104 protein-coding genes, 3 tRNA genes and 2 pseudogenes are annotated in these 97,528 nt (G+C 63.3%); 19 read left to right on the forward strand and 90 right to left on the reverse strand.

The window, feature by feature from the left end:
- The first annotated feature begins 71 nt into the window (after positions 1-71).
- Positions 72-569 (forward strand): CinA family protein, encoded by a 498-nt coding sequence (locus P9236_RS25205; RefSeq protein ID WP_278077353.1) that lies wholly within the window; start codon positions 72-74, stop codon positions 567-569.
- A 3-nt stretch (positions 570-572) separates the two neighbouring features.
- On the opposite strand, the gene P9236_RS25210 is transcribed toward P9236_RS25205, so the two are convergent.
- The 11 genes from P9236_RS25210 to eno all read right to left on the reverse strand — a co-directional run bounded on the left by P9236_RS25210 (position 573) and on the right by eno (position 10,803).
- A complete protein-coding gene (locus P9236_RS25210) occupies positions 573-1,028 on the reverse strand; it encodes a type II toxin-antitoxin system RatA family toxin (RefSeq protein ID WP_278077354.1) in 456 nt (151 codons plus the stop codon).
- Positions 1,029-1,036: 8 nt separating this feature from the next.
- Positions 1,037-2,002, reverse strand: coding sequence for a lipoyl synthase (gene lipA / locus P9236_RS25215; protein ID WP_278077446.1), 966 nt, complete (start codon positions 2,000-2,002; stop codon positions 1,037-1,039).
- A gap of 130 nt (positions 2,003-2,132) precedes the next feature.
- Positions 2,133-2,390, reverse strand: a complete 258-nt coding sequence (locus tag P9236_RS25220; protein WP_059188542.1) for a GlsB/YeaQ/YmgE family stress response membrane protein — start codon at positions 2,388-2,390, stop codon at positions 2,133-2,135.
- A 120-nt stretch (positions 2,391-2,510) separates the two neighbouring features.
- Positions 2,511-3,956: a dihydrolipoyl dehydrogenase gene (gene lpdA, locus P9236_RS25225; RefSeq protein WP_278077355.1), complete on the reverse strand. Its 1,446-nt coding sequence runs from the start codon at positions 3,954-3,956 to the stop codon at positions 2,511-2,513.
- A gap of 28 nt (positions 3,957-3,984) precedes the next feature.
- Positions 3,985-4,623: an SGNH/GDSL hydrolase family protein gene (locus tag P9236_RS25230; protein ID WP_278077356.1), complete on the reverse strand. Its 639-nt coding sequence runs from the start codon at positions 4,621-4,623 to the stop codon at positions 3,985-3,987.
- Between the two features lie 133 nt (positions 4,624-4,756).
- The gene (locus tag P9236_RS25235; RefSeq protein ID WP_278077357.1) at positions 4,757-6,112 is read right to left on the reverse strand and encodes a pyruvate dehydrogenase complex dihydrolipoamide acetyltransferase; all 1,356 of its coding nucleotides are present in this window, start codon (positions 6,110-6,112) and stop codon (positions 4,757-4,759) included.
- A 3-nt stretch (positions 6,113-6,115) separates the two neighbouring features.
- The gene (locus P9236_RS25240) at positions 6,116-6,385 is read right to left on the reverse strand and encodes a hypothetical protein (RefSeq protein ID WP_278077358.1); all 270 of its coding nucleotides are present in this window, start codon (positions 6,383-6,385) and stop codon (positions 6,116-6,118) included.
- Between the two features lie 30 nt (positions 6,386-6,415).
- Positions 6,416-7,810 carry a pyruvate dehydrogenase complex E1 component subunit beta gene (locus P9236_RS25245; protein ID WP_278077359.1) on the reverse strand — a complete coding sequence of 465 codons (1,395 nt, stop codon included), beginning with the start codon at positions 7,808-7,810 and terminating at the stop codon, positions 6,416-6,418.
- Between the two features lie 15 nt (positions 7,811-7,825).
- Positions 7,826-8,872 (reverse strand): pyruvate dehydrogenase (acetyl-transferring) E1 component subunit alpha, encoded by a 1,047-nt coding sequence (gene pdhA / locus P9236_RS25250; RefSeq protein WP_278077360.1) that lies wholly within the window; start codon positions 8,870-8,872, stop codon positions 7,826-7,828.
- Between the two features lie 175 nt (positions 8,873-9,047).
- A complete protein-coding gene (locus P9236_RS25255; protein WP_278077361.1) occupies positions 9,048-9,371 on the reverse strand; it encodes a septum formation initiator family protein in 324 nt (107 codons plus the stop codon).
- A 157-nt stretch (positions 9,372-9,528) separates the two neighbouring features.
- Positions 9,529-10,803: a phosphopyruvate hydratase gene (gene eno, locus P9236_RS25260; protein ID WP_278077363.1), complete on the reverse strand. Its 1,275-nt coding sequence runs from the start codon at positions 10,801-10,803 to the stop codon at positions 9,529-9,531.
- Between the two features lie 199 nt (positions 10,804-11,002).
- On the opposite strand from eno, the gene P9236_RS25265 reads away from it, so the two are divergent.
- Entirely contained in the window at positions 11,003-11,125 is a 123-nt protein-coding gene (locus P9236_RS25265) for a hypothetical protein (protein WP_278077365.1), read from the forward strand.
- A 66-nt stretch (positions 11,126-11,191) separates the two neighbouring features.
- On the opposite strand, the gene P9236_RS25270 is transcribed toward P9236_RS25265, so the two are convergent.
- The 6 genes and pseudogenes from P9236_RS25270 to P9236_RS25295 all read right to left on the reverse strand — a co-directional run bounded on the left by P9236_RS25270 (position 11,192) and on the right by P9236_RS25295 (position 14,271).
- On the reverse strand, positions 11,192-11,557 hold the full coding sequence (locus P9236_RS25270) for a PRC-barrel domain-containing protein (RefSeq protein WP_278077366.1): 366 nt from the start codon (positions 11,555-11,557) through the stop codon (positions 11,192-11,194).
- Between the two features lie 88 nt (positions 11,558-11,645).
- Positions 11,646-11,864, reverse strand: a pseudogene (locus P9236_RS25275) (dodecin family protein); the annotation flags it as partial.
- An 80-nt stretch (positions 11,865-11,944) separates the two neighbouring features.
- Positions 11,945-12,790, reverse strand: coding sequence for a 3-deoxy-8-phosphooctulonate synthase (gene kdsA / locus P9236_RS25280; RefSeq protein ID WP_278077368.1), 846 nt, complete (start codon positions 12,788-12,790; stop codon positions 11,945-11,947).
- Positions 12,787-13,662 (reverse strand): VOC family protein, encoded by an 876-nt coding sequence (locus P9236_RS25285; RefSeq protein WP_278077370.1) that lies wholly within the window; start codon positions 13,660-13,662, stop codon positions 12,787-12,789. The genes kdsA and P9236_RS25285 overlap by 4 nt, the downstream gene beginning before the upstream one ends.
- 79 nt (positions 13,663-13,741) lie before the next feature.
- Entirely contained in the window at positions 13,742-14,032 is a 291-nt protein-coding gene (locus P9236_RS25290; RefSeq protein ID WP_126089306.1) for a Dabb family protein, read from the reverse strand.
- Between the two features lie 104 nt (positions 14,033-14,136).
- Positions 14,137-14,271: a hypothetical protein gene (locus tag P9236_RS25295; RefSeq protein ID WP_278077372.1), complete on the reverse strand. Its 135-nt coding sequence runs from the start codon at positions 14,269-14,271 to the stop codon at positions 14,137-14,139.
- A gap of 143 nt (positions 14,272-14,414) precedes the next feature.
- Here P9236_RS25295 and P9236_RS25300 point away from each other — a divergent pair, with 143 nt between their 5' ends.
- The gene (locus tag P9236_RS25300) at positions 14,415-14,852 is read left to right on the forward strand and encodes a VOC family protein (protein ID WP_278077374.1); all 438 of its coding nucleotides are present in this window, start codon (positions 14,415-14,417) and stop codon (positions 14,850-14,852) included.
- 61 nt (positions 14,853-14,913) lie between these two features.
- Here the strand turns inward: P9236_RS25300 and P9236_RS25305 are convergent, their stop codons facing one another.
- Both P9236_RS25305 and P9236_RS25310 read right to left on the reverse strand, forming a co-directional pair.
- Positions 14,914-16,887, reverse strand: coding sequence for a bifunctional 2',3'-cyclic-nucleotide 2'-phosphodiesterase/3'-nucleotidase (locus tag P9236_RS25305; RefSeq protein ID WP_278077375.1), 1,974 nt, complete (start codon positions 16,885-16,887; stop codon positions 14,914-14,916).
- Positions 16,888-17,026: 139 nt separating this feature from the next.
- The gene (locus tag P9236_RS25310; protein ID WP_278077376.1) at positions 17,027-18,292 is read right to left on the reverse strand and encodes an NAD(P)/FAD-dependent oxidoreductase; all 1,266 of its coding nucleotides are present in this window, start codon (positions 18,290-18,292) and stop codon (positions 17,027-17,029) included.
- Positions 18,293-18,465: 173 nt separating this feature from the next.
- On the opposite strand from P9236_RS25310, the gene P9236_RS25315 reads away from it, so the two are divergent.
- Positions 18,466-19,128, forward strand: a complete 663-nt coding sequence (locus P9236_RS25315) for a 5-formyltetrahydrofolate cyclo-ligase (protein ID WP_278077377.1) — start codon at positions 18,466-18,468, stop codon at positions 19,126-19,128.
- A 1-nt stretch (position 19,129) separates the two neighbouring features.
- On the opposite strand, the gene P9236_RS25320 is transcribed toward P9236_RS25315, so the two are convergent.
- Both P9236_RS25320 and P9236_RS25325 read right to left on the reverse strand, forming a co-directional pair.
- A complete protein-coding gene (locus tag P9236_RS25320) occupies positions 19,130-19,480 on the reverse strand; it encodes a hypothetical protein (protein WP_278077378.1) in 351 nt (116 codons plus the stop codon).
- Between the two features lie 40 nt (positions 19,481-19,520).
- The gene (locus P9236_RS25325; RefSeq protein ID WP_059188527.1) at positions 19,521-19,994 is read right to left on the reverse strand and encodes an Lrp/AsnC family transcriptional regulator; all 474 of its coding nucleotides are present in this window, start codon (positions 19,992-19,994) and stop codon (positions 19,521-19,523) included.
- Positions 19,995-20,207: 213 nt separating this feature from the next.
- Between P9236_RS25325 and ald the strand changes: the two genes are divergently transcribed.
- Positions 20,208-21,323, forward strand: a complete 1,116-nt coding sequence (ald, locus tag P9236_RS25330; protein ID WP_278077379.1) for an alanine dehydrogenase — start codon at positions 20,208-20,210, stop codon at positions 21,321-21,323.
- Between the two features lie 379 nt (positions 21,324-21,702).
- On the opposite strand, the gene P9236_RS25335 is transcribed toward ald, so the two are convergent.
- The 5 genes from P9236_RS25335 to P9236_RS25355 form a co-directional block, all read right to left on the reverse strand.
- A complete protein-coding gene (locus P9236_RS25335) occupies positions 21,703-22,170 on the reverse strand; it encodes a DUF1203 domain-containing protein (RefSeq protein ID WP_278077380.1) in 468 nt (155 codons plus the stop codon).
- Positions 22,171-22,353: 183 nt separating this feature from the next.
- Entirely contained in the window at positions 22,354-22,917 is a 564-nt protein-coding gene (locus P9236_RS25340; protein ID WP_278077382.1) for a GNAT family N-acetyltransferase, read from the reverse strand.
- Positions 22,918-22,922: 5 nt separating this feature from the next.
- Complete coding sequence (gene sseA / locus P9236_RS25345; RefSeq protein WP_278077384.1) at positions 22,923-23,774, reverse strand: 3-mercaptopyruvate sulfurtransferase; 852 nt, start codon at positions 23,772-23,774, stop codon at positions 22,923-22,925.
- 46 nt (positions 23,775-23,820) lie between these two features.
- Positions 23,821-24,564, reverse strand: coding sequence for an alanyl-tRNA editing protein (locus P9236_RS25350; RefSeq protein ID WP_278077385.1), 744 nt, complete (start codon positions 24,562-24,564; stop codon positions 23,821-23,823).
- Positions 24,564-25,598, reverse strand: coding sequence for a cysteine synthase A (locus tag P9236_RS25355; RefSeq protein ID WP_278077386.1), 1,035 nt, complete (start codon positions 25,596-25,598; stop codon positions 24,564-24,566). The genes P9236_RS25350 and P9236_RS25355 overlap by 1 nt, the downstream gene beginning before the upstream one ends.
- 195 nt (positions 25,599-25,793) lie before the next feature.
- Between P9236_RS25355 and P9236_RS25360 the strand changes: the two genes are divergently transcribed.
- Both P9236_RS25360 and P9236_RS25365 read left to right on the forward strand, forming a co-directional pair.
- A complete protein-coding gene (locus P9236_RS25360) occupies positions 25,794-26,642 on the forward strand; it encodes an SDR family oxidoreductase (RefSeq protein WP_278077387.1) in 849 nt (282 codons plus the stop codon).
- 169 nt (positions 26,643-26,811) lie between these two features.
- Complete coding sequence (locus P9236_RS25365; RefSeq protein ID WP_278077388.1) at positions 26,812-27,786, forward strand: alpha/beta fold hydrolase; 975 nt, start codon at positions 26,812-26,814, stop codon at positions 27,784-27,786.
- Between the two features lie 79 nt (positions 27,787-27,865).
- Here the strand turns inward: P9236_RS25365 and P9236_RS25370 are convergent, their stop codons facing one another.
- Positions 27,866-29,314 (reverse strand): DEAD/DEAH box helicase, encoded by a 1,449-nt coding sequence (locus P9236_RS25370; protein WP_278077389.1) that lies wholly within the window; start codon positions 29,312-29,314, stop codon positions 27,866-27,868.
- Positions 29,315-29,688: 374 nt separating this feature from the next.
- On the opposite strand from P9236_RS25370, the gene P9236_RS25375 reads away from it, so the two are divergent.
- A complete protein-coding gene (locus P9236_RS25375) occupies positions 29,689-31,221 on the forward strand; it encodes an acyl-CoA carboxylase subunit beta (protein ID WP_278077390.1) in 1,533 nt (510 codons plus the stop codon).
- Between the two features lie 89 nt (positions 31,222-31,310).
- The gene (gene waaF, locus P9236_RS25380) at positions 31,311-32,390 is read left to right on the forward strand and encodes a lipopolysaccharide heptosyltransferase II (RefSeq protein ID WP_278077391.1); all 1,080 of its coding nucleotides are present in this window, start codon (positions 31,311-31,313) and stop codon (positions 32,388-32,390) included.
- Positions 32,391-32,396: 6 nt separating this feature from the next.
- Here the strand turns inward: waaF and P9236_RS25385 are convergent, their stop codons facing one another.
- The gene (locus P9236_RS25385) at positions 32,397-33,923 is read right to left on the reverse strand and encodes an NAD(P)H-hydrate dehydratase (RefSeq protein WP_278077392.1); all 1,527 of its coding nucleotides are present in this window, start codon (positions 33,921-33,923) and stop codon (positions 32,397-32,399) included.
- Between the two features lie 346 nt (positions 33,924-34,269).
- Between P9236_RS25385 and P9236_RS25390 the strand changes: the two genes are divergently transcribed.
- Both P9236_RS25390 and glnA read left to right on the forward strand, forming a co-directional pair.
- Positions 34,270-34,608, forward strand: coding sequence for a P-II family nitrogen regulator (locus tag P9236_RS25390; RefSeq protein ID WP_006205430.1), 339 nt, complete (start codon positions 34,270-34,272; stop codon positions 34,606-34,608).
- A 42-nt stretch (positions 34,609-34,650) separates the two neighbouring features.
- Complete coding sequence (gene glnA, locus P9236_RS25395) at positions 34,651-36,060, forward strand: type I glutamate--ammonia ligase (protein WP_278077393.1); 1,410 nt, start codon at positions 34,651-34,653, stop codon at positions 36,058-36,060.
- Positions 36,061-36,263: 203 nt separating this feature from the next.
- Here the strand turns inward: glnA and P9236_RS25400 are convergent, their stop codons facing one another.
- A complete protein-coding gene (locus P9236_RS25400) occupies positions 36,264-37,304 on the reverse strand; it encodes a glutamine synthetase beta-grasp domain-containing protein (RefSeq protein WP_278077394.1) in 1,041 nt (346 codons plus the stop codon).
- Positions 37,305-37,615: 311 nt separating this feature from the next.
- On the opposite strand from P9236_RS25400, the gene P9236_RS25405 reads away from it, so the two are divergent.
- A complete protein-coding gene (locus tag P9236_RS25405; RefSeq protein WP_278077396.1) occupies positions 37,616-37,810 on the forward strand; it encodes a DUF2735 domain-containing protein in 195 nt (64 codons plus the stop codon).
- Positions 37,811-37,887: 77 nt separating this feature from the next.
- On the opposite strand, the gene P9236_RS25410 is transcribed toward P9236_RS25405, so the two are convergent.
- From P9236_RS25410 to rpsL, 41 genes are all read right to left on the reverse strand, one after another.
- Complete coding sequence (locus P9236_RS25410; protein WP_278077397.1) at positions 37,888-39,777, reverse strand: MFS transporter; 1,890 nt, start codon at positions 39,775-39,777, stop codon at positions 37,888-37,890.
- Positions 39,778-39,965: 188 nt separating this feature from the next.
- Positions 39,966-40,757, reverse strand: a complete 792-nt coding sequence (locus tag P9236_RS25415; protein ID WP_278077398.1) for an ATP12 family chaperone protein — start codon at positions 40,755-40,757, stop codon at positions 39,966-39,968.
- A 10-nt stretch (positions 40,758-40,767) separates the two neighbouring features.
- Positions 40,768-41,625, reverse strand: coding sequence for a DMT family transporter (locus tag P9236_RS25420; protein WP_278077447.1), 858 nt, complete (start codon positions 41,623-41,625; stop codon positions 40,768-40,770).
- A 56-nt stretch (positions 41,626-41,681) separates the two neighbouring features.
- A complete protein-coding gene (locus P9236_RS25425; RefSeq protein WP_278077399.1) occupies positions 41,682-42,668 on the reverse strand; it encodes an RluA family pseudouridine synthase in 987 nt (328 codons plus the stop codon).
- Positions 42,669-42,775: 107 nt separating this feature from the next.
- The gene (locus tag P9236_RS25430) at positions 42,776-43,138 is read right to left on the reverse strand and encodes a DUF779 domain-containing protein (protein ID WP_278077400.1); all 363 of its coding nucleotides are present in this window, start codon (positions 43,136-43,138) and stop codon (positions 42,776-42,778) included.
- A gap of 66 nt (positions 43,139-43,204) precedes the next feature.
- A complete protein-coding gene (gene adh, locus P9236_RS25435) occupies positions 43,205-44,722 on the reverse strand; it encodes an aldehyde dehydrogenase (protein ID WP_278077402.1) in 1,518 nt (505 codons plus the stop codon).
- Positions 44,723-44,861: 139 nt separating this feature from the next.
- The gene (locus tag P9236_RS25440) at positions 44,862-45,830 is read right to left on the reverse strand and encodes a helix-turn-helix domain-containing protein (RefSeq protein ID WP_278077404.1); all 969 of its coding nucleotides are present in this window, start codon (positions 45,828-45,830) and stop codon (positions 44,862-44,864) included.
- Positions 45,831-46,093: 263 nt separating this feature from the next.
- Complete coding sequence (locus P9236_RS25445) at positions 46,094-46,924, reverse strand: aspartyl/asparaginyl beta-hydroxylase domain-containing protein (RefSeq protein WP_278077405.1); 831 nt, start codon at positions 46,922-46,924, stop codon at positions 46,094-46,096.
- Positions 46,925-47,101: 177 nt separating this feature from the next.
- Positions 47,102-48,409 (reverse strand): replication-associated recombination protein A, encoded by a 1,308-nt coding sequence (locus tag P9236_RS25450; protein WP_278077406.1) that lies wholly within the window; start codon positions 48,407-48,409, stop codon positions 47,102-47,104.
- 47 nt (positions 48,410-48,456) lie between these two features.
- On the reverse strand, positions 48,457-49,950 hold the full coding sequence (locus P9236_RS25455) for a DegQ family serine endoprotease (protein WP_278077407.1): 1,494 nt from the start codon (positions 49,948-49,950) through the stop codon (positions 48,457-48,459).
- A gap of 189 nt (positions 49,951-50,139) precedes the next feature.
- A complete protein-coding gene (gene rplQ / locus P9236_RS25460; protein ID WP_278077409.1) occupies positions 50,140-50,571 on the reverse strand; it encodes a 50S ribosomal protein L17 in 432 nt (143 codons plus the stop codon).
- A gap of 104 nt (positions 50,572-50,675) precedes the next feature.
- Entirely contained in the window at positions 50,676-51,686 is a 1,011-nt protein-coding gene (locus P9236_RS25465; RefSeq protein ID WP_059188661.1) for a DNA-directed RNA polymerase subunit alpha, read from the reverse strand.
- Between the two features lie 99 nt (positions 51,687-51,785).
- Positions 51,786-52,175 (reverse strand): 30S ribosomal protein S11, encoded by a 390-nt coding sequence (gene rpsK / locus P9236_RS25470; RefSeq protein WP_006205444.1) that lies wholly within the window; start codon positions 52,173-52,175, stop codon positions 51,786-51,788.
- Between the two features lie 128 nt (positions 52,176-52,303).
- A complete protein-coding gene (rpsM, locus tag P9236_RS25475; RefSeq protein ID WP_027170351.1) occupies positions 52,304-52,672 on the reverse strand; it encodes a 30S ribosomal protein S13 in 369 nt (122 codons plus the stop codon).
- A 207-nt stretch (positions 52,673-52,879) separates the two neighbouring features.
- Entirely contained in the window at positions 52,880-53,470 is a 591-nt protein-coding gene (locus tag P9236_RS25480; protein WP_278077410.1) for an adenylate kinase, read from the reverse strand.
- Positions 53,467-54,807, reverse strand: a complete 1,341-nt coding sequence (gene secY, locus P9236_RS25485) for a preprotein translocase subunit SecY (protein ID WP_278077411.1) — start codon at positions 54,805-54,807, stop codon at positions 53,467-53,469. Before secY ends, P9236_RS25480 begins: the two co-directional genes overlap by 4 nt.
- Before the next feature lie 191 nt (positions 54,808-54,998).
- Positions 54,999-55,472, reverse strand: coding sequence for a 50S ribosomal protein L15 (gene rplO / locus P9236_RS25490; protein ID WP_278077412.1), 474 nt, complete (start codon positions 55,470-55,472; stop codon positions 54,999-55,001).
- Positions 55,473-55,494: 22 nt separating this feature from the next.
- Positions 55,495-55,692: a 50S ribosomal protein L30 gene (gene rpmD, locus P9236_RS25495; RefSeq protein ID WP_027170355.1), complete on the reverse strand. Its 198-nt coding sequence runs from the start codon at positions 55,690-55,692 to the stop codon at positions 55,495-55,497.
- Positions 55,693-55,717: 25 nt separating this feature from the next.
- On the reverse strand, positions 55,718-56,287 hold the full coding sequence (gene rpsE / locus P9236_RS25500; protein WP_040970386.1) for a 30S ribosomal protein S5: 570 nt from the start codon (positions 56,285-56,287) through the stop codon (positions 55,718-55,720).
- Positions 56,288-56,364: 77 nt separating this feature from the next.
- Positions 56,365-56,727, reverse strand: coding sequence for a 50S ribosomal protein L18 (gene rplR, locus P9236_RS25505; protein ID WP_278077413.1), 363 nt, complete (start codon positions 56,725-56,727; stop codon positions 56,365-56,367).
- A 140-nt stretch (positions 56,728-56,867) separates the two neighbouring features.
- A complete protein-coding gene (gene rplF, locus P9236_RS25510) occupies positions 56,868-57,401 on the reverse strand; it encodes a 50S ribosomal protein L6 (RefSeq protein WP_126084111.1) in 534 nt (177 codons plus the stop codon).
- Between the two features lie 114 nt (positions 57,402-57,515).
- Positions 57,516-57,914 (reverse strand): 30S ribosomal protein S8, encoded by a 399-nt coding sequence (gene rpsH, locus P9236_RS25515; RefSeq protein WP_126084112.1) that lies wholly within the window; start codon positions 57,912-57,914, stop codon positions 57,516-57,518.
- Positions 57,915-57,926: 12 nt separating this feature from the next.
- Positions 57,927-58,232, reverse strand: coding sequence for a 30S ribosomal protein S14 (gene rpsN / locus P9236_RS25520; RefSeq protein WP_095777623.1), 306 nt, complete (start codon positions 58,230-58,232; stop codon positions 57,927-57,929).
- 26 nt (positions 58,233-58,258) lie between these two features.
- Positions 58,259-58,837 carry a 50S ribosomal protein L5 gene (rplE, locus tag P9236_RS25525; protein ID WP_095815056.1) on the reverse strand — a complete coding sequence of 193 codons (579 nt, stop codon included), beginning with the start codon at positions 58,835-58,837 and terminating at the stop codon, positions 58,259-58,261.
- Positions 58,830-59,144 (reverse strand): 50S ribosomal protein L24, encoded by a 315-nt coding sequence (gene rplX, locus P9236_RS25530; protein WP_040983021.1) that lies wholly within the window; start codon positions 59,142-59,144, stop codon positions 58,830-58,832. The genes rplE and rplX overlap by 8 nt, the downstream gene beginning before the upstream one ends.
- Before the next feature lie 12 nt (positions 59,145-59,156).
- Entirely contained in the window at positions 59,157-59,525 is a 369-nt protein-coding gene (rplN, locus tag P9236_RS25535; RefSeq protein WP_006205457.1) for a 50S ribosomal protein L14, read from the reverse strand.
- A gap of 83 nt (positions 59,526-59,608) precedes the next feature.
- Positions 59,609-59,848 (reverse strand): 30S ribosomal protein S17, encoded by a 240-nt coding sequence (gene rpsQ, locus P9236_RS25540; RefSeq protein ID WP_059188492.1) that lies wholly within the window; start codon positions 59,846-59,848, stop codon positions 59,609-59,611.
- 11 nt (positions 59,849-59,859) lie between these two features.
- Entirely contained in the window at positions 59,860-60,060 is a 201-nt protein-coding gene (gene rpmC / locus P9236_RS25545) for a 50S ribosomal protein L29 (protein ID WP_278077418.1), read from the reverse strand.
- A gap of 12 nt (positions 60,061-60,072) precedes the next feature.
- Entirely contained in the window at positions 60,073-60,486 is a 414-nt protein-coding gene (gene rplP, locus P9236_RS25550; RefSeq protein ID WP_027170364.1) for a 50S ribosomal protein L16, read from the reverse strand.
- Positions 60,487-60,513: 27 nt separating this feature from the next.
- Positions 60,514-61,236, reverse strand: a complete 723-nt coding sequence (rpsC, locus tag P9236_RS25555; protein WP_126084115.1) for a 30S ribosomal protein S3 — start codon at positions 61,234-61,236, stop codon at positions 60,514-60,516.
- Positions 61,236-61,625 (reverse strand): 50S ribosomal protein L22, encoded by a 390-nt coding sequence (gene rplV, locus P9236_RS25560; protein WP_059188489.1) that lies wholly within the window; start codon positions 61,623-61,625, stop codon positions 61,236-61,238. Before rplV ends, rpsC begins: the two co-directional genes overlap by 1 nt.
- Positions 61,626-61,628: 3 nt before the next feature.
- Positions 61,629-61,907 (reverse strand): 30S ribosomal protein S19, encoded by a 279-nt coding sequence (rpsS, locus tag P9236_RS25565; protein WP_006205463.1) that lies wholly within the window; start codon positions 61,905-61,907, stop codon positions 61,629-61,631.
- Between the two features lie 16 nt (positions 61,908-61,923).
- Positions 61,924-62,757: a 50S ribosomal protein L2 gene (gene rplB / locus P9236_RS25570; protein WP_040970375.1), complete on the reverse strand. Its 834-nt coding sequence runs from the start codon at positions 62,755-62,757 to the stop codon at positions 61,924-61,926.
- A 22-nt stretch (positions 62,758-62,779) separates the two neighbouring features.
- Positions 62,780-63,073: a 50S ribosomal protein L23 gene (locus P9236_RS25575; protein WP_126094108.1), complete on the reverse strand. Its 294-nt coding sequence runs from the start codon at positions 63,071-63,073 to the stop codon at positions 62,780-62,782.
- A complete protein-coding gene (gene rplD, locus P9236_RS25580; protein ID WP_126094109.1) occupies positions 63,070-63,690 on the reverse strand; it encodes a 50S ribosomal protein L4 in 621 nt (206 codons plus the stop codon). The genes P9236_RS25575 and rplD overlap by 4 nt, the downstream gene beginning before the upstream one ends.
- The gene (gene rplC / locus P9236_RS25585) at positions 63,690-64,406 is read right to left on the reverse strand and encodes a 50S ribosomal protein L3 (RefSeq protein ID WP_278077422.1); all 717 of its coding nucleotides are present in this window, start codon (positions 64,404-64,406) and stop codon (positions 63,690-63,692) included. The genes rplD and rplC overlap by 1 nt, the downstream gene beginning before the upstream one ends.
- Before the next feature lie 93 nt (positions 64,407-64,499).
- Positions 64,500-64,808 carry a 30S ribosomal protein S10 gene (gene rpsJ, locus P9236_RS25590; RefSeq protein ID WP_006205468.1) on the reverse strand — a complete coding sequence of 103 codons (309 nt, stop codon included), beginning with the start codon at positions 64,806-64,808 and terminating at the stop codon, positions 64,500-64,502.
- Between the two features lie 68 nt (positions 64,809-64,876).
- Positions 64,877-66,052, reverse strand: coding sequence for an elongation factor Tu (gene tuf / locus P9236_RS25595; RefSeq protein WP_278077423.1), 1,176 nt, complete (start codon positions 66,050-66,052; stop codon positions 64,877-64,879).
- A gap of 65 nt (positions 66,053-66,117) precedes the next feature.
- Complete coding sequence (fusA, locus tag P9236_RS25600; RefSeq protein WP_112131444.1) at positions 66,118-68,208, reverse strand: elongation factor G; 2,091 nt, start codon at positions 68,206-68,208, stop codon at positions 66,118-66,120.
- 29 nt (positions 68,209-68,237) lie between these two features.
- Positions 68,238-68,708: a 30S ribosomal protein S7 gene (rpsG, locus tag P9236_RS25605; protein ID WP_059189563.1), complete on the reverse strand. Its 471-nt coding sequence runs from the start codon at positions 68,706-68,708 to the stop codon at positions 68,238-68,240.
- A 62-nt stretch (positions 68,709-68,770) separates the two neighbouring features.
- A complete protein-coding gene (gene rpsL, locus P9236_RS25610; protein ID WP_006202128.1) occupies positions 68,771-69,142 on the reverse strand; it encodes a 30S ribosomal protein S12 in 372 nt (123 codons plus the stop codon).
- A 462-nt stretch (positions 69,143-69,604) separates the two neighbouring features.
- Here rpsL and P9236_RS25615 point away from each other — a divergent pair, with 462 nt between their 5' ends.
- Positions 69,605-69,886, forward strand: a complete 282-nt coding sequence (locus P9236_RS25615; RefSeq protein ID WP_278077448.1) for a transcriptional regulator — start codon at positions 69,605-69,607, stop codon at positions 69,884-69,886.
- Between the two features lie 95 nt (positions 69,887-69,981).
- Entirely contained in the window at positions 69,982-70,911 is a 930-nt protein-coding gene (locus P9236_RS25620; RefSeq protein WP_278077425.1) for a Gfo/Idh/MocA family oxidoreductase, read from the forward strand.
- Between the two features lie 25 nt (positions 70,912-70,936).
- Here P9236_RS25620 and P9236_RS25625 read toward each other — a convergent pair whose 3' ends face one another.
- The 13 genes from P9236_RS25625 to tuf (P9236_RS25685) form a co-directional block, all read right to left on the reverse strand.
- Positions 70,937-71,602: an O-methyltransferase gene (locus P9236_RS25625; protein WP_278077427.1), complete on the reverse strand. Its 666-nt coding sequence runs from the start codon at positions 71,600-71,602 to the stop codon at positions 70,937-70,939.
- 97 nt (positions 71,603-71,699) lie between these two features.
- Entirely contained in the window at positions 71,700-75,896 is a 4,197-nt protein-coding gene (rpoC, locus tag P9236_RS25630) for a DNA-directed RNA polymerase subunit beta' (RefSeq protein ID WP_278077428.1), read from the reverse strand.
- A gap of 197 nt (positions 75,897-76,093) precedes the next feature.
- Entirely contained in the window at positions 76,094-80,230 is a 4,137-nt protein-coding gene (gene rpoB / locus P9236_RS25635; RefSeq protein WP_278077430.1) for a DNA-directed RNA polymerase subunit beta, read from the reverse strand.
- Between the two features lie 262 nt (positions 80,231-80,492).
- On the reverse strand, positions 80,493-80,873 hold the full coding sequence (gene rplL / locus P9236_RS25640) for a 50S ribosomal protein L7/L12 (protein ID WP_040983055.1): 381 nt from the start codon (positions 80,871-80,873) through the stop codon (positions 80,493-80,495).
- Positions 80,874-80,929: 56 nt separating this feature from the next.
- Positions 80,930-81,448, reverse strand: coding sequence for a 50S ribosomal protein L10 (gene rplJ, locus P9236_RS25645; RefSeq protein ID WP_066989579.1), 519 nt, complete (start codon positions 81,446-81,448; stop codon positions 80,930-80,932).
- Between the two features lie 427 nt (positions 81,449-81,875).
- Entirely contained in the window at positions 81,876-82,574 is a 699-nt protein-coding gene (rplA, locus tag P9236_RS25650) for a 50S ribosomal protein L1 (RefSeq protein ID WP_278077432.1), read from the reverse strand.
- Between the two features lie 4 nt (positions 82,575-82,578).
- Positions 82,579-83,007 carry a 50S ribosomal protein L11 gene (rplK, locus tag P9236_RS25655; RefSeq protein ID WP_278077433.1) on the reverse strand — a complete coding sequence of 143 codons (429 nt, stop codon included), beginning with the start codon at positions 83,005-83,007 and terminating at the stop codon, positions 82,579-82,581.
- 175 nt (positions 83,008-83,182) lie between these two features.
- Positions 83,183-83,710, reverse strand: coding sequence for a transcription termination/antitermination protein NusG (nusG, locus tag P9236_RS25660; protein ID WP_059189556.1), 528 nt, complete (start codon positions 83,708-83,710; stop codon positions 83,183-83,185).
- A gap of 27 nt (positions 83,711-83,737) precedes the next feature.
- On the reverse strand, positions 83,738-83,941 hold the full coding sequence (gene secE, locus P9236_RS25665; protein WP_040974128.1) for a preprotein translocase subunit SecE: 204 nt from the start codon (positions 83,939-83,941) through the stop codon (positions 83,738-83,740).
- 359 nt (positions 83,942-84,300) lie between these two features.
- Positions 84,301-84,376: transfer RNA gene (locus tag P9236_RS25670), tRNA-Trp, on the reverse strand.
- A gap of 144 nt (positions 84,377-84,520) precedes the next feature.
- Entirely contained in the window at positions 84,521-85,006 is a 486-nt protein-coding gene (locus tag P9236_RS25675; protein ID WP_278077436.1) for a group II truncated hemoglobin, read from the reverse strand.
- 87 nt (positions 85,007-85,093) lie between these two features.
- The gene (locus P9236_RS25680) at positions 85,094-86,623 is read right to left on the reverse strand and encodes a hypothetical protein (protein ID WP_278077449.1); all 1,530 of its coding nucleotides are present in this window, start codon (positions 86,621-86,623) and stop codon (positions 85,094-85,096) included.
- 296 nt (positions 86,624-86,919) lie between these two features.
- A complete protein-coding gene (gene tuf / locus P9236_RS25685) occupies positions 86,920-88,095 on the reverse strand; it encodes an elongation factor Tu (protein WP_278077423.1) in 1,176 nt (391 codons plus the stop codon).
- Positions 88,096-88,379: 284 nt separating this feature from the next.
- Here tuf (P9236_RS25685) and P9236_RS25690 point away from each other — a divergent pair, with 284 nt between their 5' ends.
- Positions 88,380-89,267: a DMT family transporter gene (locus tag P9236_RS25690; RefSeq protein WP_278077437.1), complete on the forward strand. Its 888-nt coding sequence runs from the start codon at positions 88,380-88,382 to the stop codon at positions 89,265-89,267.
- 145 nt (positions 89,268-89,412) lie between these two features.
- Here P9236_RS25690 and P9236_RS25695 read toward each other — a convergent pair whose 3' ends face one another.
- Positions 89,413-89,670 carry a GlsB/YeaQ/YmgE family stress response membrane protein gene (locus P9236_RS25695; RefSeq protein ID WP_126094127.1) on the reverse strand — a complete coding sequence of 86 codons (258 nt, stop codon included), beginning with the start codon at positions 89,668-89,670 and terminating at the stop codon, positions 89,413-89,415.
- A gap of 123 nt (positions 89,671-89,793) precedes the next feature.
- On the opposite strand from P9236_RS25695, the gene P9236_RS25700 reads away from it, so the two are divergent.
- Positions 89,794-90,252, forward strand: coding sequence for a YidB family protein (locus tag P9236_RS25700; RefSeq protein WP_278077438.1), 459 nt, complete (start codon positions 89,794-89,796; stop codon positions 90,250-90,252).
- A 72-nt stretch (positions 90,253-90,324) separates the two neighbouring features.
- Here the strand turns inward: P9236_RS25700 and P9236_RS25705 are convergent.
- Positions 90,325-90,398, reverse strand: a tRNA-Gly gene (locus tag P9236_RS25705).
- An 88-nt stretch (positions 90,399-90,486) separates the two neighbouring features.
- A tRNA-Tyr gene (locus P9236_RS25710) sits at positions 90,487-90,571 on the reverse strand.
- Positions 90,572-90,771: 200 nt separating this feature from the next.
- Between P9236_RS25710 and P9236_RS25715 the strand changes: the two genes are divergently transcribed.
- Positions 90,772-91,629, forward strand: coding sequence for an RNA methyltransferase (locus P9236_RS25715; protein ID WP_278077439.1), 858 nt, complete (start codon positions 90,772-90,774; stop codon positions 91,627-91,629).
- A gap of 54 nt (positions 91,630-91,683) precedes the next feature.
- Here P9236_RS25715 and P9236_RS25720 read toward each other — a convergent pair.
- The 3 genes and pseudogenes from P9236_RS25720 to gcl all read right to left on the reverse strand — a co-directional run.
- Positions 91,684-92,574: pseudogene (locus P9236_RS25720) on the reverse strand (2-hydroxy-3-oxopropionate reductase); the annotation flags it as partial.
- A gap of 177 nt (positions 92,575-92,751) precedes the next feature.
- Positions 92,752-93,549 (reverse strand): hydroxypyruvate isomerase, encoded by a 798-nt coding sequence (gene otnI / locus P9236_RS25725; protein ID WP_278077442.1) that lies wholly within the window; start codon positions 93,547-93,549, stop codon positions 92,752-92,754.
- A 26-nt stretch (positions 93,550-93,575) separates the two neighbouring features.
- Entirely contained in the window at positions 93,576-95,357 is a 1,782-nt protein-coding gene (gene gcl / locus P9236_RS25730) for a glyoxylate carboligase (RefSeq protein ID WP_278077443.1), read from the reverse strand.
- Positions 95,358-95,559: 202 nt separating this feature from the next.
- On the opposite strand from gcl, the gene bhcR reads away from it, so the two are divergent.
- Positions 95,560-96,381: an HTH-type transcriptional regulator BhcR gene (gene bhcR / locus P9236_RS25735; RefSeq protein ID WP_278077450.1), complete on the forward strand. Its 822-nt coding sequence runs from the start codon at positions 95,560-95,562 to the stop codon at positions 96,379-96,381.
- Positions 96,382-96,479: 98 nt separating this feature from the next.
- On the opposite strand, the gene P9236_RS25740 is transcribed toward bhcR, so the two are convergent.
- Positions 96,480-96,839, reverse strand: a complete 360-nt coding sequence (locus tag P9236_RS25740) for a hypothetical protein (RefSeq protein WP_278077444.1) — start codon at positions 96,837-96,839, stop codon at positions 96,480-96,482.
- A 124-nt stretch (positions 96,840-96,963) separates the two neighbouring features.
- Between P9236_RS25740 and P9236_RS25745 the strand changes: the two genes are divergently transcribed.
- Positions 96,964-97,407, forward strand: coding sequence for a hypothetical protein (locus tag P9236_RS25745; protein ID WP_278077445.1), 444 nt, complete (start codon positions 96,964-96,966; stop codon positions 97,405-97,407).
- Positions 97,408-97,528 lie beyond the last annotated feature (121 nt).

Here is a 97,528-nt window from a genome sequence, read left to right on the forward strand (position 1 = left end):
TCGTCACGGTGGCGCGGGACCAACGCCCAATCAGCTCTTAAACTGATTCAACGCAATCGTGAGGTTGCCTGATGAGCAACGCCGAACTCGCAATCGCCCTGCTCCAGGCCTGCCAGCAGCGCGGCATCATGCTGGCCACGGCCGAAAGCTGCACCGGCGGCATGATCATTGCGGCGCTCACCGACATTGCCGGCTCTTCCGCCGTGGTCGACCGCGGCTTCATCACCTATTCCAACGAAGCCAAGATGGAGATGCTCGGCGTCTCCGCCGCGACGCTCGACGCCTATGGCGCCGTTTCGCGCGAGACGGTGCTCGAAATGGCAACCGGCGCACTAACGCATTCGCGCGCCAGCCTCTCGCTGGCTGTCACCGGCATTGCCGGTCCGAGCGGCGGCTCGGCGGAAAAGCCGGTCGGTCTCGTCTGGTTCGGGATAGCACTTGCCGGACAGCCGGTTATCGCCGAGCGCCAGCTGTTTGCGCATAAGGGCCGCGAATTCATCCGCCACGAGACGGTGCGGCATGCGCTGCAACTCGGACTTCGCGCGGTTGGTGAAGATCAGGCGAGGTAAGGATCAGGCAGGTTTTGTGCCGTAGATCACGTTCGCCCGTTTTTCGAATGCTTCGGAGAACATGCGGAAGGCACGGTCGAACATCGTGCCCATCAGCGCGCCGAGGATGCGGCTCTTGAATTCGTAGTCGATGAAGAAATGCACTTCGCAGCCATTGTCGGCCGGGTCGAAGCGCCAGATATTGCTGAGATATTTGAACGGGCCGTCGATGTATTTTACGTCGATGGCGTTCTCGTCGGGCTTAAGCAGAACCTGCGTCGTAAAAGTCTCGCGGATCGCCTTGTAGCCGATGCTCATGTCGGCGACGAGGATGGTGCGGCCATCGCGCTCCTTGCGAGAGCGCACGGCCAGTGCCTCGCAGAGCGGCAGGAATTGCGGATAGGCCTCGATATCCGCCACCAGCGCGAACATCTGTTCCGGCGTGTAGGCAACGCGGCGGGTGGCTTCGAATTTCGGCATCTAACCGGTCAGCTGGCTTTTTCGAGCTGGGCCTCGCGCGCCGCGCGCAACCTGGCGAAATCCTCGCCGGCGTGATGCGAGGAGCGCGTCAGCGGGCTCGACGCAACCAGCAGGAAACCCTTCGTCTTGCCGATCGTCTCGTAGGACTTGAATTCGTCCGGCGTGATGAAGCGGATCACCGGATGGTGCTTCTTCGAGGGCTGCAGATACTGGCCGATGGTCATGAAGTCGACATTGGCCGAACGCAGGTCGTCCATGAGCTGCAGCACTTCGTTCCGTTCCTCGCCCAGACCGACCATGATGCCGGACTTGGTGAAGATCGACGGATCGAGTTCTTTGACGCGCTGCAGCAGCCGGATCGAGTGGAAATAACGGGCGCCCGGCCGTACCGTCAGGTAGTTCGACGGCACGGTTTCGAGATTGTGGTTGAAGACGTCGGGCTTGGCCTCAACGACGATCTCCAGCGCGCCATCCTTGCGCAGGAAGTCGGGCGTCAGGATCTCGATCGTCGTCGAAGGGGCGGCCACGCGGATGGCATGGATGACGTCGGCAAAATGCTGCGCTCCGCCGTCGTCAAGATCGTCGCGGTCGACCGAGGTGATGACGACATGGCTGAGGCCCATCTGCTTGACCGCGTGGGCGACACGCGCCGGCTCATCCGGATCGAGCGCGGTCGGGATGCCGGTGGCGACGTTGCAGAAGGCGCAGGCGCGCGTGCAGATCTCGCCCATGATCATGAAGGTGGCGTGCTTCTTGTCCCAGCATTCGCCGATGTTCGGGCAGCCAGCCTCCTCGCACACCGTCACCAGCTTGTTCGACTTCACGATCTCGCGCGTTTCGGCATAACCCTTGGAAACCGGTGCCCTGACGCGAATCCAGTCCGGCTTGCGCAGCACTTCCTGGTCCGGCCTGTGCGCCTTTTCAGGATGCCGCGGGCGCGGCGCATTGGCGATCGTGTCGAGAACAGTGACCATCTCAAACCCTTCGCGGCCGCCGGCGTCGCGGCCGCCTGTCTGCGTCATCTAGGACTTTTCGGAGCAAAGAAAAAGGCCGCGCCGGCGCATGCCGCCACGGCCATTTTCGCATAACGGATTTCGCTGGTGCTCAGCGCCTCACCAGCCGGCCGACAAAGATCAGCAGGCAGGCGCCGATGAAGCCGGTGATGAGATAGGCCACCCAGCCGACGCCGAATGACTGGATGTTGAGAGCCTGCAGGATCGCGTTCAGCACCACCGCGCCGACGATACCCATGATAATGTTCATGAAGATGCCGGTATTGCTCTTCATGACCATCTCGGCGAGCCAGCCCGCCAGACCTCCGATGATGATGGCTGCAATCCAGCCGACGCCATTCAAGTGCATCTGCCAACTCCTCCTGTGCCAGTTGGACGTGCATCCGGATATGAGCGGCCTTGCCGTCAGGATTCTCCGGCTGCCGAGTATGAGTCTCGCGCAGCCAATCTATCATCGATTTGCGATTTATCATGCGTTCAAAGCACGGCCATAGGCGTCGAGCACGCTTTCCTTCATCATCTCCGACAGTGTCGGATGCGGGAAGATCGTGTGCATCAGCTCTTCCTCGGTGGTCTCCAGGTTCATCGCCACGACGAAGCCCTGGATGAGCTCGGTCACCTCGGCGCCGATCATATGCGCGCCGAGCAGCTGGCCGGTCTTCTTGTCGAAGATGGTCTTGATGAAGCCCTGGTCCTCGCCAAGCGCGATGGCCTTGCCGTTGGCGCCGAACTGGAAACGGCCGACGCGAATGTCCTTGCCTTCGGCTTTGGCCTTGGCTTCGGTGAGGCCGACCGATGCGACCTGCGGGCTGCAATAGGTGCAGCCGGGGATCTTCAGCTTGTCGATGGCGTGCACGCCAGGGAAATTGGCGATCTTTTCAACGCAGACCACGCCCTCGTGCTCGGCCTTGTGCGCAAGCATCGGCGGCCCCGCCACATCGCCGATGGCGTAGATGCCGGGCACGTTCGTCTTGCCGTAGCCGTCGACCACGACGCAGCCGCGCTCCGTCTTCACGCCGAGCGTCTCGAGGCCGAGGTTCTCGATGTTGCCTTGCACGCCGACGGCCGAGATCATGCGGTCGGCGGTGATCTTCTCGACCTTGCCGTCCTTCATCTCGACATGCGCGGTGACCGAGTTGGCGCCCTTCTCGACCTTGGTCACCTTGGCTTCGAGCAGGATCTTCATGCCCTGCTTCTCGAACTGCTTCTGCGCGAATTTCGAGACCTCGGCATCCTCGACCGGCATCACCGCCGGCAGCAATTCGACCACCGTCACCTCGGCACCCATGGTGCGATAGAAGGACGCGAACTCGATGCCGATGGCGCCCGAGCCCATCACCAGCAGGGACTTCGGCATCTCCTTCGGCACCATCGCCTCGAAATAGGTCCAGATCAGCTTGCCGTCCGGCTCGATGCCGGGCAGCGCGCGCGGCCTGGCGCCGGTCGCCAGGATGATGTGCTTGGCGGCGTAGGTGCCCTCGCCCTTGACACCTTTCGGCACCGGCGGCTGCGGCTCCATCGGCTTCTTGGCTGTCTTGGACACCACGATCTCACCCGGCTTTGTGAGTTTCGCCTCGCCCCAGATAACGTCGACCTTGTTCTTCTTCATCAGGAAGGCGACGCCGCCATTCAGCCTGAGCGAGACCTTGCGCGAACGGTCGACGACGGCGGCCGTATCGGGGCTGACCTTGCCGTCGAGCTTCAGGCCGTAATCCTTGAGATGATCCGAATAGTGCATGATCTCGGCCGAGCGCAGCAGCGCCTTGGTCGGGATGCAGCCCCAGTTGAGACAAATGCCGCCGAGATGCTCGCGCTCGACGATCGCCGTCTTGAAGCCGAGTTGGGCGGAGCGCACCGCAGTGACATAGCCGCCGGGGCCTGAGCCGATGATGATGACGTCGTAGTTCTCAGCCACGGGTTTTTCTCCCTGATCTTTCTCGGGGTTAGAGTGAGAGCATCACACGCACGAGCGGGGCCAGCGACTGGCCTATCCGGCGCGTGTTTTCCGCATCGAGATGGACACCGTCGAGCGGCGTGGTCGTCGCCACGCTGCCGGCATCGAAGAAGCCACAGCCGGCCTCGTCGGCAAGTGTCGAATATTGCGGCGCCAGCCGCTTCGAGGCATCGTCGCCGCCGGCGAACATTTCCTTGAACTCGGCATTGTCGGTGCGGGTGACAGTCGGCGGCGCAACAATCAGGATTTGCGGCGCCGACCAGTCGAACGGATAGTCGTGGCCGCGCACGATATCGACCAGGCGCTGCATGCCCTGCTTGGCGGCGACGGGATTACCGTGGATCCAGGGCTTCATGTCGTTGGCGCCGAGCATGAAGATGACCAGGTCGAGCGGCGCGTGCGTCGTGAGGATCGTCGGCAGCGTCCTCGCCCCATTCCGGTCGGCTCCGGCCAGGTGATCGTCGAAGGCGGTCGTGCGGCCGTTCAATCCCTCGGCAATGACCTCAATGCCGTCGCCCAGTGCTGCCTTCAGCACACTCGGCCAGCGATCTTCCAGCGCGTGGCGGCCGAGGCTGGCGGCGTCATAGCCCCAAGTCAGCGAGTCGCCATAGCAGAGGATTGTCTTCATGCGGTTGCCCCAACTCTGTCGAAATCTGACCACGAGCATCTGACGCGCCGGCGTGCGACCAGCTCGCCAGCGGGATCGGAAACGATGAAGGCGAAAAGGCCGGTGAAGATTTTCCGCACCGCCTTTTCCCCTCCTAGACCAGCATGCCCATCGGGTTTTCGATCATGCGCTTGAAGGCGCCGAGCAATTCAGCGCCGAGCGCGCCGTCGACGGCGCGGTGATCGGTGGATAGCGTGACCGACATCACGGTGGCGATCTTGATCTCACCTTTCTTCACCACCGCGCGCTCCTCGCCCGCGCCCACCGCGAGGATCGTCGCGTGCGGCGGGTTGATGACGGCGGCGAAGTCCTTGACGCCAAACATGCCGAGATTGGACACGGCGGTCGTACCGCCCTGGTATTCCTCGGGTTTCAGCTTGCGGCTGCGGGCGCGGCTGGCGAGGTCCTTCATCTCGTTGGAGATGGTGGACAGCGTCTTTTCGTCGGCATGGCGGATGATCGGCGTGATCAGGCCGCCGGGGATCGACACGGCGACGCCGACATCGGCGTGCTTGTGCTTGACCATGGCGTTGTCGGTCCAGGAGGCGTTGGCGTCCGGCACCGCCATCAGCGCCATGGCCATCGCCTTGATCACCATGTCGTTGACCGAGAGCTTGTAGGCGGGAATCTCGCCCTTCTCGGTCTTCTTCATCGGCGCCGCGGCATTGAGCTGCGTGCGCAGCGCCAAGAGCGCGTCGAGCTCGCAGTCGAGCGTCAGGTAGAAATGCGGGATGGTGCTCTTGGCCTCGACCAGGCGGCGCGCGATGGTCTTGCGCATATTGTCGTGCGGCACGAGCTCGTAGGAGCCCTCGGCGAAGTGCTTCAGCACCTGATCGTCCGACATCGGCTTTGCCGCGGGGGCCGGAGCGGCCGGCGCAGCCGCAGGAGCCTTGGCGGCAGGCGCCGCCTTGGCGCCGCCGGAAGCGATCGCCGCCTCGACGTCGGCCTTCACCACGCGGCCGTGCGGACCGGAACCGCTGAGCGCCGCCACGTCGACGCCGGCATCCTTGGCGATGCGGCGGGCAAGCGGCGATGCGAACACGCGCTCGCCGCCGGCATGGCCGTTGGCGACCGGAGCGGGCTCGGCCTTCGCCGGCACGGGCGTCGCGGCTGCCGGCTTCGGCGCTTCCTTGGGAGCCTCGGTCTTCGGCGCTTCCGCCTTGGGTGTGGCCCCGCCGTCGGCTTTTGCAGCCGCACTGGCATCCTCGCCTTCACCGGCCAGGATAGCGATCACGGCGTTGACCTTGACGCCTTCGGTTCCGGCCGGAACGACGAGCTTGGCGACGGTGCCTTCATCGACGGCCTCGACTTCCATCGTCGCCTTGTCGGTCTCGATCTCCGCGATCACGTCGCCGGGCGAAACCTTGTCACCTTCCTTGACCAGCCACTTGGCGAGATTGCCCTCTTCCATCGTGGGCGACAGGGCCGGCATGGTGATGTTGATTGGCATCGCTCACTCCTGAATGAATTTGAACAGGCCGCGCATGACCGTCAGCGTGGCGACGATGAAGACCGGCGGCAGGACGCCGAAGTGGAAACTGCTTTTGGTCATTTCCAGGCTCATCATGCCGCCCGTCTGGTCGACTTGGGCAGAGCCGGTCGCGACAATTGCGAGAACAAGCGAAGCGATACCGCTGAGCATCAGCAGGATCGCATCGAACTTGCCCGTCATGGAGCGCACCAGAAAAGCAACCCCGACGGTGGGAACGATGACCGCGGCCAAGATCCAGAAGGACGGCATCGGCGTCGTTCCTTATCGATAGGTGACGGCTTTGACTGCCTCGACGACCTCGCCGACATTGGGCAGCGCCAGCTTCTCGAGGTTCGCCGCATAGGGCATCGGCACGTCCTTGCCGGCAATGGTGATCACCGGCGCATCGAGGAAGTCGAAGGCGCGTTGCGACACTTGGTTGGCGACGTGATCGCCGACCGAGCTCTGCGGGAAGCCTTCCTCCACCACCACGAGACGGTTGGTCTTCTTCACCGAGGCGATGATCGTGTCGAAGTCGAGCGGACGGACGGTTCGCAAATCGATGATCTCGGCGTCGATGCCCATGCCGCGCAGCTCGGCTTCCGCCTTGACCGCGTAGGTCATGCCGATGCCGAAGGAGACGATGGTGACGTCCTTGCCCTGCTTGTGGACACGCGCCTTGCCGATCGGCAGCACGAAATCGTCGAGCTTCGGCACGTCGAAGGACTGACCGTAGAGGATTTCGTTCTCGAGGAAGATGACCGGGTTCGGATCCCTGATCGCCGCCTTGAGCAGGCCCTTGGCGTCGGCCGCCGTGTAAGGCATCACCACCTTCAGGCCGGGGATATGGCTGTACCAGGCGGCATAACACTGCGAGTGCTGGGCGGCGACGCGGGCGGCTGCGCCGTTCGGGCCGCGGAACACGATCGGCGCGCCCATCTGGCCGCCGGACATATAGAGCGTCTTGGCGGCCGAGTTGATGATCTGGTCGATCGCCTGCATGGCGAAGTTGAAGGTCATGAACTCGACGATCGGCTTCAGGCCGGCCATCGCTGCCCCGACGCCGACGCCGGCAAAGCCATGTTCGGTGATCGGTGTGTCGACCACGCGCCGCGGCCCGAATTCCTGCAGCAGGCCTTGGGTGATCTTGTAGGCGCCCTGGTACTCGGCGACTTCCTCGCCCATGACGAAGACGTCGCCGTCGCGGCGCATCTCTTCGGCCATCGCGTCGCGGAGCGCTTCGCGCACCGTGGTCGACACCATCCCGGTACCGGCGGGAATGTCGGGGTCGGCGGCAATCTCGGCCTTCGGCGCGGCGGCGACGGGCTGCGGCTTGGCGGGAGCCTCTTCCCGCGCAGCAGGCGCCGGCGCTGCGGCGGTCTCAGCCTTGGCAGGCTCTTCGCCGATGCCTTCGCCGGCCTTGTCGACGTCTTCACCGTCGACCGCAAGCACGGCGATCACCGCGTTGACCTTGACGCCTTCGGTGCCGGCAGGAACCACGATCTTGGCGAGCGTGCCTTCATCCACGGCCTCGACTTCCATCGTCGCCTTGTCGGTCTCGATCTCGGCGATCACGTCACCGGCGACGACCTTGTCGCCTTCGTTCTTCAACCACTTGGAAAGATTGCCCTCTTCCATCGTCGGCGAGAGCGCGGGCATGAGAATTTCGATCGGCATGTCCTTGCCCTCCCCTTAAAGCAGCACGTCGGTCCAGAGCTCGGACGGATCCGGCTCGGCGTCGTTCTGGGCGAATTCGGCGGCATCGGCGACGACGTCGCGAACCTCCTTGTCGATGGCCTTGAGCTCGTCCTCGCTCGCCCATTTCTTGTCGAGCAGCCGCACCCTCACCTGCTCGATCGGATCATGCTCGGAGCGCATCTTCTGCACTTCCTCCTTGGAGCGGTATTTCGCCGGGTCGGACATCGAGTGGCCGCGATAGCGATAGGTCTGCATTTCGAGGATCAGCGGGCCGTTGCCGGCGCGGCACCATTCGGCGGCGACGTCGCCGGCCGCCTTGACGGCGCGGACGTCCATGCCGTCGACCTGGATGCCGGGGATCTTGAACGAGGCGCCGCGGTTGGAGAAGTCGGTCTCGGCCGATGAGCGCGAGACGGACGTACCCATGGCGTAACGGTTGTTCTCGATGATGTAGATCACCGGCAGCTTCCACAGCGAGGCCATGTTGAAGCTTTCGTAGACCTGGCCCTGGTTGGCGGCGCCGTCGCCGAAATAGGTCAGCGAGACATTCTTGTTGTCGCGGTAGCGGTTGGCGAAGGCGAGACCGGTGCCTAGCGACACCTGCGCGCCGACGATGCCGTGGCCGCCGTAGAAATGCTTCTCCTTGGAGAACATGTGCATGGAGCCGCCCTTGCCCTTCGACAGGCCGCCGCGGCGTCCCGTGAGCTCGGCCATGACGCCGCGCGGCGACAGTTCCATCGCCAGCATGTGGCCGTGGTCGCGATAGGCGGTGATCATCTGGTCGCCCTCGACCAGCGCCATTTTCATGCCGGTGACGACGGCCTCCTGGCCGATGTAGAGGTGGCAGAAGCCGCCGATGAAGCCCATGCCATAGAGCTGGCCGGCCTTCTCCTCGAAGCGGCGGATGAGCAGCATGTGCCTATAGGCGGAAAGCTCTTCTTCCTTGGTGAATTCGACCGGCTTGGGGGTGGAAAGGACCGACGATTTGCCGTCGGATCTGGATTTGGACTTGGCAGGCGCTTTTCTGGCGGCGGTGGCCATGCATCACTCCCTGTTGGCGTCTCTTCGCGGACATTCAGGGAGAGCGACCGTCTCCCCACCGATTTGAGCGAGGCTAACACGCAAGGATGCATTGCGCTATGCTGAAAAATGCATGGCTGGCATGCATCTAAGCGGTTAGAATCATTGCAAATAAATACGATTAACCGAAATCCGGTTATTTCGCAGGCGCGGGCAGCATTATGATGATTTCGTCGGGCTGGGACAGATTGAGCGCCTTTCGGGCCTGCTCGTCAAGCATGTCCTTTTCCAGCGTGCCTTCATGCATGAGCTGGACACGACGTTCCAAGTCGACCCGGCGCGCCTTGACGGTGTCGAGCTGGGCCTGCAGTTCGGCGGCCTGGGCCTGCAGCCGATATTTGGAATAGATGCCGAACTCGCCGTGATAGGCATGGAAGCCGAAATAGGCCAGGAACAGCACGCAGAGTGACGGAATGATCAGCCTGCCGGTGTTTCTCTGCTTGTGCTGACGTGTCCACATGACCCGAAACCCTCGCTGCCGCGAACGCAAGCGGCCATCATCTCTCTTTTCGCCCAATTGTGCTTAATGGGGGGTTACCGACGGTCGGGCGCGAGGTTCGCAGAAACAAAAAAGGGCGGGATGACCCGCCCTTTTGCTGGTTCGGAACGAGCTTGGATCAGCCCTTGACCACCGACTTGCCGGCATAGCGCGCCTGCTTGCCGAGCTCCTCTTCGATGCGGATGAGCTGGTTGTACTTGGCCATGCGGTCCGAGCGCGACAGCGAGCCGGTTTTGATCTGTCCGCAATTGGTCGCGACCGCGAGGTCGGCAATGGTCGAATCCTCGGTCTCGCCCGAGCGGTGCGACATGACGGCGGTATAGCCCGCCTTGTGCGCGGTTTCGACGGCGTCGAGCGTTTCGGTCAGCGAGCCGATCTGGTTGACCTTGACCAGGATGGAATTGGCGACGCCCATGCGGATGCCGTCGCGCAGCCGCGCCGTGTTGGTGACGAAGAGATCGTCGCCGACGAGCTGAACCTTCTTGCCGATCAGGTCGGTGAGTATCTTCCAGCCTTCCCAGTCGTCCTCGGCAAGGCCATCCTCGATGGTGATGATCGGGTAGTCGGAAGCGAGCTTGGCAAGGTATTTGGCCTGCGTCTTCGGATCGCGGGTCTTCTTCTCGCCCTCATAGACGTAGTTGCCGTCCTTGAAGAACTCGGTGGCGGCGCAGTCGAGACCAAGCGCCACATCCTCGCCCGGCTTGAAGCCGGCTTTCTCGATCGATTCCATGATGAAGTCGAGCGCCGCCGGCGCGCTCTTAAGGTTGGGGGCGAAGCCGCCCTCATCGCCGACATTGGTGTTGTGGCCGGCGTCCTTCAGCTTTTTGCGCAGCGTGTGAAAGATCTCCGAGCCCCAGCGCACGCCGTCGCGCAGCGTCGGTGCGCCGACCGGCAGGATCATGAATTCCTGGAAGTCGATCGGATTGTCGGCATGGGCGCCGCCATTGATGATGTTCATCATCGGCACCGGCAGGATGTGCGCCTTGGTGCCGCCGACATAGCGGTAGACCGGCAGGCCGGCGGCCTCCGCTGCGGCCTTGGCGACCGCCAGCGACACGCCGAGGATGGCGTTGGCGCCGAGGCGGCTCTTGTTCGCCGTGCCGTCGAGCTCGATCATCGTCTGGTCGATATGGATCTGGTTCTCGGCCTCCATGCCGCCGATCGCCTCGAACAGCTCGCCGTTGACCGCCTCGACCGCCCGCTCGACGCCCTTGCCGAGATAGCGCGGCCCGCCGTCGCGCAGCTCGACCGCCTCGTGCGCGCCGGTCGAGGCGCCCGACGGCACCGCGGCGCGGCCCATCGAGCCGTCTTCCAGCACCACGTCGACCTCGACGGTCGGATTTCCACGGCTGTCCAGGATTTCACGCCCGACAATGTCGATGATGGCGGTCATTGCGATGTCCCCGATTGATCGATTGAAGCGTCGCGCCCCTCTTAGCCAAAGCACCGCAAAAGGCAATCGGACCGCCCGCAAATATTGCCGGCGCCATGATTCACGAAGCGCAAATTTCTGTCATCATAAGTCATGCGCATGACCGGCCCTTCTGAACTATGATCGGGTTCGCGCGGGGCGAAACAGGAGGAGTTTCGCCATGTCCCAGTTGAGCGGTATCGTGAGTTTGTTCCTGATCGCGGCGGCATTCCTGACTTCGTGCGACAGTCAGAAACCCCAGCAAAGCTCGATGGAGCTTTCTACCCTCCGCGCGGCCGAGTAGAGGTCCAGAAACGCGGAGGCCCCCGGATTTTTCCGGGGGCCTCCGATTCCAATTCGCCGCTCGCCGTCAATGCCAGTAAGGCGCTACGTGGTAGTATTCGAACGACGCATCGCGTGCCGCTTCGCCGTCGGCGCCGGTCAATTCCTTGATCGAGTACGCGGGCGCCGCCTTGAGCTGATCCTTGGTGAAAGGCACGACGTAGCCGCCCTTGTCCGCGTCATAGTCGAGGCTAGCCCATGGGATGGCGTGATATTTCTCGCCCATGCCGAGGAAACCGCCGAAGCCGATGACGGCGAACATGATGCCGTTCGACATCTTGTCGAGCATGACGTCCTCGACGCTGCCGATGCTGCTGCCCTCGGTGTTGTAGACCGACGTGCCGATGACGCGCGAGGCGGCAATGGCTTCGGTGTGCCCAGACGGGGTGGTCATTGTGGTGCTCCTCTCAGGTTGAATGCCTGTTTTGACAATGAGGGGAGCGAACGAAGGTTCCAGACTTTTCCGCTGGCGCCTGATGCTGGTCGGTGAGGATGAACGTCACCTTCATGTTGACCCGATAGGGGGCGGAGATCTTGCCGTTCTCGACCACGATCTTCTGGTCCTGGATCCAGGCGCCTTCGACGTTCTTCAGGGTCTTTGCCGCGCGCGCAATGCCCTTCTCGATCGCGTCCTGAAAGCCTTTGTTGGACGACGATGTGATCTCGGTGACACGGCGACGGACATGGCTTCCTCCTGCCAAGGCGCTCAGTTGCGCGGGGAGAGCGTACAGCCGGCCAATTGCAACCACAAACCGGCGCAGGAGTCAGCAGGATACCGCTATCAGCGCCCCTTGGCGACGTGGTCGAACGCCATCAGCTTTTCAAGTAAGGCCGGCATGTCCTTGAGGGGCACCATGTTGGGGCCGTCGGAAGAGGTCGAGTTGTCCGGATCATGGTGGGTCTCGATGAAGACCCCGGCAACGCCAACGGCGACGGCAGCGCAAGCCAGCGTCGCGACGAAGCGCCGTTCGCCGCCGGAGGAGCCGCCCTGCCCGCCCGGCTGCTGCACGGAATGGGTGGCGTCGAAAATCACCGGCGCGCCGATCTCCGCCATGATCGGCAGAGCGCGCATGTCCGACACCAGCGTATTGTACCCGAAAGACGCGCCGCGCTCGGTGACCAGCACGTTGGCGTTGCCGGAACCGGTGATCTTGGCGACGACGTTCTTCATGTCCCACGGGGCCAGGAACTGGCCCTTCTTCACGTTGACGATCTTGCCCGTCCGCGCCGCGGCGACAAGCATGTCGGTCTGGCGCGAAAGGAAAGCCGGTATCTGCAGGACGTCGACATGCGGCGCAACGATCGCGCATTGCTCCTCGGTGTGGACATCTGTCAACACCGGGATGGAGAAGGCCTTGCGCAGGTCGTCGAAGATGGGCATCGCCGCCTCGAGGCCGGCGCCGCGCGTCGCCGACAGCGAGGTGCGGTTCGCCTTGTCGTAGCTCGTCTTGTAGACGAGCCCTATGCCCAGCCGCTCGGTCAGTTCCTTTAGCGCGCCGGCCATGTCGAAGGCGTGCTGGCGCGATTCGAGCTGGCAGGGGCCGGCGATCAGCGACAAGGGCGCATTGTTGGCGAAGACGACCTTGCCGACGGTTACCGATGCATTGGGCGCCAGGGGCTCGCTCATGGGATCTCCCGAAAGATGAAGGCTGCGCCCTGACCGGGCGTCGGCGGCACGACGATCTCGTCGCCGCTCATGTCGTGTTCGATCGCGTTGGCCGCAAGTAGCCGGGTGGCGGCGGGAATGCTGCGAACCGCAAAGATGATGGCCGCGAATCGGAGATCCGAGGGGTTCCCTGCCGATACACCAAAGCGCGAGGCAAAAGCGTCGGGCGTCAGAACGGTCAAAGTCGCGTTGGGCAATCGAACCTTGTCACCGTCGTTCGCGTCCCGGCCGGCGGCGGTCGACAGCAACCTGGCCTGGCTCGAAGGCCTGTCGCTGACCGCGACGATCTCGATGATGCCGGTCACCCCATTGGCATGCGCCTGCAGTGCCGTACGGTCGATCTTCAGCGCATTGATGCGTTGGCAGGCGAATAGGAATGCGTCCGTTGCCTTGCTGTCGGCCACGAACGCCAGTTTGAACGATGCCGTGTCGCTTTTGCCCGTGGTGTCGGTGAAGGCGCGCGAAAAGCCCAGCATGTTGCCGGCAGACAGCCCTGCTTCGACATAGCGTGCTTGGTCGGCATCGGCATCGGCGGTTCCGAACACGACTGCGGAGAAGCCCTCGTCGCCAAGCCTGCTGCGGTAAAGGCGGTCGCGCGCGACGAAGACGTTGCCTTCACCTATCGCCCGATCGGCCGTTTTTTCATCACCGACGGCCAGCGGCTCCAGATAGGTGCCGTCAGCGAAAAAGACGCAGGCGTTTTCGGTTCCGAACGGATGGATGCCGGTCGGCGCGACGACAAAGCCGAGCGACGAAAGGCGCAGCCTTGCGATCTCGAGGCTTCGCGTGGGCAGAACGAGATGGTCGAGCGGGTGTGTCGAAGTTTCGATCATACCGGCGCGGTGTGCCCCATTCCGGAAATCGGTTCAAGGCCCGACGTTCAAGGCATCGATGGAGCGGATTGCCTTTGGCTCAGGCGGCGGCAACGACGTCGGCCGAATAGCGCAGCTCACGCAACGGCTTCACCTTGCTGGTCGTCTCCGCATAGATCGGATGCGCCTTATAGGCGGCCAGCGCCGCCTCGTCTTCGAACTCGGCATAGACGACAACGTCGATCGCGTTGGAGAACAGGTCGACCTTGGTGTTGAGCGTGACCTCGAAATGCTTCGAATGAGGGATATTGCCCAGCGCCTGCAGGCCTGACCGTACGGCCTCCACATCCTCCTTGCGCCGTACGCTGAAGAAAACGATGTGCCGGATCAATCCAGCCCTCCTTGATCGACGGATGAGCGCGTTTTGTGGGAGCAAGGCCGTCGCGTCAACCGGCAACGATGTCGCGCCTGCCGTCGAGGCGGCAGCGTCGGGCCTCAGGCCGCGCCGGTGACGTAGCGTACGATGCGCGACATCTCCCTGACGGTCGCATCGAGATAGTAGCCGTGGTTGTAGAGGCCGTCCCAGATCAGGAAGAAGGTGATGGCGACGATGACGATCACATAACGCATGGCTGAAGCTAGCGCATGTCGCCGGACGGAACCAGAGCGCCTTGGCTGCAATTGTCAGAAGTCACGGTTTTTACGCTTTCAGGTTACTCCTCCGCGATTTGATGCGAATTCGGTGGGCTGGGGATACATGGGAGATTGGACACATGGCGCTCAAACGGATGGACAACGTAGGGATCGTCGTCGATGACCTCGAACAGACGATTGATTTCTTTTGCGAGCTCGGCCTTGAGCTCGAAGGGCGGGCCACGATCGAAGGAGAATGGGCTGGACGGGTCACTGGACTGGGCGATCAGCGCGTCGAGATTGCGATGATGCGCACGCCGGACGGCCACGGCCGGCTCGAGCTCTCCCGCTTCCTCGCGCCGCCTACCGTCGCGGATCACCGCAACGCCCCGGTGAACGCCTTAGGCTACCTCCGCGTCATGTTCGCCGTGGACGACGTCGATGATACGCTCGAAAGGCTCCGCAAGCGCGGCGCGCAGCTCGTCGGCGAAGTAGTCCAGTATAAAGACGTGTATCGGCTCTGCTATATCCGCGGACCTGAAGGGCTTCTCATCGGGCTCGCCCAAGAACTCAGCTGAACACAATGACGAAGAGCGCCCATGTTAGCGCGCGCGTCTCACAACGGGCCCTGCCGCAACTTCAAAGCGTGATGCGGTATTTGGCAAATCCCGCCTCGCCCTCGCCCGCGGGTTCGATCTTCAGCGACTTGACCTGATCGATGAAATCCTTCGCCCTGGGTCCGGTCTCGAAGACGACGCTGGTTCCGGCCAGCGGCGCGAACGACCAGTTGCCGTCAGCCGACGGGTTGATCGTGCCCTCGCTGATAACGTAGCGCACGATCACGTCGCGATTGGTGTCGGGAGCCTCGTAGATGATCTTCGAGGCGTTGATCTCGGGGAAATTGCCGCCGCCGCCCGCCCGATAGTTGTTGGTGGCGACGACGAATTTCGCAGCCGGATCAATCGGTTTTCCGTCGAACTTCAGATCGACGATGCGGCTGGAGCCGGCGTTGGCGATGCCGCCCTTCGAATCGTATTTAGGCGACTGCGACAGGTCGATCCTGTAGGTGACGCCGTCGATGACGTCGAAATTATAGGAGGGGAAGTCGGTGTTGATCAGCGGCTGATCCGCTTTGCCCGGTTCGATCTTGTTGAAGATGCCGGCCGACATCTCCAGCCATTCCTTCACCTGCGCGCCGGTGATTTCCACCGCCCGCACCGTGTTCGGATAGAGATAGAGGTCGGCGACATTCTTGATGGCGATGTCGCCGACCGGGACGTCGGTATAATAGTCGGCGCCGTTGCGGCCGCCTGCCTTGAACGGTGCCGCCGCCGACAAGAGCGGCACCTCCTTCCATTGCGTGCTCTTCAATATGTCCTTGAGGTACCAGCTCTGCGCCTGATTGACGATCTGCACGGACGGGTCGTCGGCGACCAAGGCGAAATAGGAATAGAGCGGCGCGGACGTCTTGCCGACGGGGCGGCGGACATAGGCGAGCGTCGCCTCGTGATCCTGCGCCAGCGCCGCGACGATGCGCTTGTCGTCGCCGACCTTGGCGTTGTTCTTGTTGTCGGCGCGCTCATAGATCGGCCTCGCCTCGGAGGTGGCCGAGACGATCCGCCATTTCGAGCCGTCGCGCTCCAGCAACAGGTCGATCAGGCCCATATGCGAGCCCCAGAAGCCGCCCATCACCGCGGGCTTGCCCTGCAGCGTGCCCCTCTCGGTGTCGACGCCTTCAAGCGCCTGGAAATCCTTCTTGCCGGGGAAGACGAGATGCTGATGGCCGGTGAAGACAGCGTCGATGCCCTCGACGCCGGCGACAAAGAACGAGGCGTTCTCCATCATGTCGCCCTGCTTGACGTCGATGCCCGAATGCGAGAGCGCAATGACGATGTCGGCGCCTTCCTCCCTGATCTGCGGCACCCAGGCCCTGGCCGCCTCGACGATGTCGCGCGTCTTCACTTTGCCTTCGAGATTCTTCAGATCCCAGACCATGATCTGCGGCGGCACGAAGCCGATGACGCCGATCCTGACCGGCTGTTCGGCGCCCGAGCCGTCCTTGATCTTCTTGTCGAGGATCACATACGGCTTGAGGTAGAGCTTGTCGTCGCGCGGGTTGGTGGCAAGCCTGGTGCCGCGGATCAGGTTCGCGCAGACGAAGGGGAAATTGGCGCCAGCCAGCACTTTGTCCATGAAAGACAGGCCGTAATTGAACTCATGATTGCCGAGCGTCGAGCATTCATAGCCGAGCAGGTTCATGCCCTTCATGACCGGATGCAGATCGCCGTCCTTCATGCCCCTCTCGTAGGCCACGTAGTCGCCCATCGGATTGCCCTGCAAGAGGTCGCCATTGTCGATGAGCATGGCGTTGGTGGCTTCCTTGCGCACGGCGTCGATCAATGAGGCCGTGCGCGATAGGCCCATCGTATCGTTCGCTTTGTCGGCGTAGTAGTCGTAGGGGAGCAGGTTCACATGGATGTCGGTCGTTTCCATGATCCTGAGATGCGCTTGATTGGCCTGGGCGCGGGCGGAAAACGGGTGCAGCACGATCAGCGCCCCGCTGGCGGCGGCGCCGGCCAGGAACGAGCGACGATTGACGAACGGTTGCGGCATTGTTTCCTCCTGTTCGACAACGCAACAACCCCTGCCCCGAGCGCCGAACATGGCGTCGAAGGCGTTCCGAGTCCACGCCTGTCGGAAACCTGTTGATCACGACAAGGTGACGCGTCGATGAAAGCAGCGTGGCAGCCAATCAGCTCTTGTCGTCGCCGCCCTGAGTGATCAGCCGCGCGCTGCGCTGCCCGGTAAAATATATCCATAGCCAGCTAAGCGAAACCGCGAGCCGGTTGCGAAAATCGATCAGGAAGTAAATGTGGGCGATGCCCCAAAGCCACCAGGCGAGCCGGCCGGTGAGCTTGATCCAGCCGAAATCGATGGCCGCGGCCCGCTTGCCGATCGTTGCGAGATCGCCGTCATGCCGATAGCGGAACGGACGCGGCGCCATATCGCCGGCGAGCCGCGCCTTGATGGTTGCCGCAACATGCCTGCCCTCCTGCTTGGCGGAAGGCGCCACGCCCGGCACAGGCTTTCCATCCGGCCGCAACAGATGTGCCGTGTCGCCGATGACGAAGATCTCAGGGCTGCCCGGCACGGTGAGATCGGGCTCGACCATCACCCTGCCCGCCCGGTCGGCCGGCGCTTCCAGCCATTCCGCCGCGGGTGAAGCGGCGACGCCGGCTGCCCACAGGATGGTCTTTGCCGGCAGATGCGTGCCGCCGAAGACGACGCCATCGGCGTCCAGATGCGTGACGGCGCGGCCGAGCTCGACTTCTACGCCAAGCCGCTCCAGCGCTTTCTGCGCATAGGTCGAGAGCTCAGGCGCGAAATTGGCCAGGATGCGGTCGCCGGCCTCGATCAGCACCACGCGCGCCTGCCGCGTGTCGATGTTGCGGAATTCGCCGCGCAGCGTGTCATGCGCAAGCTCTACAATAGTGCCGGCAAGCTCTACGCCGGTCGGCCCGCCGCCGACGATGACCAGCGTCAGCAGCGCCTGACGTTTGACGGGATCGATCTCGCGCTCGGCCTGCTCGAAGGCAAGCAGGATGCGGCGCCGGATTTCCGTGGCATCCTCGAGCGTCTTCAACCCGGGCGCGAAAGGTTCCCATTCGTCGTGACCGAAATAGGCGTGGCGCGCGCCGGTGGCGAGCACCAGCGTGTCGTAGGCCAGCGAGCTGCCATCCTCGAGCAGCACGCGCTTGGCGTTGCGGTCGATGCCGGTGACCGTACCCAGAAGCGTCGTCACGTCCTTGCGCCTGCGCAAGAGATGGCGGATCGGCCAGGCGATCTCGGATGTCGCCAGCGAGGTGGTCGCCACCTGATAAAGCAGCGGTTGGAAAAGGTGGTGATTGCGCTTGTCGATCATGGTGATGCGCACCGGTGCGCCGGCAAGCGCGCGGGTGAGTTCGAGGCCGCCGAACCCGGCGCCGACGACCACGACACGATGGCTGGCTTCACTCATTTCATTCCACCTCGCCAAGCGGATACGCCGCCCATCATGTAAGCATTTTGTGCACCGCAACAATGCTGCCACAGACAGCTCAATTGCCTGGGAGTCGTCGCTGGGTGTCGTGAATGCACATGCGGCTCTTCAGGCGGGAGGTATAGCCTGAAGCAAAAATGACGGAGCAAAGCATGATCGACGATCGCGATGACGACGACGGCCCGGCCCAATACGCGTCGCCGCCTTGTTTCATGCACGAGCTCGATCCTGCCTATCAGATGCCGCTGTCCGATTGGGCGGACGTCAGGCGCTGGCGCAAGGCGGAGCGCGAACGACTGATCGGAGCGCGGCTTGCCGTCTCCGCCGATGCGCGCGCGGCTATGTCGGCGCGCATTGCCGAGGGCCTCGACGCCCTGGTCGGCGACGTTGCCGGCCGCATGGTCAGCCTCTACTGGCCGTTTCGCGGCGAGCCGGATTTGCGCGGCTGGATGGCGTCGATCAATGCGCGCGGCGGCCGCACGGCACTGCCCGTCGTCATCGAGAAGGGCCAGCCTCTGGTCTTCCGCGCCTACGCGCCTGGCGACCGGCTGGAGAAAGGCGTCTGGAACATCCCGATCCCGGCCGAGGGCGATCCGGTGCTGCCCGACATCGTGATCTCGCCTGTCGTCGGCATCGATCCCGGCAACTTCCGGCTGGGCTATGGTGGCGGCTTCTACGATCGCACGCTTGCTGCCCTGCCGTTAAGGCCGCTGGTCATTGGCGTCGGCTACGAGTTGCAACGCATCCCCACCATCTATCCGCAGCCGCACGACATCCCGATGGGCGAGGTGGTGACGGAGGTTACGATCACCTAAGTCAGACGGTCCACGTCCAGTCGATCGGATAGTTGAAAATCGGAGTGAACGTCACGCCGGCCGCCTCCATGTCCCTGCGGCCGTCGACAACCATCTCCTTCAGCGTGTCGAGCTGCGCCGCATGCTCTTCCGTATCCCAGACGCTAACTTGCACGACCGAGCCCTTCGGCGAGACGCCCGCATAAAAGCGGAGGAGCCCCGGCAACCGTCTGACTGCCGGGATTATGTACAGAGCGGTCTTCTTGCTTGCGGCGTCGACCTCGGCAAACCGACCCGGGTCGAAGCTGGCGCGCGAAACGCGGACGACGGCGGTTGTCGGCAACGACTCGGGCAAGGTGATTCTGTCTGTCATATCGCTGCCGCAGCCTTCCTATTGGTGATGAGTCCGGACCCTAGGCCATTTCCGGCCTTAAGCCCACGGCAGTCCGGTCAACAATCTCCCGCAGCGCGAAGGACGAGTTGATCTTCGTCACATGCGGCATGGCCGACAGCCATTCCTTGTGGATGCGCTCATAGTCGGCGAGGTCTTTTGCGGCGATGCGCAGGATGTAGTCGTATTCGCCCGACATCAGATGGCAGGAAAGCACGTTCGGACAGCGCTTGATTGCCGCCTCGAAGTCCGACAGCGTCTTCTCGAATTGCCCCGACAGCGATATATGGACGATCGCCGTCATCTGGTGGCCGAGCGCGGCGTTCGACAGCCGCGCGTGGTAGCCTCGGATGGTTCCGGATTTCTCCAGATTGTCGAGCCGGCGCGAGCAGGCCGACTGCGACAGCCCGACCTTCTCGGCAAGCGCCGCGTTGGGGATCCGGCCATCCTTCTGCAAAGTCTCCAGAATGGCGATATCAATCCTATCGAGCGGCATTTTTCGTGATTCCTACGAAGATGCGGGCATTTTGCGCAACGATTATCGAAGACCTGGCGTTACCGCAAGTGCATTCGCAAACACATACGGAACGATTCATGCTTCACTGCGTCTCATGCATGTCGCCCTGAACCGCACGGCGGTTTTGAGGCTTGCGGCATGCCCGGAAATGTCAGGGAGAGCGCCCGTTCAAGGGCCGGACAGGAGAAGAAAATGCGCGTCGGCTGCCCCAAGGAAATCAAGAACCACGAATACCGCGTCGGCCTGACGCCCGGCTCGGTCCGCGAATATGTCGCGCACGGCCACGAAGTGCTGGTCGAGACCGGCGCCGGCGCCGGGATCGGCGCCGACGACAACGCCTATCGCGCCGCCGGCGCCACCATCGCCAAGACGGCCGCCGACGTGTTCGCCAAGTCGGACATGATCGTCAAGGTCAAGGAGCCGCAGCCCAACGAGTGGGTCCAGCTGCGCGACGGCCAGATCCTCTATACCTACCTGCACCTCGCTCCCGATCCGGAGCAGACCAAGGGCCTGCTCGCTTCGGGCGTCACCGCCGTCGCCTATGAGACGGTGACCGACGACCGCGGCGGCCTGCCGCTGCTCGCCCCGATGTCGGAAGTCGCCGGCCGTCTGTCGATCCAGGCCGGAGCGACCGCGCTGCAGAAGGCCAATGGCGGCCGCGGCGTGCTGCTCGGTGGCGTTCCGGGCGTGCTGCCTGGCAAGGTGACGGTGCTCGGCGGCGGTGTCGTCGGCCTGCATGCGGCCAAGATGGCTGCCGGCCTCGGCGCCGACGTCACCATCATCGACCGCTCGATCCCGCGCCTGCGTCAGCTCGACGACATCTTTGGCGGCCGCGTCCATACCCGTTACTCGACCGTCGAGGCGCTGGAAGATGAGTGCTTCTCGGCCGACATCGTCGTCGGCGCCGTGCTGATCCCGGGCGCCGCGGCACCCAAACTCGTCACCCGTGAGATGCTCTCCGGCATGAAAAAGGGCTCGGTGCTGGTCGACGTGGCCATCGACCAGGGCGGCTGCTTCGAGACCTCGCATGCCACGACGCATGCCGATCCGACCTACGAGGTCGACGGGGTCATCCACTACTGCGTCGCCAACATGCCGGGCGCGGTTCCGGTCACTTCGGCGCATGCGCTCAACAACGCCACCTTGCACCACGGCCTGCAGCTTGCCGACAAGGGCCTGAAGGCGCTGGTCGACGACCACCACCTGCGCAACGGCCTCAATGTCCACAAGGGCAAGATCACCAATCGCGCCGTCGCCGAAGCGCTCGGCTACGAAATGGTCGAGCCGAAGGCGGTTCTCGCCGCCTGATTTAGAAGAAAACAGCTTCCTCCTGTCGCGCCCGCCGGTCCTTCCGGCGGGCTTTTTCTTTTCTGGTTCCCGCGCGGGAAATCCGGGCAACAAAAAAGCGGAGCCAAAGCCCCGCTTCCTCGGTGTTGCGATGTGCCGCCGGTCCATCCGCGGTCGGCAATCGATCAACGACTGCCTTTTAGCGCGGTTGTACGACGGGAATACGACAACGTTACTGTCGCGCTCGCCGCTCGAAAATGCCGGCCGCCGCCAATAAGCGTTGTGTGAAGCGTTTCACATTCGGCACTGGGGAAAAATGCCTAGACACGATCCGCCTGCTTGATGGCTTCTGTCGCAGGCTTTTTCCCAACTGCCCGCCAGACCATCGGCGGGCATTTTTTCATGCCCGTTCGATGCGGCACTGGTAGCAATTGTTGCGCGCCGAGCGGACGTGGATATAGGCGATGTCGTCGCGTTCGAACAAAGTCTCGGCGCGAGCCGCGATATCGCTAGTCGGGGTGACGGCGCCGCTGCCGTAGACGATGCGGTCGTCCTTGCCGTAGCCGCGAACGATATAGTCGCTGCTTGCGAGAATCTCTGGCAGCGCTTCCGCGTCCGTGGCGCGTTCGCATTCCTTCGCATGCAGGAAGATCGGTCCGGTTTCGGCGTAAGGCTGAAGTTCGGGGAACGGCCGGTAGGCGAGGATGAGATAGCTCTCGCCTACCGCAACATTCTTCATGCAATGCCGGCAAGGCACGCCGTCGCCGTCGGAAACCCTTCGTTCGGGCGTGAGGCCGTAGGCGTCCGGCCCTCCCCGCTGCAAGGCTCGCACGGCTTCGGTCGGCAGGGCTTTGAACTGGATGCTCATGGCTAAATCTCCGGCGTCGTTACCCGGAAATTATGCCAGCGCGACGGTATCTCCCACCCGATTCTTGCCGAGCGGTCCGCGCGTCGCTCGGAGCGCAGGATCGAAATATTAGGAACCCGGTGGCGTAGGCGCTTCGACGCAGTCGACCGGATCGGCTCCCTGGCGCCCCCTCTTTGCCCCTGACTACGGCCTCATCACGCTCGCCGAGCGCTCGGCGAGGGTCATCGGATGAACGACCTCCCTCTTCTGCGCCACCGGCGTGAAGCCGAGCTTCTGGTAAAGCGGCAGCGCCGCCGGATGATCGAGCGTGCAGGTCTGCACCGTGACGCGCTTCGGTCCATACGACCATGCGGCGGAGATAGCAGCGCCCAGGAACCAGCGGCCAATGCCCTGGCCGTGCGCATGTTCCATCATGCCGAAATAGGCGAGTTCCACTTCGTCCGGCAAATGCGGCTTGAGATCGAAGAAGCCGGCGGGGGAGCCGTCGAGGTAGAGCACCCTGATGTCGCGGTCCTCGCGATGCAGACCGGCGGCCAGTTCCTCGTCGCTCAATCTGAGCACGTTGACCCAGTGCCATTTGCGCCCGACTCGATCCATCAGGTAGCGGTAGAAATGCAGCGGGATGTCCTTGGTCTTCAGCAGCGCGATCTGACGGTTGTAAGGCAGCGGCGGCGACGAGGCCGGCGGCGCGTGCATCTCGAGGAATGTCACCGTGACCTCGATATCCTTCGGCAGACCGTTTTCCATCGCCGTCATTCCTTGCCCGTCACGACGGGTGTGTCGCTGAGGCCACCCCATTCGGTCCATGAGCCGTCGTAAAGCCTGTTGTCGGTATGGCCAACTGTTTCCAGCGCCAGCGAGATCGCCGCCGCGGTGATGCCCGATCCGCACGAGGTGACGACCGGCTTTGAAAGGTCGATGCCGGCATCCTCGATCACCTTGCGCAAGCGGTCCTTGGGCAGCAGCTCGCCATTCTCGGCGAGCGCGGCGACCGGGACGTTGTGGGCGCCTGGCATATGGCCTGAACGGACGCCAGGACGCGGTTCCGGATCGGTTCCGGCGAAACGCCCGGGAGAACGCGCATCGGCGATCTGGCTTTCTCCGCTTCCGACGATCCGGCGCATCTCGTCAAGGCTGACGACCCTGCCTGCATCGAAATCGGCGTAAAAGACGCAAGGCGCTGTTTTGGTCGGCTCCGCCGTCACCGGCCGCCCTTCCGCCTTCCAGCGGTCGAAGCCGCCGTTCAGGATGTAGACCTGGAAGACGCCCATGACCCGGAACATCCACCAGGCGCGCGGCGCCGAAAACAGGCCCGGGCCGTCATAGACGACGATAGTGTCGTCGGCAGAAACGCCCATGGAGCCGACATATTGCGCGAAGTACTGGGGCGACGCCAATGTATGCGGCAGCTTCGAATCCGGATCCGAAACGGCGTCCTGATCGAGAAAGCGGGCGCCGGGGATATGGGTGGCGACATATTCCGCATGGGCATTGCGCTGCTGCGTCGGCAGGTACCAGGAGGCATCGATGATGGTGAGCCCTGGCGTTCCCAATCGCTTCTCGAGCCAGTCCGCGTCGACGATGAAAGGGCTGTCTTCGGCCATTTTCCTGCTCCTGTCCGCCTCTAGCGGCGCTGCCCGTCTTTGCCCGTCAATTCGCCGGCATCGGTCCGAAGCGGATGCGGAAGCGCCGGTTCTCGCGGCCCTTCTTCTCGATCTTGCCGACGTGGATCTCGCCGACCTCGCCGGTGCTCTTCACATGGGTGCCGCCGCAGGGCTGGCTGTCGATCGAGGCATTCTCGCCGATGCAAACCAGGCGGATCCTGCCGGTGCCGGCGGGCGGCCGCACGTTCTTCGATTTCACCAGGCCGGGATTGGCGGCCAACTCCTCGTCGGTGATCAGTCGCGTGAAGATCGGATGATCGGCGCGCACAAGCTCCATCAACCTCGCCGTCACATCCTCCTTGGTGAAGCCGGCGTCGGGAATGTCGAAATCGACGCGGCTGTCGTCCTCGGCGACCGCCGCCCCAGTGATCGGAAACGGACAGACGACGGTGAGCAGATGGCAGGCGGCGTGCATGCGCATCAAGAGATGCCGCCGCTCCCAATCGATGGCGAGCTTCAGCCTGTCACCGACCACCGGCATGGCCTGTTCGGGCGCCGGCACATGGATGATCTCGTCCTTGGTTTCGCCGGTGATGGTTGCTGCGATCGCTATGCGGCTGCCATCGGCCAGTTCGAGCATGCCGGTATCGCCGGGCTGTCCCCCTGACGTAGCGTAGAAGATGGTCCGATCAAGAAGAATGCCACCGCGATCGTTGATGGCGACGACCTGTGCGTCCGCCGTCCTCAGATAGGCGTCGTCACGGAACAGCGCTTCGGTTCTGCGCGCCATCAAGCCACCTTTTCGAACGGCACCGAGATATCTGCCTTTTCTTCCATCCAGTCCGGCACCGGCAGGTTCTTGCCGCGCAGGAACTCGGGATTGAACAGCTTCGACTGGTAGCGCGTGCCGTAGTCGGCGAGGATCGTCACGATGGTATGACCGGGGCCAACCTCGCGCGCCAGCCGGATGGCGCCGGCGATGTTGATGCCTGTCGAGCCGCCGACGCAGAGCCCCTCTTCCTGGATCAGATCGAAAATGATCGGCAGCGCCTCCTCGTCCGGGATCTGGTAGCAGAAGTCCGGCGTGAACCCTTCGAGATTGGCGGTGATGCGGCCCTGGCCGATGCCTTCGGTGATCGAGCTGCCGTCGGATTTCAGCTCGCCGCTGGTGTAGAAGCTGTAGAGGGCGGCGCCCAGCGGATCGGCGAGCGCGATCTTGACATCCTTGCTCCTGGCCTTGAGCCCGATCGCGACGCCGGCGAGCGTGCCGCCGGAGCCGACCGCCGAAACGAAACCGTCGACCTTGCCGCCGGTCTGGCTCCAGATCTCCTGCGCCGTCGTGCGGATATGGCCGTCGCGGTTGGCGACATTGTCGAACTGGTTGGCCCAGATCGCGCCGTTCGCCTCCGAACGCGCCAGTTGCTCGGCGAGTCGCCCAGACAGCTTCACATAGTTGTTGGGGTTCTTGTAGGGCACGGCCGGCACTTCGATCAGCTCGGCCCCCAGGATCTTGATCGTGTCCTTCTTTTCCTGGCTCTGCGTGTCGGGGATGACGATGACGGTCCGGTAGCCGAGCGCCTTGGCGACAAGCGTCAGGCCGATACCGGTGTTGCCGGCGGTCCCTTCGACGATCACGCCGCCGGGTTTCAAGAGCCCGCGCTGCTCGGCGTCTCGGATGATGAACAGGCCCGCACGATCCTTGACCGATTGCCCCGGATTCATGAATTCGGCCTTGCCCAGGATTTCGCAGCCGGTCGCGTCCGAAGCCTTGTTGAGTCGGATCAAGGGTGTATTGCCGATCGCTTCGATCACATTACGGGGCATTCAGGATTCCTTTATGCGTGCGGTCGAGACCCTAGAAACCGGAAGCCGCGGTTTCAAGGCAAGATTTTGCCTGGTCCAGTCGCATTCCGGACGCTGCAACCCTCGCTATCATTTCGACGATGTACCCAAAAGCGCTCTTTTCATCCGATTTCTTCGCCGCTAGAGCACTAGGCCAGACAATTCGCAGGACTTTCAATGACACTTTACCGGGCCAACCCGAAAGACGGTGTCGCCTGGATCACGGGCGGCAGCAGCGGTCTCGGTCGTGCGCTGGCCAAGGATCTCGCAAGGCAGGGCTATACCGTCGCGGTGACGGCGTTGCCGAGCGATCCGGTCGAGACGCTGCTGGTCGAGACGGCGCAGATGGCCGGCCATGTGAGGTCCTTCCCCTGCGACGTGACCGATGAAGACGGGATGGCGCGGACGGCTGCCGCCATCGAGACGGAGATGGGGCCGATCGTGCTCGCCGTCTTCAACGCCGGCAACTACATCGCCACTCCCGGCGAGCACCTCGTGGTGCGCGATTTTCACCGATCCTTCGCCGTCAATTATTTCGGCATCGTCAACGGTCTGGTGCCCGTGGTCGATTATATGCGCACGAGAGGGCGCGGGCATGTCGTTCTGGTCGGATCGGTGACGGCTTATTCCGGCTGGCCGACCACCGCCGCTTATGGCGGCACCAAGGCGGCGATCAACATCCTGGCGGAATCGCTGAAATACGACTTCGACAAGATGAACATCCGCATCCAAGTGATGAATCCGGGCTTCGTCGATACGCCGCTGACTGAGAAGAACATGCTGCCGATGCCTGGGCTGATGCCCGTGCACCGGGCGTCGCGGCGCATGGCGCGCGGCATCAGGAAGGGAGGGTTCGAAGTCACCTTCCCCTATCACATCAGCTGGCCGCTGAAGCTGCTTGGCCTGCTGCCGCGGCCCTTCGGCCGACTGGTGATCGGGCTGACCACCAGCTGGTGGGCGCGACCGTTGTATTTCGACCGCAAGATGCCGAGCAAAAAAGCTCCGTCAGCGGACAAGGCAACCTAAAGCGCGCCGCGCTGAAACGGATTAAGGCGACGCGCTTTTAAGCCTTTGTTTCTATGCATGTCGTTTTCGCAAAACCGCTGCACAGTTTGCGCGACATGCGCTAAGGCGAAGAGCGATTGCCTCTCGGCAGGCACCGCCATAGGTTGAGAATTGTTGCTTGGAGTCGGCGATGGGGCGGCGGATCGTGCTTTCGGTACTTGGTCTCGCCGTCATCCTTATCGCAGGTTTCTTCCTCGGCCCACGCGTGGCGGCCGACACGACGATCCGCTTCGATCCTTCGGTGATCGGCGACGATCCGCAGGCCTATCTGGCGCGCGAGGAAGCCGCGGTGCCCAATATCCGCGACGGGCTGGACAAGGAGATCATCTGGGCCAACCCGCTGGTTCACGCCAAGACGAAGCTTGCGATCGTCTACATCCATGGCTTTTCGGCATCGAAGGGCGAGGTCCGCCCGCTTCCGGACGATGTCGCCGACGCGCTCGGCGCCAACCTCTTCTACACCCGCCTGACCGGCCACGGGCAGGACGGCGCAGCCATGGCCGAAGGCAGCGTCAATGCCTGGATTAACGACTATGAAGAGGCGCTGGCGATCGGCCGCGCGATCGGCGACAAGGTGATCGTCATCGCCACCTCGACCGGCGGCTCATTGGCGACCTGGGCGGCAACACAGCCGGGCGCCTCCGATGGCGTCGCGGCGATCGCGTTCATCTCGCCGAATTTCGGCGTCAAGGCGTCCGGCGCCGAGATCCTGACCATGCCCTGGGGCAGAGAGATCGCCGAACTCGTCGGCGGCAGGGAACGCAGCTTTCCCGCGCGCAACGCGCTGCATGAAAAATTCTGGACCACCAAATATCCCATGTCGGCGACGCTGCCGATGGCGGCACTCACCAATCTCGCCTATGGCGCGCCGGTCGAAAAGGCGACCACCCCTGCCCTGTTCATCTTCTCGGACGCCGACAAAGTGGTGCGGCCGGACCGAACGCGAGAGATCGCCGGCCGCTGGGGCGGTCCCCACGAACTGGTGCCGGTCGACGATACCGGCGATCCGGACAACCACGTCATTGCCGGCGATGCCCTGTCGCCGCAGACCACAGCCTTTCTCGCCCAGCGGATCGTGGTGTGGGTGAAGGCATTGATGCCGTAGCAATCGAACCAAGGAAACGAAAACGGCCGGAACGTTGCTCCGGCCGCTTTTCTGTTTTCGATCAAGCCTTGGTGAGGACTCAAGCTGCCCGGTTCGCCGGCCGCTTGCCGCCGAAGCGGCGCTTGTTGTTGCCCTTGAAGCGCTTGAAGCCGTCAGGCTGGCGCTCGCCATTCGGCTTGGCGGCCACCGGGCGTTCGCCCTGCGGCTTCGGAGCGAATTGGCGCTCACCATTGGGCTTGCCGCCGAAGCGCTTCTTGCCGTTGTTGCCGCTGCCGGGGCGGCGGCCGTCGCGGCGCCCGCCATGATGCTCACGGTCGTTGGCCGGCTCGAAATGGCGCTCGGTCTTCTCCTTCGGATCGCGCTGCGGGTCGGGGCTGCCCAGGTGATCGGCGATCACCGGAAGCTTCATGCGGATGATACGCTCCACCTGCCGCAGCTTGCCGTTCTCCGACGGATCGCAAAGCGTGATCGCGATGCCGTCCCTGCCGTTGCGGCCGGTGCGGCCGATGCGGTGGACATAGCTTTCCGCCTCGTCCGGCAGGTCGAAATTCACGACATGGCTGATGCCGGGCACGTCGATGCCGCGCGCCGCGATGTCGGTCGCGACCAGGATGCGCACCGAGCCGTCGCGGAAATCGTTGAGCGCCTTCTGGCGCGCGTTCTGCGACTTGTTGCCGTGGATGACGGCGGCGTTGAAGCCGTCGCGGGCAAGGTCCTTGGTGACGCGGTCGGCGCCGTGCTTGGTGCGCGAGAACACGATCACCGAGCGCATCGCCTCGTCGGCCAGCATCTTGGACAGCACCTGGCGCTTCTGCTTGGTACGGGCAAGCACCACGCTCTGCACGATCTCGGCCGCCGTCGTGCTCTGAGGCGCGACTTCGATACGGACCGGGTCCCTCAGCAGGCCCTTGGCGAGCTCGGCGATCTCGTTCGGCAGCGTCGCGGAGAACAGCGCCGTTTGGCGGTCGGGCGCGGTCGCCTTGGCGATGCGCTTGACGTCGTTGATGAAGCCCATGTCGAGCATGCGGTCGCCCTCGTCCAGCACCAGCCATTTGGTGTCGGCAAGGATGAGGTCGCCCTCGCGCACGAGGTCGGTAAGCCGGCCAGGCGTGGCGATCAGGACATCGACGCCGGGCGCGATCTTCTTCACCTGGCTGTAGCGGGAGACGCCGCCGAGCACGAGCGCGGTCGAGATGTGGGCGCCCTTGGCGAGCAGCTTGATGGTGTCTTCGATCTGCACGGCAAGCTCGCGCGTCGGCGCCAGGATCAGCGCGCGCGCAGTCTTCGGCCGGCGCTTGGTGCCGAGCCCGATGATCTTCGACAGGATCGGCAGCGCGAAGGCGGCCGTCTTGCCCGAACCGGTCTGGGCGATGCCGAATATGTCGCGGCCTTCGAGCTGCGGCGGGATCGCCCGCACCTGGATCGGCTTAGGATCAGTGAAGCCTGCGGCATTGGCGGCCTTGAGCAGCGCGCCGGTGATTCCTAGGGTGGCGAAACCGTTCTGTTTCGCCTGGTTTTCGTTGGTCAAAATAATCTTCTTTCACGCGGCTCGATGCCGCAAACAGCAATGGCGGCAGGGCGCAACCTGCCGTCGAAATTTGTCAGGAAACGACAAGGCGGCGGACGGAAGCGTCCGCGCGGCTGCGCTGTCGTGCCCGCGAGCTTCATGCTCCCGGGGCTCTTTCGCCACCTTGCCGATCAACCGGAAAGAGGGAAAACAGACGCAACCAGTCTCATTCGTGGAGAAAGCCGGACAAACCGGCCCAAGCGCCTATGCCGCCGCATATGGCCGAGTCCGGCCTGAAATGCAAGGGGTGATGTTGCAATGCAACAAAAACAGGGTGCTTGCGCTCCCCTGCCCTCCCGATTACCACAAATCACCTTTCCTTTTTGGGGGCAGCGATGAAGGACGTGCTGAAGGAACTCGAGCGTCGCCGCGAGATCGCCCGCTTGGGTGGCGGCAAGGAGCGGATCGAGGCCCAGCACAAGAAGGGCAAGCTGACCGCCCGCGAGCGCATCGAGGTGTTCCTCGACGAAGGGTCATTCGAGGAGTTCGACATGTATGTCGAGCACCGCTCCACCGATTTTGGCATGGAGAAGACCAAAATCGCAGGCGACGGCGTCGTCACTGGCTGGGGCACGGTCAACGGGCGGCCCGTCTATCTCTTCGCCAAGGATTTCACCGTCTTCGGCGGTTCGCTGTCGGAGGCGCATGCCGAGAAAGTGGTCAAGGTCCAGGAGATGGCGCTGCGCAATCGCGCGCCGATCATCGGTCTTTACGATGCCGGCGGCGCCCGCATCCAGGAAGGCGTGGCCGCGCTTGGCGGCTATGCCGAGATTTTTCAGCGCAACGTGCTTGCCTCCGGCGTCATCCCGCAGATCTCGTTGATCATGGGTCCCTGCGCCGGCGGCGACGTCTATTCGCCCGCCATGACCGACTTCATCTTCATGGTGCGCGATACCTCCTACATGTTCGTTACCGGGCCGGATGTGGTGAAGACGGTGACCAACGAGACGGTGACGGCCGAGAGCCTCGGCGGCGCCACGGTACATACGACCAGGTCCTCCATCGCCGACGGCGCGTATGACAACGACGTCGAAGCGCTTCTGCAGATGCGCCGCCTGGTCGATCTTTTGCCCGCGTCCAACACGGCCGAGATTCCCGAGATCGAATGCTACCAGCCGGTGGCCGATCACGATCTTTCGCTCGACAGGCTGATCCCGGACAACGCCAACAAGCCCTACGACATCAAGGAACTGATCCTGAAGGTCGCCGACGAGGGCGACTTCTTCGAGATCCAGGCGAGCTTCGCCAAGAACATCGTCACCGGCTTCGGCCGCGTCGACGGTCGCACAGTCGGCTTCGTCGCCAACCAGCCGATGGTGCTGGCGGGCGTGCTGGATTCCGACGCCAGCCGCAAGGCGGCGCGCTTCGTGCGTTTTTGTGATTGCTTCTCGATCCCGATCGTCACTTTCGTCGACGTTCCGGGCTTCCTGCCAGGCACCGCGCAGGAATATGGCGGGCTGATCAAGCATGGCGCCAAACTGCTGTTTGCCTATGCCGAGGCCACCGTGCCAAAGATCACAGTCATCACCCGCAAGGCCTATGGCGGCGCCTACGACGTCATGGCGTCAAAGCACCTGCGCGGCGACATGAATTATGCCTGGCCGACGGCGCAGATCGCGGTGATGGGCGCAAGGGGCGCGGTCGAGATCATCTATCGCAAGGATATCGGCAACGCGGAAAAGATCGCGGCCCACACCAAGGCTTACGAGGATCGCTTCCTGTCGCCATTCGTTGCGGCCGAACGCGGCTATGTCGATGAGGTGATCATGCCGCATTCGACCCGCCTCCGCGTGGCGCGGGCGCTGCGCATGCTGCGCAACAAGGACATGCAGAACCCCTGGAAGAAGCACGACAATATCCCGCTGTGAGGCGGCCGGATCGCGAAAACCGCCAAGGCCTATCCGGAACCCTACTCCGCATCCTTGATGGCGAAGCGCTTCCGTGACAAGGAACCGGCGTGCTTGCCGTCCGCGGCGGCCGTGTCGGATCGAAAAGGTATCGCGGGTTGCGCCCCATTCTCGTCTTCTGCTTGCCGGCAATCGGCGACTTCATCCGTTGCCATTCGGCGATCCAGATTCTCGCCGAGAGGTTTCCGGAACACCCGATCGATGTCGTCACCTCGCCGCTAGCCGCGCCGCTGGCGCGATTGATGCCGCACATCCGCAAGACCTGGATCGTCGAAAGGCACTGGAATCCCGGCCTCAGGGAGCGGGCGCGCCTGGCGCGCGAACTCCGCAAGGAGAACTATCAGGCAGCCTATCTGCTCACCAGCAGCACCAAGGCGGCCCTGATTCCATGGCTGGCGGGCATTCCCGAGCGCATCGGCTATCCGCGCGAGCTCCAATTCGGCATCGTCAACCGGCTGCCGGCCGGATGGCTGAAATCCTTCGTGGCTTTCGGGCCGCGCAAGACAAGACTGTTCGAGCAGGTCTGCGCGATTGCCATGCTGGGCGAACGGCCTGCCGACGATGTGCGGCTGCCGCAGCCGAAAATGATGGTTCCATCCGAGGAGGTTTCGGCCTGGCGCATCCGGCATGGGATCGATGCGGCAAGACCGGCACTGGCGCTCTATACGTCGGAATTCGTCAACTTCCGCTCGTGGCCGGCGGAGCGTTTCATTTCGATTGCCAGGGACCATTCCCGGCGCGGCTGGTCGGTCTGGCTCGTCGGCGGTCCGCGCGAACGCGCGGCCGCGGCCCAAATCCGGGCAGCGCTTCCGGAGGCGGCGGATTTCACCTCGACCCCCGATATCACCGACGCCATGTGCCAGATCGCCGCCTCGACCGTCTTTCTCGGCGTCGATGGCGGCATCTGCCATGCGGCTGCGGCTTTAGGGGGACCGTGCGTGCTCATCTTCGGATCGAACCGCGCCTATGAAACCGGACCGGTGAACGACCACGTCCGCTTTCTGGAGCCACCGATTTCGACGCCGAGCTGGATAAAGGACACGAACGGGGTCAGCGAGGAAAGAGTGCTTGCAGCGCTGGCGGAGGCCGCGGCGCAGGCGCGCCGCCCGCAAGGCGCTCGAACTGCATAGAGCGGTTCAGCGTTTCACGGAATCGCTTTCCATCAGTTCGCGCAGCACCGGCACCATGGCCAGCGGAAGATCCTCGGCGATCAGACCGGGTCCGAAGCGGCTGCCGGCTTCGGCATGAATCCAGACGCCAGCGCAGGCGGCTTCGAAGGCCGGCATGCCTTGCGCCAGCAGTCCGGCGATGATTCCAGCCAGCACGTCGCCAGAACCGGCGGTGGCAAGCCATGGCGCGCCGTTGCTGTTGATTGCCGCGCGGCCACCCGGCGCGGCGATGACCGTGTCGGCGCCTTTGTAGACGATCGCCGCATTGGCCCGCGCCACCGCCGCGCGCGCCTTGGCCAGCTTGGAAAGCGCCTCGTCGTCCGCAATGTCAGGAAACAGCCTGCCGAACTCGCCCTCATGCGGCGTCATCACCAGCGCCGGCGCGCCGGACTTTCGGGCAGCCTGGAAAAGCGTCTCAGGCTCGTCCCGAAACGAGGTGATGCCGTCGGCATCGAGCACAAATCCCTCAATGCCCGCGTCCTGTCCTCGCTCGGCGCCGAGCAGCGCAAGGACAAAATTGCGCGCCTTTTCACCGGCGCCGAATCCAGGACCGAGCACGAAGGACGAAGGGCGGCGATCGGTAAGGAATGCGCCGAGATCGGCAACCGTTTCGGCCTTGCGCAGCATGATCGAGGTCAGATGCGCGGCATTCACCTGCATGGCGTTCGCCGGGGAAAGCATGGTCACCGCCCCCGCCCCGCTTCTTGCGGCGGCAAGCGCCGAGAGGCGCGCGGCACCTGTCGCCGAAGGTCCGCCGGAAAAGATGCCGCTGTGGCCACGCCGGTATTTATGCGCGTCGACAGCCGGCACCGGGAAGGCTGGCAGCCAAAGCGCCGGTCCATTTTCGAAGGTTTGCGGCGCGATCCGCGCGATGATCCCGTCGCCGATGCCGATGTCGGCGACCACGATCTCGCCGCACATCTCACGCCCCGGCAAAAGCAGATGCCCCGGCTTCTTTCGCGCGAAGGTCACGGTTATGGCCGCCTGAAATGCGCAGCCGAGAATGGCTCCGCTTTCGCCGGAAACGCCCGAAGGCAGGTCTATGGCGACGACCGGCAGGCCGAGATCCGTCACGATCCGGACCGACCTTGCGGCGTCGCCCGACAGCGGCTTGGAAAGCCCTGCCCCGAAAAGTGCGACGACTGCAAGCGAGCCGGCCTCGGCGGCGAAGGCAGACAGCGGCCGGCGCTCGAGCGGGCAGTCGGCCGCGGCGAACGCGGCATCGCTGCCTGCACACGGCTCGCCCAACACCCACAACGCGACCTCGACGCCGCTCTCCTGGAGCAGGCGCGCAACGACATAACCGTCGCCACCGTTGTTACCGGGACCGCACAGCACGTGCACCCGCTTGGCTGCCGGATAGCGCGCCAGCACCACGGCCGCGACGGCCGCGCCGGCGCGGCGCATCAGCCCGTAGCCGTCGAGCGGACCTTCCGCAATCGTCAGCCGGTCTGCCTCGGCCATCTCGGCCGGTGAAAGAAGTTCATTGCGCATGGGATTGCCGATCTCCATCCGATCAAGCATTGTCCGATTTGCGGTTCGAAGCAAACGGCGACCGCCGAACGCCACCCAAAAGCGGCGGGACCTGGAGGGGAATCTGCCTGCAAATTACGCTATCTGCCCAAGTTTTGCGCAGACGGATGGAGGAGCGATGTATAGGCTTTGGGCGTCGATGACGCATCCAATGCAACGGATGACGCGAATTTGCATCCGGGTGCGACATGGCATCTGAATCGCCCGATACCGTCTCCAACCTCCGGGAACTGGCACGCTTCGTGCTTGATGGAGGCGCAAGCGGGGCGCACAACCCGTCTCTTTGGCAGTGGAGGCCACTTTCTACATGAAAAAGATCGAAGCGATCATCAAGCCATTCAAGCTGGACGAAGTGAAGGAGGCGCTTCAGGAGGCCGGACTGCAGGGTATCACCGTCACCGAGGCCAAGGGTTTCGGCCGGCAGAAAGGCCACACCGAACTCTATCGCGGCGCCGAATATGTCGTCGATTTCCTGCCCAAGGTGAAGATCGAGGTCGTGCTCGGCGACGATGCCGTCGAAGGCGCGATCGAAGCCATCCGCAAAGCGGCCCAGACCGGTCGCATCGGCGACGGCAAGATCTTCGTTTCCAACATCGAGGAAGTCGTCCGCATCCGCACCGGCGAGACCGGCATGGACGCCGTCTGAGCCCCACATCTCAAAAAACGTCATCACACAGGGATACATGACATGACGACAGCCAAAGACATCATGAAGCAGATCAAGGACAACGACGTGAAGTTCGTCGACCTGCGCTTCACCGATCCGAGGGGCAAGCTGCAGCATGTGACGATGGATGTCGTCGAGGTCGAGGAAGACATGTTCGCCGACGGCGTCATGTTCGACGGCTCTTCAATCGCCGGCTGGAAGGCGATCAACGAGTCCGACATGGTGCTGATGCCGGACACCGACACCGTCCATATGGATCCGTTCTTCGCCCAATCGACCATGGTCATCCTGTGCGACATCCTCGATCCGATCTCGGGAGAGGCTTACAACCGCGACCCGCGCGGCACCGCCAAGAAGGCCGAGGCCTACATGAAGTCGGAAGGCATCGGCGACACGGTCTATGTCGGGCCGGAAGCCGAGTTCTTCGTGTTCGACGACGTCAAGTACAAGGCCGACCCGTATAATACCGGCTTCCGGCTCGACTCGACCGAACTGCCGTCCAACGACGACACCGACTACGAGACGGGCAACCTCGGCCATCGTCCGCGCACCAAGGGTGGCTATTTCCCTGTGCCGCCGATCGATTCCTGCCAGGACATGCGCTCCGAGATGCTGACCGTGCTCGCCGAGATGGGCGTGCGCGTCGAGAAGCATCACCATGAGGTCGCCGCCGCCCAGCACGAGCTCGGCATCAAGTTCGACACGCTGGTGCGCAACGCCGACAAGATGCTGATCTACAAGTATGTCGTGCATCAGGTCGCCAATGCCTATGGCAAGACGGCCACCTTCATGCCGAAGCCGGTGTTCGGCGACAACGGCTCGGGCATGCACGTCCACCAGTCGATCTGGAAGGGCGGCAAGCCGACCTTCGCCGGCAATGAATATGCCGGCCTGTCGGAGACCTGCCTGTTCTATATCGGCGGCATCATCAAGCACGCCAAGGCGATCAACGCCTTCACCAACCCGCTCACCAATTCCTACAAGCGCCTGGTGCCTGGCTACGAAGCGCCGGTGCTGCTCGCCTACTCGGCGCGCAACCGTTCGGCGTCCTGCCGCATTCCGTTCGGTTCGTCGCCGAAGTCGAAGCGTGTCGAGGTCCGCTTCCCCGACCCGGGCGCGAACCCCTATCTCGGCTTCTCCGCCATGCTGATGGCCGGCCTCGACGGCATCAAGAACAAGATCCATCCCGGACAGCCGATGGACAAGGACCTCTACGACCTGCCGCCGAAGGAGCTGAAGAAGATCCCGACCGTCTGCGGCTCGCTGCGCGAAGCGCTGCAGAGCCTCGACAAGGACCGCGGCTTCCTGAAGGCCGGCGGCGTCTTCGACGACGACCAGATCGACAGCTATATCGAGCTGAAGATGGCCGAGGTCATGCGCTTCGAGATGACGCCGCACCCGGTCGAGTACGACATGTATTATTCAGTCTAAACGACTGCGTTTCCAACAAAAAAGAACCCCGGCGAAGCCGGGGTTTTTGCATGGAACCATCGCGGGGCGGGTCGATACTTCTCGCAAACCGCGACGGGGCCTTGCAGCGACTCATCATGCAAAAGCCCCGGACCGAAAGGCCGGGGCTTTTACTTAATCGAACTATATCGCGGCGCAGACTCGGGGTCCGTGCCGCGAAGTGGTCAGGCTGCCGCCGAAACCTTCGCGTCGGTCGAAACCTGCGAGATCGTCTTCAGGACCTGCGAGGCGATCTGGTAGGGGTCGCCCTGCGAGTTCGGGCGACGGTCTTCCAGGTAGCCCTTGTAGTCGTTCTTGATGAAGGAGTGCGGAACGCGGATCGAGGCGCCGCGGTCGGCGACACCGTAGGAGAACCTGTTCCACGGCGCGGTCTCGTGCTTGCCGGTCAGGCGCTTGTCGTTGTCCGGCCCGTAGACGGCGATATGATCCATCAGGTTCTTTTCGAACTGCGCCATCATCGCCTCGAAATAGGTCTTGCCGCCGACTTCGCGCATGTACTTGGTCGAGAAGTTGCAGTGCATGCCCGAGCCGTTCCAGTCGGTGTCGCCGAGCGGTTTGCAGTGGAACTCGATGTCGATGCCGTACTTTTCGGTGAGGCGCAGGAGCAGGTAGCGCGCCATCCACATCTGGTCCGCGGCCTTCCTGGAGCCTTTGCCGAAAATCTGGAATTCCCACTGGCCCTTGGCCACCTCGGCATTGATGCCTTCATGGTTGATGCCGGCGGCGAGGCAGAGGTCGAGATGCTCCTCGACGATCTGGCGCGCGACATCGCCGACATTCTTGTAGCCGACGCCGGTGTAATACGGGCCCTGCGGCGCCGGATAGCCGCTCTCGGGGAAGCCGAGCGGACGACCGTCCTTGTAGAAGAAATATTCCTGCTCGAAGCCGAACCATGCGTCCTCGTCGTCGAGGATGGTCGCGCGGCTGTTCGACGCGTGCGGCGTCACACCGTCGGGCATCATGACTTCGCACATGACCAGAACGCCGTTGGTGCGGGCCGGATCCGGGTAATGCGCGACCGGCTTAAGCACGCAATCCGAGCTGCGGCCTTCGGCCTGGTTCGTCGAGGAACCGTCGAAGCCCCACAGCGGCAGCTGCTCGAGGGTCGGGAACTCGGCAAACTCCTTGATCTGGGTCTTGCCGCGCAGATTGGGGGTCGGGGTGTAGCCGTCGAGCCAGATATACTCGAGCTTGTATTTGGTCATTCCAGTGCCTCTCGTTGCTTGGACACCGCCGCGGCGGCATCAATGCATGGCCGGTTCGAGCCGGCCTGCCGATCGTTAAAAAGCAATTCGTGTGCCACTCTCCCCGTCCAGGGTGCGGCAAAATGGTCGTGGCAAGGCGTTGATTTTGCTGAGCCGCCTCAGCAATGCGCGGCAATCGTTCAGCTGCAGAATTTGCATAAATATTATGCAAGTGCTGATCTTTTTGTGTGCATATTGCCTAAATGAATCGCAGGACCTATCTTGAGAAAGGATTGAATCGACTGGCCCCCGAAAAAGAAAGGCGGCCATCAATGGAAGTCACCACGTCCCGTCCGTCGGCAAAGATTCTGATGTTCCCGCTTGCAGGTCGGACATCTGCCTCAAATTTGGGCGCAAAGGCCAAATTCGCGGCAGAGATTGCCTCGCTGCGCAATACGCACGCCGATTTTGACGGCTGGTATCACGCGGCGGCGATCGAGGAAGAGATCCAGCAGCGCAAGAGCTGACCAACGGTTCCAGTTCGGCATGAAAAAGCCCGGCGCGATCGCTTGCGCCGGGCTTTCATTTCCAGAGGCTTGATCGGTTAGTCCTTGGAGTGCAGGTCGGTGCCGAGCGTGTCCCTGACGAAGATCATGCCGATAATGAGCGACATCGCCGCGATCACCACGGGGTACCAGAGGCCGTAATAGATGTCGCCCTTATAGGCGCTGAGCGCGAACACCGTCGCTGGCAGCAGGCCACCGAACCAGCCATTGCCGATATGATAGGGCAGCGACATACCGGTGTAGCGGATGCGGGTCGGGAACATCTCGACCAGGATCGCCGCGATCGGCCCGTAGACCATGGTCACGAACACCACCAGGATGAACAGGATACCGATCGTCACCGGCCAATTGATAGCCGCCGGATCGGCTGTCATGGCGAAAGCACCGCCGCCGGGAATGTTGTAGACGGTGACCTCCGGCGCGCCGGCCGCCTCATCCTTGGTCAGCAGCTTGTCGGTGATCGCCTTGTCGGTCGGAACCGTCGTCTTCTCGCCGCCGCGGATCGCGGCCGCATCGAGCTTGAGTTCCGGATTGGCCGCGACGAAGGCGTCGAGCTTCTGGTCCGGCACCTTGGCGGCGGCGCGCTTCAGCGGATAGCCGCCGTCCCGCAGCGAGATGTTGACCGCCTTCTGGAAGGCGGCTTCCTTGGCCTTGGCCTGGTCGCCAGCAGCGGCGGCGTCATAGGACTCCACCGTCTCGTTGCCGATCTTGACCGTGGCCGCGGTTCCGGGCGCGGCTGTCGTCACGACGTCGTAAGGCACCGAGTTCTTGGTCAGGAACGAGGTCGCGATGTCACAGGATGTCGTGAACTTCGCCGTGCCGACCGGGTTGAACTGGAACCTGCAGTCGCCGGGTGCTGCCGTCACCGTGGCGCGCGTGTTCTGCTGCGCGGTGGCGAGCGCCGGATTGGCGGCCCAGGTCAGCGCCTTGAAAAGCGGGAAGGTGCAGACGATGCCGAGCGCAAGACCGGCCATGATGATCGGCTTGCGGCCGATCTTGTCGGACAACCAGCCGAAAACGACGAAGAAGATCGAGCCGACCGCAAGCGCGATCGCGATCATGATGTTGACCGACTGCGCGTCGACCTTCAGCACGTTCGTCAGGAAAAACAGCGCATAGAACTGGCCGTTGTACCAGATGACGGCCTGGCCGGCGGTCAAGCCGAGCAGCGCCAGAAGCGCGATCTTGGCGTTCTTCCACTGGCCAAAGGCTTCCGACAGCGGTGCCTTGGAGCCCTTGCCCTCCTCCTTCATGCGCTGGAACGTCGGCGACTCCGAGAGCGACAGCCGGATCCAGATCGAGATGGCGAGCAGCAGGAATGAGACGATGAAGGGAATGCGCCAGCCCCAGGAAGCGTAGGTTTCCTTGCTGAGCGAACTCTGGACGATCAGGATGACGATCAGCGACAGGAACAGACCGAGCGTCGCCGTGGTCTGGATCCAGGAGGTGTAGTAGCCGCGGCGGTCGTCCGGCGCGTGCTCGGCGACATAGGTCGCCGCACCGCCATATTCGCCGCCGAGCGCCAGGCCCTGCAGCATACGCAACCCGATCAGGATCACGGGCGCCGCGATGCCCCAACTGGCATAACCGGGCAGCAGACCGACCAGGAAGGTCGACAGACCCATGATCGTCATGGTGACGAGGAAAGTGTATTTGCGGCCGACAAGATCGCCGAGGCGGCCGAACACCAGCGCGCCGAACGGGCGGACGAGGAAGCCGGCGGCGAAGGCCAGCAGCGCGAAGATGTTGCGCGTTGCCTCGGGGATGGTCGGGCTGAAGAAGGTCGCGCCGATGAAGGCGGCCAGCGAGCCGTAAAGATAGAAATCGTACCATTCGAAAACGGTGCCGAGCGAAGAGGCGAAGATGACCTTCTTTTCCTCCCGCGTCATGCCGCGGCTTGTTCCGCCGGCGGTCGAAGCCATTGCCATTTGATATATCCTCCCGTGGATCCCTTCTGTCCTCGATGGCGGCGCGCCACCGTCCGCAACTCCTCCGGACGAAGACTCGAGAACGCAGCCAACGAGGGAAAAAATGGCAGAAAGCGTCGCCAAAAGGCACCGCGACGATGGGATTATGACTTTCGTATTAGGTGCAATGCGAAAGCGGAGGGTGGCGCTCAGGCTTTCAGCGCTTCGAGAAGACTGACCGCCGCCATCATGTCGCGCTTGCGGGCCGAGCGGCGGGCGACCGCCTCGGCGTCCTGGCCCCAATGCTCGATCTGCCAGTCCTCGTCGACATGGCCGGCCGCCCACGCTTCCTCGCCGGCGAGCTCGCCGAAATCGACGGCGAGCGCCAGCAGCGCCGATCCCGTCAGCGACGTCATGACATGGATGGCGGCCAGACGCAGCGGCTCGGCGCGCTGCGCAAGATGAGCGCCAAGGACCGCGATCGTCTCGCGCGGCTGCTCGACATGGATGACGCCTTCGGCAAGATTGAAGCGCGCGCCAAGGCTGCTCCTTGCCCAATCGAGCACCGGGTCCCAGAGCCTGTTCTGCCGATCGACCAGCCCTTGCGGGCCATCGGCGCGGTAGCAGAGCAGGTCGGACGAAGCGAACCGCAGGACATCCTCCAGCACCGCCTGCGGGTCGCTGGCGACGCCGTCGATGGCCGTGTTGGCAAGGCGCATGACCGGCATCGTCACGGGGTCGATGACCTCGCTTTGCGCGGAAAACTCGTCGGCCACCAGAGCCGCGGCTTTTTCGGTCGGCAGCACCAGCAGCGCCTTTCCCGGCGTGCGGACCGGCCTACCGTCGAGATGGACGGCAAACCCGTTTTCGACCGGCACGACCGAAACCACCCTGTAGAAACGCTTCGGCAGCGGCGTCTTCATCTGGATCTGGGCGCGGCGCACCGGATCGGGATCGGAAAGCTGCTTTCCCGCTTCGAGGTCTTCGAGAATGTCGCGCATGTCCAACTCCTTACACTGTGGGCTGCCTGCGCGCCGGCCGGTTGACGATGATCAGCCCGGCGGCGATCAGCGCCAGCGCCACGAAAATCCTGATCGTCAACGGCTCGCCCAACAGCACGGCGCCGCACAGCACGCCGAACACCGGCGACAGGAAGGCGAAGCTGGACAGGCCCGCCGCCGGATAGCGCGTGAGCAGCCAGAACCACAACACATAGGTGAAGGCGACGATATAGAAAGACTGGAACAGCAGCGCCAAGGTCGGCAATGCGGCGATTTCGCGGATCGGCGGGCCGGCGAACGGCATCACCAGCGCGCCGACGACGGCAGCGCCCGCCAGCTGGTAGAGCAGAAGCTTCTCGGCGCTGATCGCGACCAGTTTCGACCGCTTGATGACGATGCTGGTCAACGCCCAGAGGATGCCCGAGCCGAGACTGAGCAGATCGCCCATCAGTGTCGCGTCATTGCCGAAAATGCCGTCGGAGAATACGGCCAGCAGGCCGCAGAACGCGAGTACCAGCCCGCCGAGCTTGCGCGCGTTGATGCGCTCGCCAAGCAGGAAATGACCGCCGACCAGCACCCAGAACGGCATGGTGTTGACTAACAGCGTGTTGCGGGCAACGGTCGTGTACTCAAGCCCGATATAGAGAAACAGGAACTCGACGCCGAAGAGCACGCCGACAATAATGCCTGCGGTCAGCGTCCCATCCGCTTCGAACAGTTTGATGCCGCGCAGCCGGCACCAGCCGAGAACGCAGAGCCCGCCGAGGATCGAGCGCGCGATCGAGACGAAGACCGGATCATAGCCGGCATAGGAGACCTTGGCGGCGACGTAGTTCAGCCCCCAGGACAGCGTCAGCCCGAGCATCATGGCCGCCGCCGTCAGATCGACCGCGTCACGCCGGTCGAGCGCATCGGTGGCCTGGCTCAATTGTCGTCCTCCGCGCTCTGCTCGTCGAAGCCGAGCAGGTTCCAGCTCTGGCGCATATGCGGCGGCATCGGCGCGGTGACATCGATGACGCCCTGGTCGGGATGCGGGATGACGATGCGGCGCGCATGCAGATGCAGCCTGTTCTGGATGCCGCCTGGAAATTCCCAGTTGGTGTCAGCCTCGAAATATTTGGGGTCGCCGATGATCGGGCAGCCGATATGGGCGGCATGGACGCGCAGCTGATGGGTGCGGCCGGTATAGGGTTCCATCTCCAGCCAGGACAGCGACTGCGCCGCCTGCTCGACGACGCGGTAGTAGGACACGGCATGGTCGGCGCCCTTCTCGCCATGCTTGGCGATGCGCACGCGGTCGCCGTCTGGCGTTGCCTCCTTGACCAGCCAGGTCGAGATCTTGTCCTCGCGCTTCGGCGGCACGCCCTTTACCAAGGCCCAATAGGTCTTCTTCGTCTCGCGCGCCCGAAATGCTTCCGACAGCTTCATGGCCGCAAGGCGGGTGCGGGCGACGACCAGCACGCCCGATGTGTCGCGGTCAAGGCGGTGGACGAGGCGTGGCTTCTCGCCTTTCTGGTTGCGCCAGGCCTCCAGCATGTCGTCGACATTGCGCGTCACGCCGGAGCCACCCTGCACGGCCAAGCCTGCAGGCTTGTTGAAGACGAAGACTTTCGGGTCCTCGTGCAGCAGCATCTTGGCCAGCACATCGGCATCGCCCTGATTGCGGATCGAATGGCCGGTGAGCGGGGCATCGCCCTTCTTGTCGACCTCGAGCGGCGGGATGCGCACGGTCTGTCCTGGCTCGACCCGCGTGTCCGCCTTCACCCGGCCGCCGTCGATGCGGATCTGGCCGGAGCGCAAAAGCTTCTGGAGATGGCCGAAGCCGAGGCCCGGATAGTGGACCTTGAACCAGCGGTCGAGCCGCATGCCCGCCTCGCCGGCCTCCACCGTGATCTGTTCAACACCTGCCATGACTTCGCTTTTCCGTTCGAAAGCGGCGCCATAGCACTAAGGCAGGCATTGTGCGAGCCAAAGACCCAACAAAGCCCGACGATTACCCCAATCGTCGCGCTACCCGATCAACCGTCCGAAGGCGTTGGCACGGCGCAGATAATCGAGCGCGTCAGGAAGCGCTTCTCGCGGCCATTGTCGAGCGAGAACATGCCGCCCCTGCCCGCCACGACGTCGATGATGAGGTCGGTGTGCTTCCAGGCTTCGAATTGCGAGGCGCTGATATAGACCGGCGTGTCACCGATCTCGCCCAGCCTAACGTCATTGTCGCCGAGGATGAAGTCGCCGCGCGGGTAACACATCGGCGAGGACCCGTCGCAGCAGCCGCCGGACTGGTGGAACAGCACCGGGCCGTGATCGGCGATGATCTCGGCGAGCAACGCTTCGGCCTCGGGCGTGGCCGACACTTTGCCCAGCGAGTCCTTGTCCATGCGATCCTCCTGTCATGACAGGAGGGTACGGCAAGCCGTACCCTCCCCCTACGCGCCCTAGGAGGATCAGAAGAAGCCGAGCTTCTTCGGGCTGTAGCTGACCAGCATGTTCTTGGTCTGCTGATAGTGGTCGAGCATCATCTTGTGCGTCTCGCGACCGATGCCGGACTGCTTATAGCCGCCGAAGGCGGCATGCGCCGGATAGGCGTGGTAGCAGTTCGTCCAGACGCGACCGGCCTGGATGGCGCGGCCGAAGCGGTAGCAGCGGTTCGCGTCGCGGCTCCAGATGCCGGCGCCGAGGCCGTAGAGCGTGTCGTTGGCGATCGACAGCGCCTCGTCGTCGTCCTTGAAGGTCGTCACCGACACCACCGGGCCGAAAATCTCCTCCTGGAAGATGCGCATCTTGTTGTTGCCCTTGAACACGGTCGGCTTGACGTAGTAGCCGCCGGCAAGGTCGCCCGGCAGATGGTTCTGTTCGCCGCCGGTCAGCACTTCGGCCCCTTCCTGGCGGCCGATGTCGAAGTAGGAGAGGATCTTCTCCAGCTGCTCGCTCGAAGCCTGCGCGCCGATCATTGTAGCCGGGTCGAGCGGGTCGCCCTGGACGATCGCCTCGACGCGCTTCAGGGCGCGCTCCATGAACCTGTCGTAGATCTTCTCATGCACCAGCGCGCGGCTCGGGCACGTGCAGACCTCGCCCTGATTGAGGGCGAACATGACGAAGCCCTCGATCGCCTTGTCGAAGAAGTCGTCGTCCTCGGCGGTCACGTCCTGGAAGAAGATGTTGGGCGACTTGCCGCCGAGCTCGAGCGTCACCGGGATGAGGTTCTGGCTGGCATATTGCGAGATCAGACGGCCGGTCGTCGTCTCGCCGGTGAACGCGATCTTGGCGATACGGTTGGAGGATGCGAGCGGCTTGCCGGCCTCGAGGCCGAAGCCGTTGACGATGTTGAGCACGCCTTCCGGCAGCAGGTCGCCGATGAGGTCGGCCCACAGCATGATCGTCGCCGGGGTCTGCTCGGCCGGCTTCAGCACGACGCAATTGCCGGCGGCCAGGGCGGGCGCCAGCTTCCAGCAGGCCATCAGCAGCGGGAAGTTCCATGGAATGATCTGGCCGACGACGCCGAGCGGCTCATGGAAGTGATAGGCGACGGTGTCGTGGTCGATCTCGGAGATCGAGCCTTCCTGGCTGCGGAGCACGCCGGCGAAATAGCGGAAATGGTCGACAGCCAGCGGCAGGTCGGCCGCGGTCGTCTCGCGGATCGGCTTGCCGTTGTCCCAAGTTTCGGCGAGCGCCAGCAGGTCGAGATTCTCTTCCATGCGATCGGCGATGCGATGGAGGATCAGCGCGCGCTCCGCCGGGCTGGTCTTGCCCCAGGCATCCTTGGCCTTGTGCGCGGCATCGAGCGCCGCCTCGATGTCCGTCGCGCCCGAGCGGGCGATTTCACACAAGGGCCGCCCTGTGACCGGCGAGATGTTCTCGAAATATTTGCCGGAGTGAGGCGCCGTCCACTTGCCGCCGATGAAGTTGTCGTAACGCTTGGCGAAAGGAACCTTGGCTGTGCGCGAAAATTCTACCTTGTTCATGACTTCCTCCCAAAGAAGCACGCCGCGAGATGCGGCGCGTCAGGAGAAAGGTCGTGGATAAGCTTCGGCTTGTCAGCCCGGAGAGAGACGATCGCGGCCGCCGAGTGTCGCAGAACTGCGACAGGGTCACATCAGGAAATCAATGCGGGCGGCGGATGGCGAAGCGGGCAAGCTTACGATGCAGCGTCGCGCGCGAGATGCCGAGGCTTTGCGCCGCCGCCGAGACGTTGCCGCCGGCGCGTGCCAGCGCCCGCTGCAGCACGCCGCGTTCGGCATCGTCGAAATCTTCGCTCGCGCCTGGCGTGTCGCCGAGGATATCGGCTGCCAGCAGCCCCTTGGCCAGGACTTCGCGCGTTATGCCGAACGCCAGGCGCGCGTTGCGCGTCGCGCCGATCACCAGATCGTCCGAATCGACCGCAATGAGCGCGCCGGCGGTGCGCTCGGCGGCCGGGGCCAACAGAATGCGGGCACCTGAAAAGACCATGCGGAAATTCTCGGCCTCGATGCGACGCGCGGCATCGCCCACGGCGACGGCTATGAGCTGAACGAAACCCTCCGTCAGATCCGCCCGGCAAGACGACACGTCGAGCGCCGCCGCCAGATTGCCTTCGTGATCATAGACCGGCGCCGTCGTGCAACTGAGCAGCGTGTTGCGGGAAAAGAAGTGCTGGTCGCGATGAATGGTGAGAGCCCGCTGGTCGGCAATGCAGGTACCGATCCCGTTGGTGCCCTCGCTCTCCTCGCTCCAGACCGTGCCGGTCCACAGGCCCCATTCGTCGAAGGTCTCGTCATCGGCAACGGCGCCCCTGCGCTCGAGGGGAATGCCGTCGCGGTCGGCCAGCATCACGCAACAGCCAACACCGCCGACGGCGAGGTAGAGGCGGTTGAGGCTTGTCTCGGCGGCGCGGATCATTTGCTCCATGCGCTGCCGGGCCCCTCTCAGCTCGCCTTCGGTCAACCGCCTGGGCGCCTTGCGCTCCGCGGGATCAAGGTGATGCAATTGCAGGGAGCGCCGCCATGATGCGACCAGCGCCGAATGGGCCGCGTCGCTTTTCGCGATCGAGGCCTGGACCAAATCCGCATGCACGGCTGATTGCCGTCCGATCACCCTAATCCTCCCGGCGAGCGGAACCTCCTTCCGCTCCGTCGTTATGCTCGCAAGAACATCTCCGACACCAAAGCGGTTCAGCTATTCGATAACAGGGCTGGCCGCACAGATCTTTGATTTTGCGCAATTGCGGACGGAAAACCCCTCCGAATTTTCGCAGGATTGCTCTGGAGTCCTAACGGTCCCGCTCTGCCCGCGCCATAAGACGTTGGTTTAAGACGAGCCAGATCGAGTGATGGTCCAACCTTCGGTTCCGCTTGCGATCAGTTGGCGGCAGCCTTCTTCGGCTTGGACGAACCGATCATCTTCCAGTTCTTGTAGAAGACGGAATTGATGCGCTCGACACTGACCGAGACGATGGCAAGCAGCCCAGCGATCAAACCCGGGAACGGAGACGGACGGATGATATCGACGAAGACGCAGTAGCGGCGTCCGTCATATTCATTAACCGAGCGGTGGAACAGCGTGTCGTCGAAGATGAACAGCGGATTGTCGTACCAGTAGTTCTTCTTGCTGCCGCACTGGACGAAGATCTCAGCCTTCACCGGGATCAGATTGTATAGAATGCGCAGGCTGAGCCGCAGCGGCCCGAAATGCCACGAGGTCGATTCACGGCCGCTGAAGACCGAGACGGCGATCGTCTTGATGTATTTGAAGTCCTTGTTGAATTCGGGGACATTGTCGATCTTGTGCTTGCCGTACCACTGATAGACATACATGCCGCGCCTGCCGGTGCCGAAATTGGCGTCGATGTCGGCGATGATCTCTTCCTTGCGCGCCTTGAAGACGCCCAGCACCTCGTTGATCTCGCGCTGATAGTCTTCCGGGAACTGCTCGGGTTTCCAGACGCCCGGATTGCGGTAGCACAGAAGATCGACGATCAGGTTGAACGGCGAGAGCAGCCAGGTGAACAGGCCATTGCCGAGGAAATAGCGGTCGAATAGCTTCCAGTTCTTCTCGTCGTTGCGCATGACGTCGATCAGGCCGCAGACGATGAAGATCGCCGTCAGGATCGGGATGAAGTAGAAGCCGAGCGCAAGCAGCAGGACTGCGATCGCAGCCTTACGAATGGTCTTAACGGTTTGCTTTGTCATAGTCTTTCGCGCGGGAGCGCGATCCTGTTCGCATGAGCCAAATCACGGCGACCCCGCCAGCCGTGCGCCTTAATAGGATTTTTCCCATTGCCGCACAATCTGGTTCAGGTTTGCCCGCTCACGATTGCACCGGCATTTCGACTTTGATCATCGAGCGGCGAAGTGCCGGGCCGGCCGCTACTCCCGCTCTTTGCGCAGCTTTGCCCAGTATTCCAGCCGCTTCCTGATATCGCGTTCGAAACCACGCTCGGGCGGATCGTAGAAGGTGCGGCGGCCCATCTTTTCCGGGAAATAATCCTGACCGGAAAAGGCATCCGGCTCGTCATGGTCGTAACGGTAGCCGGCGCCGTAATCCTCTTCCTTCATCAGCTTTGTCGGCGCGTTGAGGATATGTTTGGGCGGCAGCAGCGAGCCGAACTCCTTGGCCGCTTGTGTCGCTGCCTTGAACGCGGTGTAGACGGCGTTCGACTTGGGCGCGGTGGCGAGATAGACGGCGGCCTCGGCGAAGGCGAGCTCGCCCTCGGGAGAGCCGAGATAGTCATAGGCATCCTTGGCGGCATTGGCGATGACCAGCGCCTGCGGATCGGCCAGGCCGATATCCTCCACCGCCATGCGCACCAGCCGGCGACCGAGATAGAGCGGATCCTCACCCGCATCGAACATGCGGGCAAGGTAATAGAGCGCAGCGTCCGGGTCCGAACCGCGCACCGATTTGTGCAGCGCCGAGATCAGGTTGTAATGGCCGTCCTGGCCTTTGTCGTAGATCGGCGCGCGGCGCTGGATGACGCGCTGCAGGCCCTCCGGAGCGAACACCTCGCCGGGCTTGGCGGCGCGCCAGACTTCCTCGGCCAGCGTCAGCGAGGCGCGGCCGTCGCCGTCGCTCATACGGATCAGCATGGCCCGCGCCTCGTCGTCGAGCGGCAGCGCCCTGCCCTCTGCCTCCTCGGCTCGCGCCAGGAGCTTGGCGATGCTCTCCTCGCCAAGGGAACGGAACACCAGCACGCGCGCGCGAGACAAAAGCGCGGCGTTCAGCTCGAAGGACGGGTTCTCGGTGGTCGCGCCGACCAGCACCACTGTGCCGTCTTCCATGACGGGCAAAAAGCCGTCCTGCTGGGCGCGATTGAAGCGATGGATCTCGTCGACGAAAAGCAGCGTCTGGCGGCCATTGGCGCGGCGCAGCTTCGCCGCCTCGAACACTTTCTTCAGGTCGGCGACGCCGGAAAACACCGCCGATATCTGCTCGAAGGCAAGATGGGTTTCGCCGGCGAGCAGCCGCGCCACCGTGGTCTTGCCGGTGCCGGGCGGGCCCCAGAAGATCATCGAGCCGAGCGTGCCGGAATTGATCAGCCGCGTCAGCGCGCCGTCGGGACCGGTCAGGTGCTCCTGGCCGACGACCTCGCCAAGGTTCTTCGGACGCAGCCGGTCGGCAAGCGGCCGGCCGGGCGGCGCTTTCTCCGGTTCATCGGAACTGAACAGATCGGCCATGCTTGTCTTTTTGTTGGAGCGCGATCTTCAGAAATGGGAAGATCACCTCAATAACGCAACACTTGGCGCAGTGTCTGCCCGCCACGTTCGACGGTAAAGCGCCACCAGCGCGTATCCTGCTGAGCAATCTGTGCCAACGTTGCCGCGGTGTCGATGCTCGTGCCGTTCACCTCGCGCACGATATCGCCGGGCTGAAAGCCGAAATCGGCGGCCGGTGAATCGCGGTTAATGTCGATCACGGTGACGCCCTTCAAATCGGTGCGCAAGCCAAGACGCTGCGCGAGCCGCGGCGACAGCTCCGCCACTTTGGCGCCGGCGAAGGGGCTGCGGCCATGCAACGTCACCTCGGTCGGCTTGGCGCCTTCCGGCGCGCGCTCCAGCGCAATTTCCAGCGTCGCCTGCTTGCCCTTGCTCAGCACTGCGAAGGTGGCCTTGGTGCCGATCGACAGCGTCGCCATGCGGTAGTCCAGCGCCTCGATGCCTTCGACGGGTGTGTTGTTGAGCGACAGCACGACGTCGCCAGGCTTGAGTCCGGCCTTGCCGGCGGGTCCCGCCGCATCGACCGACGAGACCAGCGCGCCGGTCGGCTTCTCCATGCCGAGCGATTCGGCGATCTGCGGCGTCACCAGCTCGAATTCGGCGCCGATATAGGGCCGCTCAAAAAAATCGAGCCCGGCCTTGGCGGCGTCGGCGAAGGCGCGAACCATGTTCGACGGGATGGCAAAGCCGATGCCGATCGAGCCGCCGCTGCGGCTATAGATGGCCGTGTTGATGCCGACCAGCTGGCCGCCCATGTTGATCAGCGCGCCGCCCGAATTGCCGGGGTTGATGGCGGCGTCGGTCTGGATGAAGTAGCCTGAATCCGAGACGCCGATATGGCTGCGGGCAAGCGCCGAGACAATGCCGCTGGTGGTGGTCTGGCCGACGCCGAAGGGATTGCCGATGGCGAGCACTAGGTCGCCAACCTCGAGCGCATCGGAATCACCGATGGCGATAACCGGGAACGGCTTGTCGGCCGCGATCTTGAGCACGGCGAGGTCGAGCGTCTCGTCCTTGAGCATGACCTTGCTGGTGAACTCGCGCCCATCGGCGGTCGCGACCTTCACCTCGTCGGCGTCCTTGATGACATGGTAGTTGGTGACGATGACGCCGCTCGGATCGACCAGCACGCCGGAGCCCAGCGAGGACTGCGCGCGTGGCTGGGCGCGGCCGAAGAATTCCTCGAAGAAGGGATCGCCCTCGAAGGGAGAGGTCACTTTCGCGGTCTGCGAGGCATAGACATTGACCACGGCCGGCGCCGTCTGCTTGACCAGCGGCGCGAAGGAAAGCTGCACCTCCTCGCGACCGAAGGGCACTCGCTTGTCGGGACCGGAGGTGGCGTTCTCGCCTTCGACGCCATGCAACAGATCAGTCAGCACATCGGAGAGGCCGGGATCGGCCGGCTTGGCGGCGTCCTCGGCCAATGCGTGTTTGACGCCAGGTGCCGCAGCGAAAGCGGCAAGCGCGCAAACTGCAATGAGAAACAGCCGTTTGAGATGCATTCCGAATCCTCCAGATCAGGCGCCATTGTCCCGACGATTGTGCAGAATGAAAGGCTAATGCACGGAAATCCGGCACTTGTCGCGCAAAAGCATTAGCTTGCGTGCGAAAATCCGCTCGCGCCGAAGCTCGGCTCTCAAAATGCAAAAGGGGCCCGCAGGCCCCTCGCAATCTCTTCCTAAGCCGGGGCCTTACGCAGCCGCGGCTTCCTCATTGCCGCCTTCGGCCTCGAGGCGGGCGCGGTCGGCAGCGCCCTTGGCCGAGGTGTCGCGGTCGACGAATTCGATGACCGCCATCGCGGCGTTGTCGCCCTTGCGGAAGCCCGCCTTCATGATGCGCAGGTAGCCGCCGTTGCGGGTGGCGTAGCGCGGGGCGATGGTCTCGAACAGGCGCGTGACGACGCCCTCATTGCCGATCTGCGCGATCACCTGGCGGCGGGCGTGCAGGTCGCCTCGCTTGCCGAGCGTCACCAGCTTCTCGACGATCGGACGCAGATCCTTCGCCTTCGGCAGGGTGGTGACGATCTGCTCGTGCTCGATCAGAGACACGGCGAGGTTGGCGAACATCGACTTGCGGTGGCTTACGCTGCGGGCGAAGCGACGGCCTTTGAAACCGTGGCGCATGGCTCTTCTCCTTCTTCAGTTGTTCAAGAGGCCACGGCCTCTGATGGTTTTCCGCATGACCGTCGGATCGAGCGGCTCGCGCCGCCGATCCTTGGAATTCATGCTCAATATTGGTCTTCGTAACGCTTGGCGAGGTCTTCGATGTTTTCCGGCGGCCAGTCCGGCACTTCCATGCCGAGATGGAGGCCCATGGCCGCCAGCACTTCCTTGATCTCGTTCAGCGACTTGCGGCCGAAGTTCGGGGTGCGCAGCATCTCGGCTTCGGTTTTCTGGATCAGGTCGCCGATATAGACGATGTTGTCGTTCTTCAGGCAGTTGGCCGAACGCACCGAAAGCTCGAGCTCGTCGACCTTCTTGAGCAGCGCCGGATTGAAGGCGAGCTCGGTGACGGCCTCGGTGGCGACTTCCTTCTGCGGCTCGTCGAAGTTGACGAACAGGCTGAGCTGGTCCTGCAGGATGCGGGCGGCGAAAGCCACGGCGTCCTCGCCCGAGATCGAACCGTCGGTCTCGATGGTCATGGTCAGCTTGTCATAGTCGAGCACCTGGCCCTCGCGGGTGTTCTCGACCTTGTAGGAGACCTTCTTGACCGGCGAGTAGAGGCTGTCGACCGGGATAAGGCCGATCGGCGCGTCCTCGGCGCGGTTGCGCTCGGCAGGCACGTAGCCCTTGCCGGTGTCGACGGTGAACTCCATGCGGATCTCCGCGCCCTCGTCCAGCGTGCAGATCACGTGGTCGGGGTTGAGAATCTCGACGTCGCCGACCGTCTGAATGTCGCCGGCGAGCACGGCGCCCGGGCCCTGCTTGCGCACGACCATGCGCTTGGGGCCGTCGCCTTCCATGCGGATGGCGATTTCCTTGATGTTGAGCACGATGTCGGTCACGTCCTCGCGCACGCCGGCGATGGACGAGAATTCATGCAGCACGCCGTCGATCTGCACGGCGGTGACGGCCGCGCCGCGCAGCGAAGACAGAAGCACACGCCGCAGCGCGTTGCCGAGAGTGAGGCCGAACCCGCGCTCGAGCGGCTCGGCCACCAGCGTGGTCAGCGTCTTCTTCTTCGACGAGAACTCGATCTTGTTCGGCTTGATCAGTTCCTGCCAGTTTTTCTGGATCATGGTGTCTTCCTTCCTTTGACCCGCCACCATCCAATCGTGGCGGGCAGCCTGGAATTGCCGCGGAGGAACGCCCAAGCGCTCACGCGGCATTCTGAAATATTAGACGCGGCGCTTCTTGCGCGGGCGGCAGCCATTGTGCGGGATCGGCGTCACATCACGGATCGAGGTGATGGTGAAGCCGGCTGCCTGCAGGGCGCGCAGCGCCGATTCGCGGCCGGAGCCGGGTCCGCAGACCTCGACCTCGAGCATGCGCATGCCGTGTTCCTGGGCCTTCTTGGCGACGTCCTCGGCGGCCATCTGGGCGGCGAACGGGGTCGACTTGCGCGAACCCTTGAAGCCCTGGGCGCCGGCCGACGACCAAGCAATCGAATTGCCCTGCGCGTCGGTGATGGTGATCATCGTGTTGTTGAAGGTTGAATTGACGTGGGCAACGCCCGACGAGATGTTCTTGCGTTCGCGGCGGCGAACACGAGCGGCTTCCTTGGCCATGGTAGTCCTTTCAGTTGATCTCTACACCGCCGTAATGCCAGCGGCTCCACCTTTGAAGTGAATGGTGAATAGTGAAGTGGTGAATGGGCAAAAGTGCCATTCACCATTCACCACTGACCGTTCACCAATTACTTCTTCTTGCCGGCGATCGCCTTGGCCGGGCCCTTGCGGGTGCGCGCATTGGTGTGCGTGCGCTGACCGCGTACCGGCAGCGAGCGGCGGTGACGCAGGCCGCGGTAGCAGCCGAGGTCCATGAGCCGCTTGATGTTCATCGAGACTTCGCGACGCAGGTCGCCTTCGACCTGGTAGTCGCGGTCGATCGTCTCGCGGATCTGCAGCACTTCCGCGTCGGTCAGCTGATTGACGCGGCGGTCCGCCGGGATGCCGACCTTGTCGACGATCTCCTGGGCAAACTTCTTGCCGATGCCGTGAATATACTGAAGCGCGATGACGACGCGCTTGTTGGTCGGAATGTTGACGCCGGCTATACGAGCCATTTCTTCTCATCTCCATATGGGCCGGACAAGCCGGCGCGATCTAAGTTGCCCCGCGTCCGGTGGAGGCCGGCCCTTGCGGGAGTTTCCTGGTTCAAAACGATTGCCCTGCCCTTGCGGGCAGGCAAAGTCCATGCCTGACAGGAAGACGGGCCGCCATACCCCAACGGCCCCCTCTCGTCAAGCGCAATCTTTACTTGTCGTAACGACCTACTTCGCCGTCGCCGCGAGCACGCCCTCGATCTCCGCGGTCACAGCGTCGATGCTGGCCATGCCGTCGACGGTCTTCAGCCTGCCTTTGGCATAATAGTAACCGGTCAGCGGCGCCGTCTTCTTGTAATATTCGCGCAGGCGCTCCTCGAACACAGCCGGGTTATCGTCCTTGCGCACCGGCTGGCCGGCGGCCTTGGCATCCTCGGCTCGCTTGACGACGCGCCCGACCAGCGCCTTGTCGTCGACGACGAGTTCGATGACGCTGTCCAGCGCGATGTTGCGTTCCGAAAGCATGGCTTCCACGGCGTCGGCCTGCACCAGCGTGCGCGGATATCCGTCGAGGATGAAGCCTCTGGCGCAATCGGGCTGGTCGATCCGCTCGGCGACGATCGCATTCACGATCGCGTCCGACACCAGCTCGCCGGCATCCATTACCGCCTTGGCCCGCTTGCCGACCTCGGTTCCGGCCTGGACGGCGGCACGCAGCATGTCACCCGTCGAAAGCTGGGGTATGCCGTGTTTCTCTACCAGTCTCTGTGCTTGTGTCCCCTTGCCCGCTCCTGGCGGCCCAAGCAATATCAGCCTCATCTGCTCCTCTTCCCCCCGCGCAACTTCGACTTCTTGATCAGGCCCTCATACTGGTGCGCGATCAGGTGACCCTGAATCTGCGCCACCGTGTCGAGCGTGACACTGACCACGATCAGAAGCGATGTGCCACCGAGGTAGAAAGGTACGCCAGTCGCTGAAATCAGGAACTCAGGCAGCAGACACACCAGCACCAGGTAGACGGCGCCGATGACGGTGATACGCGTCAGAACATAGTCGATATATTCGGCGGTGCGCTCACCCGGCCGATAGCCGGGGATGAAGCCGGAATGCTTCTTGAGCTGGTCGGCCGTGTCCTTCGGGTTGAAGACGATCGCCGTGTAGAAGAAGGCAAAGAAGATGATCATCGCGGCGTAGAACGCCATGTAGAGCGGCTGGCCGTGACCGAGAGAGGCCAGAACCGTGCTAGCCCAGGCCGGCAGGTTCGTCGTCTGCGAGAAGCCGGCGACCGTTGCCGGCAGAAGCAGCAGCGAGGACGCGAAGATCGGCGGGATGACGCCCGAGGTGTTGAGCTTCAGCGGCAGGTGCGAGGTATCGCCCTGGAACATGCGGTTGCCGACCTGCCGCTTTGGATACTGGATGAGCAGGCGACGCTGGGCGCGCTCGAAGAAGACAATCACGCCGATGACGACGACGGCGAGCACGATGATCGCCAGAATGAGGCTCGTGGACAGCGCACCGGTGCGGCCGAGTTCCAGCGTGCCGGAAATGGCGCGCGGGAGGCCGGCGACGATGCCAGAGAAGATGATCAGCGAAATGCCGTTGCCGATGCCGCGCGCGGTGATCTGCTCGCCGAGCCACATCAGGAACATGGTGCCGCCGACCAGCGTCACGACGGTCGAGATGCGGAAGAACATGCCCGGATCGTTGACGATGCCGTTGCCGCCCTCGAGGCCGATCGAAATGCCGTAGGCCTGCACCAGGGCAAGCAGCACGGTGCCGTAGCGCGTGTACTGGTTGATGATCTTGCGGCCCTGCTCGCCTTCCTTCTTCAACGATTCCAGCGACGGGATGACCGAGGTCATCAGCTGCATGATGATGGAGGCGGAGATGTAGGGCATGATGCCGAGCGCGAAGATCGCCATGCGCTGCACGGCGCCGCCGGCAAACATGTTGAACATGCCGAGCACGCCCTTGCTCTGCGAGGAGAAGGCGTGCGCGAAAGCGTCGGGATTGATACCGGGAAGCGGGATGTAGGTGCCGAGGCGGTAAACGAGCAGCGCGCCGATGGTGAACCAGATGCGCTTCTTCAGATCCTCGGCCTTGGCGAAGGCCGCAAAATTCAGATTGGAGGCTAGTTGTTCAGCAGCCGAAGCCATGCCTGATTCTCCGCTAGGTCACGCTCGATGCCCGCAGCTCAGGCGGCGCGTGTCACCGAAGCTCACGAGATAAGCCCCGGACCGTCAACATGCAAGCGGCCGCGTTGACGCGGCCGCCTAATTGATCAGATCAGAGCGCGGGTGGGCGGCAAAAACGAAGTCATTCCGGCCGGCCGCGCTTCAAATCGCCGTTACTCGGCGGCGGCCGCTTCCGGCAGCTTCACCGAACCGCCGGCCTTCTCGATCTTCTCGATCGCCGCCTTGGAGGCGCCGGCGACGTCGAAGCTGAGCTTGGCCTTGAGCTCGCCGTCGGAGAGCACGCGCACGCCGTCCTTGGCGCGGCGAATGACGCCGGCGGCAATCAAGGCCTCGGCCGTGACGGTCTCCTTGGCGTCGAGCTTCTTGGCGTCGACGGCAGCCTGGATACGAGCGAGCGACACGACGGTGAAGCTCTTGCCGAACAGGTTGTTGAAGCCGCGCTTCGGCAGGCGACGGTAGAGCGGCATCTGGCCACCCTCGAAGCCGTTGATGGCGACGCCGGAGCGCGCCTTCTGGCCCTTGACGCCGCGACCGGCGGTCTTGCCCGAGCCGGAGCCGATGCCACGACCGAGGCGCTTCCTGGAATGCGTGGCGCCGTCCTTGTCACGCAGATCGTTGAGTTTCATCTTTCTTCTCCTGCGGTTCCGTTCAGGCCTCGTCCACGACGCGGACGAGATGCTGGACGGCGGCGATCATGCCGCGCACGGAAGGGGTGTCTTCCAGCGTGCGCCGCTTGTGCATCTTGTTGAGGCCGAGGCCGACCAGCGTCGCGCGCTGCTCCTTCGGCCGGCGGATCGGCGAACCGATCTGCTCGACGGTGATGGTCTTGGTAGCTTTCTTGGCCATGGTCGAAATCCCTGGTCAGCGTCGACTATTCTTCAGCCGCGACGGCGGTGCCGCGGCGGGCCTGAAGGGTCGAGTACTTGATGCCGCGCGCGGCGGCCACATCCTTCGGATGCATCTGGCTCTTCAGCGCGTCGAAGGTGGCGCGAACCATGTTGTAGGGGTTCGACGAACCCATCGACTTGGCGACCACGTCATGCATGCCGAGCGTCTCGAAGACGGCGCGCATCGGGCCGCCCGCGATGATGCCGGTACCCTGCTTGGCGGCGCGCAGCAGAACGCGTCCGGCGCCCCAGCGGCCCTCGACGTCGTGATGCAGCGTGCGGCCAGAGCGCAGCGGCACGAAGATCATGTCGCGCTTGGCCGACTCGGTCGCCTTGCGGATCGCCTCCGGCACTTCGCGGGCCTTGCCGTGGCCGAAGCCGACGCGGCCTTTCTGGTCGCCGACGACGACGAGAGCGGCAAAGCCGAAACGACGGCCGCCCTTCACCACCTTGGCGACGCGGTTGATGTGGACGAGCTTGTCGACGAAGCCGTCGTCGCGCTCTTCGCGCTCACGCTCGCGGCCGCGGCCGCCTTCCCTACGTTCCTGTGCCATATCCTAGTCCTTGTTCTTTTCCGGAAGCACGGGTTGCTGAAATGCCGGCGCCACCTTGGGTCGCCGGCGGTGAAAAATCAGAAGCTGAGCCCACCCTCGCGGGCAGCCTCGGCCAGCGCCTTGACGCGGCCGTGATAGATATACGGGCCACGGTCGAAGACGACTTCCTTGACGCCGGCCTTCGAAGCGCGCTCGGCAATCAGCTTGCCGACGGCGGCGGCGGCAGCGGTGTCGGCGCCGGTCTTGAGCGACCCCTTGAGGTCCTTCTCCAGCGTCGAGGCGGCGGCCAGCGTGTGACCCTTCGCATCGTCGATGACCTGGACGTAGATATGCTTCGAGGTGCGGTGCACCGAGAGGCGCGGGCGTTCGCCGGCGACCTTCTTCAGCTGGCGGCGCACGCGCTGCGCGCGGCGTTGAGTGGTCTCTTTCGGGCTTGCCATAATGTCAGTTCCTTGCCTTCAGAAAACGGGGGCAACCCTGTGCGGCAGGCCAATGCCTCCCGCGGTCGCGCCCCGCGGCGTTACACTTGTCTGGTTTGGTCCCTTCCGAAAAGTCTGCAAACTTTTCAGGGCCAAGCCTGTTACTTCTTCTTGCCTTCCTTGCGGACGATCCGCTCGTCGGCGTAGCGCACGCCCTTGCCCTTGTAGGGCTCCGGACCGCGATATTCGCGGATCTCGGCGGCGACCTGGCCGACCTGCTGCTTGTCGATGCCGGAGACCGTGATTTCGGTCGGCTTCGGCACCGAGATCGTGATGCCCTGCGGCGTCTCATAGACCACGTCGTGGCTGAAGCCGAGCGCCAGCTGCAGGTTCTTGCCCTGCATGGCGGCACGATAGCCGACGCCCGTGATCTCGAGCTTCTTTTCGAAGCCGTCCTTCACGCCCTGCAGGATGTTGACGATCTGCGTGCGCGACATGCCCCACTTGGAGCGGGCGGTCTTCGACTGGTCGCGCGGCTCGACAGCGATCTCGCTGCCTTCCATCTTGACCAGCACTTCGTCGTTCACCACGAACTTCAGCTCGCCCTTGGGGCCCTTCGCCGTCACGGTCTGGCCGTTAACGGTCGCGGTCACGCCCTGCGGCAGCGAAACGGGTTTTTTTCCGATACGAGACATTGTTGTCTCCTTCTTTCCTTAACTGCTGTGAATGGTGAATGGTAAAATGGTGAATAGCGCGGACGACGTTCCGGGCAGTTTCACCTTTCACTATTCACCATTGACCATTCACCCCTAGAATATCTGGCAGAGGATCTCGCCGCCGACATTCTGCTCGCGTGCTTCGTGATCGGCCATGACGCCCTTCGGCGTCGAAAGGATGGCGATGCCGAGACCGTTGGCGACGTGCGGGATCGACTTGGCCGAGACATAGACGCGGCGGCCTGGCTTCGAGACGCGCTCGATCTCGCGCACGACCGGCGCGCCGTCGAAATACTTCAGCTCAATCTCGATTTCCGACTTGCCGTTATCGAAGTCGGTCTGGCTGTAGTCGCGGATATAGCCTTCCGACTTCAGCACTTCGAGGACGCGGGCGCGCAGACGCGAGGCCGGGGTCGAGACGCTCGACTTCTTGCGGCCGTAAGCGTTGCGGATGCGGGTCAGCATATCGCCGAGAGGATCGCTCAATGACATCTCAGTGTCTCCTTACCAGCTCGACTTGACCAGGCCCGGGATCTGGCCGTTGTTGCCCAGATCGCGAAGCGCGATACGCGAAAGCTTGAGCTTGCGATAGTAGGCGCGCGGACGGCCGGTGACTTCGCAGCGGTTGCGGATACGGATCTTGGCCGAGTTGCGCGGCAGCGCCGAAAGCTTCAACTGGGCGCGGAAACGCTCTTCCATCGGCTTGGACTGATCCATGACGATTTCCTTGAGCGCCTTGCGCTTGGCGGCGTACTGGCCGGCGAGCTTGCGGCGCCGGTTGTTCTTCTCGACTGAGCTGGTCTTTGCCATTTCAGATTTTTCCTTTTTCGCTGCCGTTACTGGCGGAAGGGGAAGTTGAAGGCCTTGAGCAGCGCCCTGGCCTCGTCGTCCGTCTTCGCCGTCGTACAAACGATGACGTCCATGCCCCAGACCTGATCAACCTTGTCGTAGTTGATCTCCGGGAACACGATGTGCTCCTTGATGCCCATGGCGTAGTTGCCACGGCCGTCAAAGCTCTTCGGGTTCAGTCCGCGGAAGTCGCGGACGCGCGGCAGCGCGATGTTCACGAGACGGTCGAGGAACTCGTACATGCGTTCCTTGCGCAGCGTGACTTTGGCGCCGATCGGCATGTTCTCGCGCACCTTGAAACCGGCAATCGAGTTGCGGGCCCGGGTGACGACGGCCTTCTGGCCGGCGATCAGCGCGAGGTCTTCGGCCGCGACCGAGGGCTTCTTCGAATCGCCGGTCGCCTCGCCGACGCCCATGTTCAGCACGATTTTGTCCAGGCGCGGAACCTGCATGTCGTTGTCATAGCCGAACTGCTCCTGCAGCGCCTTGCGGATGGTCTCGTTGTAGACCTTCTTGAGGCGCGGCTCGTTCTTGGCAGCCGCCTGCTTGGTTTCAGCCTTAGCCATTGATGACTTCTCCCGAACGCTTGGCGACGCGCACCTTCTTGCCGTCCTTCTGGATGGTGAAGCCGACGCGGGTCGGCTTGCCGTCCTTGGGGTCGGCCAGCGCGATATTCGACAGGTGGATCGGCGCTTCCTTGGTGATGATCCCGCCCTCTTGGGACTGGGTCTGCTTCTGGTGACGGCGGATGAGGTTCACGCCGCGAACGACCGCGGTGTCTTCTTTCGGCTGCACCGACAGGACTTCGCCCGAACGGCCCTTGTCCTTGCCGGCAAGCACGACAACCTTGTCGCCTTTTCTGATCTTTTGCATTGGTCCGGCTCCTTACAGCACTTCAGGCGCGAGCGAGATGATCTTCATGTGGTTCTTGGCGCGAAGCTCGCGCGGAACCGGCCCGAAGATACGCGTGCCGATCGGCTCTTTCTTGTTGTCGACGAGAACGGCCGCGTTCTTGTCGAAACGGATCACGCTGCCGTCCGGGCGGCGGATGTCCTTGGCCGTGCGAACCACGACCGCCTTCATCACATCGCCCTTCTTCACGCGGCCGCGCGGGATGGCTTCCTTGATCGACACCACGATGATGTCACCGACGGAGGCATACTTCCGCTTCGAGCCGCCCAGCACCTTGATGCACATGACACGACGGGCGCCGGAGTTGTCCGCGACGTCGAGGTTTGTTTGCATCTGAATCATGACTGGCCGCCTTCTTCTTTTCTAACGGGACGGGTTCGACACCCCTTCCCCGGTCTGTCCAAAATTCGTTTCGTTCGCCCGGATCAAGCCTGATCCGAAGTGACGACGATCCAGCGCTTGTCCTTGGAGATCGGCTTCGATTCCTGGATGAACACCTGGTCGCCGACCTTGTGGGCGTTGTTCTCGTCATGCGCCTTGTACTTCTTGGTCAGGCGCACGGTCTTCTTCATCACGGGATGCGTGAAGCGCCGCTCGACCTTGACGACAACCGTCTTCTCGTTCTTGTCGCTGACGACAGTGCCCTGCAGGATGCGCTTTGGCATGGTTCTCGTCCTTAAGCCTTCTTGGCCGCGGCTTTTTCCGCGGCGATGGTCTTGATGCGCGCGATGTCCCTGCGGACCTGCTTCACGCGCGCGGTCTTCTCGAGCTGGCCGGTGGCCTTCTGGAAGCGCAGGTTGAACTGCTCCTTCTTGAGGGCGGCCAGATCGTCGGTCAGCTGATCCTGGGTCTTGGTCCGGATGTCTTCGGCTTTCATGATCGCCCGTCCTTATTCTGCGATGCGCTGTACGAAGCGCGTCTTGACCGAGAGCTTGGCGGCGCCGAGGCGCAGCGCCTCACGCGCGGTCTCCTCGCTGACGCCGTCGATCTCGAACATGATGCGACCAGGCTTGACGCGCGCCGCCCAATAGTCGACGGCGCCCTTGCCCTTACCCATGCGCACTTCGGTCGGCTTCGAGGTGACCGGCAGATCCGGGAAAACCCGGATCCAGACGCGGCCGGCGCGCTTCATCTCGCGGGTGATCGCGCGGCGGGCCGCCTCGATCTCGCGCGCGGTGACGCGGTTCGGCTCAAGCGCCTTCAGTCCGAAACCGCCGAAATCCAGGTTGGTGCCGCCCTTGGCGGTACCGTGGATACGGCCCTTGAACTGCTTGCGGAACTTTGTGCGCTTTGGCTGCAGCATCGTTCTAACTCCAAATTCTCAAATGTCTCAGGCGTTCTCGCGACGGCGACCGCGCTCGCGCTCGCCAGCGGCACCTGCATGATCGCCTTCCGTGGCGCGACGCTCGGAGGCCATCGGGTCGTGCTCGAGGATCTCGCCCTTGAATACCCACACCTTGACGCCGCAGATGCCGTAGGCCGTGTTCGCCTCGGCAACGCCGTAGTCGACGTCGGCGCGCAGCGTGTGCAGCGGCACGCGGCCTTCGCGGTACCACTCCATGCGCGCGATTTCGGCGCCGCCGAGACGGCCCGAGCAGTTGATGCGGATGCCTTCGGCGCCGAGACGCATGGCCGACTGAACAGCACGCTTCATGGCACGACGGAACGCGATGCGGCGCTCGAGCTGCTGGGCGATCGACTGGGCGATCAGGGTGGCGTCGATTTCCGGCTTGCGCACTTCAACGATGTTGAGGTGCGTCTCGGACTTCGTCATCTCCATCAGCTTCTTGCGGAGCTTCTCGATGTCGGCGCCCTTCTTGCCGATGATCAGGCCCGGACGCGCGGCATGGATGGTGACGCGGCACTTCTTGTGCGGACGCTCGATCACGACCTTGGAGATCGCGGCCTGCTTGAGTTCCTTCTCAAGGTATTTGCGGATCTTGATGTCCTCATGCAGCAGTTGGCCGTACTCGCCGGTGTTCGCGAACCAGCGCGAATCCCAGGTGCGGTTGATGCCGAGACGCAGCCCGATCGGATTGACTTTCTGGCCCATTATGCGGCCTCCCCTTTTTCCTCGACTTCACGAACGACGATCGTGAGGTGCGAGAACGGCTTTTCGATACGGCTGGCGCGACCACGGCCACGAGCGTGGAACCGCTTCATGACGATCGACTTGCCGACATAGGCTTCCGATACGATCAGTGAATCGACGTCGAGGTCGTGGTTGTTTTCCGCGTTGGCGATCGCCGATTCCAGCGTCTTCTTGACCGTGCCGGAAATCCGCTTGGCCGAGAATTCGAGGTCGGAAAGCGCTGTCGCGACCTTCTTGCCGCGGATCAGCGCGGCAACCAGGTTCAGCTTCTGCGGGCTGATACGGATCGTGCGCAACACGGCGCGCGCTTCGTTGTCAGCAAGCCTACGCGGAGCTTTGGCCTTGCCCATGATTTACTTCCTCTTCGCCTTCTTATCCGCGCCGTGACCGTAATAGGTCCGGGTCGGAGCGAATTCACCGAACTTGTGACCGACCATGTCCTCGTTCACCGAGACCGGGACATGCTTCTGGCCGTTGTAGACACCGAAGGTGAAGCCGACGAACTGCGGCAGGATGGTGGAGCGACGGCTCCACATCTTGATCACCTCATTGCGACCGCCTTCACGAACCTTGTCCACCTTCTTGAGAAGGTAGCCGTCGATGAAGGGGCCTTTCCAAATCGAACGAGTCACTTGGCGTTACCTCTTCTTAGCTCTTGCGCTGATGGCGCGAGCGCACGATGAACTTGTCGGTCGCCTTGTTGGACCGCGTCTTCTTGCCCTTGGTCGGCTTGCCCCAGGGCGAAACCGGATGACGGCCACCCGAGGTGCGGCCTTCACCACCGCCGTGGGGATGATCGACCGGGTTCATGGCCACGCCGCGATTGTGCGGGCGCTTGCCGCGCCACACCGTGCGACCGGCCTTGCCGTCGTTGATGTTGCCGTGGTCGGGGTTCGACACGGCACCGACGGTGGCCATGCAGGAGCCGTGCACAACGCGCTGCTCGCCCGAGTTCAGACGCAGGATCGCCATGCCTTGGTCGCGGCCGACGAGCTGGGCGTAACCGCCCGCCGAACGGGCGACCTGGCCGCCCTTGCCCGGCTTCAGCTCGATGTTGTGGACGATCGTGCCGACCGGCATGGAGGCCAGCGGCATCGCGTTGCCCGGCTTCACGTCGACGGCTTCGCCAGCCACGATCTTGTCGCCGGCAGCCAGACGCTGCGGCGCCAGGATGTAGGACAGCTCACCATCGTCATACTTGATCAGCGCGATGAAGGCGGTGCGGTTCGGATCGTATTCGATACGCTCCACCGTGCCGACGACGTCGTACTTCTTACGCTTGAAGTCGATGATGCGGTACGAACGCTTGTGACCGCCGCCGATGAAGCGGGCCGTGATGCGGCCGTAGTTGTTGCGGCCGCCCGACTTGGTCAGGCCTTCGGTCAGGCCCTTGACGGGCTTGCCCTTGTAGAGACCCGAGCGGTCGACGATGACCAGCTGGCGAGTGCTCGGCGTTACCGGGTTGAATTTCTTGAGTGCCATTGTCCTGTCCTCGCGGCCTTGCTCAGAGACCCGTCGCGACGTCGATCGACTGGCCTTCGGCCAGCGTCACAACCGCCTTCTTGACGTCGCCCTGGCGGCCAACCGTGCCGCGGAAGCGCTTGATCTTGCCCTTGCGGACGAGCGTGTTCACGGCCATCACCTTGACGCCGAAGAGAGCTTCGACGGCGGCCTTGATTTCCGGCTTCGACGCCTTCTTGGCGACGTTGAAGACGACCTGGTTCTGCTCGGAAGCCATGGTCGACTTTTCAGTGATCGCCGGCGAGACGATCACGTCGTAGTGACGAAGGTCGGTCATTTGAAGCGCTCCTCGAGAGCCTCGACGGCGGCCTTGGAAAGGACCAGCGTGCCGCGGCGCAGAATGTCGTAGACGTTGATGCCCTGGATCGGCAGCACGTCGATGTTGGGAATGTTGGTCGCCGCCAGCTTGAAGTTCTGGTCGAGCTCGGCGCCTCCGATCACCAGGGCATTGGTGAGCCCGAGCGTCTCCAGGCTAGCCGCCAGCGCCTTGGTCTTGGCTTCGGCCAGCTTCAGCTCGTCGACGATGATCAGCGAAGCGCTCTTGGCCTTGGCCGAGAGAGCATGCTTCAAGCCGAGCGCGCGCACCTTCTTCGGCAGCTCGTGCTCGTGGCTGCGCACGACCGGGCCATGCGCCTTGCCGCCGCCGCGGAACTGCGGAGCGCGAGCCGAATGGTGACGGGCGCGGCCCGTACCCTTCTGCTTGTACATCTTGGCGCCGGTACGCGCGATCTCGGCGCGGCCCTTGGCCTTGTGCGTGCCCTGCTGCTTCTTGGCGAGCTGCCAGCGCACGACACGCTGCAGGATGTCCTCGCGCGGATCAAGGCCGAAAATCTCCTCGGAGAGTTTCACCTTGCCGGCGTCCTTGCCGCCGAGCGTTGTAATCTTGAGGTCCATTATTCCGCTCCCTCGGTGGCCGGGGCTTCGTTCTTGGCGGCAGCAGCGCGGATCGCGGCAGGCTTCGGCGCATTGGCCGGCAGCGCAACCTTGGCCGCGTCACGGACCAGGATCCAGGCGCCCTTGACGCCCGGAACGGCGCCACGGATCAGGATCAGGCCGCGGTCGGCGTCGGTCGAGACGACCTCGACGTTCTGCGTGGTGACGCGGACGTCGCCCATGTGGCCGGCCATCTTCTTGCCCTTGAACACCTTGCCGGGGTCCTGGCGCTGACCGGTCGAGCCGTGCGTGCGGTGCGAAACCGAGTTACCGTGCGTGGCGCGGCCACCACCCATGTTGTGCCGCTTGATCACACCCTGGAAACCCTTGCCGGTCGAGGTGCCCGTCACGTCGACCTTCTGGCCGGCGACGAAGTGCTCGACGGTGAGCTCGGCGCCGACGTCGATCATGTTCTCGGCGGAGACGCGGAACTCGGCGAGCTTCGCCTTCGGCTCGACGGAGGCGGCAGCGAAATGGCCGCGCATCGCCTTCGACGTGTTCTTCACCTTGGCAAGGCCAACGCCGAGCTGGACGGCGGTGTAGCCGTTCTTCTCCTGCGTGCGCTGCGCCACGACCTGGCAGTTCTCCATCTGGAGAACGGTGACGGGAACGTGTTCCCCGGCATCGTTGTAGATGCGGGTCATTCCCACCTTCTTTGCAATCACACCTGAACGCATCGGTTCAATTCCTTTAGAGTTCCCTGTCGGGGCTAGCGCCCCTCCACGCCTCTTGTTCCTTCAGAGTTCCGGGTCGCCCCGCCCTCTTGTTCCTTAGAGCTTGATCTCGACGTCGACACCGGCGGCCAGATCGAGCTTCATCAGAGCATCGACCGTCTGCGGGGTCGGATCGACGATGTCGAGCAGCCGCTTGTGGGTGCGCATCTCGAACTGCTCGCGGCTCTTCTTGTCGACGTGAGGCGACCGGTTGACCGTGAACTTTTCGATCCGCGTCGGCAGCGGAATGGGGCCGCGGACGTTGGCGCCGGTGCGCTTGGCGGTCGACACGATTTCGCGCGTCGAGGCGTCGAGCACCCGGTGATCAAACGCCTTAAGGCGGATGCGGATATTCTGTCCGTTCATGCGTCAATTCCTTGTTCTGGCGCGGCGCGGGCAGCCCCCGCGCCCGCGACAGATCCGTTTCAGTCCAATTACTCTTTGATGGTGACGACGATGCCGGCACCGACGGTGCGGCCGCCTTCACGGATGGCGAAGCGCAGCTTCTCTTCCATGGCGATCGGCACGATCAGCTCGACGTCGACGGTGATGTTGTCGCCAGGCATCACCATCTCGGTGCCGGCCGGCAGCGTCACGATGCCCGTCACGTCGGTGGTGCGGAAGTAGAACTGCGGACGGTAGTTGGTGAAGAACGGCGTGTGACGGCCACCCTCGTCCTTGGTCAGGATGTAGGCTTCGGCCGTGAACTTCTTGTGCGGCTTCACCGAACCCGGCTTGGCCAGAACCTGGCCGCGCTCAACGCCCTCGCGGTCGATGCCGCGCAGCAGCGCGCCGATGTTGTCGCCGGCCTGGCCCTGGTCGAGCAGCTTGCGGAACATCTCAACGCCCGTGCAGGTGGTCTTGGCCGTCGGACGGATGCCGACGATCTCCAACTCCTCGCCGACCTTGACCACGCCGCGCTCGACGCGGCCGGTCACGACCGTGCCGCGGCCCGAGATCGAGAACACGTCCTCGATCGGCATCAGGAACGGCTTGTCCAGCGGACGCACCGGCGTCGGGATATAGGCGTCGACCTGAGCCATCAGCTCGCGGATGGCGTCCTCGCCGATGGTCTTGTTGGAGTCCTCAAGGGCGGCCAGCGCCGAGCCCTTGACGATCGGAATGTCGTCGCCCGGGAACTCGTTCTTGGTCAGAAGCTCGCGAACCTCGAGCTCGACCAGCTCGAGCAGCTCGGCGTCGTCGACCTGGTCGACCTTGTTCAAAAACACCACGATCGAGGGCACGCCGACCTGGCGGGCAAGCAGGATGTGCTCGCGCGTCTGCGGCATCGGGCCGTCGGCGGCCGAAACCACCAGGATCGCGCCGTCCATCTGCGCAGCACCCGTGATCATGTTCTTCACATAGTCGGCGTGGCCGGGGCAGTCGACGTGGGCATAGTGACGGTTGGCCGTCTCGTACTCGACATGCGCCGTCGAAATGGTGATGCCGCGCGCCTTCTCTTCCGGCGCCGCGTCGATCTGGTCATAGCGCTTGTATTCGCCAAAATACTTCGTGATCGCCGCCGTCAGCGACGTCTTGCCATGATCGACGTGACCGATCGTGCCAATGTTCACATGCGGCTTGGTGCGCTCGAATTTACCTTTTGCCATGTGATGTCTCCATTCCTGCTTGCCCGTGCGGGGCTCAAATTAAGGTCTCGTGCAACCCGCTCGAGTTACGCGTATTTCTTCTGGACTTCCTGGGCGACCGCGGTCGGAACCGGTTCGTAGTGGTCGAACTGCATCGTGTACTGGGCGCGGCCCTGCGACATCGAACGCAGATTGTCGACGTACTTGAACATGTTGGCCAAAGGCACCATGGCGTTGATGACGACAGCCACGCCACGCGCTTCCTGGCCCTGGATCTGGCCACGGCGGCCGTTGAGGTCGCCGATGACGCCGCCGACATAGTCTTCAGGCGTCACGACCTCGACCTTCATGATCGGCTCGAGCAGCTGCACGCCGAGCCTGGGCGCTGCTTCCTTGAAGCAGGCGCGGGACGCGATTTCGAACGCCAGCACCGAGGAGTCGACATCGTGGAAGGCGCCGTCGATCAGCGTCGCCTTGACGCCGATCATCGGGAAGCCAGCGAACGGGCCGGAGCCCATGACGCTCTGGATGCCCTTCTCGACGCCCGGGATGTATTCCTTCGGCACCGCGCCGCCGACGATCTTGGACTCGAACACGAACTCTTCGCTCTCCGTGTTCGGCTCGAACAGGATCTTGACGCGCGCGAACTGGCCGGTACCGCCGGTCTGCTTCTTGTGCGTGTAGTCCTGCTCGTGGGTGCGGGTGATCGTCTCGCGATAGGCCACCTGCGGAGCGCCGACATTGGCTTCCACCTTGAACTCGCGGCGCATGCGGTCGACGATGATGTCGAGATGCAGCTCGCCCATGCCGGCGATGATGGTCTGGCCGCTTTCCTCGTCGGTCTTGACGCGGAAGGACGGGTCCTCGGCCGCCAGGCGATGCAGCGCGAGGCCCATCTTCTCCTGGTCGTTCTTGGTCTTCGGCTCGATGGCGATCTGGATGACCGGATCGGGGAATTCCATGCGCTCGAGGATGACCGGGTGCAGCGGGTCGCAGAGCGTGTCGCCGGTGGTCGTGTCCTTGAGGCCGGCCAGCGCGACGATGTCGCCGGCATAGGCTTCCTCGATGTCGGCGCGCGAGTTCGCATGCATCTGCAGCATGCGGCCGATGCGCTCCTTCTTGCCCTTCACGGTGTTGTCGAGCGAGGTGCCCTTGGTGAGCTTGCCCGAATAGATGCGGGCAAAGGTCAGCGAGCCGACGAACGGGTCGTTCATGATCTTGAACGCCAGCATCGACAGCGGCTCGTTGTCGTCGGCATGACGCTCGATCTCGGCGTCGGTCTTGGCGTCGACGCCCTTGATGGCCGGCACGTCGATCGGCGACGGCAGGTATTCGACGACGGCGTCGAGCAGCGGCTGCACGCCCTTGTTCTTGAAGGCCGAGCCGCAGAACATCGGGAAGAACTTGACCGCGATGGTGCCCTTGCGGATCAGTGCGCGGATCTCGTCGTTCGACGGCATGTTGCCTTCGAGGTAGTTCTCGAGCGCGGTCTCGTCCATCTCGACGGCGGCCTCGATCATCTTCTCGCGATACTGCGCGGCCTTCTCCTTGAGGTCGGCCGGAATCTCGACGACGTCCCAGGCAGCGCCCAGCGTCTCGTCGCGCCAGACGAGCGCGTTCATCTCGACGAGGTCGACAACGCCCTTGAACTCGGTCTCGGCGCCGATCGGCAGCTGCATGACGACGGCCTGCGCGCCGAGGCGCGAGCCGATCATTTCCACCGAGCGGTAGAAGTCGGCGCCGATCTTGTCCATCTTGTTGCAGAAGATCATGCGCGGCACGTGGTACTTGTCGGCCTGGCGCCACACGGTCTCGGTCTGCGGCTCGACGCCGGCGTTGGCATCGAGCAGCGCGATGGCGCCGTCGAGCACGCGCAGCGAACGCTCGACCTCGATGGTGAAGTCGACGTGTCCGGGGGTATCGATGATGTTGAAGCGGCGCATCTTGCCGTCACGGCCCTTCCAGAAGGTCGTGGTCGCGGCCGAGGTGATAGTGATGCCGCGTTCCTGCTCCTGCTCCATCCAGTCCATGGTGGCTGCGCCGTCATGGACTTCGCCGATCTTGTGCGACTTGCCCGTGTAGTACAGGACGCGCTCGGTCGTCGTCGTCTTGCCGGCGTCGATATGCGCCATGATACCGAAATTGCGGTAGTCTTCGATTTTGTATTCGCGGGCCATGGGAGGTGCCTCTCAGTCTCGTTCGCGCGTTACCAGCGGTAGTGCGCGAAGGCGCGGTTGGCTTCCGCCATCTTGTGGGTGTCTTCACGCTTCTTGACGGCCGTGCCGCGGTTGTTGGCCGCATCCATCAGCTCGCCCGAGAGGCGGTCGATCATGGTGGTCTCGTTGCGGTTGCGGGCCGCGGCGATCAGCCAGCGGATCGCCAGCGCCTGACGGCGCTCGGGGCGCACGTCGACCGGAACCTGGTAGGTGGCGCCGCCGACGCGACGCGAGCGCACTTCCACATGCGGCGCGACATTGTCGAGCGCCTGATGGAAGACGGTGACCGGCTCCTGCTTGGTCTTGGCCTGGACCTGGTCCAGCGCGCCGTAGACGATGGTCTCGGCAACCGATTTCTTGCCGTCATACATGACGGCGTTCATGAACTTGGTGACGATCAGGTCGCCGAACTTGGGGTCCGGATTGATCTCACGCTTTTCTGCACTGTGACGACGGGACATGGCTTTTGTCTCTCAATCTCGTGGCACGGCGCAGTCAAAAAAAGCGCCGAAGCCGGAAACCCTTACTTCGGACGCTTCGCACCGTATTTCGAACGGCGCTGCTTGCGGTTCTTCACACCCTGCGTGTCGAGCACGCCACGGATAATATGGTAGCGGACGCCCGGCAGATCCTTGACGCGGCCGCCGCGGATCATGACCACCGAGTGCTCCTGAAGGTTATGGCCTTCGCCCGGAATGTAGCCGATCACTTCGAAACCATTGGTCAGGCGGATCTTGGCCACCTTGCGCAGCGCCGAGTTCGGCTTCTTCGGCGTCGTGGTGTAGACGCGCGTGCAGACGCCCCGCTTCTGCGGGTTCTGCTGCATGGCCGGGACCTTGTTGCGCTTCACCGGCGCCAGGCGCGGCTTGCGGATCAGCTGGTTGACGGTAGGCATTAAACCCTCTTGTCTCTCAATTCCGTGTCTTGCCCTGTCAGGGCCGCTCAAAGCGTCATTTCCATACGCAAATTCGGGCAACACACCGCGTCTCGCGGTCCTGCCCGAACAAATTGCAGAGGAAGCGGAAGCCGCTTCATGCGCGCCGGAGATGTCTTTTCGCTCGTAAAACGAACCCTGTTTGAGGCAAACTCCAAGGCGCGTCGCCTCGGAAAGGCAAGTCTCACATCGGTTCTGACGTGGCGGCTTCTACTCGCAAGGCCGATATCCGTCAACCCCGGAACGGCAAATATTACGCCCGATCCGGAGCTTGGCAGCCATGCGGAAAACGCATGTAATTTTCTTGCGTCTTTTTTCAAGAGCGGGGAAGAAAGTGACCGGCTTTCGGCTGTCATCCGGGCCGGCTTCGTGCAAGAAGGCGGCATGAATGGCAAAAACCCTCTCTTCCGGAGGAATCAGCCCGTGAACGACAATGAAGAGCGCCCGGTCACCATCATCACCGGCCGGGTCTGGCGGCGCAAGGGCGGCAAGCCGGAAGGCGTGCATGTGATGCTGGTCGCGCCCGACGATGATTCTGCCGTGCGCCGCGCGCTCGAATCGCTCGCGGCCGAAGGATTCGCCGAAGCCGAGCTCGATCAGATTGGCGACATGGAAGGCGTGCCCGACGAGGAACCGCATCTGTCGGCCTATCAGGGCGCGCTGGAAGGTGAAGTGTCGATCGTCACCTTCGACGAACCGATCTGATCCGCCAAGGCGGCCGGAACGCCTCCCATTCATCCGGCTTGCCGGGCACCTTTGTCATGCCTAGAACATCTCAGCCAAAATCCCTCGGAGTTCCCATGACCAGCAATCCCATCAGGCTCGGTATCGTCGGCGTGGGGAAGATCGTCCGCGATCAGCACCTTCCCGCACTCGTCAAGGATGATAACTATCAGCTTGCAGCCGCCGCGAGCCGCCACGGCAAAGTGGACGGCATCCCGAACTATCCGACGATCGAGGCGATGCTCGAAGCCGAGCCTGGCCTGGAAGCCGTCTCGCTTTGCATGCCGCCCCAATTCCGTTACGACGCGGCGCGCGCCGCGATCAAGGCTGGGAAGCACGTCTTCATGGAGAAGCCGCCGGGCGCAACCGTCAGCGAGGTCGAAGGCTTGAAAGCGCTCGCTGCGAAGAAGGGCGTCTCGCTTTTCGCCAGCTGGCATTCGCGCTATGCGCCGGCGGTCGAGGCCGCGCGCGCCTTACTCGCCTCGGCCAGGATCAGCTCGGCCGCCATCAACTGGAAAGAGGACGTGCGCCGCTGGCATCCGAACCAGGAATGGATCTGGGCGCCGGGCGGCTTCGGCGTGTTCGACCCCGGCATCAACGCCTTGTCGATCGCGACTCACATCCTGCCGCCGATGTTCATCACCTCGGCCATTCTCGACTTCCCCGAGAACCGCGCGTCGCCAGTCGCGGCGCATGTCGTCTTCCGCACCTCGAACGGACTGCCGGTGAAGATGGAGCTCGACTGGCTGCAGACCGGTCCGCAGAGCTGGGACATCCTGGCCGAGACCGACAAGGGCAAGATGGTGCTTTCGGGTGGCGGCGCAAAGCTCGCCGTCGACGGCAAGATCATCCACGACGAGCCGGAGGCCGAATATCCGATGCTGTACAAACGTTTCGCTGAGATCGTGCGGGCCGGCATCTCCGACGTCGACCTGGCCCCGCTCCAGCATGTCGCCGACGCCTTCATGCTCGGCAAGCGCAACGTGGTCGAGGCGTTCTTCGATTGAGTTGGCGGGACTGGCGCTGCCGGCGTCAGTCCACGATCGCAATGGCAAACCCGTCGTAGCCCTTGGCGCCGACGGTCTGGATGGCGGTGCCGTCCAGGCGCTTCTCGCCTCCAATGAAGGAGAACGCCGCGCGTGCGCCTTCGACGTTGGCATCGCCGCTATCCTTGTTCATGACGGCGCCGTCGCGGATGACGTTGTCGCAGACGATCACCGTGCCCGAGCGCGCAAGCCGCATGGCCCAGGAGAGATAGTTCGGGTTGTTCGGTTTGTCGGCATCGATGAAGATCAGGTCGAACGGACCGGCATTTTCGCTGACCAACACCGTGAGCGACTGAAGGGCCGGCCCGAGACGCAAATCCACCTTGTCGGAGACCGCTGCCCGCTCGAAGTTCGAGCGCGCGACCTCGGCGTGGTGCGGGTCGACTTCCAGCGTCACGACCTTGCCGTCGGCAGCCAGACCCCTTGCCATCCAGATGGTCGAGTAGCCGCCGAGCGTGCCGATCTCGAGCACCTTCTTCGCACCGCCAATCCGCACCAGCAGCGAAAGCAATTTGCCCTGCGCCGGCGAAACGTCGATGGCCGGCAGACCCTGCTCGCGGTTGGCCGCAAGCGCGGCGTCAAGCGCGGGATCCGCTTCGAAGAGAGAGGCGACGATATAGTCGTCGACAGCCGTCGAGGTCCTGGCGCTCATGGTTCATCCTCGTCTTAGCAGGAATGCAAAAGGGGCGTGACCGGAATGCAAAAAAGGGGCCACGCAGGCCCCTTTTTCTCTCTTGTTCCATCCGCGCTTACTGCGCGGCGTTGACCATGTTGGTCAGCATCGGCTCGGCGACCTCGACGCCGGACGCCTTGCGGCGCTCGTCGATGATTAGCTCGTCGCGCGAGGTGGCGATGCGCCGGATCTGGCTCATCGTACCACCGGTGCCGGCCGGGATCAGACGGCCGACGATGACGTTTTCCTTCAGACCCTGCAGCATGTCGGTCTTGCCGGCAACCGCAGCTTCGGTCAGCACCCTGGTCGTCTCCTGGAAGGAGGCGGCCGAGATGAAGGATGGCGTCTGCAGCGAGGCCTTGGTGATGCCGAGCAGCACCGGCTGACCTTCGGCAGGCTTCTTGCCGTCCTCGATCAGGCGCTCGTTGACCTCTTCCAGCTCGATCACGTCGACGTGGTCGCCAGGAATGTAGGTCGAGTCGCCCTGCGCGGTGATCTCGACCTTCTGCAGCATCTGGCGAACGATCACCTCGATGTGCTTGTCGTTGATCGACACGCCCTGCAGGCGGTAGACCTCCTGGATCTCGTTGACGAGGTAGGACGCAAGCGCCTCCACGCCCTTGATCGCCAGGATGTCATGCGGCGCCGGGTTGCCGTCGAGGATGTAGTCGCCCTTCTCGATGACATCGCCGTCCTGGAGATGGAACGGCTTGCCCTTCGGGATCAGGTATTCGACCGGCTCCAGCGTCGAGTCATGCGGCTCGATGATGATGCGACGCTTGTTCTTGTAATCGCGGCCGAAGCGGATCGTGCCATCGATCTCGGCGATGATGGCGTGATCCTTCGGACGGCGAGCCTCGAACAGTTCGGCAACGCGCGGCAGACCACCGGTGATGTCCTTGGTCTTGGCGCTTTCCATCGGGATACGCGCCAGCACGTCGCCCGGACGGACATGCGCGCCCGGCTCGACCGAGAGGATGGCCTCGACCGAGAGCAGGAAGCGTGCATCGCCGCCCTTCGACAGCTTGCCGACCTTGCCCTTGGCGTCCTGAACGACGATCGCCGGCTTCAGGTCGCTGCCGCGCGGCGTCGAGCGCCAGTCGATGACCTCGCGTTTGGTGATGCCGGTCGATTCGTCGGCCGTCTCCTGAACGGAAATGCCGTCGACCAGGTCCTCGAACGCCACCTTGCCTTCGATTTCGGTGAGGATCGGGCGGGTATAAGGATCCCACTCGGCGATGCGCTGGCCGCGCTTCACCTTGTCACCGTCGTCCACGAAGATGCGCGAGCCATAGGCGACGCGGTGCGTGGCGCGCTCTTTGCCGGCCTCGTCGAGGATCAGGACCGCCATATTGCGGCCCATGACCATCTGCTGGCCGTCGGAGTTGCGCACCACGTTGCGGTTGCGGATTTCGACCTTGCCCTCATAGGAGGCTTCAAGGAACGAAGAGTCCACCACCTGCGCGGTGCCGCCCATGTGGAAGGTGCGCATGGTGAGCTGGGTGCCCGGCTCACCGATCGACTGCGCCGCGATGACGCCGACAGCCTCACCCTGGTTGACGGGCGTGCCGCGGGCAAGATCGCGACCGTAGCAGACGGCGCAGACGCCGGTCCTGACCTCGCAGGTCAGCGCCGAGCGGATGCGGACCGACTGCACGCCGGCCTTCTCGATCTGCTCCACGTCGCGCTCGTCCATCAGCTTGCCGGCCTTGACCAGCACTTCGCCGGTGACCGGGTGGTTGATGTCGTCGAGCGCCGTGCGGCCAAGGACGCGCTGACCGACCGAGGCGACGATCTGACCGGCATCGACGATCGGCTGCATGGTGAGGCCCTTGTCGGTGCCGCAATCCAGCGAATTAACGATGCAGTCCTGCGCCACGTCGACCAGGCGGCGGGTCAGGTAACCCGAGTTCGCCGTCTTCAACGCAGTGTCGGCCAGACCCTTGCGGGCGCCGTGAGTCGAGTTGAAGTACTCGAGCACGGTGAGGCCTTCCTTGAAGTTCGAGATGATCGGCGTCTCGATGATCTCGCCCGAAGGCTTGGCCATCAGGCCGCGCATGCCGGCGAGCTGGCGCATCTGGGTGGGCGAACCGCGCGCACCCGAATGCGACATCATGTAGATCGAGTTCATCGGCTTCTGACGGCCGTTTTCCTCGAACTCGACCGCCTTGATGCGGGCCATCATCTCGTCGGCGACCTTTTCCGAGCACTTGGCCCAGGCGTCGACCACCTTGTTGTACTTCTCGCCCTGGGTGATCAGGCCGTCATTGTACTGCTGCTCGTACTCCTTGGCCAAAGCCTCAGTGTCGGAGACCAGCTTCAGCTTGGTGTCCGGGATCACCATGTCGTCCTTGCCGAACGAAATGCCGGCGCGGCAGGCATGGGCAAAGCCGAGGGCCATGATGCGATCGCAGAAGATGACCGTCTCCTTCTGGCCGCAGTGGCGATAGACGGTGTCGATCATCTTGGAGATGTTCTTCTTGGTCATCTCCTGGTTGGCGGTCTCATAAGGCACGTTGACGTTCTTCGGCAGAAGCTCGCCGATGATCATGCGGCCAGGCGTGGTGTCGTAGATCTTCGACACGACCTTGCCTTCGGCATCGACCGTGCGGAAGCGACCCTTGATCTTGGCGTGCAGCGTGACGGCCTTGGTCTCCAGCGCATGCTGGAGCTCGCCCATGTCGGCGAACACCATGCCCTCGCCCGGCTCGTTCTGGTTGACGATCGACAGATAGTAGAGACCGAGAACCATGTCCTGCGACGGCACGATGATCGGCGCGCCGGAGGCCGGGTGCAGGATGTTGTTGGTCGACATCATCAGCACGCGGGCTTCGAGCTGCGCTTCCAGCGACAGCGGCACGTGGACCGCCATCTGGTCACCGTCGAAGTCGGCGTTGAAGGCCGTGCAGACCAGCGGATGCAGCTGGATCGCCTTGCCTTCGATCAGGATCGGCTCGAACGCCTGGATGCCGAGGCGGTGCAGCGTCGGCGCGCGGTTCAACAGCACCGGATGCTCGCGGATGACCTCGTCGAGGATATCCCAAACCTCCGGACGCTCCTTCTCGACCAGCTTCTTCGCCTGCTTGACGGTCGAGGAGAAACCCTTGGCGTCGAGGCGGGCGTAGATGAAGGGCTTGAAGAGTTCGAGCGCCATCTTCTTCGGCAGGCCGCACTGATGCAGCTTGAGCTCCGGACCGGTCACGATGACCGAGCGGCCGGAATAGTCGACGCGCTTGCCGAGCAGGTTCTGGCGGAACCGGCCCTGCTTGCCCTTCAGCATGTCGGACAGCGACTTCAGCGGACGCTTGTTAGCGCCGGTGATGACGCGGCCGCGGCGGCCGTTATCGAAGAGCGCGTCGACAGCCTCCTGCAGCATGCGCTTTTCGTTGCGCACGATGATGCCCGGCGCGCGCAGCTCGATCAGCCGCTTCAGGCGGTTGTTGCGGTTGATGACGCGGCGATAGAGGTCGTTGAGGTCGGACGTCGCGAAGCGGCCGCCGTCCAGCGGGACGAGCGGGCGAAGATCCGGCGGGATCACCGGAACCACCTTCATGATCATCCATTCCGGACGGTTGCCGGATTCCATGAAGTTCTCGACGACCTTGAGCCGCTTCAAGAGCTTCTTCTGCTTGAGCTCGGACGAGGTCGAAGCCAGCTCCGAGCGCAGGTCGCCTGCGATCTTCTCCAGGTCCATGCCGGCAAGCAGGTCATGGATGGCCTCGGCGCCGATCATGGCGGTGAACGAATCCTCGCCATACTCGTCGACGGCCAGCATGTACTCTTCCTCGCTGAGCAGCTGGTGCTCCTTCAGCGCGGTGAGGCCGGGCTCGGTGACGATGTAGTTCTCGAAGTAAAGGACGCGCTCGATGTCCTTCAGCGTCATGTCGAGCAGCGTGCCGATGCGCGAAGGCAGCGACTTCAGGAACCAGATGTGGGCGACGGGCGCGGCGAGCTCGATATGGCCCATGCGCTCGCGGCGGACGCGCGACAGCGTGACTTCGACGCCGCACTTCTCGCAGATGACGCCCTTGTACTTCATGCGCTTGTACTTGCCGCACAGGCACTCGTAGTCCTTGATCGGGCCAAAAATGCGCGCGCAGAACAGACCGTCACGCTCAGGCTTGAAGGTGCGGTAGTTGATGGTCTCCGGCTTCTTGATCTCGCCGAACGACCAGGACAGAATCTTCTCAGGGCTGGCAAGCGAGATCCGGATGGAATCGAACACCTGCGCAGGCGCCTGGGGGTTGAAGAGATTCATGACCTCTTGGTTCATGCCGTTCTCCTTTTCGGGGTCCTCGAAAACCCCTTGCATCGAGCGCGGGCCGAATGCCCGCAGACTGGCCGGCCTGACCGGCCGAAGAATACTTCTTGGTTGAGCATGATCTCGTCCGAAAACCGGTTTTCGGGATCATGCTCGGGGCGCGCCGCGACCTGGGTAGCGGCGCGCCATTGCCTTACTCGGCTGCGCCCCTATTCGGCAGCATCCGGCAGCCGGACAGGAGCGTCTTCGAACTTGGTGTTCTCCAGTTCGACATTGAGGCCCAGCGAACGCATTTCCTTGACGAGAACGTTGAAGCTCTCGGGAATACCCGCCTCGAAGGTGTCGTCGCCTCTGACGATCGCCTCGTAGACCTTGGTACGCCCGGCCACGTCGTCCGACTTCACCGTCAGCATTTCCTGCAGCGTGTAGGCGGCGCCGTAAGCTTCGAGCGCCCAGACCTCCATTTCGCCGAAGCGCTGGCCGCCGAACTGCGCCTTGCCGCCCAGCGGCTGCTGGGTGACGAGCGAGTACGGACCGATCGAGCGCGCGTGGATCTTGTCGTCCACCAGGTGGTGAAGCTTGAGCATATAGATGTAGCCCATCGTCACCTTGCGATCGAACGGCTCGCCGGTGCGGCCGTCATAGAGCTGCGACTGACCGCTGGTGTGCAGGCCGGCCTGCTCCAGCATGGTGTTGATGTCGGCCTCGTGCGCGCCGTCGAACACCGGGGTCGCGATGGAGACGCCGCGGCGCATCTGCTCGCTCAGGCGAATGATGCTCTCGTCGTCATAGTCGCGGATCGGCTCGTTGCGGTCGTTGGAAGGCATGAAGCTTTCCAGCGTCTTGCGCAGCGGCTTGATGTCGCCGCCCGACTTGTAGGCGTCGATCAGCTCGCCGATCTTCCTGCCCATGCCGGCGCAGGCCCAGCCCAGATGCGTTTCCAGGATCTGGCCGACATTCATGCGGCTCGGCACACCCAGCGGATTGAGCACGATGTCGGCATGCGTGCCGTCCTCGAGGAAAGGCATGTCCTCGACAGGAACGATGCGCGACACGACACCCTTGTTGCCGTGACGGCCGGCCATCTTGTCGCCCGGCTGCATCTTGCGCTTCACCGCGACGAAGACCTTGACCATCTTCATGACGCCCGGAGGCATCTCGTCGCCGCGCTGCACCTTCTCGACCTTGTCCATGAAGCGCTGCTCGAGCGCCTTCTTGGAGTCGTCGTACTGGCCGCGCAGCGCTTCCAGTTCGCTCTGGAGCTTTTCGTTCTCCACGGCGAACTGCCACCACTGCGAGCGCGGATACTCGTCGAGCGTGTCCTTCGACAGCTTCGAGCCCTTCTTGAAGCCCTTCGGTCCGGCGATCGCATCCTTGCCGACCAGCATGTCGGAAAGGCGCGAGTAGACGTTGCGGTCGAGGATCGCCTGCTCGTCGTCGCGGTCCTTGGCCAGGCGCTCGATCTCCTCGCGCTCGATCGCCATGGCGCGCTCGTCCTTCTCCACGCCGTGGCGGTTGAAGACGCGCACTTCGACGACGGTGCCGAAGGTGCCCGGAGGCATGCGCATGGAGGTGTCGCGAACGTCCGAGGCCTTCTCGCCGAAGATGGCGCGCAGCAGCTTTTCTTCCGGCGTCATCGGGCTTTCGCCCTTCGGCGTGATCTTGCCGACCAGGATGTCGCCCGGCTGCACTTCCGCGCCGATATAGACGATGCCGGCCTCGTCGAGGTTCTTCAGCGCTTCTTCCGAAACGTTCGGAATGTCGCGCGTGATTTCCTCCGGTCCGAGCTTGGTGTCGCGGGCCATGACCTCGAACTCCTCGATATGGATCGAGGTGAAGACGTCGTCGGCCACGATGCGCTCGGAGAGCAGGATCGAGTCCTCGTAGTTGTAGCCGTTCCAAGGCATGAACGCGACCAGCACGTTGCGGCCGAGCGCCAGATCGCCGAGCTCGGTCGATGGACCGTCGGCAATGATGTCGCCCTTGTTCACCCGGTCGCCCACACGCACCAGCGGACGCTGGTTGATGCAGGTGTTCTGGTTCGAGCGCTGGAATTTCATCAGCCGGTAGATATCGACGCCGGACTTGGCCGGATCGAGATCTTCCGTGGCGCGGATGACGATACGGGTGGCGTCCACCTGGTCGACCACGCCGCCGCGGCGGGCGCCGATGGCCGCACCCGAGTCGCGAGCCACGACCGGCTCCATGCCGGTGCCGACGAACGGCGCCTCGGCGCGCACCAGCGGCACGGCCTGACGCTGCATGTTCGAGCCCATCAGCGCGCGGTTGGCGTCGTCGTTCTCGAGGAACGGGATGAGAGCCGCGGCCACCGAGACCATCTGCTTTGGCGACACGTCCATCAGGTCGACGTTCTCGCGCGGCGCCATCATCACCTCGCCGGCGTTGCGGCAGATGACGAACTCGTCGACGAAGCTGCCGTTCTTGTCGAGCTCGGCGTTGGCCTGCGCGACATGGTGCTTGGCCTCTTCCATCGCCGACAGATAGACGACTTCATTGGTCAGCTTGCCGTTGACGATCTTGCGGTACGGGCTCTCGATGAAGCCGTACTTATTGACGCGCGCGAAAGTGGCGAGCGAGTTGATCAGGCCGATATTCGGGCCTTCCGGCGTTTCGATCGGGCAGATGCGGCCGTAATGCGTCGGGTGCACGTCGCGCACCTCGAAGCCGGCGCGCTCGCGGGTCAGACCGCCCGGTCCAAGCGCCGACAGGCGGCGCTTGTGGGTGATCTCCGACAGCGGGTTGGTCTGGTCCATGAACTGCGACAGCTGCGAGGAGCCGAAGAACTCGCGCACGGCGGCGGCCGCCGGCTTGGCGTTGATCAGGTCCTGCGGCATGACCGTGTCGATCTCGATCGAGGACATACGCTCCTTGATCGCGCGCTCCATGCGCAGCAGGCCGACGCGGTACTGGTTCTCCATCAGCTCGCCGACCGAGCGCACGCGGCGGTTGCCGAGATTGTCGATGTCGTCGATCTCGCCCTTGCCGTCGCGCAGCTCCACCAGCGTCTTGACCACGGCCAGGATGTCTTCCTTGCGCAGCACGCGCACGGTGTCCTCGGCCTTGAGCTCGAGGCGCATGTTCATCTTGACGCGGCCGACGGCCGACAGGTCATAGCGCTCGCTGTCGAAGAACAGCGAGTTGAACATGGCTTCGGCGGTCTCGAGCGTCGGCGGCTCGCCCGGGCGCATGACGCGGTAGATGTCGAACAGCGCGTCCTGGCGGCTCTCGTTCTTGTCGACGGCCAAAGTGTTGCGAATGTAGGCGCCGACATTGACATGATCGATGTCGAGGATCTGGATCTCGTCCTCGCCGGTGCCGAGCAGCACCTTCAGCGTCTTGTCGTCGATCTCGTCGCCGGCCTCGAGGAAGATCTCGCCGGTGGCGTAGTTGACGATGTCCTCGGCCAGGTAGTTGCCGAGCAGGTCCTCGTCGGTTGCCTTGATCGCCTTAAGGCCCTTCTCGCCGAGCTGGCGAGCCTGGCGGGCGGTGATCTTCTTGCCGGCCTCGACGACGATCTCGCCCGTGTCGGCATCGACCAGGTCGCCGACGGCCTTGAGGCCGCGGAACCGTTCGACGTTGAACGGGATGCGCCAGTGGTCGCCGGCGCGCTTGTAGGTGATCTTGTTGTAGAAGGTCGACAGGATCTCTTCGCCGTCCATGCCGAGCGCCATCAGCAGCGACGTCACCGGAATCTTGCGGCGGCGGTCGATGCGGGCGTGCACGACGTCCTTGGAGTCGAACTCTATGTCGAGCCACGAGCCGCGATAGGGAATGACGCGCGCGGCAAACAGCAGCTTGCCCGACGAGTGCGACTTGCCCTTGTCATGGTCGAAGAAGACGCCCGGCGAGCGGTGCATCTGCGAGACGATGACGCGCTCGGTGCCGTTGACGATGAAGGTGCCGTTCGAGGTCATGAGCGGCATGTCGCCCATATAGACGTCCTGCTCCTTGATGTCCTTGATCGACTTGGCGCCGGTATCCTCGTCGATATCGAACACGATGAGGCGCAGCGTCACCTTGAGCGGCGCGGCATAGGTCAGGTCGCGCTGACGGCACTCGTCAACGTCGAATTTCGGTCCTTCGAACTCATACTTCACGAATTCCAGCATCGAGGAGCCGGAAAAATCGGAGATCGGGAAGACCGACTTGAAAACGGCCTGCAGTCCCTCGTCAGGACGCCCGCCCTTGGGCTCGTCCACCATCAGGAACTGGTCATAGGATGCCTTCTGAACCTCGATCAGGTTCGGCATCTCCGCAACTTCCGGGATCTTTCCGAAGAACTTGCGTACGCGTCTGCGGCCATTGAAAGTCTGGGTCTGGGCCATCGTCGCTCCTTAGCTCAAAACTCGGGACGAACCTCGCCGCGGTTCGCCTTGCACCAATGGGCCGCCTCGCCGGCTGCCCCTGTCTGTTTTCCGGCCGCCCTTTCCAATTGCTTGGCGGCTGCCGGCTAAAACGGGAGAAAACCCGTTTCCTGAAGGCCGCTTCCGGCCCTCAGGAAAGAGGTTTTCAAACGTCTCGCGCTCACGAAACCTCCCCCTTAACCAGGGAGGGGGCGGACGGCGCGAGACCGTCCGCCCTCGCCTATTACTTCAGCTCGACCTTGGCGCCAGCTGCTTCCAACTGAGCCTTGAACTTGTCGGCGTCGGCCTTGGAAACGCCTTCCTTGACCGGCTTCGGAGCCGCTTCGACCAGGTCCTTGGCTTCCTTGAGGCCAAGGCCGGTGATGGCGCGGACTTCCTTGATGACGTTGATCTTCTGGGCGCCGGCGTCGGCGAGAACGACGTCGAATTCCGTCTTCTCTTCAGCCGGAGCAGCAGCAGCGGCAGCGCCACCGGCAGCAGCGGCAACCGCCACCGGAGCCGCGGCCGAAACGCCCCACTTCTCTTCCAGGAGCTTCGACAGCTCGGCCGCCTCGAGGACGGTCAGCTTCGAAAGGTCGTCTACGATCTTCGCGAGATCAGCCATTTGTGTATTCCTTTATACTTGGTTCGAACGTGTGTTGTTGACAGCGAGGAACGGCCTCATGCCGCCTCGTCCTTCCGGGCGTAAGCGCCGATGACGCGCGCGACCGAAGCCGCGGGTGCATTGACGATCTGGGCGATCCGGGTTGCCGGCGTGGCGATCATGCCAACCAGCTTGGCGCGCAGCTCGTCGAGCGACGGCATCGTGGCGAGTGCCTTGACACCGTCGGCGTTGAGCGAGGTCGAGCCCATCGCGCCGCCGAGAATGATCAGCTTGTCATTCCCCTTGGCGAACTCGGACGCGATCTTCGGCGCCGCAACCGGATCCTCCGAATAAGCGATCAGCGTCTGTCCCTTGAACAGATCGACGATCGATGCGGAGTCCGTGCCCTGAAGAGCGATCTTGGCGAGACGGTTCTTCGCGACTTTGACGGTGCCACCGGCGGCGCGCATCTTCGACCTCAGGTCGTTCATTTGCGCCACGGTGATACCGGCGTAGTGGGCCACGACGACTGAACCCGCGTTCGAGAACGCTTCGTTCAGGCCCGTGACGAGTTCGCGTTTTTCCGCTCTGTCCACTGCCTATCTCCAGTTGACCCCTGCCTCATTCTCGAGGTCAGCGGTCGGGTTGCCTTTTGCCGGCCGGGCCATCCAAAAAACGGATCTCCCGAACGGCGCTCGAGGATCCTGCCCCCTTTCGCCACACCGACGGCCAAGCCGGCGATGTGCTGACAAAAGGCAAACACGGTTCGAACCTTTCATTGGAGCTTTTCGCTCCTTTGTCGGGTCTTCACCCGTCTCATGCAGGCCCATGCGAATTAAGGCTCTGGGCCGCCTGCAATCTCGGACAGGATATCCGGAAGCCTTTCGGCCTCCGGGTTACCGGACCGCCGACGGATCGGCGGTCCGGAATTCTTGTTTGTTGGAGCATGATCTTTTCCGAAAACCGGTTCCCGCTTTTCGGGATCATGCTCTAACGACCGGCCTGAAGCCGGTCAGGCGACACTTACGACGCGGCGAGCGTCGCGATGTCGAGCTTGAGGCCGGGACCCATCGTCGAGGTGACCGACACCTTCTTGACGTAGTTGCCCTTGGCGCCGGTGGGCTTTGCCTTGTTCACCGCATCGGCGAAGGCCCGCACATTCTCTTCCAGCGCCTTGACGTCGAACGAGACCTTGCCGACGCCGGCCTGGACGATGCCGGCCTTCTCGACGCGGAACTCGACGGCACCGCCCTTCGAAGCCTTGACGGCGGCCGCGACATCGGTGGTCACGGTGCCGACCTTCGGGTTCGGCATCATGCCGCGCGGGCCGAGCACCTTACCCAGGCGGCCGACCAGCGGCATCATGTCCGGCGTGGCGATGCAGCGATCGAAATCGATCGTGCCCTTCTGGACGATCTCGACCAGGTCCTCGGCGCCAACGATATCGGCGCCGGCGGCCTTGGCTTCCTCGGCCTTGTCGCCGCGCGCGAACACGGCGACGCGAACCGAGCGGCCGGTGCCGTTCGGCAGGTTGACCACGCCGCGGACCATCTGGTCGGCATGGCGGGGATCGACGCCGAGGTTCATCGAAATCTCGACGGTCTCGTCGAACTTAACCGTGGACCGGTCCTTGAGCAGCTGTAGCGCCTCGTTGAGGGCATAGGCCTTGTTCGGATCGATGCCTTCGCGGCTCTTGGCAACTCGCTTTGCAATCTTTGCCATGATCTTAGCCCACCACTTCCAGGCCCATCGAGCGGGCGGAGCCCTCGACCATGCGCATGGCCGCCTCGACGTCGTTTGCGTTCAGGTCCTTCATCTTCTGCTCGGCGATCTGGCGCACCTTGTCGCGCGAGATCGTGCCGACCTTGGTCTTGCCCGGCTCCTTGGAGCCCGACTTCAGGTTGGCGGCCTTCTTCAGGAAGTAGCTCACCGGCGGCGTCTTCATGACGAAGGTGAACGACTTGTCCTGGTAGTAGGTGATGACGACCGGGATCGGCGAGCCCTTCTCCAGTTCCTGGGTCTGCGCGTTGAACGCCTTGCAGAACTCCATGATGTTGATGCCGCGCTGACCAAGCGCCGGGCCGATCGGGGGCGACGGCGTGGCCGAGCCCGCGGCAACCTGGAGCTTGAGCTGGCCTGCAACTTTCTTAGCCATCTCTATTCCTGCCTTTTCTCATGCCGGCCACCATTATCCGGGAACGCCGGCGGTTGCAGTCTGGTGGTGCGGTTCCAGCGGCCGGCTAAACCGCTTTCGCCTCCCACCCGTTCATTGCAGCGCGCTTCTTCGCGCCGCTGACCCCTCATCGCCTGTCGGCCGAGGGATCTTCGGATCAGCCCTTTTCGACCTGCCCGAATTCGAGATCGACCGGCACAGCGCGCCCGAAGATCGAAACTTCCACCTTGAGGCGCGCGCGCTCTTCGTCCACTTCCTGGACGAAGCCGTTGAAAGACGCGAACGGACCGTCCGAAACGCGGATCGCCTCGCCGATCTCGAAGGTGACCGACGGCTTCGGCCGCTCGACGCCTTCCTGAACCTGGTTCAAGATGCGCTGCGCCTCGGTCTCGGTGATCGGCACCGGCTTGGAGTCGCCGAGGAAGCCGGTGACCTTCGGCGTGTTCTTGACCAGCGAGAACACGGCGTCCGTGAGGTTGGCCTTCAAGAGCACATAGCCCGGGAAGAACTTGCGCTCGGCGTCGACCTTGCGGCCGCGACGGATCTCGACGACCTTCTCGGTCGGCACCACGATCTGCTCGATCTCGCCGGACAGGCCCTTCTGCTTGGCCTTGTTCTCGATGTCCTCGGCGACCTTCTTCTCGAAGTTCGAATAGGCGTGGACGATGTACCACCGCGCAGTCATTTCACGACGTCTCCGTAATCGCCGAACTTAGTGTCCGAGGCCCAATATCCACTCGATCGCATAGCCCATGGCTATGTCGGCGGCGAAGAAGAAGATCATCGCGATGACCGCGAACACCAGGACCATCACCGTCGAGATCATGGTCTCGCGGCGCGATGGCCATGTCACCTTGGCCGTCTCCGCGCGAACCTGCTGGAGAAAGGTGAATGGGTTAGTGGTTTTCGAAGCCATGTGCCGCCTGTCTTCAAGACCCGTTGACCGGGCCTCCTGGATGATCCCGCTGGCCGGGACGTGCCGCCTAGGCTTCGTGCCGACGCCGAATCAGCGTCGCCATTTCGCCCACGCAAATCAGACGCGTAAAGCCGGCTTCCCAGCTCCACGCGTCGCGTGTCTGTTCAGTCTACATAAAACCGATTCTTGGTCCACGCAAGTGGCAAGTGTTCCGCTTTATGTTCTAGCGCCGCCTCGGAACCATCCAGTCGTTCCGTCCCGGCTATGCGGGCCTTATGCCCCAGATTTCCCCATATGGCAAGCCACCCGCCGGTTTTCAACGGCGGAACGCCCTGATCTTAAGTTCGCCACTTGGGAGATGGCACGGGCAGCAGGGCTCGAACCTACGACCTGCGGTTTTGGAGACCGCCGCTCTACCAACTGAGCTATGCCCGTACACGCGCTTCAGCGCAGGCGCTTCCTAAAAGCTTCCACGCGCTCTGTAAAGAGCAGTCAGATGCAGTTTCATATGCTTTGCCAGAAATCCGGATTTTCCCGTGTCGCTGGCAAAGGATCGGACTGAGAAGTCCGCCCCCCCGCTCACGATTTCGCGGCCGGCGGCTTGTACGGTCCGCCGGGCACGCCCCAGCCCCAGGCAGGCATCGGCTCGGTCTCCGGATCGCAGGTTTCGCCGAGATTGGAATTCATCTTTGCCAGCCGCGATCCCCATTCGACATAGCCCATGAAGGCGGAACGGAATTCGGGGTCGTCGGGCAGGCCGACCTCGTCGGCCGCGTCGGCCAGCAGGTTGGTCCAGCGCCGCCGCTGCTCCTCGGTCAGATGCTTGCCGAGATGATGCATGACCATTTCGCGGTGGCCGCCATGCTTTTCGCTGTATGTCTTCGGTCCGCCAAAAACCTCGCCGATGAAGGCAGCGACATGCGCCGGATGATCGGGCGACATATGCTTGAAGACCGGGCCGACGATCGGGTCCAGGGCCACCTTGTCGTAGAAGGTGCGCGTCAGCCGGTTGAGCACTTCCGCGCCGCCGGCCCATTCGAACAAAGTCGGGATGTCCTCGCTCATCGCCTCTCCTCCTCGGCAGGGCGCAGAGAATAACGCAAGCCCTCCCCGGCTCAACCTGCCCCCATGGCCAGTGCCGCAAATGGCGCGCTACAGCTTCGCCGGCGCCTCCGCAGCGGCGTTGGCTGCCGGCAAAACCCGGCAATTGTCGGGCTTCGGCGACGATTTGCAGATGGTGGCGCCCGTCAGCGTATCCACCGATTGGCGCCCGGTCGTCAATCCGAACTCCGCCAATTCGTCCTGACTGAGCTCCCTGTGCTTGGCATATCGGGCCGACTGCATCGCGACGAACAAGCCGGCGCCGATCGCCATCTCCTCGAGATACGCCTTGACCTTGTCTTCCATGCCCATGGAGTGCACGAGGAAATGCACATTGGCACCGACGAAGCGCCTTGTGCCGCCGGCGATCATAACAGCGCAGGCCGCGTCGCATTCGGCGCCGGCATCGACGGTAAGGCCGGTATGGAGGTCCTTGGCGCCGCACCCCACAGCGCCCAGGTCGCAATCGAGGAAATCCGTCCGGGCGACCGCGACATCCAACCCGCGCTCACGGATGAGTCTGCCGGCGGCGAGCGCGCCCTGCACGTCGCCGCCCGGCGAGTTGACCACGAGAGGCAGCCTGCGCCCTCCGACCGTGTCGAGCAGCTCGCGCAGCCTGTCGGGCGTGCCGGCTACAATTGCCCCTTCCGCCGAAATCCATTCCGGGCAATCGGGATCGCAGAGCGGATTGCTGCCGCGAACCAGCACGAAGCGCATGTCCTGTTCCGGTCTGGACGATGATGCAGCCTCTGTCGGTTGAGGGCCTGCCGACTTGATCTCGACGCTCGCAACCGCCACCTGCTTGCCGTTCGTCGGTATTTCGCGGCAGTTCGCCGGCACGGGATTGCGTCGACAAATGGTATTCTCGGTCAGAAGATCCAGCGAATCGAGGCTGGTGACGAGCTTCATCTCCAGCATGTCATCGGGCTCGATCTGCCTTATATCGCTCGCCGGCGTCGCCTTCATCACGTCCAGCACGCCTTGTTCGATACCCATTTCCTTGAGATAACCCGACAGCCGCTTCTCGACCGCCTTGCTCATCTCATAGGTCTTGTAGCTGCCGGCGTTCTTGCGGCTGACGATCTTGGTGCCGAGGACCTTCTTCTTGCCGTTCACGATTTTGTAGGTCGTGCGGTACAGCAGCTTTTCTCGCCGGTAAGTGGTGGTAATCTGATGAACTCCGAGATAGGCCCATTCGCCCACGACGCGGCGGACGCCGCCGGCAAACATCAGCGGACAGGCCGAGTTGCACATGGCGCCGCTGTCATTGGCGACGCCGAGATACGAGGCGTCTTCATCACCCCGGCAATTCTTCATTTCCGGCGAGCAGCCGGAAAACTCCGTCGTGCCCACGGCGATGTCGAGCTTGGCCTTGCGGATCGCGCGGCCGAGCTGGAGCGCCGCGTCGACATTGCCGCCAGGAGAATTGACGACGATCGGCAGTTGCCGGCCGCCTAGCGTCTTCAAGAGGCGTTTGAACAGCGCCGGCGTGCCGGCCTCGATGGTGCCTTCCGCCGAAATCCACTCCGGGCAATTGGGCTCGCAGCCAGGCGCGCTGCTGCGTACGACGGCAAAGCGCATCGTCGGACCTAGATCGGGCACCTCATCCTTGGCCTCCGCGACGAAGCCGGCCAGGCCGATCGCGGCGGCCAACCCCAGGCGGAAGAGCCCGCGCCACCACCGAATGCTGTCTGAACGGCTTTCCCGAACCACGCTTGCAAAGCCCCCACGGGTACAACCCATACTAGTTGCGGCGATGCCGCTTGCAAACAGCTTTGAGAGGCGTGGCGTAACACTTCGCCTTCGGAGCGCCGGAAACGAAAAAGGGCGGCCCGAAGACCGCCCTTTCCTTGTCGAACCGGCAAATGCCGGATCGATTATTCCTTGATGGTGACGACGATGCCGGCACCGACGGTGCGGCCGCCCTCACGGATGGCGAAGCGCAGCTTCTCTTCCATGGCGATCGGCACGATCAGCTCGACGTCGACGGTGATGTTGTCGCCAGGCATCACCATCTCGGTGCCGGCCGGCAGCGTCACGATGCCCGTCACGTCGGTGGTGCGGAAGTAGAACTGCGGACGGTAGTTGGTGAAGAACGGCGTGTGACGGCCACCCTCGTCCTTGGTCAGGATGTAGGCTTCGGCCGTGAACTTCTTGTGCGGCTTCACCGAACCCGGCTTGGCCAGAACCTGGCCGCGCTCAACGCCCTCGCGGTCGATGCCGCGCAGCAGCGCGCCGATGTTGTCGCCGGCCTGGCCCTGGTCGAGCAGCTTGCGGAACATCTCAACGCCCGTGCAGGTGGTCTTGGCCGTCGGACGGATGCCGACGATCTCCAACTCCTCGCCGACCTTGACCACGCCGCGCTCGACGCGGCCGGTCACGACCGTGCCGCGGCCCGAGATCGAGAACACGTCCTCGATCGGCATCAGGAACGGCTTGTCCAGCGGACGCACCGGCGTCGGGATATAGGCGTCGACCTGAGCCATCAGCTCGCGGATGGCGTCCTCGCCGATGGTCTTGTTGGAGTCCTCAAGGGCGGCCAGCGCCGAGCCCTTGACGATCGGAATGTCGTCGCCCGGGAACTCGTTCTTGGTCAGAAGCTCGCGAACCTCGAGCTCGACCAGCTCGAGCAGCTCGGCGTCGTCGACCTGGTCGACCTTGTTCAAAAACACCACGATCGAGGGCACGCCGACCTGGCGGGCAAGCAGGATGTGCTCGCGCGTCTGCGGCATCGGGCCGTCGGCGGCCGAAACCACCAGGATCGCGCCGTCCATCTGCGCAGCACCCGTGATCATGTTCTTCACATAGTCGGCGTGGCCGGGGCAGTCGACGTGGGCATAGTGACGGTTGGCCGTCTCGTACTCGACATGCGCCGTCGAAATGGTGATGCCGCGCGCCTTCTCTTCCGGCGCCGCGTCGATCTGGTCATAGCGCTTGTATTCGCCAAAATACTTCGTGATCGCCGCCGTCAGCGACGTCTTGCCATGATCGACGTGACCGATCGTGCCAATGTTCACATGCGGCTTGGTGCGCTCGAATTTACCTTTTGCCATAGTCTCTTTCCTTGGGCGGCCTTTGACCTTCAGTTCAGTCGAATGCGGGGCGATTAGCGACAACGGCCGCAAAACACAAGTGCCTTGTGGCTGAGCATTCTCGCACTCGGCCCGAACCAACGATTCGATTTCAGGGGGATGACCAGGATATAGGACTGCCGTCGACGAGTTCAAACGGGCGTGGTTCCGTGCTTCGGCACCCTCATCGACAGCTTCCCGAGGGCAGCTCGATCGGCCGAAGCTGGCCCATTGCCGCCGCGACACACCTCTGATTTCTTCGGCGAATGCAGTTCATTCCGGCAAATATCCGTGGTCCGCTGTTCATGATCGTCTCGACGGGGTCCTACCTCGTCAACGACACGATGATGAAGCTCGCGACCGCCGGGCTGCCGCCCTATGAGGTGCTGCTGCTGCGTGGCGCGGCAGCGACGCTGTGGGGCATGCCGCTGCTGTTCATGTTGGGTTATGGCAGGCAGATCCCGTTGCTTTTCGAGCGCAAGGTGCTGCGCCGGAACATTTGCGAGCTGGCCGCGATCCTTTGCTACGTCGTGGCTCTAGCCAACATGCAGATCGCCGATTCGACGGCGCTCGGGCAAATCACGCCGCTCCTCGTGCTGGTCGGGTCCTCGCTGCTGTTCGGCGAGAAGATTGGCGCCGCACGCATGGCGCTGATCGGCATCGGCTTCGTCGGCGCCGTCATGGTGGCGCAGCCGACGATGCAAGGCATTTCCATCTACGCCTTGCTGGCGCTCGGCAACGCGGCCATGGCGGCGGCGCGCGACCTCGCCGGACGCAAGGTGGGCGCCGAGGTGCCCGGCATGATCGTGGCCATCTCCGCCGTCGTGGTCGTGCTGGCCGGCTCAGGCATCGCGCATCTCGTTTCCGAGCAGTGGGTGGTGCCGGAGGCTCGCCACCTCCTGCTCATCGCAGGCGCCGGCCTGTTCCTTATCTTCGGCCACTTCTTCATCTTCATGGCTTATCGCGTCGGGCCGACGAGCGCGGTCGCGCCCTTCTATTATTGCTTCACCGTCTGGGCGGTGATTTCCGGCTTGCTGGTGTTCGGGCAGTTCCCGAACGCGCTCGCCGTCTGCGGCATCCTCCTGGTGATCGGCAGCGGCCATGCCATCGTCTCGCTCGATGAAAGGCGCCGGCGACTGGCGGTGGTCGCCTGAGGCTGCCCGATCCGTAGAACCGGACCCCCTACCCACTTTCCGGCGGGCGCCGGGCAGCATCGCTGGCCAATGCGCCGCCACGCGATCGCGCGCGGCGACCGGCCAAGACATCGCCCGCAGCCGGAAGGGCAGTCAGCTTAACCGCCTACAGCGTGCGCTTGCCGCTGATCTGGTGATAGGCCCAGAGCACGACGACGGAGCCGATGACGGCGACGATCAGGCTCCAGATGTTGAGGCCGGTGACGCCCGATGCGCCGAAGGCGCTGAAGATCACCCCGCCGACGATGGCGCCGACGATGCCGAGCACGATGTCCATGATCATGCCCTGGCCGGTCTTGTTGACGATCTTGCTGCCGATGAAGCCGGCGATGACGCCGAGAATGATCCAGCTGATGATGCCCATCTCTTCCCTCCAATCCCCGCCGTGCCAATCATTTTCATATGATTGTCAAAAGCTCAAGACAGCTTGAAATTCCCCCCGGTTGCGCCATTCTGGCGCCGGGGCGGACTTGATAGGAGATCCACGATGGGCCTTTTCGACAACGCCGTCCCCGGCGGCAACATCACCAAACCCCTGATGATCGCGCTCGGCGCTCTGCTGGTCGGCAAGATGCTGAGCGGCAGGAGCGAGGAACAGCCGGCCGCCCCGCAAGCCCCCGCGCCGACACCGGCGGGAACCGATGCATCCGCCGATGGCGGCCTGCTCGGCGGGTTGGGCGGCCTGCTCGACAAGCTGAAGGATGCCGGCCACGGCAACGTCGCCGATTCCTGGGTCGGCACCGGTCAGAACCAGCCGATCAACGCCAACGATCTCGGCTCGGCACTCGGGCCGGCGGTGATCCGCGAGATCGCGCAGCGGACGGGCATGAACGAGCAGGAGCTGCTGCAGCAATTGTCCACGGCGTTGCCCGGCATCGTCGACAAGCTGACGCCGAACGGCCAGATTCCGCAGCATCATCAGGTCGCTTCTGCGTTCAACAGCTAGGCCACAAAGACCAAAACGGCACGCGCTGCGCGCGACGGGCGCGCGGCATTTTCTTTCCTGTGGGTGGAAATCTGGAGCGGGTAGCGGGAATCGAACCCGCATATTCAGCTTGGAAGGCTGCTGCTCTACCACTGAGCTATACCCGCGCCTTACACTGAAGTACCGGATTCACCCGAAAAGCGCCATGTATTTTCGGTCCGAGACTTTTTTCGTTTCAGGCTTCCGGGCCGGCAGTGGTGGAGAGGGTTGGATTCGAACCAACGTAGGCTAAGCCAACGGATTTACAGTCCGTCCCCTTTAACCACTCGGGCACCTCTCCAGTCTGCCGCCGGAACCATGCAACGAGGCATTCACGCCGATCCGGAGCCCGAGTAAATATCTTCTCCGAAATCAGCGATGCGCCTTATGGCGGCAAGGCCGGTGGGTGTCAACCGGCGCGGCCAGGGTTTTTCGAGGATGTTCGGTATTCGCCGTGGCAGCCCATATCCTTAGCCGGACGGGACGGCTATAGAGGCCGGCATGAGCGACAACAAAAGCAACAAGCCGGGCACGCGCAAGGATACCCACTACGCCAAACTGAGGCGCGCGCATCGCGACCAGAAGGCCGGCGGCGCGCCGGCGTTCCGCCCGCGCCAGCCGGTGCCGGCGGGCGAAGGCCCCGCCGACGGGCTGGTACGGCTCTACGGCCTGCACACAGTGCGGGCCGCGCTCGACAATCCGCGGCGCAAGATCAGAAAAATGCTGGTGACGCGCAACGCGGCCGAGCGTCTGGCGATCGCCGATCTCGGCGTCCTGCCCTTCACGGCCGAGCTGGTCGAGCCGAAGGATATCGACAGGATCACCGGCTCGGACGCCGTACACCAGGGCGTGATGATCGAGGCCGAGCCGCTGAAGCCCAAGCGGCTCGACGCGCTGGGCGACACGAATTTGGTGCTGGTGCTCGACCAGGTCACCGACCCGCACAATGTCGGCGCGATCCTGCGTTCGGCGGTCGCCTTCGGGGCCGGTGCGTTGATCACCACGGCGCGCCACAGCCCTCAGGAATCGGGCGTGCTGGCGAAATCGGCTTCGGGCGCGCTGGAACATATCGACCAGATCGAGGTGAAGAACCTCGCCGACGCGCTCGGCCAGCTGCACGAGGCCGGCTTCCAGACGATCGGGCTCGATTCCGAGGGAAGGGCGGAACTCGAAAAGACCTTCGCCGGCGACAAGATTGCCCTGGTGCTGGGCGCCGAAGGCAAGGGCTTGCGCCAGAAGACGCGCGAGACAGTGACCGCGCTCGCCCGCCTCGACATGCCGGGCGCCATACGCTCGCTCAATGTTTCGAACGCGGCGGCGGTGAGCCTTTACGCGGCGAGGAAGTTTTTGGAGAAATGAATGGTGAATAGTGAATGGAACGGCGCGCCCCGACCATTCACCATTGACTATTCACTATTCACCCACTTCGTACCCCGCCATCCTCTCCAGCGCCCTGACCAGCGCCGAGTGATCCTCCTTGGCCCCGCCATTGGCGGCGCAGGAGTTGAACAGTTGCTGCGTTGTCGAGGTGTTGGGCAACGCAACGCCGAGCGCCTTCGCCCCTTCCAGCGCCAGGTTGAGGTCCTTCTGGTGCAGTTCGATGCGGAAACCCGGCGCGAAGGTGCGCTTGATCATGCGCTCGCCATGCACTTCGAGGATGCGGGAGGCGGCGAGACCACCCATCAGCGCCTGCCGGACCTTGGCCGGATCGGCGCCCGCCTTTGAAGCAAAAACAAGGGCTTCGCCGACCGCCTCGATCGTGAGCGCCACGACAATCTGGTTGGCGACCTTGGTGGTCTGGCCGACGCCGTTCGGCCCGACCAGCGTGATGTTCTTGCCCATCTTCTCGAACACCGGCTTGGCGCGTTCGAACGCCTCTTCCTCGCCGCCGACCATGATCGTGAGCGAGGCCGCCTTGGCGCCAACCTCGCCGCCCGACACCGGCGCGTCGAGATAATCGCAGCCGAGATCGTTGATCTTCTTGGCGAATTCCTTGGTGGCGATCGGCGAGATCGAGCTCATGTCGATGACGAGCTTGCCCTTCGACAAACCTGAAGCGACGCCGTTCTCGCCGAACAGCACGTCGGCCACCTGCGGCGTGTCGGGGACCATGGTGATGACGATGTCGGCGGTCTTGGCCACGGCATTGTGGCCGGTCACGGTCTTCAGCCCCTTGGCGACGAGATCGGCCGGCGGCTTCGAGCGATGATCGCTGGCAACGACCGGATAGCCGGCATCGAGCAGGTGCCCCGCCATCGGCGCGCCCATGATACCCAGTCCGATGAAGCCGATGGTTTCCATGTTTTGCTCCTTTGTCCGATTATTTCAGAGGCTAACGCTGCCCTTCATCCGCCTGCCGGCACCTTCTCCCCGTATAGTGACGGGGAGAAGGACGCGCTCCAGCGCCCGCGCGCCCTCTCCCCGTCCGTCACGCGGAGAGGGTAAGGGTGAGGGGCAGCGCCGGCCGTTCTCGGAAATCGCCTACGCCGCCGCACTCCCCTGCCCGGCAAACTTGCGGAACCAGCCCAACCCGGCTTCCGTGCCGGCCTTCGGCTTGTATTCGGCGCCGATCCAGCCGGAATAGCCGAGCCGATCGATATGCGCGTAGAGGAAGGGATAGTTGATCTCGCCCGTCCCCGGCTCGTGGCGGCCGGGATTGTCCGCAAGCTGGATGTGCGCGATGCGGCCGAGGTTTGCCTCGATGGTACGGGCGAGATCCCCCTCCATGATCTGCATGTGATAGACGTCGTATTGCAGGAACAGGTTCTTCGAGCCGATGCGGTCGATTAGCGCCAGCGCCTGATCGGTATGGCTCAGGAAGAAGCCGGGAATGTCGCGGGTGTTGATCGGCTCGATCAGCAATTTGATGCCGGCCTGCTCCAGCTTCTCGGCCGCGAAGGCGAGGTTTTCGGCAAGGACGTTTTCGAGCACGGTGCAATCGGCGCCCTGCGGCGCGATGCCGGCAAGGCAGTTGATCTGCTCGCAGCCCAGCGCGTGCGCATAGGATATCGCCTTGGCGACGCCCTGGCGGAATTCCGGCACGCGATCAGGGAGCACGGCAATGCCGCGCTCGCCCCTCGCCCAGTCGCCGACGGGCAAGTTGAAAAGAACCTGCGTCAGGCCGTTCCTCTTCAAGCGCGCGGCGACGACGTCAGGCGCATGATCGTACGGCCCGATATATTCGACGCCCTTGAAGCCGGCGCGGGCGGCCGCATCGAAGCGGTCGAGGAACTCATGCTCGCCGAAGAGCATCGAAAGATTGGCTGAAAAACGCGGCATTCTTTTTCTCCTTCTTTCCGCCGGACCTAATCCAACATCATGATGGCCGTCGGAGCATCTTCGTTGCGTTCGGCAAGCTCCTCGAATTCGGTGATCTTGTCGATTTCCGTGCCCATAGAAATGTTGGTGACACGTTCGAGGATGAATTCGAGAACGACCGGAACCTGATGCTCCTTCATCAGCCGCTGCGCCTCCTTAAAGGCGCCGGCAAACTCTTCCGGCTTGCGCACCCGAACCGCCTTGCAGCCCATCGCCTCGGCGACCGCTACATGGTCGACGCCGTAGCCGGCATCGGGATCGTTTGCGCGGTTGACGTTCTCGAAGGCGAGGCTCACCTCGTAGTCCATCGAAAAGCCGCGCTGCGCCTGGCGGATCAGGCCGAGATAGGCGTTGTTCACGACGACGTGGATGTAGGGCAGCTTGTGCTGCGCGCCGACCGCCAGTTCCTCGATCATGAACTGGAAGTCGTAGTCGCCGGAGAGCGCGACGATGTCCCGATCCGGATCGGCGGCGCGCACGCCGAGCGCGGCCGGCAACGTCCAGCCGAGCGGCCCGGCCTGGCCGCAATTGATCCAGTTGCGCGGCTTGTAGACATGCAGGAACTGCGCGCCGGCGATCTGCGACAGGCCGATGGTGGTGACATAGGTGGTGTCGCGGGCGAAAGCCTTGTTCATCTCCTCATAGACGCGCTGCGGCTTCAGCGGCACCTGCTCGAAATGCGTCTTGCGCTTCATGGTCTTCTTGCGCTGCTGGCATTCCTTGGCCCAGCCCGACCAGTCGCGCAGCTTGCCGGCCGTCCGCCACTCGGTGGCGACGTCGAGCAGGATCTTCAGCGCCGCGCCCGCATCGGAGACGATGCCGAGATCCGGCGCGAAGACGCGGCCAATCTGAGTGGGCTCGATGTCGACATGGATGAACTTCTTCCCCCTGGTGTAGACGTCGACCGAGCCGGTGTGACGGTTGGCCCAGCGGTTGCCGATGCCGAAGACGAAATCGGCCTCAAGCATCGTCGCATTGCCGTAGCGGTGCGAGGTCTGCAGGCCGCACATGCCGGCCATCAGCCGGTGGTCGTCGGGAATCGCGCCCCAGCCCATCAGCGTCGGGATGACGGGCACCCCTGTGACCTCGGCGAATTCGATCAGCAGATCGGAAGCGTCGGCATTGATGATGCCGCCGCCGGCGACGATCAGCGGCTTCTCCGCTTCATTCAGCATCGCCAACGCCTTCTCGGCCTGGGCACGTGTCATCGCCGGCTTGAAGACGGCAAGCGGCTCATAGGCGTCGATGTCGAACTCGATCTCGGCAAGCTGCACGTCGAGCGGCAGGTCTATCAGAACGGGTCCCGGTCGCGAGGAGCGCATCAGATGGAATGCCTTCTGCAGCGCCATCGGCACCAGATAGGGCTCCATGACGGTGACCGCCCATTTGGCGACGGGTGCGGCGATCGCAGCGATGTCGACGGCTTGGAAATCCTCCTTGTTGAGGCGCGCGCGCGGAGCCTGGCCGGTGATGCAGAGGATCGGAATGGAATCCGCCGATGCCGAATAGAGGCCGGTGATCATGTCGGTGCCGGCCGGACCGGAGGTGCCGATGCAGAGCCCGATATTGCCGGCCTTGGCGCGGGTAAAACCTTCGGCCATGTGCGAAGCGCCCTCGACGTGGCGGGCGAGAACATGGCGGATGGTGCCGCGCGCCTTCAGCGCCGAATAGAGCGGGTTGATCGCCGCGCCCGGCACGCCGAAGGCATTAGTTATGCCTTCGTTTTCGAGAACGAGAACCGCAGCGTCGACAGCGCGCATCCTGGCCATGTCCAGCCTCCATTTCATTGGTTGGCTTGAGAATGCCAGCCTGCTCCCGATTTTTCAATTTTTTCAGAATATTTTTTCATTTCTAGAAAACTGCTCTTATGCACTGATTCCACTCTGCTTTTCGTTTTCCAGAAAATCGCTCCGGGAAGCGGTGAAAAACTTTTTCATTGTGCTTGGCAGGAATTCGGCCACAATGCAGGGCATGGAAACCATGGAAAAGCGCCAGCGCGGGCGGCCGCGCGCTTTCAACGGGCCGTCGGAGGCAGCTTCGGTGCAATCGCTCGACCGGGCGCTGCGCATCCTGGCGATCGTCGCCGACGCCAGCGGCCTGTCCTTGAGCGAGATCGCGGCGCGCAGCGGCATTGCCGCCTCCACCGCCTACCGCATGCTGACGACGCTGGAAAACCACGGCATGGTCGAGTTCGATACTACCGACCAGCTCTGGTCGATCGGCGTCGAGACCTACCGCATGGGTGCGGCCTTCCTGCGCCGCAGAAAGCTGGTCGACCGCGCTCGCATCGTCATGCAGGAACTGATGGAAAAGACCGGCGAGACCGCCAATCTCGGTGTCGCCGAAGACGATTGCGTGGTCTTTGTCAGCCAGGTCGAGACGCATCAGGCGATCCGCGCCTTCTTCCGGCCGGGCACGCGCAGTTCATTCCATGCTTCCGGCATCGGCAAGGCGGTGCTGGCGCATCTCGAGCCGGACCGCGTCGCGGCCATCCTGCGCAAGGCAGGCCTGCAGCGCTACACCGACAAGACGCTGTCCGACATTTCGGCGCTGGCGCACGATCTGGCGACCATCAAGCATCGCGGCTGGTCGGTGGACGACGAGGAACGCCATCCCGGCATGCGCTGCGTGGCCGCGGCGATCTTCAACGAATTCGGCGAGCCGATCGGCGGCGTTTCCGTTTCCGGACCGACGGTGCGGGTGACGCCGGAGCGCGTGGCCGAGATCGGCCCGCTGGTGCGGGAGGCCGCGGCCGAGGTGACCAAGATGATCGGCGGCGTGAAAGCGTACTAGAGCAATTCCAGGATAAGTGTGTAGCGGTTTTCCGTCCGGAATTGCGTAAAAACAAATAGTTAGAGCAGTTCATCGTTTCCGTGAAACGATGAACTGCTCTACGAGGCGCCCGGCAAGGCGCTCTTGGCCGCTATGTCGAAAAAATCGAGCAGTATCGCCAGCCCGACGCCGCCGGCCGTGAAGACGAGGCCGGTGATGAAGATGCGGTTGGCGCGCGCATAGATCGACCGCTGCAGCGACTTCGTGTCGAGCAGCATGGCCAGCGCCCGCATCTGCAAGGCAATGCCGATCAGGATCGGCACCACGGCGACAAGATGATAGGTTTGCCAGGGGATCGGGTTTGCCGCCCAATGGGTGATGAAGCCCAGCGAGAAAGCCAGCAGAATACCAACGGTGGTGACCGTGCCGTTGCGAAAAACCGGCTCGATCAGGTCTTCCTTTGGATCCCGCTCGTCCAACAGTCCCTCCCCTCGATCAGCCATCGAGGACCCAGACTAGACGCTCGCAAAATCGCTGTACACCGGCGACTTCATGAACCCGACCGTCTTGCCGCGGCATTCCAATGCATGCGAAAGGGCTCGGATGCGGAAAACGGTTCATCTCTTGCTCGCCGCTTCACTTTGCGGATGCGTGGCGGCGGCACCCCGACCGGATGCCGGCGGCCAACGCGTCAATTCCGTTCCGGTCTCGCCCATTCCGATCTCACTTGCCCTGGAGGAAATCATCACCACCGGCGTCCGCCAGCGCCTGCAGGATCCTTCGGCCGCCAAATTCGGGACGATGCTGGCCGGCGAGCGGACACTGGACGGCCGTCGGGAGATCGTGATCTGCGGCTATGTCAACGCCAGGCGCCCGTCCGGCGGCAATGGCGCAAGCGAGCCTTTCGTGGCCAAGATCTACCCGGACGCCGGAAGCAGCTTCGAACTCGTCGCGAAGGGTGACGATTCGCCGAGCGCGCGGCTTGTCGTCGGCGAAGCTTGCCGGACGGCCGGACTGCCGATCCTAGACTCCGGCACGAAGACTTAGCTCTAACGTACGCTCGAACGAAAGAAAAAGGGGCTGCGCGCAGCCCCTCAGACTGCTGACAAACCCCTGGCTTTTGCTGGGGGTTTTTGATTCACTGGGTCATGTTGAAGCGACCCACCCC

The organism is Mesorhizobium sp. WSM4884 (assembly GCF_029625675.1).
Classification (GTDB): domain Bacteria; phylum Pseudomonadota; class Alphaproteobacteria; order Rhizobiales; family Rhizobiaceae; genus Mesorhizobium.

What these genes read in the sequence shown, in the direction of transcription:
- P9236_RS25205 (WP_278077353.1), top strand. Translation starts at nt 72, where the DNA reads ATGAGCAACGCCGAACTCGCAATCGCCCTGCTCCAGGCCTGCCAGCAG.
- P9236_RS25210 (WP_278077354.1), bottom strand. Translation starts at nt 1,028, where the DNA reads ATGCCGAAATTCGAAGCCACCCGCCGCGTTGCCTACACGCCGGAACAG.
- lipA (WP_278077446.1), bottom strand. Translation starts at nt 2,002, where the DNA reads ATGGTCACTGTTCTCGACACGATCGCCAATGCGCCGCGCCCGCGGCAT.
- P9236_RS25220 (WP_059188542.1), bottom strand. Translation starts at nt 2,390, where the DNA reads ATGCACTTGAATGGCGTCGGCTGGATTGCAGCCATCATCATCGGAGGT.
- P9236_RS25230 (WP_278077356.1), bottom strand. Translation starts at nt 4,623, where the DNA reads ATGAAGACAATCCTCTGCTATGGCGACTCGCTGACTTGGGGCTATGAC.
- P9236_RS25235 (WP_278077357.1), bottom strand. Translation starts at nt 6,112, where the DNA reads ATGCCAATCAACATCACCATGCCGGCCCTGTCGCCCACGATGGAAGAG.
- P9236_RS25245 (WP_278077359.1), bottom strand. Translation starts at nt 7,810, where the DNA reads ATGCCGATCGAAATTCTCATGCCCGCGCTCTCGCCGACGATGGAAGAG.
- pdhA (WP_278077360.1), bottom strand. Translation starts at nt 8,872, where the DNA reads ATGGCCACCGCCGCCAGAAAAGCGCCTGCCAAGTCCAAATCCAGATCC.
- P9236_RS25255 (WP_278077361.1), bottom strand. Translation starts at nt 9,371, where the DNA reads ATGTGGACACGTCAGCACAAGCAGAGAAACACCGGCAGGCTGATCATT.
- eno (WP_278077363.1), bottom strand. Translation starts at nt 10,803, where the DNA reads ATGACCGCCATCATCGACATTGTCGGGCGTGAAATCCTGGACAGCCGT.
- P9236_RS25265 (WP_278077365.1), top strand. Translation starts at nt 11,003, where the DNA reads ATGTCCCAGTTGAGCGGTATCGTGAGTTTGTTCCTGATCGCGGCGGCA.
- P9236_RS25270 (WP_278077366.1), bottom strand. Translation starts at nt 11,557, where the DNA reads ATGACCACCCCGTCTGGGCACACCGAAGCCATTGCCGCCTCGCGCGTC.
- kdsA (WP_278077368.1), bottom strand. Translation starts at nt 12,790, where the DNA reads ATGAGCGAGCCCCTGGCGCCCAATGCATCGGTAACCGTCGGCAAGGTC.
- P9236_RS25285 (WP_278077370.1), bottom strand. Translation starts at nt 13,662, where the DNA reads ATGATCGAAACTTCGACACACCCGCTCGACCATCTCGTTCTGCCCACG.
- P9236_RS25295 (WP_278077372.1), bottom strand. Translation starts at nt 14,271, where the DNA reads ATGCGTTATGTGATCGTCATCGTCGCCATCACCTTCTTCCTGATCTGG.
- P9236_RS25300 (WP_278077374.1), top strand. Translation starts at nt 14,415, where the DNA reads ATGGCGCTCAAACGGATGGACAACGTAGGGATCGTCGTCGATGACCTC.
- P9236_RS25305 (WP_278077375.1), bottom strand. Translation starts at nt 16,887, where the DNA reads ATGCCGCAACCGTTCGTCAATCGTCGCTCGTTCCTGGCCGGCGCCGCC.
- P9236_RS25310 (WP_278077376.1), bottom strand. Translation starts at nt 18,292, where the DNA reads ATGAGTGAAGCCAGCCATCGTGTCGTGGTCGTCGGCGCCGGGTTCGGC.
- P9236_RS25315 (WP_278077377.1), top strand. Translation starts at nt 18,466, where the DNA reads ATGATCGACGATCGCGATGACGACGACGGCCCGGCCCAATACGCGTCG.
- P9236_RS25320 (WP_278077378.1), bottom strand. Translation starts at nt 19,480, where the DNA reads ATGACAGACAGAATCACCTTGCCCGAGTCGTTGCCGACAACCGCCGTC.
- P9236_RS25325 (WP_059188527.1), bottom strand. Translation starts at nt 19,994, where the DNA reads ATGCCGCTCGATAGGATTGATATCGCCATTCTGGAGACTTTGCAGAAG.
- ald (WP_278077379.1), top strand. Translation starts at nt 20,208, where the DNA reads ATGCGCGTCGGCTGCCCCAAGGAAATCAAGAACCACGAATACCGCGTC.
- P9236_RS25335 (WP_278077380.1), bottom strand. Translation starts at nt 22,170, where the DNA reads ATGAGCATCCAGTTCAAAGCCCTGCCGACCGAAGCCGTGCGAGCCTTG.
- P9236_RS25340 (WP_278077382.1), bottom strand. Translation starts at nt 22,917, where the DNA reads ATGGAAAACGGTCTGCCGAAGGATATCGAGGTCACGGTGACATTCCTC.
- sseA (WP_278077384.1), bottom strand. Translation starts at nt 23,774, where the DNA reads ATGGCCGAAGACAGCCCTTTCATCGTCGACGCGGACTGGCTCGAGAAG.
- P9236_RS25350 (WP_278077385.1), bottom strand. Translation starts at nt 24,564, where the DNA reads ATGGCGCGCAGAACCGAAGCGCTGTTCCGTGACGACGCCTATCTGAGG.
- P9236_RS25355 (WP_278077386.1), bottom strand. Translation starts at nt 25,598, where the DNA reads ATGCCCCGTAATGTGATCGAAGCGATCGGCAATACACCCTTGATCCGA.
- P9236_RS25360 (WP_278077387.1), top strand. Translation starts at nt 25,794, where the DNA reads ATGACACTTTACCGGGCCAACCCGAAAGACGGTGTCGCCTGGATCACG.
- P9236_RS25365 (WP_278077388.1), top strand. Translation starts at nt 26,812, where the DNA reads ATGGGGCGGCGGATCGTGCTTTCGGTACTTGGTCTCGCCGTCATCCTT.
- P9236_RS25375 (WP_278077390.1), top strand. Translation starts at nt 29,689, where the DNA reads ATGAAGGACGTGCTGAAGGAACTCGAGCGTCGCCGCGAGATCGCCCGC.
- P9236_RS25385 (WP_278077392.1), bottom strand. Translation starts at nt 33,923, where the DNA reads ATGCGCAATGAACTTCTTTCACCGGCCGAGATGGCCGAGGCAGACCGG.
- P9236_RS25390 (WP_006205430.1), top strand. Translation starts at nt 34,270, where the DNA reads ATGAAAAAGATCGAAGCGATCATCAAGCCATTCAAGCTGGACGAAGTG.
- glnA (WP_278077393.1), top strand. Translation starts at nt 34,651, where the DNA reads ATGACGACAGCCAAAGACATCATGAAGCAGATCAAGGACAACGACGTG.
- P9236_RS25400 (WP_278077394.1), bottom strand. Translation starts at nt 37,304, where the DNA reads ATGACCAAATACAAGCTCGAGTATATCTGGCTCGACGGCTACACCCCG.
- P9236_RS25405 (WP_278077396.1), top strand. Translation starts at nt 37,616, where the DNA reads ATGGAAGTCACCACGTCCCGTCCGTCGGCAAAGATTCTGATGTTCCCG.
- P9236_RS25410 (WP_278077397.1), bottom strand. Translation starts at nt 39,777, where the DNA reads ATGGCAATGGCTTCGACCGCCGGCGGAACAAGCCGCGGCATGACGCGG.
- P9236_RS25415 (WP_278077398.1), bottom strand. Translation starts at nt 40,757, where the DNA reads ATGCGCGACATTCTCGAAGACCTCGAAGCGGGAAAGCAGCTTTCCGAT.
- P9236_RS25420 (WP_278077447.1), bottom strand. Translation starts at nt 41,625, where the DNA reads ATGATGCTCGGGCTGACGCTGTCCTGGGGGCTGAACTACGTCGCCGCC.
- P9236_RS25425 (WP_278077399.1), bottom strand. Translation starts at nt 42,668, where the DNA reads ATGGCAGGTGTTGAACAGATCACGGTGGAGGCCGGCGAGGCGGGCATG.
- P9236_RS25430 (WP_278077400.1), bottom strand. Translation starts at nt 43,138, where the DNA reads ATGGACAAGGACTCGCTGGGCAAAGTGTCGGCCACGCCCGAGGCCGAA.
- adh (WP_278077402.1), bottom strand. Translation starts at nt 44,722, where the DNA reads ATGAACAAGGTAGAATTTTCGCGCACAGCCAAGGTTCCTTTCGCCAAG.
- P9236_RS25445 (WP_278077405.1), bottom strand. Translation starts at nt 46,924, where the DNA reads ATGACAAAGCAAACCGTTAAGACCATTCGTAAGGCTGCGATCGCAGTC.
- P9236_RS25450 (WP_278077406.1), bottom strand. Translation starts at nt 48,409, where the DNA reads ATGGCCGATCTGTTCAGTTCCGATGAACCGGAGAAAGCGCCGCCCGGC.
- P9236_RS25455 (WP_278077407.1), bottom strand. Translation starts at nt 49,950, where the DNA reads ATGCATCTCAAACGGCTGTTTCTCATTGCAGTTTGCGCGCTTGCCGCT.
- rplQ (WP_278077409.1), bottom strand. Translation starts at nt 50,571, where the DNA reads ATGCGCCACGGTTTCAAAGGCCGTCGCTTCGCCCGCAGCGTAAGCCAC.
- P9236_RS25465 (WP_059188661.1), bottom strand. Translation starts at nt 51,686, where the DNA reads ATGATCCAGAAAAACTGGCAGGAACTGATCAAGCCGAACAAGATCGAG.
- rpsK (WP_006205444.1), bottom strand. Translation starts at nt 52,175, where the DNA reads ATGGCCAAGGAAGCCGCTCGTGTTCGCCGCCGCGAACGCAAGAACATC.
- rpsM (WP_027170351.1), bottom strand. Translation starts at nt 52,672, where the DNA reads ATGGCTCGTATAGCCGGCGTCAACATTCCGACCAACAAGCGCGTCGTC.
- P9236_RS25480 (WP_278077410.1), bottom strand. Translation starts at nt 53,470, where the DNA reads ATGAGGCTGATATTGCTTGGGCCGCCAGGAGCGGGCAAGGGGACACAA.
- secY (WP_278077411.1), bottom strand. Translation starts at nt 54,807, where the DNA reads ATGGCTTCGGCTGCTGAACAACTAGCCTCCAATCTGAATTTTGCGGCC.
- rplO (WP_278077412.1), bottom strand. Translation starts at nt 55,472, where the DNA reads ATGAAACTCAACGATCTGCGTGACAAGGACGGCGCCACGCATTCCAGG.
- rpmD (WP_027170355.1), bottom strand. Translation starts at nt 55,692, where the DNA reads ATGGCCAAGAAAGCTACCAAGACCATCACCGTCGAGCAGATCGGTTCG.
- rpsE (WP_040970386.1), bottom strand. Translation starts at nt 56,287, where the DNA reads ATGGCACAGGAACGTAGGGAAGGCGGCCGCGGCCGCGAGCGTGAGCGC.
- rplR (WP_278077413.1), bottom strand. Translation starts at nt 56,727, where the DNA reads ATGGCAAGCCCGAAAGAGACCACTCAACGCCGCGCGCAGCGCGTGCGC.
- rplF (WP_126084111.1), bottom strand. Translation starts at nt 57,401, where the DNA reads ATGTCTCGTATCGGAAAAAAACCCGTTTCGCTGCCGCAGGGCGTGACC.
- rpsH (WP_126084112.1), bottom strand. Translation starts at nt 57,914, where the DNA reads ATGTCATTGAGCGATCCTCTCGGCGATATGCTGACCCGCATCCGCAAC.
- rpsN (WP_095777623.1), bottom strand. Translation starts at nt 58,232, where the DNA reads ATGGCAAAGACCAGCTCAGTCGAGAAGAACAACCGGCGCCGCAAGCTC.
- rplE (WP_095815056.1), bottom strand. Translation starts at nt 58,837, where the DNA reads ATGGCTAAGGCTGAAACCAAGCAGGCGGCTGCCAAGAACGAGCCGCGC.
- rplX (WP_040983021.1), bottom strand. Translation starts at nt 59,144, where the DNA reads ATGCAAAAGATCAGAAAAGGCGACAAGGTTGTCGTGCTTGCCGGCAAG.
- rplN (WP_006205457.1), bottom strand. Translation starts at nt 59,525, where the DNA reads ATGATTCAGATGCAAACAAACCTCGACGTCGCGGACAACTCCGGCGCC.
- rpsQ (WP_059188492.1), bottom strand. Translation starts at nt 59,848, where the DNA reads ATGCCAAAGCGCATCCTGCAGGGCACTGTCGTCAGCGACAAGAACGAG.
- rpmC (WP_278077418.1), bottom strand. Translation starts at nt 60,060, where the DNA reads ATGAAAGCCGAAGACATCCGGACCAAGACCCAGGATCAGCTGACCGAC.
- rplP (WP_027170364.1), bottom strand. Translation starts at nt 60,486, where the DNA reads ATGCTGCAGCCAAAGCGCACAAAGTTCCGCAAGCAGTTCAAGGGCCGT.
- rpsC (WP_126084115.1), bottom strand. Translation starts at nt 61,236, where the DNA reads ATGGGCCAGAAAGTCAATCCGATCGGGCTGCGTCTCGGCATCAACCGC.
- rplV (WP_059188489.1), bottom strand. Translation starts at nt 61,625, where the DNA reads ATGGGCAAGGCCAAAGCTCCGCGTAGGCTTGCTGACAACGAAGCGCGC.
- rplB (WP_040970375.1), bottom strand. Translation starts at nt 62,757, where the DNA reads ATGGCACTCAAGAAATTCAACCCGGTAACGCCGAGCACTCGCCAGCTG.
- P9236_RS25575 (WP_126094108.1), bottom strand. Translation starts at nt 63,073, where the DNA reads ATGACCGACCTTCGTCACTACGACGTGATCGTCTCGCCGGCGATCACT.
- rplD (WP_126094109.1), bottom strand. Translation starts at nt 63,690, where the DNA reads ATGGACCTCAAGATTACAACGCTCGGCGGCAAGGACGCCGGCAAGGTG.
- rplC (WP_278077422.1), bottom strand. Translation starts at nt 64,406, where the DNA reads ATGCGTTCAGGTGTGATTGCAAAGAAGGTGGGAATGACCCGCATCTAC.
- rpsJ (WP_006205468.1), bottom strand. Translation starts at nt 64,808, where the DNA reads ATGAACGGACAGAATATCCGCATCCGCCTTAAGGCGTTTGATCACCGG.
- tuf (WP_278077423.1), bottom strand. Translation starts at nt 66,052, where the DNA reads ATGGCAAAAGGTAAATTCGAGCGCACCAAGCCGCATGTGAACATTGGC.
- fusA (WP_112131444.1), bottom strand. Translation starts at nt 68,208, where the DNA reads ATGGCCCGCGAATACAAAATCGAAGACTACCGCAATTTCGGTATCATG.
- rpsG (WP_059189563.1), bottom strand. Translation starts at nt 68,708, where the DNA reads ATGTCCCGTCGTCACAGTGCAGAAAAGCGTGAGATCAATCCGGACCCC.
- rpsL (WP_006202128.1), bottom strand. Translation starts at nt 69,142, where the DNA reads ATGCCTACCGTCAACCAGCTGATCCGCAAGCCGCGCCTGGCGCCGGTG.
- P9236_RS25620 (WP_278077425.1), top strand. Translation starts at nt 69,982, where the DNA reads ATGACCAGCAATCCCATCAGGCTCGGTATCGTCGGCGTGGGGAAGATC.
- P9236_RS25625 (WP_278077427.1), bottom strand. Translation starts at nt 71,602, where the DNA reads ATGAGCGCCAGGACCTCGACGGCTGTCGACGACTATATCGTCGCCTCT.
- rpoC (WP_278077428.1), bottom strand. Translation starts at nt 75,896, where the DNA reads ATGAACCAAGAGGTCATGAATCTCTTCAACCCCCAGGCGCCTGCGCAG.
- rpoB (WP_278077430.1), bottom strand. Translation starts at nt 80,230, where the DNA reads ATGGCCCAGACCCAGACTTTCAATGGCCGCAGACGCGTACGCAAGTTC.
- rplL (WP_040983055.1), bottom strand. Translation starts at nt 80,873, where the DNA reads ATGGCTGATCTCGCGAAGATCGTAGACGACCTTTCGAAGCTGACCGTC.
- rplA (WP_278077432.1), bottom strand. Translation starts at nt 82,574, where the DNA reads ATGGCAAAGATTGCAAAGCGAGTTGCCAAGAGCCGCGAAGGCATCGAT.
- rplK (WP_278077433.1), bottom strand. Translation starts at nt 83,007, where the DNA reads ATGGCTAAGAAAGTTGCAGGCCAGCTCAAGCTCCAGGTTGCCGCGGGC.
- nusG (WP_059189556.1), bottom strand. Translation starts at nt 83,710, where the DNA reads ATGACTGCGCGGTGGTACATCGTCCACGCCTATTCGAACTTCGAGAAG.
- secE (WP_040974128.1), bottom strand. Translation starts at nt 83,941, where the DNA reads ATGGCTTCGAAAACCACTAACCCATTCACCTTTCTCCAGCAGGTTCGC.
- P9236_RS25675 (WP_278077436.1), bottom strand. Translation starts at nt 85,006, where the DNA reads ATGAGCGAGGACATCCCGACTTTGTTCGAATGGGCCGGCGGCGCGGAA.
- P9236_RS25680 (WP_278077449.1), bottom strand. Translation starts at nt 86,623, where the DNA reads ATGCGCTTTGCCGTCGTACGCAGCAGCGCGCCTGGCTGCGAGCCCAAT.
- tuf (WP_278077423.1), bottom strand. Translation starts at nt 88,095, where the DNA reads ATGGCAAAAGGTAAATTCGAGCGCACCAAGCCGCATGTGAACATTGGC.
- P9236_RS25690 (WP_278077437.1), top strand. Translation starts at nt 88,380, where the DNA reads ATGCAGTTCATTCCGGCAAATATCCGTGGTCCGCTGTTCATGATCGTC.
- P9236_RS25695 (WP_126094127.1), bottom strand. Translation starts at nt 89,670, where the DNA reads ATGGGCATCATCAGCTGGATCATTCTCGGCGTCATCGCCGGCTTCATC.
- P9236_RS25700 (WP_278077438.1), top strand. Translation starts at nt 89,794, where the DNA reads ATGGGCCTTTTCGACAACGCCGTCCCCGGCGGCAACATCACCAAACCC.
- P9236_RS25715 (WP_278077439.1), top strand. Translation starts at nt 90,772, where the DNA reads ATGAGCGACAACAAAAGCAACAAGCCGGGCACGCGCAAGGATACCCAC.
- otnI (WP_278077442.1), bottom strand. Translation starts at nt 93,549, where the DNA reads ATGCCGCGTTTTTCAGCCAATCTTTCGATGCTCTTCGGCGAGCATGAG.
- gcl (WP_278077443.1), bottom strand. Translation starts at nt 95,357, where the DNA reads ATGGCCAGGATGCGCGCTGTCGACGCTGCGGTTCTCGTTCTCGAAAAC.
- bhcR (WP_278077450.1), top strand. Translation starts at nt 95,560, where the DNA reads ATGGAAACCATGGAAAAGCGCCAGCGCGGGCGGCCGCGCGCTTTCAAC.
- P9236_RS25745 (WP_278077445.1), top strand. Translation starts at nt 96,964, where the DNA reads ATGCGGAAAACGGTTCATCTCTTGCTCGCCGCTTCACTTTGCGGATGC.